The sequence below is a fragment of the Kosakonia sp. MH5 genome (genome assembly GCF_009935945.1).
Taxonomy (GTDB): Bacteria; Pseudomonadota; Gammaproteobacteria; order Enterobacterales; family Enterobacteriaceae; genus Kosakonia; species Kosakonia radicincitans.
Window position 1 is genome coordinate 170,639 of the sequence record NZ_QODH01000001.1, and the last position, 113,582, is coordinate 284,220.

General features: G+C 53.0%; 119 protein-coding genes and 1 other annotated feature (2 of these 120 running past the window's edge). Of the genes, 51 read left to right on the forward strand and 68 right to left on the reverse strand.

What is annotated here, in order from left to right:
- The 13 genes from DK872_RS00825 to DK872_RS00885 all read right to left on the reverse strand — a co-directional run.
- On the reverse strand, positions 1-17 hold the 5' portion of the coding sequence (locus DK872_RS00825) for a phage holin, lambda family (protein ID WP_007374687.1). It extends 307 nt beyond the left edge of the window; the window shows 17 of its 324 coding nt (coding positions 1-17); the start codon lies at positions 15-17; its stop codon lies beyond the left edge, outside the window.
- Positions 18-362: 345 nt separating this feature from the next.
- Positions 363-1,424: a site-specific DNA-methyltransferase gene (locus tag DK872_RS00830; protein ID WP_161517892.1), complete on the reverse strand. Its 1,062-nt coding sequence runs from the start codon at positions 1,422-1,424 to the stop codon at positions 363-365.
- 511 nt (positions 1,425-1,935) lie between these two features.
- The gene (locus tag DK872_RS00835) at positions 1,936-2,622 is read right to left on the reverse strand and encodes a bacteriophage antitermination protein Q (protein WP_161517893.1); all 687 of its coding nucleotides are present in this window, start codon (positions 2,620-2,622) and stop codon (positions 1,936-1,938) included.
- Positions 2,623-2,725: 103 nt separating this feature from the next.
- Positions 2,726-3,019, reverse strand: a complete 294-nt coding sequence (locus DK872_RS00840; RefSeq protein ID WP_161517894.1) for a DUF1364 domain-containing protein — start codon at positions 3,017-3,019, stop codon at positions 2,726-2,728.
- Entirely contained in the window at positions 3,012-3,212 is a 201-nt protein-coding gene (locus DK872_RS00845; protein WP_161517895.1) for a hypothetical protein, read from the reverse strand. The genes DK872_RS00840 and DK872_RS00845 overlap by 8 nt, the downstream gene beginning before the upstream one ends.
- Complete coding sequence (locus tag DK872_RS00850) at positions 3,212-3,808, reverse strand: DUF1367 family protein (protein ID WP_161518141.1); 597 nt, start codon at positions 3,806-3,808, stop codon at positions 3,212-3,214. Before DK872_RS00850 ends, DK872_RS00845 begins: the two co-directional genes overlap by 1 nt.
- 99 nt (positions 3,809-3,907) lie before the next feature.
- Positions 3,908-4,810, reverse strand: a complete 903-nt coding sequence (locus tag DK872_RS00855; protein WP_161517896.1) for an RNA helicase — start codon at positions 4,808-4,810, stop codon at positions 3,908-3,910.
- 637 nt (positions 4,811-5,447) lie between these two features.
- On the reverse strand, positions 5,448-5,915 hold the full coding sequence (locus tag DK872_RS00860) for a hypothetical protein (RefSeq protein WP_161517897.1): 468 nt from the start codon (positions 5,913-5,915) through the stop codon (positions 5,448-5,450).
- A gap of 145 nt (positions 5,916-6,060) precedes the next feature.
- Positions 6,061-6,696 (reverse strand): hypothetical protein, encoded by a 636-nt coding sequence (locus DK872_RS27450; RefSeq protein WP_237656181.1) that lies wholly within the window; start codon positions 6,694-6,696, stop codon positions 6,061-6,063.
- A gap of 2 nt (positions 6,697-6,698) precedes the next feature.
- Positions 6,699-7,436: a replication protein P gene (locus DK872_RS00870; protein WP_161517898.1), complete on the reverse strand. Its 738-nt coding sequence runs from the start codon at positions 7,434-7,436 to the stop codon at positions 6,699-6,701.
- A complete protein-coding gene (locus DK872_RS00875) occupies positions 7,420-8,415 on the reverse strand; it encodes a replication protein (protein ID WP_161517899.1) in 996 nt (331 codons plus the stop codon). Before DK872_RS00875 ends, DK872_RS00870 begins: the two co-directional genes overlap by 17 nt.
- A gap of 87 nt (positions 8,416-8,502) precedes the next feature.
- The gene (locus tag DK872_RS00880) at positions 8,503-8,823 is read right to left on the reverse strand and encodes a CII family transcriptional regulator (protein WP_035943368.1); all 321 of its coding nucleotides are present in this window, start codon (positions 8,821-8,823) and stop codon (positions 8,503-8,505) included.
- Positions 8,824-8,865: 42 nt separating this feature from the next.
- Entirely contained in the window at positions 8,866-9,075 is a 210-nt protein-coding gene (locus DK872_RS00885) for a helix-turn-helix transcriptional regulator (protein WP_161517900.1), read from the reverse strand.
- Positions 9,076-9,183: 108 nt separating this feature from the next.
- On the opposite strand from DK872_RS00885, the gene DK872_RS00890 reads away from it, so the two are divergent.
- Positions 9,184-9,843 (forward strand): LexA family transcriptional regulator, encoded by a 660-nt coding sequence (locus tag DK872_RS00890; protein WP_161518143.1) that lies wholly within the window; start codon positions 9,184-9,186, stop codon positions 9,841-9,843.
- Between the two features lie 147 nt (positions 9,844-9,990).
- Positions 9,991-10,275 (forward strand): hypothetical protein, encoded by a 285-nt coding sequence (locus DK872_RS00895; RefSeq protein WP_161517901.1) that lies wholly within the window; start codon positions 9,991-9,993, stop codon positions 10,273-10,275.
- Between the two features lie 736 nt (positions 10,276-11,011).
- On the opposite strand, the gene DK872_RS00900 is transcribed toward DK872_RS00895, so the two are convergent.
- A complete protein-coding gene (locus DK872_RS00900) occupies positions 11,012-11,305 on the reverse strand; it encodes a hypothetical protein (protein WP_161517902.1) in 294 nt (97 codons plus the stop codon).
- Positions 11,306-11,590: 285 nt separating this feature from the next.
- On the opposite strand from DK872_RS00900, the gene DK872_RS27275 reads away from it, so the two are divergent.
- From DK872_RS27275 to DK872_RS00935, 7 genes are all read left to right on the forward strand, one after another.
- On the forward strand, positions 11,591-11,767 hold the full coding sequence (locus DK872_RS27275; RefSeq protein WP_035943613.1) for a YdaE family protein: 177 nt from the start codon (positions 11,591-11,593) through the stop codon (positions 11,765-11,767).
- A gap of 29 nt (positions 11,768-11,796) precedes the next feature.
- Positions 11,797-12,084, forward strand: a complete 288-nt coding sequence (locus tag DK872_RS00910) for a DNA breaking-rejoining protein (protein ID WP_161517903.1) — start codon at positions 11,797-11,799, stop codon at positions 12,082-12,084.
- A 131-nt stretch (positions 12,085-12,215) separates the two neighbouring features.
- Complete coding sequence (locus tag DK872_RS00915) at positions 12,216-15,149, forward strand: RecE family exodeoxyribonuclease (RefSeq protein WP_161517904.1); 2,934 nt, start codon at positions 12,216-12,218, stop codon at positions 15,147-15,149.
- 9 nt (positions 15,150-15,158) lie between these two features.
- Complete coding sequence (locus DK872_RS00920) at positions 15,159-16,238, forward strand: RecT family recombinase (RefSeq protein WP_161517905.1); 1,080 nt, start codon at positions 15,159-15,161, stop codon at positions 16,236-16,238.
- 40 nt (positions 16,239-16,278) lie between these two features.
- Positions 16,279-16,458 carry a hypothetical protein gene (locus DK872_RS00925; RefSeq protein ID WP_161517906.1) on the forward strand — a complete coding sequence of 60 codons (180 nt, stop codon included), beginning with the start codon at positions 16,279-16,281 and terminating at the stop codon, positions 16,456-16,458.
- Positions 16,445-16,708: a DUF4060 family protein gene (locus tag DK872_RS00930; protein ID WP_064566976.1), complete on the forward strand. Its 264-nt coding sequence runs from the start codon at positions 16,445-16,447 to the stop codon at positions 16,706-16,708. The genes DK872_RS00925 and DK872_RS00930 overlap by 14 nt, the downstream gene beginning before the upstream one ends.
- A gap of 98 nt (positions 16,709-16,806) precedes the next feature.
- The gene (locus DK872_RS00935; protein ID WP_007374662.1) at positions 16,807-17,061 is read left to right on the forward strand and encodes a pyocin activator PrtN family protein; all 255 of its coding nucleotides are present in this window, start codon (positions 16,807-16,809) and stop codon (positions 17,059-17,061) included.
- 157 nt (positions 17,062-17,218) lie between these two features.
- Here the strand turns inward: DK872_RS00935 and ppsA are convergent, their stop codons facing one another.
- Complete coding sequence (ppsA, locus tag DK872_RS00940; RefSeq protein ID WP_071920679.1) at positions 17,219-19,597, reverse strand: phosphoenolpyruvate synthase; 2,379 nt, start codon at positions 19,595-19,597, stop codon at positions 17,219-17,221.
- Between the two features lie 330 nt (positions 19,598-19,927).
- Between ppsA and DK872_RS00945 the strand changes: the two genes are divergently transcribed.
- A complete protein-coding gene (locus DK872_RS00945; protein ID WP_035886099.1) occupies positions 19,928-20,761 on the forward strand; it encodes a pyruvate, water dikinase regulatory protein in 834 nt (277 codons plus the stop codon).
- 162 nt (positions 20,762-20,923) lie between these two features.
- Here the strand turns inward: DK872_RS00945 and DK872_RS27280 are convergent, their stop codons facing one another.
- Positions 20,924-21,232 carry a hypothetical protein gene (locus tag DK872_RS27280; RefSeq protein WP_007374658.1) on the reverse strand — a complete coding sequence of 103 codons (309 nt, stop codon included), beginning with the start codon at positions 21,230-21,232 and terminating at the stop codon, positions 20,924-20,926.
- Positions 21,233-21,538: 306 nt separating this feature from the next.
- On the reverse strand, positions 21,539-21,766 hold the full coding sequence (locus DK872_RS00950) for a hypothetical protein (protein WP_007374657.1): 228 nt from the start codon (positions 21,764-21,766) through the stop codon (positions 21,539-21,541).
- Between the two features lie 609 nt (positions 21,767-22,375).
- On the opposite strand from DK872_RS00950, the gene aroH reads away from it, so the two are divergent.
- Both aroH and hemP read left to right on the forward strand, forming a co-directional pair.
- On the forward strand, positions 22,376-23,422 hold the full coding sequence (gene aroH / locus DK872_RS00955; protein ID WP_007374656.1) for a 3-deoxy-7-phosphoheptulonate synthase AroH: 1,047 nt from the start codon (positions 22,376-22,378) through the stop codon (positions 23,420-23,422).
- A gap of 146 nt (positions 23,423-23,568) precedes the next feature.
- The gene (gene hemP, locus DK872_RS00960; protein WP_007374655.1) at positions 23,569-23,760 is read left to right on the forward strand and encodes a hemin uptake protein HemP; all 192 of its coding nucleotides are present in this window, start codon (positions 23,569-23,571) and stop codon (positions 23,758-23,760) included.
- Between the two features lie 6 nt (positions 23,761-23,766).
- Here the strand turns inward: hemP and selO are convergent, their stop codons facing one another.
- The 14 genes from selO to thrS form a co-directional block, all read right to left on the reverse strand.
- Positions 23,767-25,209: a protein adenylyltransferase SelO gene (selO, locus tag DK872_RS00965; RefSeq protein ID WP_161517907.1), complete on the reverse strand. Its 1,443-nt coding sequence runs from the start codon at positions 25,207-25,209 to the stop codon at positions 23,767-23,769.
- Positions 25,210-25,270: 61 nt separating this feature from the next.
- Entirely contained in the window at positions 25,271-25,984 is a 714-nt protein-coding gene (locus DK872_RS00970) for an EAL domain-containing protein (protein WP_007374653.1), read from the reverse strand.
- A gap of 247 nt (positions 25,985-26,231) precedes the next feature.
- Positions 26,232-26,696 (reverse strand): C40 family peptidase, encoded by a 465-nt coding sequence (locus DK872_RS00975; RefSeq protein WP_007374652.1) that lies wholly within the window; start codon positions 26,694-26,696, stop codon positions 26,232-26,234.
- 78 nt (positions 26,697-26,774) lie between these two features.
- Positions 26,775-27,524 (reverse strand): vitamin B12 ABC transporter ATP-binding protein BtuD, encoded by a 750-nt coding sequence (btuD, locus tag DK872_RS00980; RefSeq protein WP_161517908.1) that lies wholly within the window; start codon positions 27,522-27,524, stop codon positions 26,775-26,777.
- Positions 27,524-28,075 carry a glutathione peroxidase gene (locus DK872_RS00985; RefSeq protein ID WP_035886103.1) on the reverse strand — a complete coding sequence of 184 codons (552 nt, stop codon included), beginning with the start codon at positions 28,073-28,075 and terminating at the stop codon, positions 27,524-27,526. The genes btuD and DK872_RS00985 overlap by 1 nt, the downstream gene beginning before the upstream one ends.
- A 28-nt stretch (positions 28,076-28,103) precedes the next feature.
- Positions 28,104-29,090, reverse strand: a complete 987-nt coding sequence (btuC, locus tag DK872_RS00990; RefSeq protein WP_035886105.1) for a vitamin B12 ABC transporter permease BtuC — start codon at positions 29,088-29,090, stop codon at positions 28,104-28,106.
- A gap of 99 nt (positions 29,091-29,189) precedes the next feature.
- Entirely contained in the window at positions 29,190-29,489 is a 300-nt protein-coding gene (gene ihfA, locus DK872_RS00995; RefSeq protein WP_006820203.1) for an integration host factor subunit alpha, read from the reverse strand.
- 4 nt (positions 29,490-29,493) lie between these two features.
- Positions 29,494-31,881: a phenylalanine--tRNA ligase subunit beta gene (gene pheT, locus DK872_RS01000; protein WP_161517909.1), complete on the reverse strand. Its 2,388-nt coding sequence runs from the start codon at positions 31,879-31,881 to the stop codon at positions 29,494-29,496.
- A gap of 14 nt (positions 31,882-31,895) precedes the next feature.
- A complete protein-coding gene (pheS, locus tag DK872_RS01005; protein WP_161517910.1) occupies positions 31,896-32,879 on the reverse strand; it encodes a phenylalanine--tRNA ligase subunit alpha in 984 nt (327 codons plus the stop codon).
- A gap of 40 nt (positions 32,880-32,919) precedes the next feature.
- Positions 32,920-33,043: a sequence feature (Phe leader region), on the reverse strand.
- Complete coding sequence (gene pheM / locus DK872_RS01010) at positions 32,994-33,038, reverse strand: pheST operon leader peptide PheM (protein WP_001386830.1); 45 nt, start codon at positions 33,036-33,038, stop codon at positions 32,994-32,996. Its footprint overlaps the feature before it by 45 nt.
- 119 nt (positions 33,044-33,162) lie before the next feature.
- Positions 33,163-33,519, reverse strand: a complete 357-nt coding sequence (gene rplT / locus DK872_RS01015) for a 50S ribosomal protein L20 (RefSeq protein WP_007374646.1) — start codon at positions 33,517-33,519, stop codon at positions 33,163-33,165.
- Positions 33,520-33,568: 49 nt separating this feature from the next.
- The gene (gene rpmI / locus DK872_RS01020; protein ID WP_001124225.1) at positions 33,569-33,766 is read right to left on the reverse strand and encodes a 50S ribosomal protein L35; all 198 of its coding nucleotides are present in this window, start codon (positions 33,764-33,766) and stop codon (positions 33,569-33,571) included.
- A gap of 92 nt (positions 33,767-33,858) precedes the next feature.
- A complete protein-coding gene (gene infC, locus DK872_RS01025; protein WP_071532057.1) occupies positions 33,859-34,401 on the reverse strand; it encodes a translation initiation factor IF-3 in 543 nt (180 codons plus the stop codon).
- A 3-nt stretch (positions 34,402-34,404) separates the two neighbouring features.
- Positions 34,405-36,333 (reverse strand): threonine--tRNA ligase, encoded by a 1,929-nt coding sequence (gene thrS / locus DK872_RS01030; protein WP_072440574.1) that lies wholly within the window; start codon positions 36,331-36,333, stop codon positions 34,405-34,407.
- A 534-nt stretch (positions 36,334-36,867) separates the two neighbouring features.
- Between thrS and DK872_RS01035 the strand changes: the two genes are divergently transcribed.
- A complete protein-coding gene (locus tag DK872_RS01035; RefSeq protein ID WP_007374643.1) occupies positions 36,868-38,010 on the forward strand; it encodes a glycosyltransferase family 9 protein in 1,143 nt (380 codons plus the stop codon).
- A 560-nt stretch (positions 38,011-38,570) separates the two neighbouring features.
- Here DK872_RS01035 and fumD read toward each other — a convergent pair.
- Positions 38,571-38,783 (reverse strand): fumarate hydratase FumD, encoded by a 213-nt coding sequence (gene fumD, locus DK872_RS01040; RefSeq protein WP_035886110.1) that lies wholly within the window; start codon positions 38,781-38,783, stop codon positions 38,571-38,573.
- A gap of 206 nt (positions 38,784-38,989) precedes the next feature.
- On the opposite strand from fumD, the gene DK872_RS01045 reads away from it, so the two are divergent.
- Positions 38,990-40,435 carry a flagellin gene (locus DK872_RS01045; protein ID WP_161517913.1) on the forward strand — a complete coding sequence of 482 codons (1,446 nt, stop codon included), beginning with the start codon at positions 38,990-38,992 and terminating at the stop codon, positions 40,433-40,435.
- A 162-nt stretch (positions 40,436-40,597) separates the two neighbouring features.
- Here DK872_RS01045 and DK872_RS01050 read toward each other — a convergent pair whose 3' ends face one another.
- Positions 40,598-40,813 (reverse strand): hypothetical protein, encoded by a 216-nt coding sequence (locus DK872_RS01050; RefSeq protein WP_035886409.1) that lies wholly within the window; start codon positions 40,811-40,813, stop codon positions 40,598-40,600.
- Between the two features lie 259 nt (positions 40,814-41,072).
- A complete protein-coding gene (locus DK872_RS01055) occupies positions 41,073-41,828 on the reverse strand; it encodes a YdiY family protein (protein ID WP_007374637.1) in 756 nt (251 codons plus the stop codon).
- Between the two features lie 292 nt (positions 41,829-42,120).
- Between DK872_RS01055 and pfkB the strand changes: the two genes are divergently transcribed.
- The 3 genes from pfkB to DK872_RS01070 all read left to right on the forward strand — a co-directional run bounded on the left by pfkB (position 42,121) and on the right by DK872_RS01070 (position 44,374).
- On the forward strand, positions 42,121-43,053 hold the full coding sequence (pfkB, locus tag DK872_RS01060) for a 6-phosphofructokinase II (RefSeq protein WP_079518027.1): 933 nt from the start codon (positions 42,121-42,123) through the stop codon (positions 43,051-43,053).
- A 64-nt stretch (positions 43,054-43,117) separates the two neighbouring features.
- Complete coding sequence (gene ghoS, locus DK872_RS01065) at positions 43,118-43,408, forward strand: type V toxin-antitoxin system endoribonuclease antitoxin GhoS (protein ID WP_161517920.1); 291 nt, start codon at positions 43,118-43,120, stop codon at positions 43,406-43,408.
- A gap of 105 nt (positions 43,409-43,513) precedes the next feature.
- The gene (locus tag DK872_RS01070; RefSeq protein ID WP_007374634.1) at positions 43,514-44,374 is read left to right on the forward strand and encodes a fructosamine kinase family protein; all 861 of its coding nucleotides are present in this window, start codon (positions 43,514-43,516) and stop codon (positions 44,372-44,374) included.
- 45 nt (positions 44,375-44,419) lie between these two features.
- Here DK872_RS01070 and DK872_RS01075 read toward each other — a convergent pair whose 3' ends face one another.
- Positions 44,420-44,956 (reverse strand): YniB family protein, encoded by a 537-nt coding sequence (locus DK872_RS01075; RefSeq protein WP_007374633.1) that lies wholly within the window; start codon positions 44,954-44,956, stop codon positions 44,420-44,422.
- 147 nt (positions 44,957-45,103) lie between these two features.
- Here DK872_RS01075 and hxpB point away from each other — a divergent pair, with 147 nt between their 5' ends.
- The 4 genes from hxpB (at position 45,104) to DK872_RS01095 (ending at position 48,891) form a co-directional block, all read left to right on the forward strand.
- Positions 45,104-45,772: a hexitol phosphatase HxpB gene (hxpB, locus tag DK872_RS01080; protein ID WP_072440572.1), complete on the forward strand. Its 669-nt coding sequence runs from the start codon at positions 45,104-45,106 to the stop codon at positions 45,770-45,772.
- A gap of 147 nt (positions 45,773-45,919) precedes the next feature.
- Entirely contained in the window at positions 45,920-46,681 is a 762-nt protein-coding gene (gene kduD / locus DK872_RS01085; RefSeq protein ID WP_161517922.1) for a 2-dehydro-3-deoxy-D-gluconate 5-dehydrogenase KduD, read from the forward strand.
- A 97-nt stretch (positions 46,682-46,778) separates the two neighbouring features.
- On the forward strand, positions 46,779-47,369 hold the full coding sequence (locus DK872_RS01090; protein ID WP_007374630.1) for a metal-dependent hydrolase: 591 nt from the start codon (positions 46,779-46,781) through the stop codon (positions 47,367-47,369).
- A 130-nt stretch (positions 47,370-47,499) separates the two neighbouring features.
- Positions 47,500-48,891: an L-cystine transporter gene (locus tag DK872_RS01095; protein ID WP_035886115.1), complete on the forward strand. Its 1,392-nt coding sequence runs from the start codon at positions 47,500-47,502 to the stop codon at positions 48,889-48,891.
- 44 nt (positions 48,892-48,935) lie between these two features.
- Here DK872_RS01095 and DK872_RS01100 read toward each other — a convergent pair whose 3' ends face one another.
- Complete coding sequence (locus tag DK872_RS01100; protein WP_161517925.1) at positions 48,936-49,781, reverse strand: type 1 glutamine amidotransferase domain-containing protein; 846 nt, start codon at positions 49,779-49,781, stop codon at positions 48,936-48,938.
- A gap of 99 nt (positions 49,782-49,880) precedes the next feature.
- Here DK872_RS01100 and DK872_RS01105 point away from each other — a divergent pair, with 99 nt between their 5' ends.
- Positions 49,881-50,798, forward strand: coding sequence for a LysR family transcriptional regulator (locus DK872_RS01105; protein ID WP_079518032.1), 918 nt, complete (start codon positions 49,881-49,883; stop codon positions 50,796-50,798).
- A gap of 8 nt (positions 50,799-50,806) precedes the next feature.
- Here the strand turns inward: DK872_RS01105 and cedA are convergent, their stop codons facing one another.
- Positions 50,807-51,064, reverse strand: coding sequence for a cell division activator CedA (cedA, locus tag DK872_RS01110; RefSeq protein ID WP_071532056.1), 258 nt, complete (start codon positions 51,062-51,064; stop codon positions 50,807-50,809).
- Between the two features lie 202 nt (positions 51,065-51,266).
- On the opposite strand from cedA, the gene katE reads away from it, so the two are divergent.
- Positions 51,267-53,519, forward strand: coding sequence for a catalase HPII (gene katE, locus DK872_RS01115; protein WP_161517930.1), 2,253 nt, complete (start codon positions 51,267-51,269; stop codon positions 53,517-53,519).
- Between the two features lie 53 nt (positions 53,520-53,572).
- On the opposite strand, the gene osmE is transcribed toward katE, so the two are convergent.
- Complete coding sequence (osmE, locus tag DK872_RS01120) at positions 53,573-53,911, reverse strand: osmotically-inducible lipoprotein OsmE (protein WP_007374624.1); 339 nt, start codon at positions 53,909-53,911, stop codon at positions 53,573-53,575.
- 255 nt (positions 53,912-54,166) lie between these two features.
- Between osmE and nadE the strand changes: the two genes are divergently transcribed.
- Both nadE and cho read left to right on the forward strand, forming a co-directional pair.
- Positions 54,167-54,994, forward strand: coding sequence for an ammonia-dependent NAD(+) synthetase (nadE, locus tag DK872_RS01125; protein WP_007374623.1), 828 nt, complete (start codon positions 54,167-54,169; stop codon positions 54,992-54,994).
- Positions 54,995-55,187: 193 nt separating this feature from the next.
- Positions 55,188-56,051 (forward strand): excinuclease Cho, encoded by an 864-nt coding sequence (gene cho / locus DK872_RS01130; protein WP_007374621.1) that lies wholly within the window; start codon positions 55,188-55,190, stop codon positions 56,049-56,051.
- On the opposite strand, the gene ves is transcribed toward cho, so the two are convergent.
- From ves to DK872_RS01165, 7 genes are all read right to left on the reverse strand, one after another.
- Positions 56,048-56,605, reverse strand: coding sequence for an environmental stress-induced protein Ves (ves, locus tag DK872_RS01135; RefSeq protein ID WP_007374620.1), 558 nt, complete (start codon positions 56,603-56,605; stop codon positions 56,048-56,050). The two genes, cho and ves, sit on opposite strands and share 4 nt — an antisense overlap.
- 300 nt (positions 56,606-56,905) lie before the next feature.
- Positions 56,906-57,388, reverse strand: coding sequence for an ATP-independent periplasmic protein-refolding chaperone Spy (gene spy / locus DK872_RS01140; protein WP_007374618.1), 483 nt, complete (start codon positions 57,386-57,388; stop codon positions 56,906-56,908).
- A 316-nt stretch (positions 57,389-57,704) separates the two neighbouring features.
- The gene (gene astE / locus DK872_RS01145; RefSeq protein ID WP_007374617.1) at positions 57,705-58,670 is read right to left on the reverse strand and encodes a succinylglutamate desuccinylase; all 966 of its coding nucleotides are present in this window, start codon (positions 58,668-58,670) and stop codon (positions 57,705-57,707) included.
- Between the two features lie 11 nt (positions 58,671-58,681).
- Positions 58,682-60,007: an N-succinylarginine dihydrolase gene (gene astB / locus DK872_RS01150; protein ID WP_161517935.1), complete on the reverse strand. Its 1,326-nt coding sequence runs from the start codon at positions 60,005-60,007 to the stop codon at positions 58,682-58,684.
- Positions 60,004-61,482, reverse strand: coding sequence for a succinylglutamate-semialdehyde dehydrogenase (gene astD / locus DK872_RS01155; protein WP_107146215.1), 1,479 nt, complete (start codon positions 61,480-61,482; stop codon positions 60,004-60,006). The genes astB and astD overlap by 4 nt, the downstream gene beginning before the upstream one ends.
- Positions 61,479-62,513: an arginine N-succinyltransferase gene (gene astA / locus DK872_RS01160; RefSeq protein WP_107146216.1), complete on the reverse strand. Its 1,035-nt coding sequence runs from the start codon at positions 62,511-62,513 to the stop codon at positions 61,479-61,481. The genes astD and astA overlap by 4 nt, the downstream gene beginning before the upstream one ends.
- Positions 62,510-63,730 (reverse strand): aspartate aminotransferase family protein, encoded by a 1,221-nt coding sequence (locus DK872_RS01165; RefSeq protein ID WP_007374613.1) that lies wholly within the window; start codon positions 63,728-63,730, stop codon positions 62,510-62,512. The genes astA and DK872_RS01165 overlap by 4 nt, the downstream gene beginning before the upstream one ends.
- A gap of 434 nt (positions 63,731-64,164) precedes the next feature.
- On the opposite strand from DK872_RS01165, the gene xthA reads away from it, so the two are divergent.
- From xthA to DK872_RS01180, 3 genes are read left to right on the forward strand one after another with little or no spacing between them, the layout of a single operon-like run.
- Positions 64,165-64,971, forward strand: a complete 807-nt coding sequence (gene xthA, locus DK872_RS01170; protein ID WP_007374611.1) for an exodeoxyribonuclease III — start codon at positions 64,165-64,167, stop codon at positions 64,969-64,971.
- A gap of 4 nt (positions 64,972-64,975) precedes the next feature.
- Positions 64,976-65,845, forward strand: coding sequence for a sulfurtransferase (locus DK872_RS01175; protein WP_107146217.1), 870 nt, complete (start codon positions 64,976-64,978; stop codon positions 65,843-65,845).
- Positions 65,823-66,239 (forward strand): pyrimidine (deoxy)nucleoside triphosphate diphosphatase, encoded by a 417-nt coding sequence (locus tag DK872_RS01180; protein ID WP_035886124.1) that lies wholly within the window; start codon positions 65,823-65,825, stop codon positions 66,237-66,239. The genes DK872_RS01175 and DK872_RS01180 overlap by 23 nt, the downstream gene beginning before the upstream one ends.
- Here the strand turns inward: DK872_RS01180 and DK872_RS01185 are convergent.
- On the reverse strand, positions 66,205-66,489 hold the full coding sequence (locus DK872_RS01185; RefSeq protein WP_064567046.1) for a DUF1496 domain-containing protein: 285 nt from the start codon (positions 66,487-66,489) through the stop codon (positions 66,205-66,207). The two genes, DK872_RS01180 and DK872_RS01185, sit on opposite strands and share 35 nt — an antisense overlap.
- Positions 66,490-66,723: 234 nt before the next feature.
- On the opposite strand from DK872_RS01185, the gene gdhA reads away from it, so the two are divergent.
- Positions 66,724-68,067 (forward strand): NADP-specific glutamate dehydrogenase, encoded by a 1,344-nt coding sequence (gene gdhA / locus DK872_RS01190; protein ID WP_072440555.1) that lies wholly within the window; start codon positions 66,724-66,726, stop codon positions 68,065-68,067.
- A 70-nt stretch (positions 68,068-68,137) separates the two neighbouring features.
- Here gdhA and DK872_RS01195 read toward each other — a convergent pair whose 3' ends face one another.
- Together DK872_RS01195 and selD are read right to left on the reverse strand one after the other, a co-directional pair.
- A complete protein-coding gene (locus tag DK872_RS01195; protein WP_161517939.1) occupies positions 68,138-70,087 on the reverse strand; it encodes a DNA topoisomerase III in 1,950 nt (649 codons plus the stop codon).
- A 3-nt stretch (positions 70,088-70,090) separates the two neighbouring features.
- On the reverse strand, positions 70,091-71,134 hold the full coding sequence (gene selD, locus DK872_RS01200) for a selenide, water dikinase SelD (protein WP_161517946.1): 1,044 nt from the start codon (positions 71,132-71,134) through the stop codon (positions 70,091-70,093).
- Positions 71,135-71,413: 279 nt separating this feature from the next.
- On the opposite strand from selD, the gene phoC reads away from it, so the two are divergent.
- Positions 71,414-72,160: an acid phosphatase PhoC gene (phoC, locus tag DK872_RS01205; RefSeq protein ID WP_007374604.1), complete on the forward strand. Its 747-nt coding sequence runs from the start codon at positions 71,414-71,416 to the stop codon at positions 72,158-72,160.
- A 62-nt stretch (positions 72,161-72,222) separates the two neighbouring features.
- Here the strand turns inward: phoC and DK872_RS01210 are convergent, their stop codons facing one another.
- Positions 72,223-72,774 carry an NAD(P)H nitroreductase gene (locus tag DK872_RS01210; RefSeq protein ID WP_007374603.1) on the reverse strand — a complete coding sequence of 184 codons (552 nt, stop codon included), beginning with the start codon at positions 72,772-72,774 and terminating at the stop codon, positions 72,223-72,225.
- A gap of 162 nt (positions 72,775-72,936) precedes the next feature.
- Here DK872_RS01210 and sppA point away from each other — a divergent pair, with 162 nt between their 5' ends.
- From sppA to pncA, 3 genes are all read left to right on the forward strand, one after another.
- Positions 72,937-74,790 carry a signal peptide peptidase SppA gene (gene sppA / locus DK872_RS01215; protein WP_161517955.1) on the forward strand — a complete coding sequence of 618 codons (1,854 nt, stop codon included), beginning with the start codon at positions 72,937-72,939 and terminating at the stop codon, positions 74,788-74,790.
- Positions 74,791-74,851: 61 nt separating this feature from the next.
- Positions 74,852-75,868, forward strand: coding sequence for an asparaginase (gene ansA, locus DK872_RS01220; protein ID WP_007374601.1), 1,017 nt, complete (start codon positions 74,852-74,854; stop codon positions 75,866-75,868).
- A 10-nt stretch (positions 75,869-75,878) separates the two neighbouring features.
- The gene (gene pncA / locus DK872_RS01225) at positions 75,879-76,520 is read left to right on the forward strand and encodes a bifunctional nicotinamidase/pyrazinamidase (RefSeq protein ID WP_007374600.1); all 642 of its coding nucleotides are present in this window, start codon (positions 75,879-75,881) and stop codon (positions 76,518-76,520) included.
- Between the two features lie 89 nt (positions 76,521-76,609).
- Here the strand turns inward: pncA and DK872_RS01230 are convergent, their stop codons facing one another.
- Positions 76,610-76,885 (reverse strand): YeaC family protein, encoded by a 276-nt coding sequence (locus tag DK872_RS01230; RefSeq protein WP_007374599.1) that lies wholly within the window; start codon positions 76,883-76,885, stop codon positions 76,610-76,612.
- A 38-nt stretch (positions 76,886-76,923) separates the two neighbouring features.
- Positions 76,924-77,337 (reverse strand): peptide-methionine (R)-S-oxide reductase MsrB, encoded by a 414-nt coding sequence (msrB, locus tag DK872_RS01235; protein ID WP_007374598.1) that lies wholly within the window; start codon positions 77,335-77,337, stop codon positions 76,924-76,926.
- 343 nt (positions 77,338-77,680) lie between these two features.
- Here msrB and gapA point away from each other — a divergent pair, with 343 nt between their 5' ends.
- A complete protein-coding gene (gene gapA, locus DK872_RS01240; protein WP_007374597.1) occupies positions 77,681-78,676 on the forward strand; it encodes a glyceraldehyde-3-phosphate dehydrogenase in 996 nt (331 codons plus the stop codon).
- Positions 78,677-78,752: 76 nt separating this feature from the next.
- Positions 78,753-79,637 (forward strand): D-hexose-6-phosphate mutarotase, encoded by an 885-nt coding sequence (locus tag DK872_RS01245; RefSeq protein ID WP_079518043.1) that lies wholly within the window; start codon positions 78,753-78,755, stop codon positions 79,635-79,637.
- Positions 79,638-79,682: 45 nt separating this feature from the next.
- Here DK872_RS01245 and DK872_RS01250 read toward each other — a convergent pair whose 3' ends face one another.
- The gene (locus DK872_RS01250; protein ID WP_079518044.1) at positions 79,683-80,540 is read right to left on the reverse strand and encodes an aldo/keto reductase; all 858 of its coding nucleotides are present in this window, start codon (positions 80,538-80,540) and stop codon (positions 79,683-79,685) included.
- A gap of 91 nt (positions 80,541-80,631) precedes the next feature.
- On the reverse strand, positions 80,632-81,378 hold the full coding sequence (locus DK872_RS01255; RefSeq protein WP_007374594.1) for a MipA/OmpV family protein: 747 nt from the start codon (positions 81,376-81,378) through the stop codon (positions 80,632-80,634).
- A gap of 353 nt (positions 81,379-81,731) precedes the next feature.
- Here DK872_RS01255 and DK872_RS01260 point away from each other — a divergent pair, with 353 nt between their 5' ends.
- The 9 genes from DK872_RS01260 (at position 81,732) to DK872_RS01300 (ending at position 91,862) form a co-directional block, all read left to right on the forward strand.
- Positions 81,732-82,868: a D-alanyl-lipoteichoic acid biosynthesis protein DltD gene (locus DK872_RS01260; RefSeq protein ID WP_079518045.1), complete on the forward strand. Its 1,137-nt coding sequence runs from the start codon at positions 81,732-81,734 to the stop codon at positions 82,866-82,868.
- A gap of 129 nt (positions 82,869-82,997) precedes the next feature.
- Complete coding sequence (locus DK872_RS01265; protein ID WP_161518144.1) at positions 82,998-84,116, forward strand: MBOAT family O-acyltransferase; 1,119 nt, start codon at positions 82,998-83,000, stop codon at positions 84,114-84,116.
- On the forward strand, positions 84,113-85,546 hold the full coding sequence (locus DK872_RS01270) for an AMP-binding protein (RefSeq protein WP_007374590.1): 1,434 nt from the start codon (positions 84,113-84,115) through the stop codon (positions 85,544-85,546). The genes DK872_RS01265 and DK872_RS01270 overlap by 4 nt, the downstream gene beginning before the upstream one ends.
- A gap of 17 nt (positions 85,547-85,563) precedes the next feature.
- Positions 85,564-85,785 carry an acyl carrier protein gene (locus DK872_RS01275; RefSeq protein WP_035886147.1) on the forward strand — a complete coding sequence of 74 codons (222 nt, stop codon included), beginning with the start codon at positions 85,564-85,566 and terminating at the stop codon, positions 85,783-85,785.
- A gap of 493 nt (positions 85,786-86,278) precedes the next feature.
- Positions 86,279-88,213, forward strand: a complete 1,935-nt coding sequence (gene yeaG, locus DK872_RS01280) for a protein kinase YeaG (RefSeq protein ID WP_007374587.1) — start codon at positions 86,279-86,281, stop codon at positions 88,211-88,213.
- A 65-nt stretch (positions 88,214-88,278) separates the two neighbouring features.
- Complete coding sequence (locus DK872_RS01285; RefSeq protein ID WP_007374586.1) at positions 88,279-89,562, forward strand: YeaH/YhbH family protein; 1,284 nt, start codon at positions 88,279-88,281, stop codon at positions 89,560-89,562.
- Positions 89,563-89,788: 226 nt separating this feature from the next.
- Positions 89,789-90,463: a class I SAM-dependent methyltransferase gene (locus tag DK872_RS01290; RefSeq protein WP_007374585.1), complete on the forward strand. Its 675-nt coding sequence runs from the start codon at positions 89,789-89,791 to the stop codon at positions 90,461-90,463.
- 128 nt (positions 90,464-90,591) lie between these two features.
- A complete protein-coding gene (locus tag DK872_RS01295) occupies positions 90,592-91,095 on the forward strand; it encodes a YbaK/prolyl-tRNA synthetase associated domain-containing protein (protein WP_007374584.1) in 504 nt (167 codons plus the stop codon).
- A gap of 320 nt (positions 91,096-91,415) precedes the next feature.
- On the forward strand, positions 91,416-91,862 hold the full coding sequence (locus DK872_RS01300; RefSeq protein WP_007374583.1) for a DUF441 domain-containing protein: 447 nt from the start codon (positions 91,416-91,418) through the stop codon (positions 91,860-91,862).
- Here DK872_RS01300 and DK872_RS01305 read toward each other — a convergent pair.
- From DK872_RS01305 to DK872_RS01325, 5 genes are all read right to left on the reverse strand, one after another.
- Positions 91,845-92,537 (reverse strand): amino acid ABC transporter permease, encoded by a 693-nt coding sequence (locus tag DK872_RS01305; protein ID WP_149288898.1) that lies wholly within the window; start codon positions 92,535-92,537, stop codon positions 91,845-91,847. The two genes, DK872_RS01300 and DK872_RS01305, sit on opposite strands and share 18 nt — an antisense overlap.
- Positions 92,527-93,285, reverse strand: coding sequence for an amino acid ABC transporter permease (locus tag DK872_RS01310; RefSeq protein WP_161517960.1), 759 nt, complete (start codon positions 93,283-93,285; stop codon positions 92,527-92,529). The genes DK872_RS01305 and DK872_RS01310 overlap by 11 nt, the downstream gene beginning before the upstream one ends.
- Entirely contained in the window at positions 93,285-94,106 is an 822-nt protein-coding gene (locus tag DK872_RS01315; RefSeq protein WP_043953808.1) for an amino acid ABC transporter ATP-binding protein, read from the reverse strand. Before DK872_RS01315 ends, DK872_RS01310 begins: the two co-directional genes overlap by 1 nt.
- Before the next feature lies 1 nt (position 94,107).
- The gene (locus DK872_RS01320) at positions 94,108-94,929 is read right to left on the reverse strand and encodes an ABC transporter substrate-binding protein (protein ID WP_071920655.1); all 822 of its coding nucleotides are present in this window, start codon (positions 94,927-94,929) and stop codon (positions 94,108-94,110) included.
- Positions 94,930-95,133: 204 nt separating this feature from the next.
- Positions 95,134-95,919 (reverse strand): helix-turn-helix domain-containing protein, encoded by a 786-nt coding sequence (locus tag DK872_RS01325; RefSeq protein WP_007374577.1) that lies wholly within the window; start codon positions 95,917-95,919, stop codon positions 95,134-95,136.
- Between the two features lie 99 nt (positions 95,920-96,018).
- On the opposite strand from DK872_RS01325, the gene DK872_RS01330 reads away from it, so the two are divergent.
- The gene (locus tag DK872_RS01330; RefSeq protein ID WP_035886156.1) at positions 96,019-97,206 is read left to right on the forward strand and encodes a CynX/NimT family MFS transporter; all 1,188 of its coding nucleotides are present in this window, start codon (positions 96,019-96,021) and stop codon (positions 97,204-97,206) included.
- Positions 97,207-97,256: 50 nt separating this feature from the next.
- Here the strand turns inward: DK872_RS01330 and DK872_RS01335 are convergent, their stop codons facing one another.
- Positions 97,257-97,964, reverse strand: coding sequence for a CTP synthase (locus DK872_RS01335; RefSeq protein ID WP_161517962.1), 708 nt, complete (start codon positions 97,962-97,964; stop codon positions 97,257-97,259).
- Between the two features lie 244 nt (positions 97,965-98,208).
- Between DK872_RS01335 and DK872_RS01340 the strand changes: the two genes are divergently transcribed.
- Complete coding sequence (locus DK872_RS01340; protein WP_007374574.1) at positions 98,209-98,556, forward strand: DUF488 domain-containing protein; 348 nt, start codon at positions 98,209-98,211, stop codon at positions 98,554-98,556.
- Here the strand turns inward: DK872_RS01340 and DK872_RS01345 are convergent.
- Both DK872_RS01345 and DK872_RS01350 read right to left on the reverse strand, forming a co-directional pair.
- The gene (locus DK872_RS01345; protein WP_007374573.1) at positions 98,553-98,858 is read right to left on the reverse strand and encodes a hypothetical protein; all 306 of its coding nucleotides are present in this window, start codon (positions 98,856-98,858) and stop codon (positions 98,553-98,555) included. The two genes, DK872_RS01340 and DK872_RS01345, sit on opposite strands and share 4 nt — an antisense overlap.
- Positions 98,859-98,934: 76 nt before the next feature.
- Entirely contained in the window at positions 98,935-99,180 is a 246-nt protein-coding gene (locus DK872_RS01350) for a DUF333 domain-containing protein (protein ID WP_035943351.1), read from the reverse strand.
- 640 nt (positions 99,181-99,820) lie between these two features.
- Between DK872_RS01350 and DK872_RS01355 the strand changes: the two genes are divergently transcribed.
- Positions 99,821-101,650, forward strand: coding sequence for a sensor domain-containing phosphodiesterase (locus tag DK872_RS01355; protein WP_072440535.1), 1,830 nt, complete (start codon positions 99,821-99,823; stop codon positions 101,648-101,650).
- A gap of 213 nt (positions 101,651-101,863) precedes the next feature.
- Positions 101,864-103,453: a methyl-accepting chemotaxis protein gene (locus DK872_RS01360; RefSeq protein WP_071920652.1), complete on the forward strand. Its 1,590-nt coding sequence runs from the start codon at positions 101,864-101,866 to the stop codon at positions 103,451-103,453.
- Between the two features lie 325 nt (positions 103,454-103,778).
- Here DK872_RS01360 and DK872_RS01365 read toward each other — a convergent pair whose 3' ends face one another.
- Entirely contained in the window at positions 103,779-104,033 is a 255-nt protein-coding gene (locus DK872_RS01365) for a hypothetical protein (RefSeq protein ID WP_007374566.1), read from the reverse strand.
- A 437-nt stretch (positions 104,034-104,470) separates the two neighbouring features.
- On the opposite strand from DK872_RS01365, the gene DK872_RS01370 reads away from it, so the two are divergent.
- Both DK872_RS01370 and DK872_RS01375 read left to right on the forward strand, forming a co-directional pair.
- On the forward strand, positions 104,471-106,015 hold the full coding sequence (locus DK872_RS01370) for a PAS domain-containing methyl-accepting chemotaxis protein (protein ID WP_007374565.1): 1,545 nt from the start codon (positions 104,471-104,473) through the stop codon (positions 106,013-106,015).
- Between the two features lie 88 nt (positions 106,016-106,103).
- On the forward strand, positions 106,104-106,415 hold the full coding sequence (locus tag DK872_RS01375; protein WP_071920651.1) for a PTS sugar transporter subunit IIB: 312 nt from the start codon (positions 106,104-106,106) through the stop codon (positions 106,413-106,415).
- Between the two features lie 59 nt (positions 106,416-106,474).
- On the opposite strand, the gene leuE is transcribed toward DK872_RS01375, so the two are convergent.
- Both leuE and dosP read right to left on the reverse strand, forming a co-directional pair.
- On the reverse strand, positions 106,475-107,113 hold the full coding sequence (leuE, locus tag DK872_RS01380; protein WP_007374563.1) for a leucine efflux protein LeuE: 639 nt from the start codon (positions 107,111-107,113) through the stop codon (positions 106,475-106,477).
- A gap of 110 nt (positions 107,114-107,223) precedes the next feature.
- A complete protein-coding gene (dosP, locus tag DK872_RS01385; RefSeq protein ID WP_161518145.1) occupies positions 107,224-109,659 on the reverse strand; it encodes an oxygen-sensing cyclic-di-GMP phosphodiesterase DosP in 2,436 nt (811 codons plus the stop codon).
- Positions 109,660-110,401: 742 nt separating this feature from the next.
- Between dosP and DK872_RS01390 the strand changes: the two genes are divergently transcribed.
- A complete protein-coding gene (locus tag DK872_RS01390) occupies positions 110,402-110,641 on the forward strand; it encodes a DinI family protein (RefSeq protein ID WP_007374560.1) in 240 nt (79 codons plus the stop codon).
- A gap of 164 nt (positions 110,642-110,805) precedes the next feature.
- On the opposite strand, the gene DK872_RS01395 is transcribed toward DK872_RS01390, so the two are convergent.
- The 4 genes in view from DK872_RS01395 to DK872_RS01410 are tightly spaced (at most 33 nt apart) and all read right to left on the reverse strand, a layout consistent with a single transcriptional unit that may run on beyond the window.
- Entirely contained in the window at positions 110,806-111,648 is an 843-nt protein-coding gene (locus DK872_RS01395; RefSeq protein ID WP_007374559.1) for a VOC family protein, read from the reverse strand.
- Between the two features lie 33 nt (positions 111,649-111,681).
- A complete protein-coding gene (locus tag DK872_RS01400; RefSeq protein WP_007374558.1) occupies positions 111,682-112,401 on the reverse strand; it encodes an ABC transporter ATP-binding protein in 720 nt (239 codons plus the stop codon).
- Positions 112,398-113,177 carry an ABC transporter ATP-binding protein gene (locus tag DK872_RS01405; RefSeq protein WP_007374557.1) on the reverse strand — a complete coding sequence of 260 codons (780 nt, stop codon included), beginning with the start codon at positions 113,175-113,177 and terminating at the stop codon, positions 112,398-112,400. The genes DK872_RS01400 and DK872_RS01405 overlap by 4 nt, the downstream gene beginning before the upstream one ends.
- On the reverse strand, positions 113,174-113,582 hold the 3' portion of the coding sequence (locus DK872_RS01410) for a branched-chain amino acid ABC transporter permease (protein ID WP_007374556.1). Its footprint extends 479 nt past the window's final position; 409 of the gene's 888 nt are visible here — the last part of the coding sequence; the start codon falls outside the window, past its right edge — the gene reads right to left on this strand; its stop codon occupies positions 113,174-113,176. The genes DK872_RS01405 and DK872_RS01410 overlap by 4 nt, the downstream gene beginning before the upstream one ends.

Sequence of the window (113,582 nt, forward strand, 5' to 3'; positions counted from 1 at the left end):
TTGTAAGGCATTTTCATAGTCTCTCACCTCGCTGTTTGCGGAGGCTGTGTGATTGGAAACAGGATAAAAAAAGGCCTGCTCGGATGAACAGGCCAGAAAAGCAATAATAAATTTACAGGATGTGGTGCCGGGTGCCTCCCGGTGAGTCTTTGGCCAGCTACCATGACCCGCGTAGGGTATGCTTCAGTCGTGAAACACGAAGATTGCTGTTTACGCCCCTCCGCACAGGGGGATTCACCACATCAATAATGTAAAATTAGCCGTACCGCTTCGTCAATGAGCAACACTCTGTCAAAGGTCATCAGAGAGAGATGACCTTTTGCACAGTGTTATTTTTTTGTCTTACGGGGCCAGTACCAACATTATTCAGCGTCCCTGCTCGCCTGTGCTGATACTTCAGAAACAGTCTGGTTGAACCGGTCTGTTTCAAGTTCAACACCGATTGCGCTACGCCCCAGCGCTAATGCTTCTTTAATCATTGAGCCAGAACCCATAAAGAAATCAGCGAGGATATCACCGGGCCTGCTGCTGGCGTTGATAATGTCCCTCAGCATGTCCGCCGGTTTTTCGCACGGGTGTTTGCCCGGGTAGAACTGTACCGGCTTATACGTCCAGACATCGGTATACGGAACCGCGGCGGTGACAGCAAAGTGCCGCCGGAGCGATTTATATTCGTCCACCAGCTCCCAGTATTTACGGTTGAGTGAATGGTACGTGGCCACCAACTGGTGATGAGGTTGAATCAGTTCGCTACGCTGGTGCTTCTCTGTGGCTATTCGGGTGAATAACGCCTGCAACTTTTGGTAATCCGCCTCGCCCGGCAGTTGCCACTGGCTGGCTCCGAACCAGTGCGAAACCATGTTTTTCTTACCCGTGGCGGCTGAAATCTCTTTCGATGTGACGCCGAGTGAGGCACGGGCACTCTGAAAGTACTCGATCAGGGGAGCCATCAGGCTTTGCTTTAATTCCGTACCTTTCCGCTCGTAGCCATCGTCTTTCGGTCTGTACGGCCCAAGATAATGCTCGGCGAAAAGAACGCGCTCGGTCGCCGGGAAGTAAGCCCGCAGGCTTTCTTTATTACAGCCGTTCCACCGACCAGAGGGCTTTGCCCAGATGATGTGATTCAGCACACTGAAACGGCGGCGCATCATCAATTCGATATCTGCCGCAAGCCGATAACCACAAAACAGGTAGATGCTGCCCGAGGGTTTGAGGACTCGCCAGAATTGAGCCAGGCAGCCGTCGAGCCACTTTAAGTAATCCTCGTCTCCTTTCCACTGATTATCCCAGCCGTTCGGCTTTACCTTGAAGTAAGGCGGATCGGTAACAATCAGGTCAATGGAATTATCAGGGAGGGTTTGTATGTAATGCAGGCAATCAGCATTGATTAACTCAATACTGGATATTTTTACAGTGTTTTTCATAGATCAGTAAGCGGGACTCTGGTAGGCTCACTATGCTTTTGCGCTAAAGCAGTGGGCCCTGGTTCGCTTGTGACCTCAAACATGAGCGAATGGCTGGTTGGGTGCTACAACACCCACCAGCCGCCCATTTTCACAGCAGGAAGCCCCCATTACTGGAGGCGTTTATAACATCCGAATTGATAATGCGATAACCCCGCCATAACTAACTGAGTCAGTATCAACTGGCAGCGTTCGTGTGAAATATGCACCGCTTCTGCTACTTCCCCGGCAGTGGCAGGAGATAACGTCAGCGCGCTTAAAACAGCCCTCGCTGTTTCTGTCATACCTTGCTGATTTAGCATGTCTTTTTACCCTTTCTGATGACGTAACACACAGATAACTCTGGTTCGATGCGCCAGCAAGAAGTAAATATGCCAGACATAAAAAAAACCCCGCCGATGCGAGGTTTTATAATCTGGTCGACAATCAAAGCTATGACGACGATATCAGATTTACACGAAATATAGCCATTTCAATCTACTTTTGCAACACCATGCTGATAATTAGCCGCCATTTGTTTCGAACGTGTTTTCGAAATGCTCAAAAGAGACATCTGATCGAGACGCAGAAAGATAGTGCGCATGGTGAGCCAGTGAGCAGTAAAAGTTTTCGACCAGTTTTTATCTTCAACCCCTACCAGCAGAGCCAGGTCTTTATATTGATAAACTGCGCTCCCAGCTAACTCGGATTTCACGTCCTGCGCTGCCAACCAGATCAATGCCCGGAGTCGCCCCAGCGTTTTCCCGGCGATCTTCTTGCCGGCGAGCTGCACTGTAAACTCACCCCACGCCCATCGTGTTATTTCGACCTGGTATTCGAATCGGATATTTTCGCCGTAGTTCCAGAGTAGCCACGCTTTCTGATGTTCTTCCACGGACAGCACAGCGCGGCGCCATGACGCAGTCGCAAATTCCACCGGCTGCACCAGGGCAATCGATGAACCTTTCGCCAGTGACTGACGCCCCTGAATTGGTGGGTTGAGCAGCGTTATCCACTTCTCCGTTTCTTCGTCGTAAATTCTGGGCTTCTTCCGGCGATAAGTGTTCGTGTCAAATTGTGCATTCTCAAGCCAGGCCAGTAACTGGCCTTTTGTCGCCCCGCTCAGGTCAGCCATTGCGGTTATCAGTTGCTGTCGGATGTATGAGAGATTTGCAGTCATGCGGCGGCTCCTGTTTTCTGCTGCGTGCGGGAATGGTGCTGGCGCGCCGGTGCAAGCGCGCGGAGGATGGATTCTTTTTCGTAGCGGTGTTTTTCGGCGGCTGTCATGCTTTCACCAGCCCCTCTTTCTTCCAGATGGCAAGCGTGCGCATTACGCCTTCAGCGTGCATGAGTCGCAACTCGTCGCGGCTGTATTCGGTTTTTACGCGCCCGTCGATGACATCATGGCAGCAGCTACAGGCGATCGCCGCCTGTGTATCATCCGGCTTAATGCCCGTGCCGCAGGTTCCCGCCAGTCGGTAATGCGCCAGTACGCTTGTTTCGGGATTACCGCTACAGATACCGGGGATACGAACCTGACATTCACGGCCACGCGCCGCTTTGCGTAAATCAGCCAAGGCGACCTCCCCACGGGCGACCGCGTTTACCGTTTTGTTGCTCGGGAAGCCTGGCGCTGACTGTCCAGGTGATGAAATCGGGATTCAGGCTGCGCTCAACTTTAACGCCGCGGCGCCGGTATTGTTCCACCAGTTCGTCGGCCTGTTGCGTGGTGCATTCGGTGTGCTGGAACCAGCTCTTTCTGGTCGCCATCACGCGAAGCTCATCAGTTGAGACGCAGCGTTTTCTGCTTCTTGCTGCGAGCTAAATGAACTGGACAATATCCAGCGCCAAAGGACATCCAGCGCGGCTTTGTATAGCTGCTGGAATTCTGTTTCATCCATATTGCCAAAGGCGATACTGCGGGGGTGTTTGCGAAGAGTGCCGTCTGGTAACTCGATAGCGTCATAATGCCCTGCTTCTACAGTCACCCACGCGCGGTACGCATCGAAGGATTTGCAGAGGCTGATCCCGTTGGTGATGCGGCGATTTGCGACCTGCGCCAGATACTGCTCAGCGGCATCCATCAACGCCGCTTCGTTACCACCATATGATGCGAGGAATTTTGCATACCCGGTCACCAGTCGCCGTTCGTTGGACGAGATAGCGCCGCCGCTTGGCTCCCAGTATTCAAACCCGAGATTGAGCAGAGCGAAGAAACGGCGATGAAAAGCCGGATTGCGTACCAGCTTGATGTCGGCTGACAGCACCGCACCGAGCTTACATTTTGAATGCAGAAAATCGCTGGTCTCAGGCGTTGCCGGGATCAGGATTCCTGAATGATTGATAAGTTGTAGCTGCGCCATAATGTCCCCATCTGGCGCATAAGGTTATCAGCTGTTCAGGCTGGCACTGGTATTATGATTTTATGAGCTCGATATTTCAAGAGCTAGTTAAAAAATATATTTTTACAATAATCTATTTTCGATATAAGTATCTATCAAAGACTTTAATTCGTCTGGGCGATTAATTAATGAGAAAGTTGTATCATACCCAACAAAAAAACTTCCATCATCGCGCACTGGCCCTATAGAAAAAACATCAACTCCATAGCTTTTTAGAAAGTCGGACAGTTCAGGCAGAGATATATTTTTATCCCCAGCATCTTCTGGGGTATATTTATAAATCCTCCTAGCTCTATCTTTATTATTGATAACCTCATGTGTTGCGGAGCGATTTGTTTTATTGCTTACGACAGCATTCATAACTAAAGATTTAAGCTCCTTCATCTCCGCCATCAAATACTCGCCACCTGACACTTCTTTCTCATCAATTTTAGCCACTTTGAATGTTCCAAAGTGCTTGAGAAAAGTAGTGTAGTTGCCGTCACCTTTGGAGCGCCTATAGGTTTCAACAATCTTCGTGTGCAGTTTCTGTTTAAACTCATTGATAAGTTGATAGCGTAAATCAGATGGGTATTCGAGATGTTCAATTGCGGCAATATCGAAACTATAGGGTGTCTTATCGTCTTTAATAATAATAGTTGGCTTATCAAAAGCTAATCGCATACCCAATTCAAGCATGACGTTTGCATTTCTACTGCTGATATCGCATATTACAATGGGATTAGAGTAGATGTTTTGCACTATACGCTTGTGTATAATACCCACATCATCATCGAAGCTAACTAGGTTAGGGTTAAATTCTGCCTGAGTCGCTACTTCACAAAGAATATCATATACATCAGCCCAGTGCTTTTCTGGATAACCATCTGTTTTAGCGATCGGCATAATGATACCACATATTTGTGTTTCATCATCCGTAGCTTCCTTCTTAGCTTGAGTCTCATTAATTTGTAGAGTTTTTGCCATGACTGTCCCTAATTCCTTTTTTAAGCAGAAAAGGAGAAGCCTCGCGAACGAGGCTCAATATTTGGTGTGGGTTAGGGGGCTACCCCCGGCGACTGTTAGACCCCCACGGCTGTCTAATGGATACTTTAGGTTTATCGATTAACTGATGATGTTCCCACAGCGCCGCACCGCACACAGCAATGATGAACAAAATTGTTCCACAGTTTTTTTTCATATTCGCATCCTCAATATTGAAATCGTTAATGATCAGTCGGTTAAGCCAGTCACCAATCGTTACCAAGGATGAGAACACACCTAAAACGAGTGCCCAAGTACCGTTAACAGGGAATCCGTGAGTTTCAAACTCTTTTGGATAAACCATTTTGTTGTTTTAACAAAAAAAATTGTTACATTCAAACAAACATATTCAACATAATGATGTATATCACGTTAGGGTTAAGCAGCCCTAACCTGCCCAGCACACATTTCCGGCAAATTAGCCCTCACCAGCGCCTCAGCAAACGGCGTTGCCACAGCGCCACATTCTTATCCTTCGCGTATTTTGTGCCGGTGTAGTCCCGCTCCCTGGTGTACCTATGCCTCAACTGGACCTCATCACTTGATGACCAAATAAAAAACCCGCCTAAGCGGGTTTTGGTCACATATCAAGTGCACGTTTTAAATTCAATATAGTGGTCGGGTGGAGTCGACCAAAGTAATCCTCACGATCGTAATCCCATGGCAGCCAGTGGAAGAGTTTGGCTGCTTTGTCATTTGTTACACGCCGCGTCCTACGCGTAAGTCCGGACCAGACACCACGCAATTCATCCACCTCGATATGCATGGCATTAGCAATGTCCTCAGCCCAAACTCCTGACTTTTCACCATCCCCACAGTCTTCAATGAGCTCAATAGCCCGCATGAGTGCTGTGCGGCTTTTATCACTCAACCCTTTGACTAGTTCGATAGCCTGCCCAGAAGATAAGTCAACTGCATTTCCAGTGTCGTCATCGGCAAACTCATCATCCAGGTAGCTAACGCCGTTAGCACATATGCCTAGTAACTCTTGAATAGTGTCTTTGGACAGTTTTTTAAGATCATCATTCGAGATGTATAAACCGCTCATTTCTGCTTACCTCTCTTAATGTAGTGGATTTATCCTACCACATTAAATACCAATGTAAACAAGATTAATAACACCAATCGTAAAGACTAACAACCAATAGATCAAAGAGCTGTCGTGATTTTCATCGTCGTGATTGTATGCACGTCTATTCGCAAAGCCCATAGCGTGATGAACAAACTTCGTTATCCAGACTGGCTTTAACCAAGTCGTAGACTTTTCCACCGCGACCTGTTTTAGCCCATTCGACAACCTCATCAACACCGGGTGCATTCAGGTTTGCTCTTGGCCCGTAGAACCCAGACCAGTCGATATGCTGTACATCCGGCTCAAGACCGTAAAGCTGTACGTGCCTGCCAAGTGGCAAATCAAACTGTTTCATCCACCGCTGGCTTATCTCGCCAACGCTCATCCAGTGCACCCAGCGCGATGGCGACCAGTCGCAGTAAGTATCTGTTTCGGTGTGGCCGTATATCCCTTTGCAGCGACGGATATGAGCGCAGTCGCCGCAGGTATTCCCTTCGGGAAGCGCCATTTTTTCAGGATCTGCCGGGCAAGCTGGTGCTTTCACTTTCGCCTGCCAGCGCTGTACCAGTCGGTACTCGGGGCGCCGGGACTTCCCGGTATTTTTGACGATACCGGCACGTTTGAGACGGTTCAGGCAGTCGTTGGCTTCCCGGATATCACACGACAGCAACGTGCGGATTTGGCGCGGTGTCGCCAGGCCGTTAGCCTCGATGAATTCCACAATGGCTTTTTGCTTCGGCTTGAGGGTATTCGCCATCGTCACGCCCTCCCCTTAAAGCCGTGCCTGGCCTGAATTTCGCGGATTTTCGCGAGCTGTTGCGCCTGCGTCAGCGGCTTGCCGCCCAGCTTCGGAAGACGTTTTATCGGCTCGGGGATCTCTTCGCCACGACGAATGCGCAGCGCCATCGCAGCCAGTTCTTCCCCGGCTTTGCGGCGCACTTCGGCGTCACTCAGGCCACTGGCGCGCATCTGCTGGTACAGCGTGGTCACGATCCAGTAATTCGCGGATGATTGACTGGTGTTCTTACCGTCGATTTTCCCCGGCCACGGAAATGACTCTGCATCCGGATAGCTCCCGCGCGTGCGGCAATAGCGATAAAACAGCTCCATCAGCTCAGCCTGGTCTGGAAGCCCTACCGCCGCACACTCTTCCGCACGGCACCAGGCGACGAACTGGCCCGGCGACGGCAGGAACGGTTTTTCCTGCTGGCGAGCAACGCGCATACCTGCGGCGACTTGTGCCAAAGTTGTTATCCCGTTCTCGCTAAACGCCAGCAGCCACTGACGGCGAAATTCATCGAACTCATCCTGGGTGCGGAAATTAGCGATTGCAGCCGGGAACGTTGCGCGCAACTGAGAAAACAGGCTGTTGAACACTTCTGCCACCTGCTGCTGTCTGACAGGAGCGTTGTCGTCCTGAACTTCCGGCAGACCGTGAGCAACACGGCGGAAATTTTCCCGATCGAGGTAATGAATCTGTTCAGATATATTTTTCATCGAGCACCCCGTTGATCCAGTCGGTGTTGTTGAAATCTATAGGCCGGCCGTTCCCATTCGTAGTGCGGGAGGTCGGCTTAACCGGAAACTTCGGCTTGAATAAGCCCTGATACCCGTTGGCAATGCTCGCGTTGATTACGTCAACGGGGTTATGGCCTTCGTCCAGACACTCTTTCAGCAGCTTGAATGCCTTCGTGACCGTCAGCTCGGTTTTAATGGCTTTGCCAGACTGTTTACGATAAGCAACCCACTCCCCCCAGGCGGTTTGATCAAGCCACTCAGGAGCGGGAATGCTGAGCGGATCAAATTTGTCCTTCCCCCTTGGGGGATTAGAGGGGGTATTAGGTTTTATATTTGTCTTTGGAATAATGTCTTTGGTGTTCCCCGTTTTCAGGGATACCTCTCCCTGTTTTCGGGGATAGTTTTCCCCGTTTTCAGGGATGGTTGATGGTTCATTTTCTCTATCCCCGTTTTCAGGGATATCCATCCCCATTTTCGGGGATACATCTCCCTGTTTTCGGGGATGGTTTTCCCCTGTTTCAGGGATGGTGATAGCCCAAGTAACGATCTCCGCGGCAGGGAAATCAACTGGACACTTTGAGCAATTGGGCTTTGTGTAAGCCCATTGATCCAGACTTGTATTAATCCCGATGTATCTCGTTTGCCCTATCCGACGCAGCTTAATAATATTGCGATAGGCAAGGCTTAGGACGGCTTCGGATACGTGCTTAGTTTTGAGCGTCGTCTTGTCCGCAATGAGGCTATTGGTAATCCGATCTGATTTTTTTGACCAACCATAAGTCAGACGAACAATGGCGTTCAGGACGCGGAACTCACGCCCGGACAACTCAACGATACATAGGGCATCCTGGATCTGATTGGCCAGGCGTAAATAGCCATTTTCCAGATCAGCCATGCTGCGCTCCTGTTGCGCTCGTTCCGGCGCAGGGAATTTGATAACTTCAGCGGTATTTGACATACTTAATTCCGTGAATTGATCTCATTAATTCGCCCGAAGGCCGGTACTGTTGACGCAGTCCGGCCTTCACCTTTTTGTCTCTCTGCATCAGTCCCATCCTAGCGGGCCGGGCCGCGCGCGTTCGGCACGAAGGCCAATATCTGCCAGCGTCTCGACAGACGTCAGATAATCGCGGGAAACCACCACCGCCTCGGGCGGTACCACCTGCAAGCCAAGTGCAGAAAGCTCGCGGGCCATCTCCGAAAAATGGCTGTCGGCTTTGCGCTTGCTCACCGTCGATTCACTGATGCCGATCTGCTCGGCGTAATTCTTCTGCCCCACCGACGCCAGCCGGTTGAGCAAGATGCTCTCGATTTCAAGTGGCTTGAGAATTGGTGGTTCCAACTTTCGTGCTATTGCGTTGTGCATGATTGAAACTCCTTGGTGTGTTAGGCCGACAGTCAGGCGGCGTTAGTTAGTTAATGGAGGAAGCACGTCATCAATGCTGACGCCTGCTCCATGCTTGTTCAGGGCAGAAACAATCTTCCGGCACTGCTCAACGTTCATGCTCCGGCGACCATTTTCGTAATGGCAGATAGTGCCAGGCGTTAAACCAAGCTCATTGGCGACCTGGCTCTGGGTCAGGCCGATGCGCTGGCGTATTTTTTTCAGGTTGTTCATTAGCACCTCCAATAAGACGAGATAAATATACATATTGTATCTTTAATGCACAAGCAAAATATACATTTTGTGAGTAGCACAGGGATATACAACTTGTATAATTTGAGTATGACTATGAAATGGTACGACTTAGCAAAATCGCTCATGAAGCGAGAAAACATCAACCAGGAACAACTGGCCGAACACCTCGGAATCACAAAAGGGGCGGTTAGTCACTGGCTAAATGCGCGCAGAGAACCGGGGATTGAAGATATTGCGAAGATACTCAGATTCTTGGGTAAGAAATCTTTTTCTGTAGGCGCAGACGGCTCTATTATCGATGAAACCCTTTCCGGCAATGTGGGCTATGCTGGACCATACAAGAAGGGAAATAGATATCCAGTCTTGAGCAAAATTCAGGCCGGAGCCTGGTCTGAGGCTATTGAGCCTTACACGCTGAAGGATGTTGATCTGTGGCTGGAATCTGATGCTCATACACAGGGAGATGCTTTCTGGTTGGAGGTGGAAGGCGATTCGATGACAGCACCATTGGGGCTGAGCATACCTGAAGGTACTTATGTGCTTTTTGATACAGGAAGAAATCCAATCAACGGAAGCCTGGTGATCGCCAAGCTTTCTGATTCCAATGAAGCCACATTCAAAAAGCTGGTGATTGACGGTGGTCAAAAATATTTGAAAGGCCTCAATCCTCAATGGCCTTTGGTTCCTATCAATGGAAATTGCAGGGTTATCGGTGTTGCCATTGAAACTAAAATGCGTTTGATTTGACCAAAATTGTTCTAATTCGTATTTTTAATTTTAGCACAGCGGTATAATAAAATGAGAAAAATCATACTATTATCTATGTCATTGCTTTCTGGTTGTTCAGTTTCGACTGGTCTGGTTGTGCAGACTGAAGACCAAAAAGAGCCTCTAATGGGTACAGCCACCGCATCTCTTGTCAGGGGTGATTTTTATGTGGAGAACGTAAGTGGATTATCCTGCTCAGGTAAATACAACCAGTTTACGACATCCCCTATGCTGAAAGTCACATTCACCTGTAGTGATGGGAGATCTGGGGCTGCGCAGGTATTGCGCTATGGGCCTAATCTTGAAAATGGATCTGGGAGTGGAAAGCTCAGCGACGGTACACGATTCAGAATTCTTATTGGCGCCGCTACTAGTCAGGCCAGCCAGCAGGGCTACTGGAGTAAATTCTAAGGTGCAATGCAGTGGCCGGAAGAGACATTTGAGAGAGAAGAGATCGTAGAAATGCGGCCTTGAACCTGCAACTTAATCTAACTCCTGCAATGAAAATTTAAACCTGCATTACTTTCTCACAGCTTACGCTCGAAAGATTTCACATCGTGAGCGAAGGAAAAAGACTACAGATTAATCAATCAGTCACCCGATATCGGAAGCAATTGAGATATCTGGCGAGCCGACTTTAACCCCCCCGCGCCGGTTTTTTCGTTTCTAAAAATACAATCCTCTCGCACATTTCGACTCATAAAAATAACTCATTAAAATACAAAACGTTAATAAAATTACACGCCAATCGTATACATTTTGTATTGCATCAAATGAATACGTTTTGTATATTAAACTAATCCAAACAAGAGCGGCGGCAATGCCACTCACCACACAGCAATGCGCATAAGGTTTTCCAACGTTCCGCCAGCCGGGCGTCAACGGCAGAGGATGAATATGAAGGGCAACACAAAGAAGACTGAGATGTTCGGGTTTGGCGCTTACTGGGCGCGCCTTTTTGAGACACAACAGAACCCCTTGCAGCTTCAAAGCTCGCGGCAGGATGGCGGCACAGGGATGAATAGTCCGGAAGAAAAACATATGCACCACCTTCGCCGGAAAGTGAACAGAACAGGCGGTGTGCCTCGCGGCAGGATGAATAAAAAAATGTACCGCCTGGGCTGGAGAAGTGAGTCCCGTAAAGACCTTATTCGAGCGACTCAATAGCTTTCAGGGATAGCGGCTGTTCCTGCTCTGGCACGAAGCGAACCTTAACCAACTCTGCCAGTCGTTTTTTTACAGATAGATCAGTGCTTGTAATGACAAAGTCATTAATTTGTTCCGAGAGCATAAACCAACCGTGTTCATCACAGACATAAACCACGGATGGAACCTCCCGGATAGTGGGTTGATTACCGCTGATATTAACAACCTTACTTACATGCTTAAACGACGTAGCTGCTTCACCACAGATCGGGCACGGCTTGGTTACTGATTTCATAGTCCGTCCTTGCTGGTTGTGTAGGAACTCCAGCATACCACCGGGCCTGATGTGGTTAAAAGACAGGCATCAACAGGGGAAAAACCAATGATTAACCAGCACTACGGCACGATGCACATCATTCGTCAGTGCGTGGCGCCAGGCATGCTGGCCATGCACAAGGGCCACACCTGGAATGTTTCAGCCGTTCGCGGCAAACACGTCTACCTGAGCACCATGCGTGAAGCAACGCGCATCAGCGATTGCCTGGTAGAGGTTCTGTTAAACGGGAAAGGTGATCCAGTGATCAAAGAAAAAACACCCACAGGCGCGAAATGCGCTTACTGCGGCAAGCCGCTCACGGCTGAAACCACAGTTAAAGAAACCATTCTGTTCCGTAACGGCGCGCAGCTCGCCCGCAAAGAAAATGAATACTGCTCTAAACAGTGTGCAACCCATGACCAGTGGGCGCACGAAGGTTAATTAACCAACGAGTAAACCAAGGAGTATTTATGCAAATCATTACAGCTCAAACGGAAATTAAAGTCATTAATCAGGATGTCGCCCTTTTCAATTGCGAAAAGAAAGTAAGCGGCATTATTCACACCCCGTCGTCAAAAGAGGTGACCGTTATTCTCGATGGCGGTTATGTGCTGGGTAAGTTTGATTGCGCCCATTGCGCAGTGAAGGCAATCGCACTGCTGGCGATCAGTATTTCAGACGCAGATAAAGCCATGTTCGGCAGTTATCGCAACTACAAGCGCGAATTTACTGAAAGGGTTTTGCAGCAAGTTCATTGAGCAAAGCCCACGCAAGGTGGGCCAGCCCTTCCGGTGTACCGACCAAAGCAAACCGGAACTTTTAACACTAATAAACCGCAGGCGGCTTAATCAGCGCCGGGGATTTTATCACCCCAAAATAAGGATCTGGTATGGAATTCTTTTATTTAATTAAAGCAACTCAGAAATCAGGCAAGCCAAGTGCAGTTGTCTGGTTCAGTGCGAAAACCGAAGCTCGTGCAAAATTGCAGGTACAGGTAATTCTCGAAGATAACGAAATCGCTACCGGGCGCGGCCACGATTATCAGTTGCCGGTACTGACTAATTTCCCTGTGGTTGACGATCTGCCAGCAGAAGAAGCTATCGACTTCACCTGGTGTGATCGTTATTCGCTGACTGATGACGGACGTACTTGGCTGAAAATTACCAGCCAGGCCACAACAGACACTCAGGATACCGAATCAACAGAGGGTGCTGTAAACGAAGCAGCAGATCCGGTTTCGTCCCCCGCAGAAACATCCCCCCTGCAAACGAACACCCACTCAGACGTGACGGAGGATGATGACGAAAATACGTTATATCCGGTGGTAAAACTGCGTCTGCCTCAGCGAATTATTGCACAGTATCTGAGTGACAAAATGCGCCATCACGTAACTCAGTCTCAGCGTGTGGAGATTGGTGCTATGGAGATGGACAGCGATAATAACCATGTCCAGAACCTGCTACTTGCTGCGCGAAATATCCCCGGCATCGACAATCTGACAACGCATGAGTTGTGGAAATTAACCAGTGCCATCAAGTCAGTATTCCCGGAAGAAAAACGCCATGAGCTTGCTGTCATGGTTCAGTTTATCCTGGCGTGGTCTGATACCCATCACATTGACCGTGGCCTGCTTGTAAAAGAATGGGCCGCTGGTAAACGTATTCCTGCCATTCAGCGCACCGATACTGGCACCAATGCAGGCGGCGGGAATGCCACCGATCGCAATCCTGACTACGAGCATACGCTGGACACCCTAGATATTGAGATCGCAGCGGCAACAATGCCGATGGATTTTGATATCTACAACATTCCTGGTTCAGTTCACCGCCGTGCGAAGGACATTGTCGCAGCCAAAGAAAGTCCGTTTAAGGAGTGGTCAGCAGCGCTGCGCAAAACGCCTGGCATCCTCGATTTCTCCCGCGCGGCTATTTTCGCCCTTATCCGCAGCGCCACTGAAAATGTGCATCACTTCCCGGTCAGCTTACAGACCTATATCAACGCAAACCTCACTGAGCATCAGCACGACAAACCGACGGATGAAACCCTAGCGGCGGCGCGTCAGATAGACAGCGCTGCGGTTGTCGCCGGGGTGATTCAGGGCGCCGAGCCGGTTGAAAGCCTCGATAAACTTGCCACTGAATTTGCTGTCGTGGGGAAAGCGGCAGCCGAAGCTACCCGCGCGTCGGTGAGTGAAACGACCGGGCAGCCGGAAGTGAAAAAGCTTGGCGGCGGGATGTTTTCCATTGATGGCCTGATCGGCAATACAACCCAGACAGATACGAAGGAGGATGCCGGCGATGTGCAGATGGAAAAGACTTTCCAGATCGAAGACCAAAATACTGCTGCGCTGCCGGGAGGCGAAAGCGTGGATCTCGCTGGTACGCAAACAGATACCCTGAGCACCCATGACATTATGGCCGCTGCGGCCCCGCTGATGGCCGCCGCAGTTGCCGGGCCGGAAAGCACCCAACCGTTACAGGACGAAGTGCAACAGCATGCAGCAGACGCAACACCGGAACCTGAATACCCGGCATTCTTCGAACCGGGCCGCTACGAAGGTTTGCCGAACAACGTTTACCACGCGGCAAATGGTATCAGCAGCACGCAGGTGAAAGATGCCCGCGTCAGCCTGATGTACTTCAACGCGCGCCACGTTGCCAAAACCATCGCCCGCGAACAATCGAAGGTGCTGGATATGGGGAATCTGGTGCATGCGCTGGCGCTCCAACCTGAAAACCTTCTGGCTGAATTCAGCATTGAGCCGGAGATCCCGAAAGGCGCATTCACCACCACAGCAACAATCCGCGCCTTTATCGATGAATACAACGCCGGGTTGCCGCCGCAGTTAAGCACAGATGACATTAAAGCGCTGCTGGAAACGCACAACGCCACCCTGCCCGCGCAACTGCCGCTAGGCACATCTGTTGACGAAACAGGGCAAAGCTACATGTCCCTGCCGGCAGAATATCAGCGCATAGAAGAAGGCCAGAAGCAAACTGCCACAGCAATGAAAGCCTGCATCAAAGAGTACAACGCCACCCTGCCCGCCCCGGTTAAAACCAGCGGCAGCCGCGACACATTGCTCGAACAACTGGCGCTTATACATCCCAACCTGGTGGCGCAGGAAGCGCAGAAACCCGCCCCGCTGAAAGTATCGGGCCAGAAAGCAGATCTGATTCAAGCGGTTAAAAGCGTTAATCCCGATGCAGTCTTTGCCGACGAGCTGCTGGATGCATGGCGCGAGAACCCGGAAGACAAAATTCTGGTCACCCGCCAGCAAATGGCAACGGCCACGGCGATTCAGTCCGCGCTGCTGGCGCACCCGACCGCCGGGAAATTCCTCACCCACCCTGGTCGCGCCGTTGAAGTGAGCTATTTCGGGTTCGACGACGAAACCGGGCTGGAAATCCGTGTGCGTCCCGATCTGGAAATCGATATGGGCGGCATCCGTGTCGGCGTAGACCTGAAAACGATCAGTATGTGGAACGTCAAACAGCCAGCTTTGCGGGCAAAACTGCACCGGGAAATTATCGACCGCGATTACCACCTCAGCGCGGCCATGTACATGAACACCGCAGCACTGGATCAGTTCTTCTGGATTTTCGTCAACAAGGATGAGGGCTATCACTGGATCGCGATTGTCGAAGCCAGCCCGGAACTCATCGAACTTGGAGCGCTGGAATACCAGACCACCATGCGCGCTATCGCGAACGCATTCGACACAGGCGAATGGCCTGCGCCGGTTACCGACGATTACGCCGACGAACTGACCGACTACGACCTGCGCCGCCTTGAAGCGCTGCGCGCACTGGCAAATGCATAAGGGGGGATCATGGGAAATACAAATGTTGCAGTAACAGACCAGAGCGCAATTGTTAACTCAAACATCGCGCTTTTCGACTCGCAGTACCTGAACGCCATCAGCGCTTTTGCGCAGATGATGTCGCAAGGAGCTGCAACTGTCCCGCGTCACCTCCAGGGAAATGCGGCGGATTGTATGGCTGTGGCTATGCAGGCGGCGCAGTGGCAAATGAACCCGTTCGCCGTAGCGCAGAAAACACACCTGATTAATGGCGTGCTGGGTTATGAGGCGCAGCTCGTCAACGCGGTGATTTCCCGTAGTGGCGTGCTGGCTTCTCGTTTCGAATATGAATGGTACGGCCCGTGGGAAAAGGTGATTGGCAGATTCAACATCAAGAAAGGTGAGAAAGGCGAATACCGGGTTCCTGGCTGGAGCATGGCGGACGAAGAAGGGATCGGCATCATCATCCGCGCCCGGCTAAAAGGCGAGGAGCAATACCGTGAACTGGATTTACTGCTGGCGCAGGCACGGGTTCGAAATTCCACCCTGTGGGCGGATGATCCACGTCAGCAGCTTGCTTACCTTGCGGTTAAGCGCTGGGCGCGACTCTTCTGTCCGGATGTGATCCTCGGCGTATACACACCGGATGAGCTTGAAGATCGTCAGGAAAGAGTCATCAACCCTGACCCGGCACCACGCGTAAGCGTCCAGGAGATTACTGAGAGCGAGCCACAAAATCAGACGGTGATCGATAACACTGATGGACAGGAAACCAAAGCAGAGGCATTCCGCGCGCGCATTGATGCCGCTGAAACACTGGAGGCTGCGACTGCTGTCGGTAATCAGATTAACGAGGCGAAAGCAGCTCTCGGCACTGCCCTCTTCACGGAACTGAAAAACAAGGCAACGCGTCGTTATCACCTGGTCAACAACCGGAACAAGGTTGAGGCGGCGATTAATTCTCTGCCATCGCCCGGCGAACCCGGCGCGGCGGAACAGTTTGCCGCCGTGGAGCGTACGCTTTCCGCAGCAAAACGCCACCTGGGCGATGATTTGTACGAAAAATACAGCATCACGCTCACCGACATGAAACCCGAATACGTTGGCTAATCGACGTCGGGAGGGGCAACCCTCCCGCTCTGGAGGATTTATGGAGCGAGAAAACTGGAGTGTCGAAGATCTGGCGCTACTCGCCAGGCACCGTAATCAGTCGGTGGCCGAGTTGACCGGGAGGGATATTGAAGAGGTACGGTCACGGCGGCTACAGCGCAACATCGAAATTAACTGCTGGGACAAATTTGATCCGGAGCGTGCGCATGAAGCTGATTAACCGAAGCAGCAAAAATTCACCGCTGGCGCGACAGGCCTGCGACGCGGCTCTGGCATCGCATGTTGAGAAATTTGGCCCATACGGGCGCCACGACAAAACGACAACTTACACGGTAATGGTTGAAGGCGTGAAAATTACCGTTGAAGTGGTCAACCGCCCTGCAAGCTATGTTGCGACAGCACTGACAGGAAGGCGCCGTATACGCTCACTTGTAAGCCGTGGAATAAATTCAGAGCGCGAGGAAGTATGAAAATCAGGACAAAAGACAACGAGGGCCACTACTTCCGGGAAGTGGTTAATATGAGACATGGAGCCACTGACGTGGCCTGAGTATGGTGTGAGGTGGGTATGAATACGATTTTTTTATTACTGGCTGAATTTGAAACAGCATCAATACCTCTTGCCGATGTATGCGAAAAATACTTTGGCATGAAGTCAGCGACCGCTGATAAAAAAGCTGCGTTGGGACAATTGCCTATCCCAACGTTCCGGGCTGGCGAAAGCCAGAAAGCGCCGCGGATGATTCATATTCAGGATCTCGCCGATTACATAGAGAAACAAAGGGCGGCAGGAAGAGAACTTTTTAAACAAATGAACAGCTAGTGACATGCCGGGCTTCGCCCGGCTTTTTCGTATTGTTTGATGCTATTCCTTTATATTTTACCACAGCCCGGCACCCCACAAGCACCCCATTCGAACATAAGGCAATGATAAATATATAATAAACCCCGACATTGTGCCGGGGATTTCCTTCAGTGCGTTATTTTTTCAGTTCGGCAAGCGAGAGCCATGTCTGCACCACGGTGTCCGGATTCAGCGACAAACTGTCGATGCCTTCATCCATCAACCATGCGGCGAAATCTTCGTGATCCGAAGGCCCCTGGCCACAGATACCGACGTATTTGCCATGTTTTTTCGCCGCGCGAATCGCCATCGACAGCAGGGCTTTCACCGCCTCATTGCGTTCATCGAACAGTTCGGAAACGACGCCGGAGTCGCGATCGAGGCCCAGCGTAAGCTGCGTCATATCGTTGGAACCAATCGAGAAACCATCAAAGTGCTCAAGGAACTGCTCCGCCAGCAGTGCGTTGGACGGAATTTCGCACATCATAATGATCTTCAGCCCGTTCTCACCGCGTTTCAGTCCCTGGCGCGCCAGTTCATCAACCACGGCTTTCGCCTGCTCCACGGTACGAACGAACGGGATCATGATCTCAACGTTTGTCAGCCCCATCTCGTTGCGCACGCGTTTTACCGCTTCGCATTCGAGCGCAAAGCAGTCGCGGAAGCTGTCGGCTACATAACGACCCGCCCCACGGAAACCGAGCATCGGGTTCTCTTCTTCCGGTTCATAACGCTCGCCGCCGACCAGATTGGCGTATTCGTTCGATTTAAAATCCGACAAACGCACAATCACGCGCTTCGGCCAGAACGCCGCGCCCAGCGTGGCAATCCCTTCCGTCAGACGACCGACGTAAAACTCAACCGGCGAGTCAAAACCTTTCATCATCTCGCGAATTTCGTTTTGCAGCTTCGCTTCCTGATCATCAAACTCCAGCAGCGCGCGCGGGTGAACGCCAATCATGCGGTTAATGATAAATTCCAGGCGCGCCAGCCCGACGCCTTCATTCGGCAAACAGGCGAAATCAAAGGCGCGATCCGGGTTACCGACGTTCATCATGATCTTCAGCGGCAGATCCGGCATGGTATCGACGCTGGAGCTTTTCACGCTGAAATCGAGCAGATCGGCATACACATAACCCGTGTCGCCTTCGGCACAGGAGACAGTTACTTTTTCACCGGTTTTGATACGTTCGGTCGCATCACCGCAACCTACCACCGCCGGGATCCCCAGTTCACGGGCGATAATCGCCGCATGGCAGGTTCGACCACCACGGTTGGTGACAATCGCAGCCGCCTTCTTCATGATCGGTTCCCAGTCCGGGTCGGTCATATCGGTGACCAGCACATCGCCCGCTTCAATCAGGTTCATTTCGCTGATGTCGTGGATCACTTTAACCGTACCTGCGCCGATGCGATGACCGATAGCGCGGCCTTCAGAGATGATTCGCCCTTGCGCATGCAGCGTATAGCGTTCCATCACCTGTCCACGGGAGCGCACCGTTTCCGGACGCGCCTGCACGATAAACAACTTGCCGGTATGGCCGTCTTTCGCCCATTCAATATCCATCGGACGACCATAGTGTTTTTCGATTTGTACCGCCTGTTTGGCCAGCGCCTGCACATCGGCATCGCTCAGCGAGAAGCGATCGCGATCGGCCTGCGGCACATCTTCAATCTGTACCTGTTTACCGTGTTCCTGCGTGGGCGCATAAATCATGCGGATCTTTTTCGAGCCCATCGTGCGGCGCACAATCGCCGGACGGCCAGCCGCCAGCGTCGGTTTATGCACGTAGAACTCATCGGGGTTGACCGCGCCCTGCACCACCATCTCGCCCAGCCCCCACGCAGAGGTGATAAATACCACCTGGTCGAAGCCGGATTCGGTGTCAATAGAGAACATCACGCCGGAAGCGCCGATGTCCGAGCGCACCATACGCTGCACGCCCGCAGAGAGCGCCACGCCGCGGTGGTCATAACCCTGATGCACGCGGTAAGAGATAGCGCGGTCGTTAAACAGCGAAGCAAACACGTGTTTAACAGCCACCAGCACGGCGTCATAACCCTGAACATTGAGGAATGTTTCTTGTTGACCGGCGAAAGAAGCGTCCGGCATATCCTCCGCCGTCGCCGAGGAGCGTACGGCAAACGAGGCCTGCGCGTCATCCTCCGACAGTTTTGCATACGCATCATGAACCGCTTTCTCCAGCTCCGGCGGGAAAGGCGTATCGACAATCCACTGGCGGATCTGTGCGCCAGCTTTCGCCAGCTCAGAGACATCGTCAATATCCGTGTTATCCAGCAGCGCATAAATACGTTGATTTAAGCCGCTCTGTTCAAGGAACTGGTTAAACGCATCGGCGGTGGTCGCGAACCCATTCGGCACGGAAACTCCCACACCTGACAGGTTAGTAATCATTTCACCAAGGGAGGCATTTTTGCCCCCAACTCTGTCTACATCATTCATGCCGAGTTGGTCATACCAAAGCACCAGCGGAGACGAGCCATTGTTGGACATCGAAACAATCCTTTTGTGATATATGAATGGGTAAAATCTCAGACTGCGTATTAATCCTGGCATAATTAATTCGCCGGAAAAAACGGTGAATCGTGTAAGCAATTCCAGATTATGGTTTTTCGGACAGATTCCCATCAATTAATCACGCGGCGAGAATATCTCTTTTTAGAATATCCTTATTTTTCATACGCCATCAAAAAAAGTGAACCCTGTAGTTCATAAAAAATAAAAACACCATTTCATTTTAAAAATGAGAAAAAGGAGATACGCACAATGAAGATTTTAATTTATGCTTTCAGAGAATTACGTATGAAAGTCAGGATGGGTTAAATGGACAGTTCTGTTGATCGCCACGTGTTTTATATTTCTGATGGAACCGCTATCACCGCTGAAGTATTGGGCCATGCGGTGATGTCGCAATTTCCGGTCGCCGTCAGCAGCATTACCCTGCCTTTCGTGGAAAACGAGAGCCGCGCCCGCGCCGTCAAAGATCAGATTGATGCTATCTATCAGCAAACGGGCAACCGTCCATTGGTTTTTTATTCCATTGTGATCCCCGAAATTCGCTCTATTATTTTGCAAAGCGAAGGATTTTGTCAGGACATTGTTCAGGCGCTGGTTGCCCCATTACAGCAGGAATTAAAGCTCGATCCCACCCCGATTGCGCATCGCACACATGGGCTTAATCCGGGTAATTTAACCAAATATGATGCGCGTATTGCCGCAATTGATTACACACTGGCACATGATGACGGTATTTCGTTGCGCAACCTCGATCAGGCTCAGGTCATTTTACTGGGGGTATCGCGCTGTGGAAAAACCCCAACCAGCCTCTATCTTGCGATGCAATTCGGTATTCGCGCAGCGAATTATCCCTTTATTGCCGATGATATGGATAACCTTGTACTTCCGGCTGCGTTAAAACCGTTGCAGCATAAATTATTTGGTCTGACCATTAACCCTGAACGCCTTGCAGCAATTCGTGAAGAGCGGCGGGAGAACAGCCGGTACGCTTCTTTGCGACAGTGCCGCATGGAAGTAGCGGAAGTGGAAGCGCTTTATCGCAAAAATCAGATTCCCTGTCTTAACAGTACCAACTACTCAGTTGAAGAGATTGCGACCAAAATGCTCGACATCATGGGACTGAACCGCCGCATGTACTAAGCGTGGCTGCACCAGTTTTCTGGCTGCGGATTGCCCGGAGAACAGGCGGCATAACGACGAAAAGCGATGTTTGCGGATATTTAAAAATAAGTGACATATCAAGAGAGATGTCACTTATACACATATCAACAATGCGAGATCATTGCAGTTAATAGGTTGCTATTAGATGAATAACAGAAGTGGAGAGAGGCACAACAGCCCTGCACCAACCACGCCAGCACCTGCCACACCAACCCCTACAGCACCGACCACACCAATAGCGCCGAGCGTACCCACCACGCCAATCGCATCAGCCGCGATGCCGCCTAACAATCCCATCGACAGGCCGGTGTCTCCAAACGAATAATGATCTTCACCTGGAAGCATCATATCAATCAACTTACCAATACCGCCCCCCAGCATAGCACCCGCTACGGAGAAAAGAATTCCACCTGAAGCATATTGCATTTCATGAGTTGTAAGTTCTTTCATTTCATTATCCTTAATATTAATTGTTCATTTATACATAAAACAAATAAGAATACCATTTTGAAATCAATAAAATAATTTCCAGTGACCAATGATACTCTTTATTGTTTATGCATCACCCAAAATCGCCAACAATAATGATAAGCGCATTTTTGGACGTATTACATCACGGATGGTCAATAAGAAAATATGGACACTTCGTAATATTAATGAGCCGATAGGAAATCATAAATCAATAATTGTATTTTACTGTGGGGAAGTCCCCACAGTAAAATTAGCAGCAACTCACCTTCCGTGGCGATTTATGATTTACTTTCTGAAAATATTCATAATACTGGTGAAAAGATTCAGGCTGGTTTCAAGCACAACGCCGATGCCCTTACCAATGTTACGCCCTAAATCAGTTGCGAAAGAACTTTTCCCGCCAAAGGCCGCATCAATCACAATACCAATGCCTTCGCCGAGCATACCCGCAGCCAGAGAGATCAAACCTGCACCGGATACGGCCTGCATTTCATCATTGCTGAGTTGTTTCATCAAATTCCCCTTAATCTTGAAACAATATTTAAATATTCAGCTGAAAAAAAATAGGTTTCAGCTTTCTGGAGCTATCACATGACAACTCCAAATTCTTTTATAAAATATGCTTAATAGTATCTGCCAGCGATGAATACATTGTCCAGAAATAGAATTAGATATTTTTCCTAAAAAACACTTAAAATGAAAATCATACAGAAATTTAATATTCTTTCTTGCCACATGATTTAGCAATCATTTTATAACAGTAAGCATAGCGCGGATACATTTATCAAATATATTGTACGAAAAAGAAATTTCCGATAATAATTCCGGAAAGCGGAAATAATAGATAGTGTTCAGTTTGAAAATAATTACTATCTGACACGACTGGCGATCACACTGTAGAAGACAAATCACAGCAAAGCGTGCTCAAAATATGCTCACTCAAAATGTATTACGCTCATTATTGTACTAACAAGCTAGTACACTGATTCATACTGCGCTATGATATCTGCCACTGAAGTAATGCGCTTCGCGGCCATACTTGAAATAAGCCGCGATTGGTTTATGGTGTGCGCATCACTTCCGGCATTCCTGCCGCTGAAGCACCTAATTTTGAGACGCTTGATGAACAAAACCGATGAACTTCGCACTGCGCGCATCGACAGCCTGGTGACACCGGCTGAACTGGCGCAGCGTTATCCTGTTAAACCTGATGTTGCCGAACATGTTATTGCATCCCGGCGGCGAATAGAAAAAATCCTCAATGGCGAAGATCGCCGTTTACTGGTGATTATTGGCCCCTGTTCCATCCACGATTTTGATGCGGCGGTAGATTACGCGCGTCGCTTGCAGACGCTGCGCGAGAAACATCACGCTCAGCTTGAGATCGTGATGCGCACCTATTTTGAAAAACCGCGTACGGTTGTTGGCTGGAAAGGACTGATCTCCGATCCGGACCTGAATGGTAGCTATCGCGTTAATCATGGTCTTGAACTGGCGCGCAAGCTGCTGCTCCAGGTCAACGAACTGGGTGTGCCAACGGCGACTGAATTTCTCGACATGGTAACAGGGCAATTTATAGCCGATCTGATTAGCTGGGGGGCGATTGGCGCGCGCACGACGGAAAGCCAGATCCACCGTGAAATGGCGTCAGCGCTCTCTTGCCCGGTCGGTTTTAAAAACGGCACCGATGGCAATACCCGCATCGCGGTCGATGCGATCCGCGCCTCCCGCGCCAGCCATATGTTCCTCTCGCCGGATAAAACCGGGCAGATGACCATCTATCAAACCAGCGGTAATCCTTACGGGCATATCATTATGCGTGGCGGTAAAACGCCGAACTATTACGCCGAAGATATCGCCAATGCGTGCGATACGCTGAGCGAGTTTGATCTGCCGGAATACCTGGTGGTGGATTTCAGCCACGGCAACTGCCAGAAACAACATCGACGTCAACTCGATGTCTGCGACAATGTTTGTTCGCAGATTCGTAACGGTTCGACCGCCATTGCTGGCGTGATGGTAGAAAGCTTCCTGCAGGAAGGCACGCAGAAAATTGTCAGCGGCCAGCCGCTGGTTTATGGGCAATCCATTACCGATCCTTGCCTGGGCTGGGACGACAGTGAATTGCTGCTGGAGAAACTGGCGGCCGCTGTCGCCACCCGCCTCTGATCGCATCCCGCCGCCAGGCGGCGGGATCCTCTTCCCCTACTTTATCCAGGGGGAAATCGCGAAATGTTACAGAACACCCTTGCTACCAGCTGGCATATTATTGATAATGATTATCATTGTTGATAATAAGCAACCTTGAAACAGTTATGTCGCATACGGATAGCACGACTGCCGCACTCATCGCTTCGCAGGAAAAACCTACCCATATCAGCCCGACCGATCGTCGCATCAACAGTCAACAGCTACTGGGCGAAGAAGGCCGGGTGGTGATTGAGCATAAAGGACAGCAATATCTGCTGCGTCAGACCCATGCCGGGAAGCTGATTCTGACGAAATGAACCGGTTTAACTCGAACAACTGACCTCCAGCCGCTTTCCCCAGTCCGGTGGGCGGCTGACATAATCATCGTTACGATCGCGAAACGGCTGGCGCAGCGCTTCATGTAACTGCGCCAGTTCACTGGCGTCGCCTTTCTCAGCGGCATCAATCGCCCGCTGTGCCAGCCAGTTGCGCAACACCAGCGCCGGATTCACACCGGACATCAGCTGTTGCCGTTGCGCATCGTCAACCTGCTCCTGTTGCAGACGCATCCGGTACTGAGCAAACCAACGGTCGAACGCCGCACGATCGATAAATTCATCGCGCAGTGGCGAAGAGGCGCTCTGCTGCTCCGTCTGGCTGAGCAGACGGAAGGTACGCGTATAATCACTGCCCTCACGCGCCATCAGCGCAAACAGTTCCGTCAGAAGCTGGTTATCGCCTTGCTGCTGCGTGAGGAAACCAAGCTTACCGCGCATCAGCACGCCATATTCTGTCAGCAACAGATGTTGATAATCATCCAGCGCACTGTTCAGCGACTCAATGTCAATAAACGGCGACAGCGACTGCGCCAGACGTTGCAGGTTACACAACGCCACTGCAGGTTGATTATCGAAGCTATAACGCCCTTGGTAATCCGAGTGATTGCAGATAAATGACGGCTGATAATCGTCGAGGAAACCGAAGGGGCCGTAATCAATGGTCAACCCGAGGATCGACATGTTGTCGGTATTCATCACACCGTGCGCAAAACCGACCGCTTGCCAGCGGGCAATCAGCGTGGCAGTGCGTCGGACGATATCGCGGAACCACAGCACGTACTTATCGGATTCATTCTGCAAATGCGGCCAGTGGTGGCGGATGGCAAAGTCGGCCAGTTGGCGTACTTTTTGCGGTTCGCGCCGATAATAAAAATGCTCGAAATGGCCGAAACGCAGATGGCTTTCAGCGATGCGCATCAGCATAGCGCCCTGCTCGCGGCTTTCACGCATGACCGGCGTATCGCTGGTAACGATGCTCAGCGCGCGGGTCGTCGGAATGCCAAGATGGTGCATCGCCTCTGATGCCAGACTTTCTCGGATGGTTGAACGCAGAACTGCGCGTCCATCGCCCATGCGCGAATAAGGCGTCAGCCCCGCGCCTTTCAGATGCCAGTCGCGGGTAGTGCCATCCGGCAGTTGTTGTTCACCGAGTAAGATCCCGCGACCGTCGCCCAGTTGCCCGGCCCAGACACCGAACTGATGTCCACTGTAGACTTGCGCCAGCGGCGACATGCCTGGCAGCAATGCTTCGCCGCCCCAGACACCGGCACCCGATTCGGGATGAAAAAGCGCATCCTCCACGCCCAGCTCCTGCGCCAGTGGCGCGTTGTGCCAGATCAGACGGGCATTGTGCAGCGGTGTCGGAGATAATGCAGTGTAAAATTCTGGCAGTTCATCACGCCAGCGGGTAGTAAAAGACAGGGTCATGGTTCCTCCTGCCTTTAGTGTAGTGCCAACCACCAGGTTTAAACACCGGCGAAAAGCAGGGCTATGAGTGGATCAGCGATGTGATCTGCGCAGCGTTGACTGGTGGCCATAGTGCCCCTTGCATTGCGCTGAAGTGAAAAGGTTCCGCCCGCTTCAGGGCAGATTCGTCATCAATGCCCGCAATCATCATTGACTGACAATAGGGACTTATCTGCGAAACGATCGCCCGCATAAAAGGTTCAAACGAAGGAGATGCTAATCGTTGCTGAACAAAATTTTTATCTAATGCGACACGTTTAAATAACCCGTCAAAAATGGCTTTAGTCGATGCCGTTCCGACACCAAAATTAGCCAGTACCAGCGGATATTGTTTCGCCAATAGAGACAGAGAAGGATCCTCTTTTCCTTTATTTAAATTGAGGAAATTCTCATTTATAGTAAATTCCAGAAAAGGGAATTTAGCCACGCTGGCAGCCAGCGTCTCGTCGGTAAGTAAGGCTTCAACAATAGCCGGGGAAATATTAATCCAGGCAATTAATTGATGTTGTAATAAAAAGAGCTGACAGGCCTCTATTAGCGCCAGTTGCTCCTTAAAAAGTTGCAGCATTTCATCAGCCTGCAGGCGCGGGGAAACCAGCTCTGCCGGGGCGCGGACATTACTGTCTTTCCCCACAAAGTTAACGATAACTTCCAGCCCCTGAAGCATTCCGTTACTTTTTCTCGCTGGCTGTAATAAAAGCTCCGGGTGATATGTATCATCAAGCAAAATGATCATTGTGCCAGTCCCGCGTTAAGGGTGATATCCGGAATGGCTAAACACAAGTAGATGAATTCCAGGCTTAATGATTTTAGTGAGGTTAACTCCATTTTTATCCCATTTTATATTTGGCTTCTCCTTTATTAGGTTGCTCACTAATAGTCTTTTCGCCAGATTCAATGTCCACTTATGATAATTAATATTCTAAAAGATAATTAGTGGAAACATCCTGGTTTAACAAATTTTTGCCACGACTGCGCAGCGCTTAAATGCGCCGCGCCTGCCAGAAATTTTTCCGCCAATAGACGTTATCCAATGAAGAACGCATCACGCCGCGGCTGGTAGACGCATGAATAAATTCATTGTCAGTATCATAAATTCCAACATGCAGCCCGCTTTCGCCGGAACCGGTTTTGAAGAACACCAGATCGCCAGGCAATAGATCATCTTTGTCGATTTTCGTGCCGATCTCAGCCTGCTGACGTGTTTCGCGCGGTAGTTGAAGCGCAAATTTGTCGCGGAAAGTCATCATCACAAACCCGGAACAATCGACGCCTGAACGCGTCATACCGCCGTAGCGATACGGTGTACCTCGCCACTCGCTCAGTTGATCGTTCAGACCCGCGATCACCGTGATCGAATCCGACAATCTTGGGTTAGGTGGCGGAGCGCGATGAGAACTACATCCTGCAAGGAACAGTGCCGCCGCCAGAAGAAACCAGATACGCATTCTGGATCTCGCCTCGTACTTTATTTTTATCGGAATAATCTACCGTGTGAATCAGTTGCGTGGCAAGTCACCTTTTCGTCACGTCGCCGGGATCAGCACACGATGCCCGTCTACGTCGAAACGACGAAAAGCCATACCGTAAGCTTCCGCCAGATGAGCAGGCGTCAGCACCTCTTCTTGTTTGCCGCTACCCAGTAGCCGCCCGGCGCTCAGCAACCACACCTGCTGTGCATGGCGCAACGTATGGTTGAGGTCGTGGCTACTCATCACTACGGTCACGCCACCGCTCACCAGCTCCGCTATAAGCTTGTCCAGCGCAGTCTGTTGCGCTACATCAAGGCTATTCATTGGCTCATCCAGCAACAGCAACTGCCCGGAGGGATTCACCTCCGGGTGGATCTGTAAAATCACTGCGGCCAGCCTCACCCGCTGCCATTCACCGCCAGAAAGTTGATTGACTCTACGGCTAAGCTTGTCACCCAGCCCAAGCTTAGCGGCAATTTTCCCCAGACTGTGGGTTTGCGCTGTGTCGCGCTGATGCAACAGCAAATAGTGCCAGACTGGCATAGCAAAAGGCGGCGTCTGCTGCTGGGCAAGGTAAGCGCGATGCTGCGCCAGCGCCAGGGCGGGCCATTGTTCCAGCGGACGGTTGTTCAACAACACCTCGCCCTGCCCGCCAGATAGACCAGCAAGCCGGGAAAGTAGCGTGCTTTTCCCGGCACCATTTGGTCCGACCAGATGCAGAATCGCCGCCCGCTCAACCGATGCCGTAATCGGCCCCAGCCTGTCCGATTCTCCCACATTTTGCAGTTGCAACAGCGCTGACATTATTTCGTCAAAGCCTGTTTAACGGCCTGTTGCAAAGCCGGATCTTCCGGGGTCATATCCGGTGAGAAACGCTGAATCACCGTACCATCGCGGCCAATGAGGAATTTTTCGAAATTCCACAAAATATCACCCGGCTCTTTCGGCGCACGGCCTTTACTCTCCATACGCGCATAGAAACCGCTGCCTTCCGGCGCAACAGCAGACGGCGCGGCAGCGATCAATTTTTTATACAGCGGATGACGCGCGTCACCATTCACTTCAATTTTGCTGAACATCGGGAACGTCACGCCGTAAGTCGTGCTGCAAAAAGTTTTGATCTCCTCTTCCGAACCCGGCTCCTGGCCAAGGAACTGGTTGCAGGGGAATCCCAGCACCGTGAAGCCCTCACCGGCGAGCGTTTTTTGCAGGTTTTCCAGTTGCTCATACTGCGGCGTCAGGCCGCATTTAGATGCCACATTGACGATGAGTAATACATTACCGCGATAAGTTTCCAGCGTGGTCTGCTCACCATCAATGGTCGTGACTTCGGTATTCAGAATATCCTGTTGCATAGCGTACCCTTTGTTGATGTTATGGATTTCAGGCTTCACGCCCGACCTTTAATAATAACCAGATAAACACCGGCGCACCCAGCGTCGCCGTGACGACGCCGATGGGCAACTCAGCGGCACTGAGCGTCAGCCGTGCAACAATATCAGCGAACAACAGCGCCACCGCCCCCGCCAGCGCGCAACCAGGAAGCAGCACCCGGTGATCGGTCAGCCCGCAGAGACGTAAAATATGCGGGATCACCAGACCAATAAAGCCAATAGCTCCCGCCAGCGCAACGCTGACGCCTACCATCCAGCCCGTTGCCACCACCAGCAAATTTCGCCACAGCCATAGCGGCAGCCCCAACTGCCGGGCGGATATCTCACCCAGCGCCAGAACGTTCAGCGGTTTTGATTGAAAACAGACCCAGATCATCGCTGGTAGCAACGCCACCATCAGCCAGCTTTGTTGCCAGTCGACCCCGCCAAAACCGCCCATCATCCAGTACATAAGCTGGCGTAAATCGAATGAGGTAGAAAAGTAAACCGCCCACGTCATTAACGCTGTACAAATAATGCCAAGCGCTACGCCAGCAAGCAGCAGACGGCTGGTGGTGAGATGACGCCGGGCGAAGCGTAGCAGAATAAGCGTCACGATCAGCGCTCCGGCGATGGCGCACACACCCAGCGCCCAGCCTGGCAACATACCGCCGCCCAGCAGTACAGCGGCAATCAACCCGACGCCCGCGCCACTGGAGACCCCCAACAATCCCGGCTCCGCGAGCGGATTTTCAAAAAGCGCCTGCATCACTGCGCCGCAGAGCGCCAGCGCGGCACCCACCAGCACTACCGCCAGCGTACGGGGAAGACGAATTTGCCAGACAAAGAGCTGACCATCAGGAGTAAACCAGCCGCCTGGCGCGATCCATTGCTCGCCCGCACAGAGGCTAATAAACACAGAGAATAATAAAAGCAGCAATAATCCGCCAAGCCAGCGGCGATTTCGTTGCTGTTGAAGATGAGCGTATGCCAGCATGTTAACCGTTTTACCGTCAGTCAGGTGGCTGATTTTATGATTGATGCCGGGCGCTGAAAAGAAAAAAGGCCGCAGTGCGGCCTTTTTAGTTAGTTCATATCATTCAGCTTTGGGCGAAGCGTTTTCAACACGGCTCTTCAACTTCTGGCCGGGTCTGAAGGTCACCACGCGCCGGGCTGTAATGGGAATATCTTCGCCCGTTTTCGGGTTACGCCCCGGACGTTGATTTTTGTCGCGCAAATCGAAATTGCCAAAGCCGGAGAGTTTTACCTGCTCACCGTTTTCCAGAGCACGACGGATCTCTTCGAAAAACAGCTCTACCAGCTCTTTTGCGTCCCGCTTGCTAAGCCCGAGCTTATCAAACAGATATTCTGACATTTCAGCTTTTGTAAGCGCCATAGGTTCAATCCCTCAATGATGCCTGGAATCGCTCTTTTAATGCCTCTACACATCTGGCAACGGTAGCGGCAATCTCCTCTTCTTCGAGTGTACGGCTGGTATCCTGAAGGATCAGGCTAATGGCAAGGCTCTTATACCCCTCCGCTACACCCTTACCGCGGTACACGTCAAATAAGTTTACGCCAACTACCTGATTTACGCCAACTTTCTTACACTCGGCCAAAACATCTGCTGCGGGCACATTTTCAGCCACAACAACAGCGATATCACGACGGTTCGACGGGAAGCGTGAAATCTCCTGAGCCTGAGGAACCACGCGGTCTGCAAGCGCATTCCACTCCAGTTCAAACACCAAAGTGCGGCCGTTCAGATCGAGCTTACGTTCCAGTTCAGGGTGCACAACACCAATAAAACCAATACGTTTATCTTTCAGATAAATCGCCGCAGATTGTCCCGGATGGAGCGCCGGATTCGTTTCTGAGCGAAATTCAATGGCGGATAATTTGCCAGTCAGCTCCAGAATAGATTCCAGATCGCCTTTCAGGTCGAAGAAATCCACGCTGCCTTTTGCCAGATCCCAATGTTCTTCATAACGGTTGCCGCAAATGGCGCCCGCCAGCATGACATCCTGACGAATACCAAGATTTGCCTGGGTATCAGGGACAAAGCGCAGACCCGTTTCAAAAATACGCACGCGGCTCTGCTGGCGGTTCTGGTTATAAACGATAGTGCCCAACAAACCAGTCCACAGTGACAGACGCATTGCCGACATTTCGCTGGAGATCGGGCTTGGCAGGATCAACGCTTCTTCGCCCGGGTGGATCAATTGCTGCAATTTCGGATCAACGAAACTGTAGGTGATCACTTCCTGGTAGCCTTTGTCGTTGAGCATGGTTTTCACACGCTTCAGCGACAGATCCGCTTCACGGTGTTCGCCCATGACCAGACCGGCCTGAACCGGCGCATCCGGAATGTTGTTGTAGCCGTAAATACGCGCCACTTCTTCCACCAGATCTTCTTCGATTTCCATATCGAAACGCCAGCTCGGCGCAACGGCCAGCCATTCGTCCTGGCCTTCAGTGACTTCGCAACCAAGGCGCTTCAGGATATCGCTGACCTGCTCATCGGCAATATGATGACCAATCAGGCGATCCAGCTTGCTGCGGCGCAGACGAATGGTCGCACGTTTCGGCAGCTTAGCTTCATTCGTGACATCAATGATCGGACCCGCTTCGCCGCCGCAGATATCCAGCAACAGGCGAGTTGCGCGCTCCATGGCTTTGTACTGCAATTGTGGGTCGACACCGCGCTCATAACGATGTGAAGCATCAGTGTGCAGACCATGACGGCGTGCACGACCAGTAATAGAAAGCGGATTGAAGAAAGCGCATTCCAGCAGTACGTTCTGGGTTTCGCTGTTCACGCCAGAGTGTTCGCCGCCAAAGATACCGCCCATCGCCAGCGCTTTGTTATGGTCAGCAATAACCAGCGTGTCCGCGTTCAGTTTCGCTTCGCTGCCGTCCAGCAGCACCAGGGTTTCGCCCTCTTTTGCCATGCGCACCACGATGCCGCCCTCCAGGCGATCGCGGTCAAACGCGTGCATCGGCTGACCCAGTTCCAGCAGAACATAGTTGGTTACGTCCACAACAGCATCGATTGAACGAATACCGCAGCGACGCAGCTTCTCTTTCATCCACAGCGGAGTTGGCGCTTTAACATTGATGCCCTTCACTACTCGTCCGAGGTAGCGCGGGCAGGCATCGGCGGCTTCCACTGCGATCGGCAGCGTGTCGGTAATTGTCGCGACGACCGGCGAAATTTCCGGCGCCGTCAGCGGAGACTGGTTCAGTACCGCCACATCGCGCGCAACACCAATGATCCCTAAGCAATCCGCACGGTTCGGCGTGACGCTGATCTCAATGGTATTATCATCAAGCTTCAGGTATTCACGGATATCGGTGCCGATCGGCGCATCTGCCGGCAGTTCGATAATGCCGTTGTGATCGTCAGAAATACCGAGCTCGGAGAAGGAGCACAGCATGCCTTCTGACGGTTCGCCGCGGAGTTTTGCCGCCTTGATTTTGAAGTCACCAGGCAGTACCGCACCCACTGTCGCTACGGCGACTTTCAGGCCCAGACGGCAGTTCGGCGCGCCACAGACGATGTCCAGCAGGCGATCGCCGCCAACATTTACTTTCGTCACGCGCAGTTTGTCAGCGTTCGGGTGCTGGGCGCACTCCATCACTTCGCCAACCACAACACCATGAAACGCCCCGGCAACCGGCTCCACGCCGTCCACTTCCAGGCCAGCCATGGTGATTTGCCCTGACAGCGCTTCACTGTCAATGGCTGGATTGACCCATTCGCGTAACCACAGTTCACTGAATTTCATTGTTTTGCCTGCCTTTATTTAAACTGTTTGAGGAAACGCAGATCGCTTTCGAAGAATGCGCGCAAATCGGTAACGCCATAACGCAGCATGGTCAGACGCTCCATCCCCATGCCAAATGCGAAGCCGGAGTAAACTTCCGGATCGATTCCAACATTACGCAGTACGTTTGGATGCACCATGCCGCAGCCCAGCACTTCCAGCCATTTGCCGTTTTTACCCATTACATCGACTTCTGCAGACGGCTCAGTGAACGGGAAGTAAGACGGGCGGAAACGAATCTGCAGATCTTCTTCAAAGAAGTTACGCAGGAAGTCATGCAGTGTGCCTTTCAGGTTAGTAAAGCTGATGTTTTTATCCACGATCAGCCCTTCCATCTGATGGAACATTGGGGTATGCGTTTGGTCGTAGTCGTTACGGTAAACGCGTCCGGGGGCGATGATACGGATTGGCGGCTGCTGATTTTCCATGGTACGAATCTGCACACCAGAGGTCTGGGTACGCAGCAAACGAGTCGCGTCAAACCAGAAAGTATCGTGATCCGCACGTGCCGGGTGATGACCCGGAATATTCAGCGCGTCAAAGTTATGATAATCGTCTTCAATTTCCGGGCCGGTGGCGACGGTAAAGCCGAGCTCCCCGAAGAAACTCTCGATACGATCGATCGTACGGGTTACCGGGTGCAATCCCCCATTCTCCACGCGACGACCCGGCAGGGAGACATCGATGGTTTCGGCAGCCAGACGCGCATTCAGCGCAGCATTTTCCAGATCCGATTTACGGGCATTCAGCGCTTGCTGAACCTGCTCTTTTGCTTCATTGATCACTGCCCCGGCAGCCGGGCGCTCTTCTGGCGGCAGCTCACGCAGGGTGGTCATCTGAAGGGTCAGGTGCCCTTTTTTGCCCAGGTATTCGACGCGGACGTTGTCCAGAGCGGCGACATCTGAAGCATCGTTAATGGCTGCCTTCGCACTGGCAACCAGCTCTGCGAGATGTGACATGGTTTTCCTCGTTATATGACGATATTTACAAACGGCAGATACAAAAAAAGCCTCCACAGGGAGGCTTTCTGGCGCTGTTTTCCGTTTCTTCTTTCACGCGCTAGCCTCCCGGATTCAGGTGCTAAAGTAAAAAAAGAAGCGGAAAATAGCAGCATTCATGCTTGCGTTACCTTAACAGGGTAAGTGGCGGCGATGGGCTATTGAAAACACATCACTGCAAAATGTCAATGTATTGATAATGTTAAAGCAAAAGAGGGAGCCAAGCTCCCTCTCTTAAACTGGCTTATGCCAGAGCTGCTTTCGCTTTTTCAACCAGTGCAGAGAATGCCACTTTGTCGAATACGGCGATGTCAGCCAGGATCTTACGGTCGATTTCAACAGAGGCTTTTTTCAGGCCATTGATGAATTTGCTGTAAGAGATACCGTTCTGACGTGCTGCTGCGTTGATACGTGCAATCCACAGTTGACGGAACTGACGCTTTTTCTGACGACGGTCACGATAAGCGTACTGACCAGCTTTGATAACAGCCTGGAAGGCAACACGGTAAACGCGTGAACGCGCGCCGTAGTAACCTTTAGCTTGTTTCAAAATTTTCTTATGACGTGCACGTGCAATCACACCACGTTTTACGCGAGCCATATGCTCTCTCCTGTATCTATATTCTTAAAAAAGTTAAAAGGTTAACGACTTATGCGTACGGCAGGCACGCGATTACCAGACCCAGATCGCCTTTGGAAACCATGGCTTTCGGGCGCAGGTGACGTTTACGCTTAGTAGCTTTTTTGGTCAGAATATGACGCAGATTAGCGTGCTTGTGCTTAAAACCACCTTTACCGGTTTTTTTGAAGCGCTTAGCAGCACCGCGTACGGTCTTAATTTTTGGCATTTTTTAACTTCCACTTCGCATTGTTAATAAACGAAACAAAGGCGAACTAAACCCGTGAGCCTGTGGCCCATAGGTTTAATTACTTGATGGCCTTACTGTTTCTTCTTCGGAGCAAGCACCATAATCATCTGGCGGCCTTCGATCTTCGTTGGGAAGGATTCGACAACTGCCAGCTCATTCAGATCGTCTTTCACGCGATTAAGCACTTCCATACCGATCTGTTGGTGGGCCATTTCACGACCACGGAAACGCAGTGTGATCTTGGCCTTATCGCCCTCTTCGAGAAAGCGAATCAGGCTGCGGAGTTTTACCTGATAGTCGCCTTCATCTGTACCAGGTCGGAATTTAATTTCCTTAACCTGAATAACTTTTTGCTTCTTCTTCTGTTCCTTAGAAGATTTGCTCTTTTCATAGAGGAACTTGCCGTAATCCATTATACGGCAAACGGGCGGCTCGGCGTTAGGGCTAATTTCAACTAAATCAACCCCGGCTTCTTCAGCTTTTTCCAGAGCTTCTCTCAGACTCACAATACCAAGCTGCTCGCCTTCCAGACCTGTTAAGCGAACTTCCAGGGCGCGAATTTCGCCATTGATACGATTGGGACGCGCCGTTTGAACTCGTTTTCCGCCTTTAATACTTTATTCCTCCAATTGTTGAAGACTGCGGCTGCGAATCTCTTGCTGCAGCTGCTCGATAACATCATTTACGTCCAGGCTCCCCAGGTCTTTACCACGGCGGGTACGCACGGCAACTTTGCCGGCCTCAACCTCTTTGTCACCGCAAACCAGCATATAAGGGACGCGACGTAAAGTGTGCTCGCGGATTTTAAAGCCTATCTTCTCGTTTCTCAAGTCCGCTTTTACACGAATGCCCGCATTTTGCAGTTTACGCGTCAATTCGTTAACGTATTCAGACTGTGAATCGGTGATATTCATGACCACTACCTGCACCGGCGCCAGCCAGGTCGGGAAGAAGCCAGCGAACTCTTCAGTCAGGATGCCGATAAAGCGCTCCAGAGAACCAAGAATCGCGCGGTGAATCATCACCGGAACCTGACGTTCGTTGCTTTCGCCTACATAAGAGGCGTTCAGACGAGCCGGCAGGGAGAAATCAAGCTGTACTGTACCGCACTGCCATGCACGATCGAGGCAGTCATATAAGGTAAATTCAATTTTCGGACCGTAGAATGCGCCTTCACCCAGTTGGAATTCAAACGGGATATTGTTCTCTTCCAGCGCAACTGCCAAATCCGCCTCAGCACGATCCCACATCTCATCGCTACCGATACGTTTTTCCGGGCGAGTAGAGAGTTTGACGACGATTTTCTCAAAACCGAAGGTGCTGTACATATCGTAGACTAAACGAATACATGCGTTCACTTCATCGCGCACCTGCTCTTCCGTACAGAAGATATGGGCGTCATCCTGAGTGAAGCCACGTACACGCATCAAACCATGCAGCGCGCCTGACGGCTCATTGCGATGGCAGCTACCGAACTCAGCCATACGCAGCGGCAGATCGCGGTAGGATTTTAAGCCCTGGTTGAAAATCTGTACGTGACCCGGGCAGTTCATCGGCTTGATGCAGTATTCACGGTTCTCGGAAGACGTCGTAAACATCGCATCTTTGTAGTTGTCCCAGTGGCCGGTTTTTTCCCACAGCACACGGTCCATCATGAACGGGCCTTTCACTTCCTGATACTGGTACTCTTTCAGCTTAGAGCGAACAAATGTTTCCAGTTCACGGAAGATAGTCCAGCCATCGTTATGCCAGAAAACCATACCCGGAGCCTCTTCCTGCATATGATACAGGTCGAGTTGCTTACCGATTTTACGGTGATCGCGTTTTGCCGCTTCTTCCAGGCGTTGCAGATAGGCATTCAGCGCTTTTTTATCTGCCCACGCGGTGCCGTAGATACGCTGCAACATCTTGTTGTTGCTGTCGCCGCGCCAGTAAGCCCCTGCTGTTTTCATCAGTTTGAAGTGATGACAGAAACGCATGTTCGGCACGTGCGGACCACGGCACATGTCGATGTATTCCTGGTGATGATACAAGCCCGGCTTGTCATCATGCGCAATGCTTTCATCAAGGATGGAGACTTTATAGTTTTCGCCGCGTTTGACAAAGGTCTCGCGCGCTTCCTGCCAGCTCACTTTTTTCTTGATGACGTCGTAGTTGGTTTCGGCGAGCTCATGCATACGCTTTTCAAGCGCGTCGATGTCTTCCTGGGTCAGGGTGTGGTCAAGATCAACGTCATAATAGAAGCCGTTATCAATAACCGGGCCAATCGCCATTTTGGTATTCGGCCACAATTGCTTGATCGCATGGCCTAACAGGTGCGCACAGGAGTGACGGATAATTTCCAGACCATCGTCATCTTTAGCGGTGATGATGGCGAGGTTGGCATCACTGTTGATTACATCGGAAGCATCAACCAGTTCGCCATTAACGCGCCCAGCGATACAGGCTTTCGCCAGTCCCGGACCGATATCCAGCGCAACATCCATAGGGCTTACGGCGTGGTCGTAATGGCGTTGGCTGCCATCAGGAAGAGTAATTACAGGCATTTCATTTCCTTATTTGCAGTGGTGCCCCACACGAAAGAGCACATACAAAATTAAATAATGTATTTATATCAGCACGTTAAGAATGTTTATTTGCTTCACTCTGCAAACTGTGCACACCAGAATGTACGAAAACCTGGCTGTGCCCATCCCCACCTGTTGATAACGCCCCACAATAGTACACGGCATCGCGGCGACATAAAAGCGTGAACAGAATCATATTCCTGGCGTACATCGCAGGGATCATGCCAGTCACGTCATCATGGCGCGATAACAACAATAAATTCGCCGTCAATGACGTTCCCATAATACGGATAATTATACCACTCAGCCGTTTTATATGCGCTACCGCAAAAAATATAACGAATTCACATTTCATCCATCATATCCTCAATTTCACATGATGAAATCAAGCGAAAAAATATTCATCGTTTTACTGGAATAACTAACAAACCTGACTGAATCATTTTTACCGTCCTGTGATCTCATTAGAACAAATGACGGGAGTGTTTATTGTGAATAAGGAAAAGAGTAATCATGATGCAACACACAGCAATAGAAATGCCTGTCGGCAAATTTAAAAAACTAAGAGCACTCAACAGACGGCGTAATTATCTTATAAAAAAAATACGTATGCTGTTACGCATTTATATTGCAAAAATGCTATGGGACAGTCCTGCCCGAAGCGAACTGAATTTAATCTCAGCGAGAAAAGTTCTGTTGATGCGCAACGAAGGAGCAATCGGCGATGTCGTCGTCGATTCCGCACTGGTTAAATGTCTGCACGAGTCAGGATATATCGTTGATTTTCTGCTGACAAAATCAAACAGCCAGGTAATGCGCTATAATCCCCGCATTCGCCATATTTACGAGGCAGAGGATGTCACTTCTGCCAGCTACCTCAAAAAATTCACCCATAATGTCCCCCGTTCTGTGATTACTGAGTTAGCCAGTAATAAATACGATATTGTTATCGACCCCTCCCTTTTTGATATTCCGGTACATCGGTTGTTGTTATTAAGGCAAATAAATGCCAAAGCAGTATTAGGATTTAACAAATGGCCCTCTATTAACCATTATACAAAATCCTTTGATTTTGATTGCGCAAACTTGCATGTCAGCAAAACCTTTTCCTGCATCGCTGACTGCATGCAGTTAGATAAAAAACAACTGGAAACTTATGACCTGCATATCCCACAGGATATTTATGCTGAGACACAACAATTTCTGGCAGCCATCGAAGGCCGTAAGATTATCATTAATATCTTTGCCGGTAATGAGGATCGCTGCTTATCCCAGACTCAGCTTGCAGTAATTATTGAACAGTTGCAGATCGCGTATCCTGCGGTAAATATTATTTTGCTCGATCACCGTAAAGAGATCCACCTGCCACTCCCCGACAAAGTCGTCATAAATCCCTTTAAAACCCTGCATCATGCAATGGCTCTTATTGCGCAAGCCGATCTGATTATCTCGCCCGATACTTCGATCGTGCATATGGCGGCAGCCTGGCAGAAACCGCTCATTGCTATCTACAAAGATGTACGGCTCAACAATCAGCTTTGGGCGCCGGGATACGAAAACGCAAGGCAGATCATCATCAAATGTGGAAAGGTGCATCAAAAGCAGGATATCGCCAGTTTAATCATGGCGGAAATTGATCCCGCCCGATTGAGATAACGCATTTCCTACGTGAGTTGTCAGTTCACAGCAACTGGCAATTCAGTAAGTTAGCTCCCGATACCTTCACATCAGCGGCAACCTCCCACCACGTTTTCGGCCTGCCGCAGAAAAAAACGTACAAAATGGAATTTCCGGGATATAACAGCAAGTGAGTGCTTTTTATTCACTCCAGCGTGGCAGCTCCGCACGTCTGAAAACAGGATATCCATAACCGGCAGTGATGATTGTTATTGTGAAAAAATGTTTCAAAATTAATCGCATAGCATGCGTTTAATCTGATTTTTAGTGGCCACCTTGACACAACAGTACCACTGGCAGTCTAGTTGGCTTCCCATTAACATCTAACTCAATGATAAAGCATGGCAATCGTTTATCCCGTTATCATTATCGCGCTCCTTGCGATCATTATTTTTTCGTTTTATAAGCACCGCAGCATGAAATCAGCAAGAAGCTTACCGGGTCGTCATAAAAAGCGGCGCTGACGGCGCCAGGCTGCTTTGAAGGACAAACTCGCACTCACAAAAGGCACGCGCAAGCGTGCCTTTCTTCATTATTTATCAGGATTGATACCCCAAGGCGCGAATCACTGTTTCCATTGCTTCCTGCGTTAATGCAGAACGCGTAACTCGCTTATTTGCCAGCATCGTTCTGACCACGCCAGCAATGACAACATGCTTTGGCTCCTGTCCCAGATCGCGCATCTCGAGCACTACCTTCCCCACCACCCGGCACATCTCCTCGTATAATGCCTCATCTTTGGAATTCCCCATTGTTCCTCCGGTTGTTGTGGTTTTTTGCCTCGCTTAATCGGCATCAGGATAGGGATAAACACTCCCTTTGTAACCTCCTGCAGACAACTTCCTTCACTTTCAATCGGATGCACATATATTAAACTGACTTATAAATTTACCTTAAAGTTACCTGCCTCCACTGCCGATGAATGATTCATTAGAAGCACGGATAAGTTAGCTCAGCGATGCAGACGATTAATTACAATGAAATGGTCGGTCTCAATCTGTCCACCCGCCAGAAAACGGCATCAGCATTACAGGAATCTATTGCACGATTATCGTCTGGATTGCGCATCAACGGTGCGAAAGACGACGCTGCAGGCCAGGCGATTGTTAACCGCATGCGCGCCAATGTTAATTCGGATACCGTGATTTCACGCGGGCTTGACGATGCCATGAGTATGGCGCAAACCGCCGAAGACAGCCTGGGTACCGTCGGTGAATTGTTGATCCGAGCGAAAAGCCTGGCCATCCAGTCCGGTAACAGTACGTTGTCGGTAAGTGACCGGGAAAGTTTGCATGCTGAATATCAAGAAATTCTTGAAAATATTCAGTATCTTTCAGAAAACACAGAGATTTTTGGTCGCTACCCACTGGCCACCGACACCCCGGATCTGCCGCCAGAGTTAATCGGTAATGTTCCGCCGCTGGACACGAAATTTCCCGTTGCAGGAACGAATTACACATTCAGCTCGGGAATTGTTTCTCTGGCGTATATTCCCGCGGGGGCGAAGGATATCACCCTCACTATTGATTCATTGGGACTTGACGATGACATTCAGCTCTTCACGCGCGATGGCAAGCACCTTGCCGGTACGCCGATCGCCGGTACCGATCCGGATTACACCTGGAAAAGCCGCGGTATTACCACCCCGGCAAAAGCGACCAGCCGCGTACTGACCGAGGCCAACGGTTTTGAGGCAGGTGCAATCTATGATGATTCATTATTGATAGAAGGAGGTTCCAGTTGGGTGCTGAATGGCAGCGCAACGCTTAATTACGACGGCATGACCATCCGATACAGCGGTGATGGCGATCGCTACGAATCCGGCAAAGCCTACAACGACGGCAGTAATGGTTCCAACCGGCTGGAACGAATCAAAATAGATAACGTTACGGAAGATTTGGTGGTGATGATTGTCGGTAGCGGCTCGTTTACCAGTAACCTGAACTGGGGCACCCTGCCCACGCCAAAAATCACGCCCGCCGAACCGCCAAAGCAGAGTTTTCCCTGGGAGGTGGTCACCAGTGCAAATTTTGATGGCGAGGTGGGTGCCGTTACGATGCCGACCACGCCGGCCGATCTGAAATCGTTGGGGTTACTGAATACCGATATTCGTTCGATGGCGACCGCTGGTGATGCGATGGGAACACTCGATAGCGCGCTGGAGAAAGTCAGTCGCTATCGTTCTCAGTACGGTGCGTTCATTAATCGCTTTGAATCGTCAAAATCAGTGCTGGCGCAACAAAATATGGCCACACAGGCGGCAAAAAGCCGCATTGAAGACGCAGATTATGCACTGGAAATCAGCAAGATGGTGAAAGCACAAATATTACAACAGGGGCAGGATGCCGTACTCAAAGTGGCAAATCAATCGGCAGAAAATATTTTATCTTTGTTGCGGAGTTAAACAGACAACCTATTTAACACCTGTAGTTCTTTAAATATCACCGTCAGTTTTCGTCAATGTTTAATAAAATACAGAGCGCTAATTTTACATTAGGGGATAATTAAAAAAACCGGTACTACACTCTCCGGTTTTTCAAAGTTAATGAATTAACTAAGAATCTACTTAATTCCATTCACCAGCAACCAGCGTATGCGCATCAAACGCCTGATCGTTGGTTCCGTGAGTAGATTGTGCGACCGGCACCATATTGGAGCCTGCTTCAATGTTAGTGATATTCGTGTTGCTCTGGCTGGCTGAAGTAACAGGCTGAGCCGCGAAGACGCCAAAAGAGAGTGCAGAAAGCACCACGGCAACTGCGGCAGTTTTGATTGTTTTCATAATTAAGTTCTCTTTCTGTAATACGAACATTATTTGCTGGGCCGTTTTTCCGCCCGTAAAACCAGTGTAGATCTGGATCACACTTTTGCCCAGTCAATTTATTTATCCATTCGTGTCAAATAAACTGAATATGTGTCCAGGTAATTAATTATGAAGACAATATGGAGAGAGGAATTTACTTAAATAAAACTGAATATAAGGCGCGATAAAATAGCACAAATAAACAAAAACAGTGGGCCGGAATTTCCGGCCCGGCGTATTACATTTTATAACCTAACGTAACCGTCGTTCTGCGATCGGTATGATCCGGCGCAGTTGAAGGCGGCTGGGAGTTCCAGGTCAGGTAATAACCTACTTTCAACGCGAAATGGGCATTGATAGCCACTTCCAGCGCTGTTTCTGAGTTCACTGTGGTGTCATCCGCGCCAAACACAGACACACCCTGCGTGAATTTGGTGGTGTCAGTCACTTGCCAGGTATAAGTACCGGATGCATAACCCAGCGCGGTGGTTTTGGTGTTGTCATCGGTGTACTTGTCGTAACGTACACCAGGACCGAATTCAAAGCGCAGGCTATGAACCGGGCCATTCAGGAACTGACGACCATAACCGGCGGTAAATACATCACGATCCTGATAACCGTTATAGCGATCGGTCAACCAACTGGCCTGGCCGAAAATATAGTCATAATCCGTCAGGTTATAACGACTACGGCCGCCAACGGCGTATTTCTCAGACGAACGAACATCGTTCGATGAGGTATTACTGGCGTTGCCCCACAGAGACCAGGCCGTGGTATTGCCGTACCAGGTCAGGGTGGAATCGGCAGTCAAAGAGGAGCTCTTTGTGTTGCCGGACTGCGCCAGATAGCCGCCGTTCACGCTACCTTCAAACGGGTGTTTCGCGGTGGATGGGTCATCCATGACAGTAAAAACGGTATCATCTGCGGCAGCATTCATTGCCGCAAATACGCCCGCGACCAGTGCAAACGCGGGTACTGTCTTCAAAAGCTTCATTTTTTTAGAGTCCGAACAGCAAAAAAAAGAGACCATCACGGTCCCGGAAACTTTCATCAGGATCAACGACTAACGTTCCAAAGAAAGGTAACAAATTATAAAAAGGCCGCTTAAACATATCAATGAAATATTATTGGAATTTTTGAATAAGAGAGATCTCAAAAACTACAAAATGGTTATTAATCCTCTAAGCCAGGTTAATCGATATCATATTTAAATCAGGCTGTTATTTCCTTTCCCTCCGCTGGATTCAGTGCCAGGCTTACTGCAACCGAAGAAAAAGGAGGTCATCATGGTCGCGATTTATACTTTGACGCTGGCACCTTCACTGGACAGCGCAACATTAACGCCGCAGATTTATCCGGAAGGGAAACTGCGCTGCACTTCACCTGTTTTTGAGCCCGGCGGCGGCGGCATTAATGTCGCAAGAGCCATTACCCACCTTGGTGGTAAAGCCACAGCGATTTTTCCGGCCGGTGGCGCAACCGGCGAACACCTGACTGCGCTGTTAGCGGATGAAAACGTGCCAACCATTAGCGTCGACGCCAACGACTGGACACGGCAGAACCTGCATGTTCACGTTGAATCCAGCGGCGAGCAGTACCGCTTTGTCATGCCGGGCGCCAGCCTCAGTGAAGATGAATTTCGCCAGATCGAAGAAAAAGTGCTCACCATTGAGCCAGGCGCATTGCTGGTGGTGAGCGGCAGTCTGCCGCCAGGTATTACCATCGGGAAACTGACACAACTCATTAAAACCGCACAGCAGCATGGGCTGCGCTGCATCGTTGACAGTTCCGGCGAAGCCCTTAGCGCTGCGCTGGCTATCGGCAACATCGAACTGGTCAAACCGAATCAGAAAGAGCTGAGCGCGCTGGTGGGCCGGGAGTTGACCCAGCCGGATGATGTGCGCAAAGCCGCACAGGAGATTGTTGATAGCGGTAAAGCGCTGCGCGTTGTCGTATCGCTGGGCCCTCAGGGTGCGCTGGCCGTCGATGCGAACCAGTGTGTGCAGGTCGTGCCGCCGCCGATGAAAAGCCAGAGTACGGTAGGCGCTGGCGACAGTATGGTGGGTGCGATGACGCTAAAACTGGCGCACGACGCGCCGCTGGACGATATGGTCCGTTACGGTGTTGCTGCCGGGAGCGCCGCCACGATCAACCATGGTACTCGCCTGTGTGCGCTGGCCGACACGCAAAAGATCTACGACTATTTGCGCAATGCCTGAGAATCGACAAATAGCGCCTGACGACTATGCTAAAAAAACCTTCAGGATTACAACGAGGTGATATATGAGCAGCGACAGCATCACGCGCTACGTGGTAGTGGTGAAATTTCATGAGCAAAGCCTGGCCGAAATCAACGAGCTAAATAACCACTTTACACGTGCAGGTTTCCTGCTCACGATGACCGATGAAGATGGCAATGTTCACGATCTGGGCACCAATACCTTCGGGCTCATCAGTGCGCTCAGTGAACAGGAAGTACTTGAACTCGCCCGTGGATTAGCCACCGCCGCGGTGGCTGAAGAGGCTGATATCACCATCAGCACCTGGGAGGCATGGCAGCAAAAAGAGCATTAAGTGCCATGGCGCACCGCCTGTCCCGCAGGTGTGCGTTACGTCGTATTTTTTCACAGCTTTAGTGCGCTAACCTTATGATCTGGCTGATTACATGGGAGAGACATCATGTGGCAAGCGATAAGTGGTCTGTTACGCGAACAACTGGGAAGTGGCGAGATTGAGCAGCGGGATGAGCTGCCAGGCGGCGAAATCCATGCTGCATGGCATGTCCGTTACGCGGGTCGCGATCTTTTCGTAAAATGCGATGAACGTGAACTGTTGCCTATTTTTACCGCCGAAGCCGATCAGCTCGCGCTGTTGGCGCGCAGTAATACGGTAAAGGTGCCGACGGTATGGGCGGTGGGTAGCGATCGCGATTACAGCTTTCTGGTCATGGAGTATCTCCCTGCCCGCCCGCTGGATGCGCACAACGCGTTTCTGCTCGGTCAGCAACTGGCGCGTCTGCACCAGTGGAGCGATCAACCGCAGTTTGGCCTCGATTTTGATAACGATCTTTCCACCACGCCGCAGCCCAACGCCTGGCAGCGCCGCTGGTCAACGTTTTTTGCCGAACAGCGTATTGGCTGGCAACTGGAGCTGGCGGCGGAAAAAGGCATGGAGTTCGGCAATATCGACGCCATTGTCGAGCATGTCCAGCAGCGCCTTAGCTCTCACCAGCCGCAGCCGTCATTACTGCATGGCGATCTGTGGTCCGATAACTGCGCGCTGGGGCCAGACGGTCCTTATATTTACGATCCGGCCTGTTACTGGGGCGATCGTGAGTGCGATCTGGCGATGCTGCCGCTGCATCCGGATCAGCCGCCGCAGATTTACGACGGCTACCAGTCAGTCTCACCGTTGCCCCTCGATTTCCCCGAACGTCAGCCGATCTACCAGCTTTATACGCTTTTCAACCGGGCCATTCTTTTTGGTGGCGAACATCTGCTGAACGCACAAAAAGCGCTCGATCGCGTATTGGCAGCGTAGAACAGACAAGCCCGGGAGCATTATCGCTTTCGGGCTTGTTACCGCTTACAGAAAGCCCAGCAGTGAAAAGAAGAAGTAGCCTGCGATAATCACAATCACTGGCAACACATAAAGTGGGAAAATTTGCAGCAGAATGGTGTGGTGCGGCACGACGATGCGCGCTTCGATCTGCTCGCGAGACAACCCTTCCGGCCCTTTGGCTTGTTCAAGAATCATCTGGTTTTCCACCCCTTCTCGCAGAAAACGCGCCTGGCGGCTCATGCGCGCGCCGGAGGCCTGCAACGCCAGACCAACAAAGATCAGCGCGTAGATAAGCCAGAACACAATGTTCAGGCTCTGGTGGAAGTCGGGCGTCGGCGAGTTGTACCAGAAAAGGTTAAGAAAAGGCGTATTAAAACGCATCATCTCAATCATGACATGCGCAAAATCCAGCATCACGGCGTTAATGCCTGGCTGTTTTTCACTGTGGTCATACATAAATTTCAGTACAGAAATGACTGTCGAAATTACGGTCGGAATAAAAATCACCCAACCCAGAACGCGTTTCAGAATAGCGATGCGTCCAGCTTGTTGATACGTCATGGATTCCCCTTGTAAGTGACGCACTGTTTCCGCCTTAGTCTACCTGCTGATAATCATTTTCGCCTGATCTTTAAAGTCGGTATGATGAACGTTTAACCATACTTACCGTTTATTCCCCGGCGACATGCCATAAAAAAGAGAGGTTTTATGACAGCTCCGCGTCAAATTCTTGCTGCCATTTTTGATATGGATGGATTGCTTATCGACTCCGAGCCACTCTGGGATCGCGCCGAACTGGAGGTTGTGGCAAGCCTGGGCGTGGACATTAACCGACGTAATGAATTGCCCGATACCCTCGGTCTGCGCATCGATATGGTGGTGGAACTCTGGTACGCGCAGCAACCGTGGAATGGCCCGGATCGCAAAGAAGTGACCGAACGCATTATTCAGCGCGCAATTTCGCTGGTTGAAGAGAAACGCCCGCTACTGCCTGGCGTGCGCGAAGCCATTGCGTTGTGTAAAGCCAACGGCCTGCTGGTCGGGCTGGCCTCCGCATCGCCGCTGCATATGCTGGAAAAAGTGCTGGCAATGTTTGAACTGCGCGACAGCTTTGATGCGCTGGCCTCGGCAGAAAACCTCCCCTACAGCAAACCGCACCCGCAGGTGTACCTGGATTGTGCCGCCAAACTGGGCATTGATCCGCTGACCTGTGTGGCGCTGGAAGATTCCGTCAATGGCATGATCGCCAGCAAAGCAGCGCGGATGCGCTCGATTGTGGTACCGGATGAAGAACACCGCGCCGATCCGCGTTATGTGCTGGCTAACGTTAAGCTCACCAGCCTCGAACAGCTCACGCTTGCCCATCTTATCGGCTAATTCCACCGGGGCAGCCGCTTTTGTTGCCCCTTAATTTTATTTTTGAAACATCATTTCATTTTATTTGTATTTTTCTTGCCCACCTTCTATTCTGATCTTCAGGCGCTGATGCCCTGTTACAACAATAATGATTACGCCGGAGAGAACATGATACTGGATGCCTTTAAGCTTGCAGGTAGAGTGGCCATTGTGACCGGGTGCGATACCGGTCTGGGTCAAGGAATGACGTTAGGGCTTGCGGAGGCGGGCTGCGATATTGTCGGCGTGGGCCGAAAAATTCCACTCGACACGGCCGAACGCGTTCAGACTCTCGGGCGTCGTTTTGTTTCTGTGCAGGCGGATCTGCGCCATCAGCACGGGCTTGATGACATTGTTAATCAGACGGTGAACCAGATGGGCCGGGTAGATATTCTGGTGAATAACGCTGGCGCCATTCGACGCTGCGACGCCCTCGATTTCAGCGAGCAGGACTGGGATGACGTCATGAACCTGAACCTGAAAACGGTCTTCTTTCTGTCGCAGGCCGTTGCGAGGCAATTTATCGCCCAGGGCAACGGCGGCAAAATTATTAATATTGCCTCGATGCTCTCTTTCCAGGGCGGCATCCGCGTGCCTTCTTATACTGCGTCGAAAAGCGGCGTGATGGGGCTGACCCGACTGTTGGCCAATGAGTGGGCGCCGCACCAGATTAACGTCAACGCCATCGCGCCAGGCTATATGGCGACCAATAATACCCAGCAACTGCGGGAAGATGCCGAACGCAGCCAGGAGATACTCGATCGCATTCCCGCCGGGCGCTGGGGCGAGCCCGAAGATTTGAAAGGCGCAGCGGTGTTTCTCGCTTCACAGGCATCCGATTACATCAATGGCTTCACCCTTGCCGTCGATGGCGGCTGGCTGGCGCGCTAATCTGACAGGATTGTGACAAAGAGTTACAACGTCACCTCTTCCGCCTACTGTATAAACATCCTATACTGTATGCATCGACAGTTTAGTGAGTTTGATCATGACGGCGGAAGGACACCTGCTTTTCTCCATTGCCTGCGCGGTGTTTGCCAAAAATGCCGAGTTAACACCTGTCCTTGCTCAGGGTGACTGGTGGCATATTGTTCCGTCGGCCATTCTTACCTGCCTGTTACCGGACATCGATCACCCGAAATCCTTCCTCGGCCAGCGTCTGAAGTGGATATCAAAACCGGTGGCGCGAGCCTTCGGTCATCGGGGCTTTACGCACAGCCTGCTGGCGGTTTTTCTCTCACTCGCCCTGTTTACGCTAAAAGTCCCGGAAAGCTGGATTGTCCCTGCGGATGCATTGCAGGGAATGGTGGTGGGCTATTTGAGCCATATCCTTGCAGATATGCTGACGCCTGCGGGCGTGCCGCTGTTATGGCCTTGTCGCTGGCGCTTTCGCCTGCCGATCCTGGTGCCGCAAAAAGGCAATCAACTGGAGCGCGTATTATGTATGGCGCTGTTCACCTGGGCGGTGTGGATGCCGCAATCGTTGCCCGAAAGCGGTGCAGTTCGCTGGTCATCACAGATGATAAACTCGCTGCAAAATCAGTTTAATCGCTTTATTCATCCACAATCCGGCCATTAAACCAGCAATTCCCCTGCTTTTTGCATAAAACATTCCATTTGGATATAAGGCCACCCCGGCACTTCTGCTAACCTTGCGCCACTGGATTAACCGGCAAGGTTGACCGAATAATGAAATCAGGAGAACGGGGATGAATCTTCCATTAATCGCGAACGTCGTTGTGTTCGTGGCATTGCTGTTTTTGCTGGCGCAGGCCCGCCACAAACAGTGGAGCCTGGCCAAAAAAGTGCTGGTCGGCTTAGGGCTTGGCGTGGTCTTCGGCCTGGCGCTACAGGCTATCTATGGTGCTGACAGCCCGGTACTGAAAGCCTCTATCCAGTGGTTTAACGTGGTTGGAAACGGCTATGTTCAACTGCTGCAAATGATCGTAATGCCGCTGGTATTCGCCTCTATTTTAAGCGCCGTCGCGCGCCTGCATAACGCCTCCCAGTTGGGTAAAATCAGCTTCTTAACCATCGGCACACTGCTGTTTACTACGCTGATTGCCGCACTGGTCGGGGTGCTGGTGACTAACCTGTTTGGCCTGACCGCCGAAGGACTGGTGCAGGGAACAGCGGAAACGGCGCGTCTGAATGCCATCCAGAGCAATTATGTCGGTAAAGTGGCCGATCTGACCGTACCGCAACTGCTGCTCTCTTTCGTGCCGAAAAACCCGTTTGCCGATCTGACCGGCGCGAATCCGACCTCGATCATCAGCATCGTAATTTTTGCCGCTTTCCTCGGCGTCGCCGCGCTGAAATTGCTGAAAGATGACGCACCGAAAGGCCAGCGCGTGCTGACCGCTATCGACACGCTGCAAAGCTGGGTGATGAAACTGGTGCGTCTGGTGATGCAGCTTACGCCGTATGGTGTACTGGCGCTGATGACCAAAGTCGTGGCGGGCTCCAACATTCAGGACATCATCAAACTGGGCAGCTTTGTTATCGCCTCCTATCTTGGCCTCGGCATTATGTTTGTCGTGCACGGCCTGCTGCTGGGCGTTAACGGCGTCAGCCCGCTGAAATTCTTCCGCAAAGTATGGCCGGTGCTGACCTTTGCCTTTACCAGCCGTTCCAGCGCGGCGTCAATTCCGCTGAACGTCGAAGCACAAACCCGCCGTCTGGGCGTGCCGGAATCGATCGCCAGCTTCTCGGCCTCTTTCGGTGCAACGATTGGTCAGAATGGCTGTGCGGGTCTCTATCCGGCAATGCTGGCTGTCATGGTGGCGCCCACCGTCGGCATTAACCCGCTGGATCCGTTGTGGATTGCCACGCTGGTCGGGATTGTCACCGTCAGCTCCGCCGGTGTCGCGGGTGTCGGCGGCGGCGCAACATTTGCCGCGCTGATTGTACTGCCAGCCATGGGCCTGCCGGTCACGCTGGTTGCGCTGCTGATCTCCGTTGAACCGCTGATTGATATGGGTCGTACCGCGCTGAATGTGAGTGGTTCCATGACCGCCGGGACGCTGACCAGCCAGTGGCTGAAGCAAACCGACAAAGCTATTCTGGAGAGCGAAGACGACGCCGAACTGGCGCATCGTTAAGCCAAAGACGACAAGGCGGGGAATCTCCCCGCCTTTTTTATATCTCATCGCTTTTTGCTATCCAGCGCAGCAATCAACGTTTTTGCCAGCGCATGATCCGAGAAAGGGTTTTGCCCGGTAATCAGCTCCCGGTCCGTCACGACATTGGCCTGCCAGGCGTTGGCAAATGCCATCTTGCCTCCTGCTTGCGCCATCGCCTGCGCCGGGTAATAACGCAACTTAGCCCCTTTCAACGACATTTCAAAGGCCTGTTCTTCGGCATCGGAAAAAATCGTCATCTTATAGCCCGCATAAATCCAGTTTTTCGCCGCCGCTGGCGCGCCCGCAATCAGCCCCTGCTCAAACGTCTGCGGCTGCTCCTGCGCCGCCAGCAGTGCAATCGGCCCATGACAGATAGCCGCCGTCGGTTTACCGCTGCGGTGGAACTGACGCAGCAGCGCACCAACATCCGCATTCCCCGGCAGATCGATCAATGGGGCGTGCCCGCCAGGAATAAAGATCCCCGCATAACTCTCCGTTCCCTGCGCCAGAACCTGTTTAAGCGATTTAACGTTACCTTCGGCAGTCAGTGTGTCCACAACGCTCTTAATGCGCTGCATTTCTTGCGGGTTATTAGCGAAATACATCGGGTCGATCGAGTGCTCATCCGGTAGCGGCTTATTGCCTTTGGGGGTGACAATCGTCAGCGAATATCCGGCCTTGAGCAACGCATCGGCGGGCACACCAAATTCATTAAGGTAAAAGCCGGAAGCATAACTTTTCCCCTCTTGCAGCGGCAGCGCGGTCTCGCTGGAGAGCAGCACCAGTACATTGCCTTTCGATGCGGCATAGGTGGTCACGCTGGTAGCCAGCGCAATAACAGCAAGCAAACCCTGTAGCAGTTTTTTCATGGTTGGTTCCCGATAGGTTAACAGTGCGAGAAATGTACTGGTTCACTTCCTGTAAATAAATTAACCTGAAAGAACTTTATTGATTACACCAGAGAATAAATGTCACGGTCATTCGAGTCGGTACAACTGGGCAGTATTGAGCTTTTCTGCAAAGCAGCGGAGAGCGGCAGTTTCACTGCGGCGGCAGAAGCACTGGGGATCACGCCAGCCTCGGTTAGCCGGACGATTGGTCGGCTGGAAACACGGCTTGGCGTCAGGTTGTTTAATCGCACCACCCGCAGCGTAAAATTGACCAGCGATGGCGAATTGTATCGCGCTCAGTGCCAGCAGGCGCTGGATCAGATTGCCGAAGCAGAACGCGCACTAACCGGACAACAGCGCCGCCCGCAAGGCGTACTGCGGGTCAGCGTCGGAACGGTGTACGGGCATCACCGCATCGTACCGTTGCTACCGGCGTTTATGGCGGCATACCCGGATATCGAGGTCGAACTTAACATTTCGAACCGCAATATAGATTTTATTGAGGACGGCTACGATCTGGCCATTCGGATGGGAGAACCGAAAGACTCCCGCGTCGTGGCACGCAAGCTGGAAGATGCCAGCGTCGGCGTCTTTGCATCGCCAGCGTATCTGGCAAATCACACGCGCCCGCAGACGCTGGATGCCCTGCGCCAGCACGATTTAATCCAGTTTATTTTACCCAGCACGGGCCGCCCGGTGGCGTGGATTTTCCGCAACGCGCAGGGTGAAAACCAGGATTTCAGTTTCACCAGTCGCCGCAGGGTCCACGAAGATGTGCTGGCGGGTGTGGGCTGGGCGATGGCGGGCGGCGGACTCTTTCAGATCTACCATTTTGTGGCGGCACAGGCAGTGGCGGAAGGACGGCTGGAAGAAGTGATGCAGGAGATGGCTGGCCGTTCGCGTCCGTTCTATCTTCTTTACCCGCAAAACCGGCATCTTTCAGCCAGAGTCAGGGCGTTTGCTGATTATCTTGTCGCCGCGCTCCGCCAGCCGTAGCGCCAGAATTACTCTTCGTCGAGTTCGTCCTGCTGGCGCATCTGCGTCGCCCAGCGTTGGGCCGCTTCAGGGACGCTGAAAACCGGTGAACGGTGAAAATTTTCCCCCATCAGCACGAAAGCGACATATTTACCGCGCAGCAGCCAGACATCGCGATACCCGTCCACTTTTTCGGCATGATCGGGCGGAGCGGGTTCAACCCGCGGGACATAGCTGATAACGACTCGGTTTTGTTGGCGAAGAGTTTTCATAAGCGATGCATTCACTAAAGACAAAATCTACAGACATGAAAGACCTATCATAGCCGATTGTTACCCCGCCCGTCGCCTCTGGCGCACTTTTCTCCGCTTTTTCATCGAACCGCCATCTGCCGGGCTGGCGGGCAGCAACAGGACAATGTTCTATAGTTAGAGGGGTTTTGCCATAACAACGACCATTTTTCAGTAATGAAAACAGGAGACGAGTTCAATGTCGCAACAGAAAAAAGCCCCCCAACATGCCCCGGTACATGATGCCAACGAATCCCGCCCCGGGCTGGATTCCCTCGCGCCAGAAGACAATTCTCACCGCCCTTCCCCGAAGCCCACTGCGCCTGGTGAACAGCCAACCGCGCCGGGGAGCCTGAAAGCGCCGGATACGTCCAACGACAAACTGAACGCGCTTGAGCCTTTCCGTAAGGGCAGTGAGAATTTTCCACTTACCACCAATCAAGGGGTGCGCATCGCCGACGATCAAAACTCCCTGCGCGCCGGAACCCGTGGCCCCACTCTGCTGGAAGATTTCATTCTGCGGGAGAAGATTACCCATTTTGACCATGAACGCATTCCGGAACGGATCGTGCACGCGCGTGGTTCAGCGGCGCACGGCTATTTTCAGCCCTATCGCAGCCTGAGCGATATCACCAAAGCCGATTTCCTCTCCGATCCAGAGAAAATCACGCCGGTTTTTGTCCGCTTCTCCACAGTGCAGGGCGGTGCCGGTTCGGCAGATACCGTGCGCGACATCCGTGGTTTTGCCACCAAGTTTTATACCGAAGAGGGCATTTTTGATCTGGTGGGCAACAACACGCCGATCTTTTTTATTCAGGATGCGCATAAATTCCCGGATTTTGTTCATGCCGTAAAACCGGAACCGCACTGGGCAATCCCGCAGGGGCAAAGCGCCCATGACACCTTCTGGGATTACGTCTCTTTGCAACCGGAGACGCTGCACAACGTGATGTGGGCGATGTCGGATCGCGGCATTCCGCGCAGCTATCGCACCATGGAAGGCTTCGGCATTCATACCTTCCGGCTGATTAACGCCGAAGGCAAAGCGACCTTTGTGCGCTTCCACTGGAAACCACTGGCGGGCAAGGCGTCTCTGGTGTGGGATGAGGCGCAAAAACTGACCGGACGCGATCCGGACTTCCATCGTCGCGAGTTGTGGGAAGCCATTGAAGCGGGCGACTACCCGGAATATGAACTGGGGCTGCAACTGATCCCTGAAGAAGACGAGTTCAAATTTGATTTTGACCTGCTGGATCCGACCAAACTGATCCCGGAAGAACTGGTGCCAGTGCAACGCGTGGGCAAGATGGTGCTCAACCGGAACCCGGATAATTTCTTTACCGAAAACGAGCAGGCCGCGTTCCATCCGGGGCATATCGTTCCGGGACTGGACTTCACCAATGACCCCCTCTTGCAGGGGCGTCTGTTCTCCTACACGGATACACAAATCAGCCGTCTCGGCGGGCCAAACTTCCATGAAATCCCGATTAATCGCCCTACCTGCCCGTATCACAATTTCCAGCGCGACGGCATGCACCGCATGGATATTGATACCAACCCGGCCAATTATGAACCGAACTCGATCAACGATAACTGGCCGCGGGAAACACCGCCGGGCCCGAAACGCGGCGGGTTTGAAACGTATCAGGAGCGTGTTGAAGGCCATAAAATCCGCGAGCGCAGCGCCTCTTTTGCCGAGTATTATGCCCATCCACGGCTTTTCTGGCTTAGCCAGACGCCTTTTGAGCAGCGCCATATCATCGATGCATTCAGCTTTGAGCTCAGTAAAGTGGCGCGCGCCTATATTCGCGAACGCGTTGTTGATCAACTGGCGCATATCGACGTTCATCTGGCGCAGGGCGTTGCCGAAAACCTCGGGATTACGCTCAGCGATGAACAGTGCAATATCGCTCCGCCACCGGACGTTAACGGCCTGAAAAAAGATCCGGCGCTAAGCCTGTATGCAGTTCCGGACGGCAGCGTCAAAGGCCGGGTAGTAGCTATCCTGCTGCATGATAACGTCAGCGCTGCCGATGTACTGAACGTGCTGCAAGGGCTTCAGGCAAAAGGCGTGCACAGCAAACTGCTGTATGCCCGCATGGGTGAAGTGACCGCTGATGACGGCTCCAGCCTGCCGGTGGCGGCAACATTTGCCGGATCACCTTCGCTGACAGTGGACGGTGTGATCGTCCCCGGTGGCGACGTGAGCGAGCTTTTACAAAATGGGGATGCGAAATACTACCTGCTGGAGGCGTATAAGCATCTGAAAACCATTGCGCTGCTGGGTGATGCGCGTCAGTTCAAAGCGCTGCTGGGCGTCGATGCGCAGGGGGAAGACGGTATTGTGGAAGCCGACTCAGCCTCATCGATACTGGTGGATGATTTCCTCACCCACCTTGCCGCGCACCGGGTGTGGTCGCGAATCGGCAAGATTGAAAGCATACCGGCATAAGATAAAAAAACCGGCCATCAGGCCGGTTTTTTTAATGCTCAGGCAAAAATAAATTACTGCTTAGTTTGCGGGTCGGTATCGTACTCGGCGCAAGTTTGATAACCGGAATTCATCACGTGGCCAGTTTCATCAAGTGCCACAAAGTAAGTTTCGGTTTTACCGTCACGTTGACCCAGAATATAGGTCTGGCAGGTACCGCGCGCATGAATCATGGTGACTTCAGAAGAAGGACGACCTGCAATCTGCATCACCTGCTGGCGGCTCATGCCTTTTTTCACATCTTTCACAACCGGCTGCGTGACCTGATCTTTTGCGCGATCGTAGGCAGTACACCCTGCCAGCATGGTCAGTACAGCGGCGGTGCCCAGAATTCCTGCGATGTTCTTATTCATATTCCATCCTCTTTAGTATCCGCTTGTGTATCAGCGTGTTATCTAAGCCTGGAATATAAAAGTGCATTTTTCAACTATGGGTTACCGATGGCATATCTTTCGGAAAAATCTAATGAAAGTGACATAAGCTGCTAAAACGCAGCAAATTGCGCCACTCAGATCTGTGATCCTTGTCGTTTTACCGCCAAAGGGTTAATTTGGCTCTATATTAGCTATTTGCAACCTGCCAGGCAGGATTACATAACGGAGGGGTAAATGACTCTGCAACAAGAGATTATTCAGGCGCTGGGCGTGAAGCCGAGCATCAACGCCGAAGAAGAAGTTCGCCGCAGCGTGGATTTTCTGAAAACCTATCTGAAGACGTTTCCCTTTATTAAATCGCTGGTGCTCGGCATCAGCGGCGGCCAGGATTCCACGCTGACCGGCAAAATCAGCCAGTTGGCTATCAGCGAACTGCGCGCGGAAACCGGCGATGAAGCGTATCAGTTTATCGCGGTGCGTCTGCCTTACGGCGCGCAGGCAGACGAGCAAGATTGCCAGGATGCCATTGGTTTTATCCAGCCGGATCGCGTATTGACCGTGAACATCAAAGGCGCAGTGCTGGCGAGCGAACAGGCGCTGCGTGATGCTGGCATCGAGCTGAGCGATTTTGTTCGCGGCAACGAGAAGGCCCGTGAACGTATGAAAGCACAGTACAGTATCGCTGGCATGACCAAAGGCGTGGTGGTCGGCACCGATCACGCTGCTGAAGCGGTAACCGGCTTCTTCACCAAATATGGCGATGGCGGCACCGACATCAACCCAATTTTCCGTCTGAATAAACGTCAGGGGAAACAACTGTTGGCGTATCTGGGCTGCCCGGAACATCTCTACAAGAAAGCGCCAACGGCGGATCTGGAAGACGATCGCCCATCGCTGCCTGATGAAGCTGCGCTGGGTGTTACCTACGAAAATATCGATGATTATCTGGAAGGCAAAACGCTGGATGCCGGTATCGCCAAAATCATCGAAGGCTGGTATCTGAAAACCGAACACAAACGCCGCCCGCCGATCACCGTTTTCGATGACTTCTGGAAAAAATAATTTCTGAAATTCATCATGATCTTATCAGGCCTGCCCGCCGGGCCTGATAAGCGTCGCGCCCTCTGTGTCCATCCCCTGCTCCCTGATATTGTCGCGGCTTTCCCGGCCTGCCCACATCATCGCCTGTTTGCCACTTTTTTAGCCTGTCGTTAGTTGTTATACTGGATGGGTAAACAGTATCAGGAGTTTCTGAGTGGCAAGGCGTCAATCCGCCCCGCGTCTCGAATTTGACGCAGCGGCAATTTATGAATACCCCGAACATTTGCGCCAGTGGCTGGAGGCCATGCCAAAGCACCCTGGCGTCTATATTTTTCATGGCGAAAGCGAGGCGATGCCGCTGTATATCGGCAAAAGCGTCAATATCCGCAGCCGGGTGCTGTCACATATGCGCACCCCGGATGAAGCCTCAATGCTGCGCCAGTCCAGGCGTATCAGCTGGATCTGCACCGCCGGAGAGTTGGGCGCGTTGCTGCTGGAAGCCCGGCTGATCAAAGAGCAGCAGCCGCTGTTTAATAAACGCCTGCGCCGCAATCGCCAGCTCTGCTCGCTACTGCTCGGCGGCGAGAAACCGCAGGTGGTCTATGCGCGCGAAGTGGATTTTTCCGCCACGCCGGAGCTCCACGGGCTGTTCGCCAACCGCCGCGCCGCGTTACAGGCGCTGCAATCCATCGCCGATGACGAAAAGCTCTGTTACGGTCTGCTGGGGCTGGAGTCGGTCACGCGAGGTCGTCCCTGCTTCCGCTCAGCGCTGCAACGCTGCGCCGGAGCATGCTGCGGCAGAGAACCGCGCGAAGCGCACGATGCGCGTTTCGCGGCGGCGATGGCGCGTATGAAGCTGGTATGCTGGCCCTGGCAAGGGCCGGTCGGATTGAAAGAGAGTTTCGGCGCGATGACGCAATACCACGTCATTCACAACTGGCTGTGGCTGGGTTCGGTTAACACGCTGAGTGAGGCCACCGCGTTGCTACGCACGCCAGCCGGTTTCGACCATGATGGTTACAAAATACTCTGTAAACCTTTGCTCAGCGGCGAGCATGAAATCATCGATCTGGATTAATGCCCGGGCAGCCAGCTGATTTCACTGAACAGCAACTGCCCTTCTGGCTTCAACAACCGCAGCGTGTGCCGCCCTTCCTGCCAGCAAGCGCCCTGATCGGCGGTTAACAGTTTATCTCCCAGTTGCCACGCGCCACTAAGAATAAACACCACGCCGCCACGCGTCCCGAAGGTGGTAAACGTGCGATCGGCAATGCGCACTTTTGCCTGGCAACGGTCACGGCGCGTCAGGATATTGAAATCCATCGACATTTTCCCTTCCGACAGCTCCACTTTCACAGACTGTTCACCGGCAAAGGTAAAAGGCTGATGGTGTTTCAGGGTGTGGCGGAAAACGCTACCGCCATCCAGCGTCACTTCACCGCCTTCCAGCAGGGTTATCACCCGATCGACGCCGGGGAACTGAGGAAATTCACCGTTACTTGCCAGTGAAGCAATACTGGCGCGCCAGTTAAAATCGCGAGTGGCGGGCGGAAAACAGCAAATCTCCCGGGTCTCGCCCGCACCATTACGCCAGAGATTCACCGGCATTTTGCGAATATCAAAGAATTCCATCATCACTCCTGAAGGGCGCGGTTATGCAATCCGCGCCGCTGCTTCAGCAGGCAGCTTGTTATTGTTTATTGTCGTTGTCGGATTATCGGCAGCAGCAACAATTTGCCTTAGGCCACAGCGTAACCAGACATGTAAAAAAATATAAATTTCAGATAAGTAACGCACCCGAGAAGAGGGGCTTCACGAGAATACCGTGCCACGGGCGGCTGGCAAGAGGGAAGGAAAGAAAAACCGCCGATTCTGCCCATCACGTACTGCATGCAATGGGCAAAACCGGCGGTCTTGATAGGGGGTGCTGAATTACTCAGCAGGTGCAGGAGGCATTTTACCTTCCGCTGCCGGACGTTCTGTCAGACGCTTCTCAAAATTCGCATTGAACTGCTTTTTCTGCTCCGGCGTCAGGATGTTGTAAATTTTGTTCTGCGTTTCCATATGTCTCAGCATGCCAGCTTTATGCTGTTCTTCCATTTTCGCGATCTGTGCTTCCGCTTTCGCTTTGTCGAAGCTGTCGCTGGTGATGATGTCATGCATTGCACGCATCTCTTCAACCCGCGGACGTTTCATCTCATCACGCTGGCTTTTCATAATTTCGTGGATCTGCTGTTTCTGTGCATCGGTCAGATTCAGGTCTCTGAACATCATATCGTGCGGACCTTTACCCTTGTGGTGCATCATCATCGGCTTACCGTCAGCAGGTGCAGCCGTTGTATCGTCGGCGTGCGCCAGGCCAGCAGCGCCAAAAGCCAAGGTAGAGGCAACAAACAGAGCAGTCAATTTACGCATAATTTTATTCCTTACTTCGGTTTTACTTACGGCGATTGCCGTGTTGACGCTATTTACTTTACCGTCTTTATCGTCAATTAATCAGAGCGACAGTAAAACAATGAAAGTGTAAATACTCTTTTTACGTCAAATGTGAGGGAAATAAGGATAAACAGTGGAGAGTTGAAAATTAAATAATCAATACATTGATTAATAAGGAATTATGAAGAGTATAAAGTAACACTGATTAATAATAAACCCAGCAACCAGGATTTTTCCGTAATTTATTTAAAAAGCCACCAAAAAAAATAAGCCCTGTGGTAACAGGGCCGAGGTATTAGTTTATTTTTTCCAGCATTAATCCGGCGCGCAAACCTACAGCAACACCAGGATTCGGAAATAGCACATACTCTTCATCATGTTGCACAACGTAGCGTTCACCGCGATCTTCCGCCAGCAGCGTCCCGGCGCTGAAAGGCGTAAAGTTCAGCGTTTCTGCTGACATATACAGTTTGAACGCCTCACTGTGTCGCGTCAGTTGCTGCACAACCCGGTAACGTACCGGCGTACTCTGCTTGTCCGGCGCAGGTTCACCGGCCAGCAATGCTGCCAGCGCCCATGCGGTACGCTGAAACTGGCTGAGATCGTTCTCGCCAAACGGCAGCGCTTTACCCAGCTCCAGCGTACAGGCCAGCGCCTCAAATTGCGCGCACGTGAAGTGGGTAAACGTGCCGCCCGGCGCCTGATGGAACACCAGCGCTTCCAGCCCTGCAGAGCCCAGCCACTCCAGAAACAGTTCATCCCACGGCTGCGCACGCTGCGGCAGCACGCCGAAACGCACATGATGCGATCCGCGAATCGCCGTATGCAGATCGAGGTGCCAGCGCTCCTCATCGCCACCGGCAAAAAAGTGGGTGACCGCACGTTCAAGCTGCGCGGCACGCACCGTTTCATCGCTGGGCGGGAGTTGTTGCCAGCGTCCATCAAACATGCGGTTCAAATCGCTATGCAGAAAACGCTTTCCTTCCCTCAGCGCCTGCGGGTTGCCAAGGATGACCAACAACCGCCAGGTAAGCGGCTGCGTGCCGGAAAACATATTTTTCAGCAGGATGTCCAGCATCTCCACCGGCGCGGTTTCATTGCCATGAATGGCGCAGGAGAGCACCAGCGAACGCCCGGTAGGGTGCGGCGGCACCAGTTCAAGGATCCCTTGCTCATGCCACAACCAGTGAATACCGCCCGACTCCCCTGACATTTTACGCGGGATGTCACCCGATAACGTGGTGGCAAGAAAGTTATCCATACAACCTCCGGTTAACGCTGGAAGGGATAAACAGAACCGAGGTTCAGCAACTGCGTGAGTCTGTCCAGCGCTTCCCGCCCTTCCCGCAACAGCTGCGGATCGGCAAGATCTGCCTGTGTCAGACGGTCGCGATAGTGGCGTTCAACCCAGTCATTGAGCGTGGCGAACAACGTATCGTTCATCATCACCGCCGGATTTACCGCCTGCTGTTCCGCCCCGGTTAACACTACGCGCAAGCGCAGGCACGCCGGGCCGCCGCCGTTTGCCATACTCTCGCGCAGATCGAACACCTTCAGCTCAGCGATCGGGTTATCCTGCGCCAGCAACTGGTTCAGATAACGCCAGACGCCTTCATGCTCCCGCGACTCCTGCGGCAACACCAGCACCATGCGACCATCTTCATGGCTCAGCAACTGGCTATTGAACAGGTAAGTCGACACCGCATCGGCAACCGATACCGCCTGCTGCGGCACTTCGATCGCCATAAAACCCGGCACGCGACGGCGTAACTCCGCCAGCAGTTGCGCTTGATCGGCAAAGGCGTGCTCGTGGCAAAACAGTAACTGGCGATTGGAAACAGCAATAACATCATTATGGAACACGCCCTGATCAATGACCTGGGAATTTTGCCTGGCGTACACCACCTGCGAAGGGCGAACCTGGTTGAGACGCGCCACCGCCTGGCTGGCTTCCAGCGTCTGACGAGCCGGATAGCGTGTCGGTGCAAGCGTGCTGCCCTCTTCGCGCCCATAGACAAAAAGCTGGACGCCCGGATCGCCATAGTCGCCACCAAAGCGGTTGTGGTTAGCGGCACCTTCATCGCCCAGCATTGCCACTTGCGGTAGCGCCGAATGCACGCTGAATGTCTCTTCATCGCGGAAAATCGCCCGCAGCAGCGCTTCAGTGGTCGGCGCTTCGATCGCGCGATGGAATTTATTGTTGAGATTCGCCACCGTCAGATGGACTTTGCCATCCGCGGAATCCGCCGACGGGCAAACCGTGGCGGCATTGGCAACCCACATCGCCGATGCCGAACTGGCGGAAGAGAGGATTTGCGGCGCCTGCGCTGCGGCTTTTTCGACCACCTGCTCATCGCTGCCGCTAAATCCCAACTGGCGCAACACCGGCACATTGGGGCGCTCATGCGGTGGGATCACCGCCTGCGGGAAACCGGCATCGGCCAGCGCCTTCATTTTCAGTAGCCCCTGCTTCGCTGCCAGCTTAGGGTTGGAGACCTGGAAACGGTGCCGGGTCGAGGCTTCATTGCCGAATGACAACCCGGCATAGTGGTGCGTCAGGCCGACCAGCCCATCAAAGTTCACTTCATGCGCTTTCATGGTTGTTCCTCGCGGGAAAAATCGAGACCCGGGCTGAGCGTTTGCGGCAGGGTCAGATCGGCAGATTCAAGGCTCGCCATAGGCCATGCGCAGTAATCCGCCGCATACCAGGCGCTGGCGCGATGGTTACCGGAAGCGCCCACACCGCCGAATGGTGCGGTACTGGCCGCGCCCGTCAGTGGTTTGTTCCAGTTAACAATCCCGGCGCGCGCTTCCAGCAACAGCCGATCAAACTTCTCGCGCTGCGGGGAAATCAGCCCACAGGAGAGCCCGTAACGGGTATTGTTCGCCAGCGCGATGGCTTCATCGAAATCGTCATAACGCCAGACGCACAGCAGCGGGCCAAACACCTCTTCATCCGGCACGTCAGCCACTCCGGTCATCTCAATAATGCCCGGCGTCAGCAGTGAAGTGCCTTCTTCCAGCAGACGTGGCGCCAGCAAGGTTTTGCCGCCGCGCGCTTCATGCTCCTGCCACGCGTGCAGCACATGCTGCGCGGCCTGCGCGGAGATCAAACCGCCCAGGAACGGCTGCGGTTCTGCATTCCATGCCTGCGGCGTGAGACGTGCGCTCACCTCCACCAGCCGCGCAAGGAAAGCATCGCCCTCTGCTGAGCGTTTCACCAGCAAACGTCGTGCGCAGGTACAGCGCTGTCCGGCGGTAATAAAAGCGGACTGGATAGCCAGATGTACGGCGGCATCAATATCCTGAATATCTTCGACGATCAGCGGGTTATTGCCGCCCATTTCCAGCGCGAGGATCTTCTCCGGCTGACCCGCCAACTGGCGATGCAATTGATAACCAGTATTGGCGCTACCGGTGAACAGCAAACCGTCCAGCCCCGGCAACGCACTCAGCGTCTGCCCGGTTTCGCGTCCGCCCTGCACTAAATTGAGCACCCCGGCGGGCAGACCAGCCTGCTCCCACAGTTTAACCACCGCTTCGCCGCTCCACGGCGTCAGTTCGCTCGGTTTGAACAGTAGCGTGTTGCCCGCCAGCAGCGCCGGAATAATATGGCCGTTCGGCAAGTGGCCTGGAAAATTATAGGGCCCGAAAACGGCGAGAACGCCATGCGGACGGTGGCGCAACGTTGCTGCGCCGTCGGCCATTTCCGTGTGCTGTTCGCCGGTTCGCGTGTGATAAGCCTTCACGGAAATGGTGGCTTTATTGATCATCGCCGTTACTTCGGTCGCTGCTTCCCAGCGCGGTTTCCCGGTTTCACGGGCAATGATTTCCGCCAGCGCGGCTTTATTGGCTTCCAGCAGGCTGGCAAATTTTTCCACCACCGCCTGGCGCACGGAGAAAGGTTCGCGCGCCCATGCCGGAAAAGCGTTACGCGCAGCCCGATACGCCTCTTCGACCTGTGCGGCGCTGGCATCAAAACCGTGCCACAGCGCTTCATGGCTTACCGGATTACTTTTCACCCGACGCTCACCTTCACCGGTTACCCAGTCGCCATTGATCCATAAACTCATTGTGATTTCTCCTCGGCACACAGGCGAACCAGCCGCACGGTATCGCCCGGCTGACATTTCAACGCATCCAGTTCTGCGGCGCTTAACAGCAGCCGCTCCGTGTTGGGATCCGCTTTGATAAGCATGGCTCTAAATTGCTCGTATTGCTCATTCGCCACCATGCAGGTTGGCCACTCTCCCGGCGCGCGCTGCCCTTGCGCCACGGTAACCAGCCGGCTTTTGCGGATCGCCCGCACCCGGTCAACATCGCATTCCAGCGTCGGCCCGCCATCAAAAATGTCGACATAATTGCGGTAGCGAAAGCCCTCTTTCTCCAGCACCGCGCGTGCTGGCGCGGTCTGCGGATGCACCTCGCCAATAACCGCCTGCGCCTCGTCGGAGAGGAAGTGGGTATAAATAGGATGTTTGGGCATCAATTCGGCGATAAACGCTTTCTGCCCGGTCCCGCACAGATAATCAGCACGGCTGAATTCCATTGAGAAGAAACGTTTTCCCAGGCTCTCCCAGAACGGCGAGTAACCATGCTCGTCGATGACGCCGCGCATCTCCGCCACCACTTTTTCGTTAAAGCGATCGCGAAAGGCCGCCATAAACAGAAAGCGCGACTTCGACAGCAGATAGCCGTTGCCCTCTTTGCGCCAGGCCGGATCGAGAAACAGCGTGCACAGCTCGCTGCTGCCGGTGTGATCGTTACTGAGAAATAACGTTGGCAGCGCATTGTAGACATTCAACTCTTTCGACGCATGAACCTGAGTCCCCACGCGGTAGTTATACCAGGGATCGTTAAGCCCCACCGCCACTTCGATGGCGCAGATCCCGGCCACTTCACCGCTTTGCGTCTCTTCCAGCACAAAAACATAGCCCTGCTCGCCCTTCGGCAACTCCCCTTGCCACGTGCGGCGGGCACGCTCAATACGCGCGGCCAGCGTCGCTTCATCGGCTGGTAACGATGTCAGCCCACCGCCGGTTTTCCCGGCCAGCTTCATCAGCGCCGGTAGATCGCTTGCCGCGACAGGACGGATCACCATCATGATACGTTCTCCGCAAGGAATTTTTCACAGGCGCGGGTAAAGCGCGCAAGCCCGGTGCGAACCTCTTCTTCACTGATATTCAGCGCCGGAGCAAAGCGCACCACGTTGCCACCGGCAATCAGCACCATCACCCCTTCCGTTGCCGCCAGTTGCGAAATCTGTTTCGCTTTTCCGGCATGTTCCGCCACCAGTTGGCAGCCAATCAGCAGCCCGAGGCCGCGAATGTCACTGAACAGAGGATGGCGATCGTTGAACGCCGTCAGCTGCTCAACAAACCACTGGTGGCGCTGTTTCACACCGGTCAGTGTTTCCGGCGTATTGACGATATCCAGCACCGCACCAGCAACTGCGCCCGCCAGCGGATTACCGCCGTAGGTCGTGCCATGTGTACCCACATTCATCACTTTGCCGAAGGTTTCAGTGGTGAGCATCGCGCCAATCGGGAAACCGCCGCCCAATGCTTTCGCGGTGGTCAGTACATCCGGTGTCACACCATAGTGCATATAGGCATACAGTTCGCCGGTGCGGCCGACGCCGGTCTGCACTTCATCAAAAATCAGCACCGCGTTGTGACGGGTACAGAGATCGCGCAAGCCCTGTAAAAAGGCCTGACTGGCCGGGAGCACACCACCTTCCCCCTGCATTGGTTCAACAATGACCGCGCAGGTGTCGTCATTGATCAGTGCGCTGGCGGAAGCCAGATCGTTGTAAACCGCATGCTGGATCTGCGGCGGCAACGGCGCAAAATCCTGCGAGTAGGCCGGTTGCCCGCCAGCGCTGACGGTAAACAGCGTGCGGCCATGGAAAGCATTTTTGAAAGCCACAATGCCGCTTTTCTGCGGGCCGAAAGTGTCGTGGGCATATTTACGTGCCAGTTTCAGCGCCGCTTCATTCGCCTCCGCGCCGGAGTTACAGAAGAAAACGCGATCGGCAAACGTGGCATCCAGCAACCGTTTCGCCAGCTTCAGTACCGGCTCATTGGTATAGCCATTGCCGGTATGCCAGAACTTCGCCGCTTGCTCGCTCAGAGCCTTGCACAATGCGGGATGGGCGTGGCCCAGCGCGTTTACCGCAATCCCCCCGGCAAAATCGATGTACTCGTTGCCCTGTTGATCCCATAAACGCGACCCTTCCCCGCGAACCGGAATAAAAGGCGCTGGCGCGTAGACAGGCAACATCCATTGATCAAAATTTTCACGCGTAATTGACGTAGACATAGCGACCTCATCCGGTAAATAAAAAGTTGAATAAATGTTAATGAACATGAACATTCTCGCTGTAAATGTAGATTGCACAGTTCGTGCCAGCCAGCGATAAAAATGCATAAACGTCCTGGAGCAACGAAATATCAGCAACTTACAGCCTGTCGCTATTCACATAAAATGCATAAAAAGTGAATAAATGTATATCCAGGCGAGGTGATGGGCGATCGGAGGCGCGGGTTTATGCAATAAGAATATTTAATTCTGGAACTGTGATCATCAGCGAAATTAATCTTCACGCACTGCCCCATTTCGGCGCAGCGCGCACCAAACCAGGGCAACCGACGCGTTTTTTGCTCATCAGTAACAGCAATATCAATAAGTGGCGGTGGTTAAATGTAAATTCTGCTAACATCTGTGCATCTTTTTACTGCTAAGTGGCGGCGACTATGAAATTTGTCTCTTTTAATATCAACGGCCTGCGTGCCCGGCCTCATCAACTGGAAGCGCTTGTCGAGCAGCATCAGCCGGACGTAATCGGTCTGCAGGAGACAAAAGTCCATGACGATATGTTTCCGCTCGAAGAGGTGGCGCGACTGGGTTACAACGTCTTTTATCACGGGCAAAAAGGTCACTACGGCGTTGCGCTGTTGACCAAAGATACGCCGGTTTCCGTACGTCGCGGCTTTCCCAACGACGGCGAAGAGGCGCAGCGTCGCATTATCATGGCGGAAATCCCGTCGCCTCTCGGCAATATCACCGTGATTAATGGCTACTTTCCGCAGGGCGAAAGCCGCGACCATCCGCTGAAATTCCCGGCGAAAGAGAAGTTCTACCAGGATCTGCAAACCTTCCTCGAAACCGAGCTGAAAAAAGAGAACCCGGTACTGATCATGGGCGATATGAATATCAGCCCGACGGATCTGGACATCGGCATCGGCGAAGAGAACCGCAAGCGTTGGCTGCGCACCGGGAAATGCTCGTTCCTGCCGGAAGAGCGTGAATGGATGGAGCGCCTGAAGGGCTGGGGTCTGGTGGATACTTACCGCGAAGCAAACCCGGAAACCAACGATCGCTTCTCGTGGTTTGATTACCGCTCCAAAGGCTTTGATGACAACCGTGGCCTGCGCATCGATCTGTTGCTGGCGAGCCAGCCGCTGGCCGAGCGCTGCATCGAAACCGGGATTGATTACGACATTCGCAGCATGGAAAAACCGTCCGATCACGCGCCGGTATGGGCCAAATTTAAGGTCTGATGCCATGACGTCCGGCAATCCGTGGGTTACCGCGCAGTGGCTGGACGATTTACTGCAACACAATCCGCCAGCCGAAACATGGCGGCTGCTGGAAGTCGGCTATAACGCCGAGCCAACCTATCGCGCCGGGCACATTCCCGGCGCGCATTACATTGACACCCAACTTGTCGAAAGCCTGCCGCTGTGGAATGTGGTACCGCCCGAAATACTGCGCGCGGTGCTGTCCCGCTACGGTCTACGCAGCGATATGACTGTCATTCTCTACGGTCGCGGTAACTATGCTGCCGAGCGGCTGGCGCATATTCTGCTGTACGCGGGCGTTAACGATGTCCGTCTGCTGAATGGCGGCTGGCAGAGCTGGCAACGCGCAGGGCTGCGGCAAACGAGCGACCTGCCGCCCGCCATCACCGCGCAGGATTTCGGCGCGCCGTTCCCTGCACGGCCACACTTTTTACTTAACCTGGCGCAAACCCGGCAACGAATGGCGCAGCCAGAAACCGTGCTGATCAGCGTACGCAGTTGGGATGAATTCAGCGGCAACAGCAGCGGGTATCACTATATTTCCACCGCTGGTGATATTCCCGGCGCGCGCTGGGGACACGCTGGCGGCAACAGTCAGTTTATTACGGATTACCATCATCCGGATGGCACTGTACGCTCCCCGCAAGAGATTGCCGCATTGTGGCAGCAGCAAGGCATCACCGCCGATCAACAGGTAATTTTTTACTGCGGTACCGGCTGGCGCGCATCGCTGGCATTTTTGCTTGCCCGCGCACTCGGCTGGCAGAAGATCGCCGTGTATGATGGCGGCTGGTTCGAGTGGAGCCAGCAGCAGAAAATGGAACAGACGGATGACAACCCTGAAAACAGTTGAGGTGGTCGCGGCGATCATCGAGCGCGATGGCAAAATTTTGCTGGCGCAGCGCCCGCCGCACGCAGATCAAGCCGGGCTATGGGAGTTTGCTGGCGGCAAGGTGGAAGCCGGGGAGACGCAGCCGCAGGCGCTAACGCGTGAGCTGCGCGAGGAACTGGGTATTGATGCCCTGCCTGCTCGTTATGTCGCCAGCCACCAGCGGGAAGTGTCCGGGCGGATGATCCATCTGCATGCGTGGCACGTTGTTGCCTTTCACGGTGAGCCAACCCGCCACTATCACAGCGCCTTGCTGTGGTGCGAACCCGCTGACGCCCTGAAACAGGCATTGGCGCCAGCGGATATCCCGCTACTGGAAGCGTTTATGGCTTCACGCGACGCCAGACCAGCGGATTAGTGGAAATGGCGCGTTCATCGCGCTGGCACTGTAACAGCACGCCTTCGGCTTTCACCACCGCGCCTTCACTGTAATTTTGATTGCCATACACGCAGCACTGGATGCACGGCTGCGTGGTTTGCGTCTGCCCGCCGGAGCTAAAGACTTCCGGGGGGACATTCACTTCAATTCCCGGCGAGGGTAAACGTTCGGCCAGCGCGCTGCCCGCTGCTACCACCAGTAATGCTGCTATCCACGATAAACGGGCCATAACTCTTCCTTTCTGATTGACGCCATGTATTACTATAACGGATCTATTTCCCACAGCTTTAGTTTCCTCAATCATCGTTTTTCGTTATGACGATGCGCAGATTATTAATTTGCCTGGTGTGGGGCATTTTCCTTTGCGGCATGCACCATTACGGATGTTATAGTCCGAAAGTGCCCGTTTTTTGCGCACCACAATCACAACAACTTCACCTAAAAATAAGAGAAGCTTATATCTATGGATCAGACCCACTCTCTTGAATCCTTCCTCGGTTATGTTCAGCAGCGCGATCCGCACCAGCCGGAGTTCGCCCAGGCCGTGCGCGAAGTGATGACCACCCTCTGGCCGTTTCTTGAAGCTAACCCGCGCTATCGCCAGTTGTCGCTGCTGGAGCGGCTGGTTGAACCGGAACGCGTGATCCAGTTTCGCGTGGCCTGGGTTGATGACCGCAACCAGGTGCAGGTCAACCGCGCATGGCGCGTACAGTTCAGCTCCGCCATTGGTCCCTACAAAGGCGGGATGCGTTTTCACCCGTCAGTGAATTTGTCGATTTTGAAATTCCTCGGTTTCGAGCAGACCTTTAAAAACGCGCTGACCACCCTGCCAATGGGCGGCGGCAAAGGCGGCAGCGACTTCGATCCGAAAGGCAAAAGCGACGGCGAAGTGATGCGTTTTTGCCAGGCGCTGATCGCCGAACTGTACCGCCATCTCGGCGCGGATACCGACGTTCCGGCGGGCGATATCGGCGTCGGTGCGCGTGAAGTCGGCTTTATGGCCGGGATGATGAAAAAACTCTCCAACAACACCGCCTGCGTCTTCACCGGCAAAGGGTTGACGTTCGGCGGCAGTTTGATCCGCCCGGAAGCCACCGGCTACGGCCTGGTTTACTTCACCGAAGCGATGCTGAAACGCCACGGTCTCGGTTTTGAAGGGATGCGCGTGGCGGTTTCCGGTTCCGGCAATGTGGCGCAGTACGCCATCGAAAAAGCGATGTCCCTTGGCGCGCGCGTGATCACGGCTTCTGATTCCAGCGGCACTGTCGTTGATAAAGCCGGTTTTACGGCGGAAAAACTGGCCCGTCTGTGTGAAATCAAAGCCAGCCGCGATGGCCGGATCGCCGACTATGCGCGGGAGTTTGGCCTGAACTATCTGCAGGGCCAGCAACCGTGGTCCGTGCCCGTGGATATCGCGCTGCCGTGCGCCACGCAGAATGAACTGGATGTGGATGCAGCACGCGTGCTGATCGCCAACGGCGTGAAAGCGGTGGCCGAAGGGGCGAATATGCCCACCACTATCGCGGCGACCGAACTGTTCCTTGAAGCAAACGTGCTGTTCGCGCCGGGTAAAGCCGCCAATGCGGGCGGCGTAGCCACTTCCGGGCTGGAGATGGCACAGAATGCCGCGCGTTTAAGCTGGAAAGCAGAGAAAGTGGACGCCCGTCTGCACCACATCATGCTTGATATTCATCAGGCCTGCGTCGAATACGGCGGTGAAGGTAAACAGACGCACTATGTGCGCGGCGCCAACATCGCCGGTTTTGTGAAAGTCGCCGACGCGATGCTGGCGCAGGGTGTGATTTAACCCCAGGCCTGATAAGCGAAGCGCCATCAGGCATTCATTGCCGGATGGCGGCATACAGGCTTTATCCGGCCTACGACACAACAGCGTCGCCGCCCGCCTCAGTTGATGGCGGGCGTTTTTTACTCCGTCCTTTGGCAAACGTTTTTTTCTTCTCGCCGCCCGGCGCAACCAGGCCACGGAACTGACGCACCGGCGTATTACGCGCCTGGTGGATCAACTCATGCAGCGTGCTGACCAGCGGCTGCATGAAGTCCTGATAGCGGCACTCTTTTTCGCTGATTTGCGTCAGCACCGACTCCCAGTGCGCCGTCATATCCGGTCTGGCCGCCATTTCCGGCAATGAATGGATCAGTGCCCGTCCCGGCTCGGTGGAGTGGATGTAGCGCCCTTTTTTAACCAGGAAACTGCGTTTAAACAGCAGCTCGATAATCCCGGCGCGCGTTGCTTCCGTCCCCAGCCCGTCGGTGGCGCGCAGGATCTTTTTCAGCTCTTTATCCTGCACAAAGCGGGCGATACCGGTCATCGCCGACAACAATGTGGCGTCGGTAAAGTGGCGCGGCGGCTGCGTCTGACGGGCCACCACTTCGCCCTTCTCGCACAGCAGCTCGTCGCCTTTCGCCACCACCGGCAGCGGCGTGCCATCGTTCTCCTCATCGCGCTCTTTCGAACCCAACAGCGTTCGCCAGCCGGCTTCCGCCAGGAAACGCGCTTTGGCGATAAACTTGCCGTTGGCGATATCCAGATCGATCTGGCATTTGCGGAACACCGCATCCGGGCAGAACTGCATCAGATACTGGCGGGCAATCAGGTTATAAACGTTGACTTCGTTATCGCTGAGATTCATTTTCGATGCCCGCGCGGTCGGAATAATGGCATGGTGCGCATCGACCTTTTTGTCATCCCAGCAGCGGTTGCGCGTATCCGGGTTGACCACCGGCTGCGGCAGCAGATCCGGCGCATGCGCGCCAATTGCATTCATCACCGCATGGCGCCCGGCAAAGTGCTCTTCCGGCAAATAACGGCAATCCGAACGCGGATAGGTAATCAGCTTGTGGGTTTCGTACAGCTTCTGGCAGATATCCAGCACATTTTGCGCGCTGAGACCGTAGCGTTTCGCCGCTTCAATCTGCAACGCCGAAAGGGAAAACGGCAGCGGCGCCAGTTCCGATTCGCGCTTATCGTTATACGCCGTAACCAGCGCTGGCTGGCCGGTAATGCGGCTGACCACATGTTCCGCCAGCGGACGATGCAGCAGACGCCCTTCTTCATCCTGATACGGCTCGCAGGCATCGCTCGGCTGCCACAGGGCGGTAAAGCGCTCTCCGGCAGGCGTGACGATATGCGCTTTCACCTCAAAGAAATCTTTCGCCACGAAGTTTTCGATCTCTTCATCGCGGCGCACCACCAGCCCGAGCACCGGCGTCTGTACGCGGCCAACCGAGAGCACGCCCTGATAACCGGCGTTGCGCCCCAGCAGCGTATACGCGCGGGTCATGTTGATGCCGTACAGCCAGTCGGCGCGGGCGCGGGCCAGCGCCGATACGCACAGCGGAATAAACTCGCTATTGGCGCGCAGGCGTTCGATCGCGCGCTCCACCGCCTGCGGGTTGAGATCGTTAATCAGGCAGCGTTGCACCTGCTGGCGTTTTTCCGGCGCCAGTTGCAGGTAGTCGATCACCTCGTCCACCAGCAACTGCCCTTCGCGATCCGGGTCACCCGCGTGCACCACCTGCTCGGCATCCGCGAGCAGGCGTTTAATGACATTGATCTGTTTCAGCACCGACGGGCGCGGTTGCAACTGCCACTTTTCCGGCACAATCGGCAAATCCGCCAGATTCCAGCGGGCGTAGCGGCTATCGTAGGCATCCGGCTGCGCCTGCTCCAGCAGGTGACCGATACACCAGGTCACCACCTGACCATTACCGCACTCAATATAGCCGTCGCCTTTGCGATGCGGTTTGGGTAACACATCGGCAATGGCGCGGGCCAGACTGGGCTTTTCGGCAATAAATAACCGCATGAATTAACGGATCTCGATCATCGGACGACCGCCGCGAGCACTGACCAGCTCGCCAATGGCGCTCAGTTCAATGCCATACTCTGCCGCCGCGGCTTTCACCTCGTTTTCCGCTTCCGGCGACACCGCCAACAGCAGGCCGCCGGAGGTTTGCGGATCGCACAGCAGATCGCGCACGGGCGCAGGCATTTCGCCCATCAGATGACCATAGCTGGCGAAGTTGCGCTGCGTGCCGCCCGGCACGGCGCCTTTGGCAATATACTCTTCGACACCCGGCAGTTTCGGCACAGCCTGATAATTCACCTGCGCCTGCACACCAGCACCCTGGCACATCTCGCTCAGATGGCCGAGCAGGCCAAAGCCGGTGACATCGGTCATCGCTTTCACCCCGTCGATATTCGCAAAGGCTGCGCCCGCAATATTCATCCGGCACATCACTTCCGTTGCCAGGCCAACATGTTCCGGCTTAAGCAGGGATTTTTTCTCGGCAGTGGTTAATACGCCAATGCCCAGCGGTTTGGTGAGGAACAGTTTGCAGCCCGCCTGCGCGGTGCTGTTTTTCTTCACGCGCTCTGTCGGCACCACGCCGGTCACGGCGAGACCGAAAATCGGCTCCGGCGCATCGATAGAGTGACCGCCCGCCAGCGCAATACCCGCCTGCTGGCAAGCAAAGCGCCCGCCATCGATCACTTCACGGGCAATTTCCGGCGGCAGTTTATCGAGCGGCCAGCCGAGGATGGCAATCGCCATGATCGGTTTTCCCCCCATCGCAAAGACATCGCTGATGGCGTTGGTTGCCGCAATACGGCCAAAATCGAACGGGTTATCGACGATAGGCATGAAAAAATCGGTGGTACTGATAATGCAAGTGCCGTTACCGAGATCGTAAACCGCGGCGTCGTCGCGCGTTTCATTACCGACCAGCAGATTCGGGTCGAGAAACTTTGCCTGCTCGCTGTGCAGAATGGTATCCAGCACTTTGGGGGAAATTTTACAACCGCAACCGGCTCCGTGGCTGTATTGCGTTAAACGAATGGTTTGCTCGCTCATGGACATCTCCTGTCATTGCAATCCCGCTATGGTAGCGCCCAAACGGCATGGTGGTAAGTCTGCGTGTCTGAATTCACGCGCTGTTGCTCATTAAGCGAACGAATAACAGCATTTCGCTGCTGAGTATGTCGCCACATAACATCACTGAACTCAATACATCGGCCATTTTGCGATACAGAGCAATTTTTTAAACCGTGAGTTTATTTATTACTGTTATATGACAGAAATATTACTTATCTTTTCAACTGAGGATGTTATTGATAATTAAAGGAATCACTAATGAAAAGACGTTTACTTACCCTCTGCATTGCCAGTTTGTTCTCTGTTAATACCTTTGCGCTTGTCCCTGCGGGCAACGATGCCACCACCAAACCAGACCTCTACTACCTGAAAAATGCGCAGGCGATTGACAGCCTGGCGTTGCTGCCGCCACCGCCGGAAGTAGGCAGCATTGCGTTTCTCAACGATCAGGCGATGTATGAACAAGGCCGCCTGCTGCGCAACACTGAACGTGGCAAACAGGCTGCGGAAGACGCCAACCTGAGTAGCGGCGGCGTCGCCAATGCCTTCTCAACGGCATTCGGTTCACCGATTACCGAAAAAGATTCCCCGCAGTTGCATAAGCTGCTGACCAATATGATTGAGGATGCGGGCGATCTGGCGACGCGCGGTGCTAAACAGAAGTACATGCGCATCCGCCCGTTTGCCTTCTATGGTGTGCCGACCTGCAATACCAAAGAGCAGGATGCACTGTCGAAAAACGGCTCCTACCCTTCCGGACACACCTCAATTGGCTGGGCAACGGCGCTGGTGCTCGCAGAAATTAACCCGCAGCGCCAGGATCAGATCCTCAAACGCGGCTACGATCTGGGGCAAAGCCGGGTGATCTGCGGCTACCACTGGCAGAGTGATGTTGATGCCGCGCGGATCGTCGGTTCTGCCGTTGTCGCCACGCTACACACCAGCCCGGCATTCCAGCAACAATTGCAGAAAGCCAAAGCGGAGTTTGCTGCGAAGAATAAGTAGCAAATTAATAACGCAGGCCGGATAAGCGTTAGCGCCATCCGGCCTGTGAATAGATGTGGTGATTAAAAACGCGTGACGAACGGAGCGATATCCGGAACCGTAACGGTGGTGGAGGCTTTCAGTTGCGGCGTGCCGAGATACAGGAAGCCGACGATTTTGTCCTGCTCGCGGCAGGCAAACGCCTCGCGCACCTGCGGGCTGTCGGTCAGCGGGCCGGTACGCCAGATGCCATTGAACCCCTGAGCCAGCGCCGCCATCTGCATCGCCATCACGGCACAACCGGCAGAAAGCAGCTGTTCCCACTGCGGCACTTTATGACCCACTTCACATTTCGCGACCACGGTAATAATCAGCGGCGCGCGCAGCGGCGAAGTGCGCGCTTTCTCAATGCCCTTCTCATCCTGGCCTGCCGCAATTGCGCCCTGCTCCAGCACCTTACCGAAGCGTTCGCGCCCTTCGCCGTCGATAACGAAAAAGTGCCACGGTTGCAGCGTACCATGATCGGGTGCGCGCATACCGGCACGCAGAATGTTATCCAGTTGTTCACCCGCTGGTGCCGGTTCCGCCAGGCGTGACGCGCTACGACGGTTGACGAGCAGTTCAAGTGCATCCATTAGTTAAACTCCTGTATTAAAATTTATTCTTAAAATTAACACGGACGTAGAATTTGTTACAGCGCCGCAGGCGATTCCTGCTGACAAGAGGCGGCGGGATAATTAGGATAACCACACTTCGCCGCCCGGGCAGCGGTGGCCTAAACAAACCAGGGAGAATACATGCGAACACTTTGGCGTTTTATTGCCGCTTTTTTTCGATGGAGCTGGCGATTGCTGAACTTTATCCGCAATCTGGTATTGAATTTGTTCTTTATCTTGCTGGTTCTGGTGGGCGTCGGAATCTGGATGCAGGTAAGCGACAGCAAAACCGAGCACAGTAATCGCGGCGCATTACTGCTGGATATCACCGGCGTAGTGGTCGATAAAACTTCAACCAGCGGACGTCTTGGTGCACTGGGCCGCCAGCTCTTTGGCGCCAGTTCCGATCGCCTTCAGGAGAATTCGCTGTTTGATATCGTTGAGACCATTCGACAGGCGCAGAGCGATCGCAATATCACCGGTATTGTGATGGATCTGAAAAACTTCGCCGGCGCCGATCAACCCTCAATGCAGTACATCGGTAAAGCGCTGCGCGCGTTCCGCGACAGCGGTAAACCGGTTTACGCCATCGGTGATAACTACAGTCAGGGCCAGTATTACCTTGCCAGCTTCGCCAATAAGATCTGGCTGTCGCCGCAGGGCGTGGTGGATCTGCACGGTTTCGCCACCAACGGCCTCTACTACAAAACCTTGCTGGATAAGCTGAAAGTCACCACGCATGTGTTCCGCGTTGGCACGTATAAATCTGCCGTTGAGCCGTTTATTCGTGACGATATGTCCCCTGCCGCGCGCGAAGCGGACAGCCGCTGGATCAATGAGCTGTGGCAAAACTACCTTAATACCGTTGCAGCAAACCGCCAGATCACAGCACAACAGGTCTTCCCTGGTGCGCAGGCGATGCTGAACGGTCTGCGCAAAGCCGATGGCGACACGGCAAAATACGCGCTCGACAACAAGCTGGTGGATGAGCTGGGTTCCGCTGCCGAGGCCGAAAAAGCGATGGTCAAACAGTTTGGCTGGAGCAGCGAAGATAAAAACTTCCGCGCTGTCAGCATGTATGACTATCAGACGAAGAAACCGAGCGATGTCGGCGGCACCGTTGCCGTGATCTTCGCGAACGGGGCGATCATGGATGGCGAAGAAACACCGGGGAATGTCGGCGGCGATACCACAGCCGCGCAGATCCGCGACGCACGTCTTGATCCAAAAGTGAAGGCGATCGTCCTGCGGGTGAACAGCCCTGGCGGCAGCGTCAGTGCTTCCGAAATCATCCGCTCTGAACTGGCAGCGGCAAAAGCGGCTGGCAAACCGGTGGTGGTGTCGATGGGTGGCATGGCGGCCTCTGGCGGCTACTGGATCTCGACCCCGGCGAATTACATCATCGCCAATGCCAGCACCCTGACCGGCTCGATTGGTATTTTTGGCGTGATCAATACGCTGGAAAACAGCCTCGATACCATTGGCGTGCACACCGACGGCGTCGCCACGTCACCGCTGGCGGATGTCAGTATGACCAAAGCGCTGCCTGACGAAGTGCAGCAGATGATGCAACTGAGCATCGATAATGGCTACAAACGCTTTATCACGCTGGTCGCGCAGTCACGCAATAGCACGCCTGAGCAGGTCGATAAGATTGCCCAGGGTCACGTCTGGACAGGCCAGGATGCGAAAAACAACGGTCTGGTTGATGCGCTGGGCGATTTCGACGATGCGCTGGCGAAAGCCGCGGAACTGGCGAAACTCAAGCAGTGGCATGTGGATTACTACGAAGAGGAGCCGAGCTTCTTTGATCGGGTAATGGACAGCATGACTGGCTCCGTGCGCGTGATGCTGCCGCAGGCATTGCAGGCTTATCTGCCTGCGCCGCTGGCCAGCGCTGCGCAGGAAGTAAAAGCCGAAACGGACAAACTGGCGGTGTTTAACGATCCACAAAATCGTTACGCCCTCTGTCTGAACTGCGCCAATATCCGCTAAACTCACCTCACACGTCCCCTCCACCGGAGGGGATTTTTTTAGATGCGGCAAGAACGAAACCATGCAAAAGAAATCTATTTACGTTGCCTACACCGGCGGTACCATCGGTATGCAACGCTCAGAACACGGTTATGTGCCGGTTTCCGGCCACCTGCAACGTCAACTGGCGCTGATGCCGGAGTTCCATCGCCCGGAGATGCCGGATTTCACCATTCACGAATATGCCCCGCTGATGGACTCTTCCGATATGACGCCGGAAGACTGGCAGCATATTGCTGATGATGTGAAAACGCACTACGACGAGTACGACGGTTTTGTCATTCTGCACGGCACCGACACCATGGCGTACACCGCGTCAGCACTGTCGTTTATGCTGGAAAATCTTGGCAAACCGGTCATTGTGACAGGGTCACAAATCCCACTCGCCGAGCTTCGCTCCGACGGACAAATTAATCTGCTGAACGCGCTGTATGTGGCGGCAAACTTCCCGATTAACGAAGTGACGCTGTTCTTCAACAATCGCCTCTATCGCGGTAACCGCACCACCAAAGCGCATGCGGACGGTTTTGATGCTTTCGCTTCGCCGAACCTGCCGCCGCTGCTGGAAGCCGGCATTCACATTCGCCGACTCAATACGCCACCAGCACCGCATACAGTGGGAGATTTGATCGTACACCCTATCACCCCACAGCCGATTGGCGTGGTGACGATTTATCCGGGGATCTCCGCCGATGTGGTGCGTAATTTCCTGCTTCAGCCGGTAAAAGCATTGATTCTGCGCTCCTATGGTGTGGGAAATGCGCCGCAAAACAGCGAGTTCCTGAAAGCCTTGCAGGATGCCAGCGCGCGCGGCATCGTGGTGGTTAACCTGACACAATGTATGTCCGGCAAGGTGAATATGGGTGGCTACGCCACCGGCAACGCTCTCGCCCATGCCGGGGTGATTGGCGGCGCGGATATGACCGTCGAAGCCACGCTGACCAAACTGCACTACCTGCTGAGCCAGCAGCTTGATGCGGACGCGATCCGTACCGCCATGATGCAAAATCTGCGCGGTGAACTGACGCCGGATGAATGAGGAGGCTTGTATGACGCAACGTGCTCTGCTGTTGGTCGATATCCAGAATGATTTTTGCGCTGGCGGCGCGCTGGCCGTGGCCGAAGGCGACAGCACTGTGGATATTGCCAATACCCTGATCGACTGGTGCAAATCCCGTGGCGATGCGGTACTGGCAAGCCAGGACTGGCACCCCGCCGATCACGGCAGCTTTGCCAGCCAGCACGGTGTTGCGCCGTTCAGCACCGGCGAGCTGGACGGCTTAGCGCAAACGTTCTGGCCGGATCACTGTGTGCAGAACAGTGACGGCGCTGCGCTGCACCCATTACTGAATCAGCAGGCTATTGATGAGGTGTTCCGCAAAGGTGAAGATCCGAACATCGACAGTTACAGTGCGTTTTTCGATAACGATCACCGCAAAGCTACGGCGCTGCATGGCTGGCTGCAACAGCACGGTATTCGCGAGTTAATCGTGCTGGGGCTGGCCACCGACTACTGCGTCAAATTCAGCGTGCTGGATGCGCTGCAACTGGGCTACGAGGTCAGCGTGATCAGCGACGGCTGCCGGGGTGTCAATATTCAGCCGCAGGACAGCACGCAGGCATTTATGGAGATGGCGGTAGAAGGCGCCACGCTCTATACATTGGCGGACTGGCAGGAAACACACGCCTGAGAGACAAAGCCGGATGGCAGCTGTTGCCGTCCGGCTTACAGTTTTACAGGCCAGATAAGGCGAAGCCCCCCTCTGGCATTGCGCGACGCTTATGACTTAAATGTCGCGATCGGCTTCGGCGCAATGCCGAAATCCTCTTTCAACTGCTGCTTACTTTTCATCACCATTTGCCCGTTGGTGTCGATGGTCATGTGCTGCGCCTGCGTGTTGTTGCGCGCCTGCCATAACATCACCAGTTGCAGGCTGTTCTCTTTTTGCTCCGGCGTCAGCGCCACGCCGTCTGGCCATTTTCCTAATTCAACGGCCGTCGCCAGTCGCTGGTAGATCTCTGGCGTCATACTGTTAACAATTTGTTCGAGATCCATATTACTCATCTCCGTGGAATAATAGCTGAATCGATTTTTCAACCACGAGTCTGGCTACCGTCTTCATCATCCATGAAACTCAGCGAGGCGGAGTTCACGCAATAACGCTCTCCGGTCGGCTGCGGGCCGTCCGGGAAGACATGGCCCAGATGCGCGTCACATTTCCCGCAGCGAATTTCTATGCGCTGCATACCGTGGGAGTAGTCATTGATGTAGCGGATCGCGTCTTCACTTACCGGCTCAAAAAAACTCGGCCAGCCGCAGCCAGAATCGTACTTGGTTTGAGAATTGAACAGCGCAGCATCGCACACCAGGCAATGGTAAACGCCATCGCGTTTGTTATGCAGCAGACGGCCCGTAAAAGGGGGTTCTGTGCCGTGATTTTGCGTCACATAAAACTGCATTTCAGTCAGTTCTTTTTTCAGGTCGTCTTCGGAGGAATTATTCGCCATATGCTCACATCTCGCGGTAAAAGTAAGACCATTTTTTCCAACGATTCTAACAAAACATTAACACTAGGGTGCTAACTTTTGTTCTAAACTTAGCAGTTGCGATAAAGCAGCCAGGTAATTGTGATGTGTTTCACATTTTTATCCTGTCTGACCTTTAAAATCCCACGCGGCGCCTCCATATGGGGAGGATGCTCAAAGGAAGAGTGAGGCGAGTCAGTCGAACAAAGGTTATGCGGAGGATTGATTTGTCGCAATGATTGACACGATTCCGCTTGACGCTGCGTACGGTTTTTGTAATTTTACAGCCAACCTTTTATTCACTAACAAATAGCTGGTGGAATATATGACTATCAAAGTAGGTATCAACGGTTTTGGCCGTATCGGTCGCATTGTTTTCCGTGCTGCTCAGGAACGTTCTGACATCGAAATCGTTGGTATCAACGATCTGTTGGACGCTGACTACATGGCGTACATGCTGAAATATGACTCCACTCACGGCCGTTTCAACGGTACCGTAGAAGTGAAAGACGGCAACCTGGTTGTTAACGGTAAAACCATCCGTGTTACTGCTGAGAAAGATCCGGCTAACCTGAAATGGAACGAAATCGGCGTTGACGTTGTTGCTGAAGCTACCGGTATCTTCCTGACCGATGAAACTGCTCGTAAGCACATCACTGCTGGCGCGAAAAAAGTGGTTCTGACTGGTCCGTCCAAAGACAACACTCCGATGTTTGTTCGCGGCGCGAACTTCGACAAATATGCTGGCCAGGACATCGTTTCCAACGCATCCTGCACCACCAACTGCCTGGCTCCGCTGGCTAAAGTTATCAACGACAACTTCGGCATCATCGAAGGTCTGATGACCACTGTTCACGCAACCACCGCAACTCAGAAAACCGTTGATGGCCCGTCTCACAAAGACTGGCGCGGCGGCCGCGGCGCATCCCAGAACATCATCCCGTCCTCTACCGGTGCTGCTAAAGCTGTAGGTAAAGTACTGCCGGAACTGAACGGCAAACTGACTGGTATGGCGTTCCGCGTTCCGACTCCGAACGTATCTGTTGTTGACCTGACTGTTCGTCTGGAAAAAGCAGCGTCTTACGAAGAAATCAAGAAAGCCATCAAAGCCGCTTCTGAAGGCCCGATGAAAGGCGTTCTGGGTTACACCGAAGACGACGTTGTATCTACCGATTTCAACGGTGAAGTTTGCACTTCCGTGTTCGATGCTAAAGCTGGTATCGCACTGAACGACAACTTCGTGAAACTGGTTTCCTGGTACGACAACGAAACTGGCTACTCTAACAAAGTTCTGGACCTGATCGCTCACATCTCCAAATAAGTTGAGATGAGAACATGATCTGAAAGAGCGACTTCGGTCGCTCTTTTTTTTGTTTTCAAGACAGAGGATTGCGTTAATGATTACAAAAATTTTTGCACTTCCGGTACTCGAAAAAATTACCCCAACGCTTACCCGCCGTAAAATGGACGAACTGGATGTGTTAGTCGTTGAACATCCGCAGGTTAAAGCCGCCTTTACCTTACAGGGCGCGCATCTGCTCTCCTGGAAACCGCAGAGCGAACAAGAAGTCCTGTGGCTGAGCGGCAACACCCCGTTTAAAGATGGCGTCGCAATCCGTGGCGGTATTCCGGTGTGCTGGCCGTGGTTTGGCCCGGCAAAACAGCAAGGCCTGCCTGCGCACGGTTTTGCGCGCAATCTGCCGTGGACGCTGAAAGCGCACAACGAAGATGCAAGCGGCGTGGTACTGACTTTTGAACTGCAAAGCAGCGATGCCTCGCGCAAATTCTGGCCGCACGACTTTACTCTGTATGCACGTTATAAACTGGGCGCAACCTGTGAAATTGAGCTGGAAGCCCACGGTGAATTTGAAACCACCTCCGCCTTGCACACCTATTTCAACGTTGGTGATATCGCCGCGGTGAAAGTGAGCGGCCTGGGCGATCGCTTTATCGATAAAGTGAATGACGCAAAAGAAGATGTGCTGGCCGATGGCGTACAGACCTTCCCGGATCGTACCGATCGCGTCTATCTGAATGCTGAAGGTTGCAGTCTGATTCATGATGCCGCGCTGAACCGCACGATTGAAGTGACTCACAGCCATAACGCCAACGTGGTGGCCTGGAACCCGGGTCCGGCGCTCTCCGTCAGCATGGCCGACATGCCGGACGATGGTTATAAAACCTTTGTCTGCGTGGAATCAGTCAATGCGACCATCGCGCAAAAAGCGACCGCCGAAAAACCGTCCCGCCTGGCACAGAGCATCCGCGTGGTTAAACGCTGATCCGCTGCCTACCCTCTCCCGCCGGGAGAGGGTTAAAGCACGTTATTACACAACATCGAGCGGTGTTTTACGGTTGGGCGCCGGAAACGCATTATCGAGTCGCGCCAAATCATCCGCATTGAGCACGATTTTCAACGCTGCCGCATTTTCCTCGACGTGCGCCACGCTCGCCGCTTTGGGTATTGCCATCACCCCCTGATGACTGATAACCCACGCCAGCAGAATTTGCGCCGCGCTGGCGCGGTGCGCATGGGCAATATCCTGCACCACACGGCTTTCCAGTAAACCATCCCGCAGACGCCCGGCCTGCGCCAGCGGACAATACGCCATGACAGGCATCGCCTGCTGCTGGCACCAGGGCAGTAAATCGAATTCAATCCCGCGGGAGCCGAGGTGATACAGCACCTGATCGGTAGCGCAAGCCTCACCGCCGCTGACGCGGGAAAGTTCCTGCATATCGCTGTAATCGAGGTTAGAGACGCCCCAGCGGCGGATTTTGCCCTGCTGCATCAGCGTTTCCATCACCTCTACCGTTTCAGCAAGCGAGTAGTTGCCACGCCAGTGCAGCAGATAGAGATCGAGCACATCGGTTTTCAGGCGACGCAAACTCGCTTCACAGGCCGCGATCGCTTTTTTACCCGCCGCATTCCACGGATAAACTTTGGAAACCAGAAACGCCTTATCGCGCAAACCGCCCTGTAGTGCTTCGCCGACCACCTCTTCAGCACCACCTTCCGCGTACATTTCGGCGGTATCAATCAGCGTCAGCCCCAGATCGATGCCCGCACGTAGCGCATCCACTTCTTTTGCCCGCATGCGTGAATTTTCACCCATGTACCAGGTGCCCTGGCCGATCGCGGGTAGCGTTGCGTTACCGGTAAAAACGATGTTTTTCTCTGCCATCTTCTCCCCCTGCGATAAATGCACCACCGTAAAACAAAACAGGGCCAAAGGCCCTGTTTTAATGCACAGATTACGCTATTCAAATGCACAATCAGAAACGGTAAGTGACACCCGTGGATAACAAACCCGCCCAGGATTTATCCACCATCGGACTGTCTTTTATTTCATCCGACAGATGGGTATAGCGGCCGGTGCCGTAGATGCTCCAGCTATCGGTCAGGCGGTAGCTGACGCTCAGCTCAAGATACGGGTTCCAGCTACTGTCTGGATCGTAGCTGTTTAAACCGCTGCGACGCGCTTCAGAAGCGGAGACGCCATAATAGTACTCATTCTGGTTGTCGCTATTCCACTCAACGCCAATCCCCGGAGTCACCGTCAGACCGCCGTTGTGGTATGCGTACAACCACGCGGCATCCCAGGTGATACCGTTGCTGTTATCCAGCACATCGCCAGCAAGCGTGGTGCGCAGGAAACCATACGGCGTGTTGTGAATATACGATAGCCCCGCCATCATGGTCGCTTTACGGCGATCTAACTGGCGTAACTGATTGTTATCACTGTCTTTCGGTTTAAACTGCCACGGTGAATAGTAGGCCGTAATCGACAGCTTATCCGCATCATCATTCCACAGATAGTAGCCGCCACCGATGCCACGAAACCAGAAATCATCGCCTTCATAGGTGATCACCGGAATCGGCAGTACATCCCTGTCATACTGTTTGTACGGCGTTTCCACGACGCCGACACCAGCGCCCAGGGAAAAGGTATTTTCTGCATTCGCCGCAAAAGCGGAACCTGCAGTCAGCACACCCAGTGCCAGGAGTTTGAGTTTGGTCACAGTCCTTTCTTTCCTGTAGTCAAATAATTGGCGCAAGAAGTTTAACCGCCCACGACATCCTACCCAAATTTTTTTACCTGAGCATTACAAAAAAGACGCTAACTGTTCATAACACCTCGCCTGGCATATCCGGTGTGACAAAACGCTGCTGCCCCCGGCTCAGCAAAACTGCGGTGAGCCGTTTCTGGAATTACTGGCGATAAATGACGCGCTGTACATACTGTTACACGGCAATACTCATCATTCCCCTGCGGCTGGTATATAGTGTCGCGGAAACAAAGTTTCCTTTGTCTGTGAACTTAAAAAAACAACAATTTTGAAACATAAGAACATCAAGTAATTTCACGTTTATAATGAAAATCAAAAATACTTTTTGCCTACATATCCTGATGGCACTTCTTGCCGTCCTGTTCCTTTGTATTCATCCACTGATGAACAGTTATGCCCCGCCGCTTAAATTCCAGCCGCTGATCGAATCTATGGACGGAACGACAAAAGAACAGGCGGAAAAAATAGCGACTATTTCCCATGCATTACAGGGCAATGCGATTTTTTTCATTGGTGCATCGGAGGTAGCCACCTCTGAAGATGAGCCTTACGCTGTATATAATTATCTGAACAATGATTTACATCGTAATGTAGTTGCATTTGGCGACAGTTTTGATGACAGCATCACCCATTTTCTTTTGCTGTCACGCTTTAAAGATTCCCTTAACGCAAACAGTAAAGTGGTTTTACTACTGGCCCCCGACAGCTTTTATTCTACTGGTGTGCCTCCCACTATTTTCGCTAACAATTTCCCGGCGCCCGTATTTAATCCATTAATGCAGGATGAACAGACTCGCCCATTTTTGGTCAATTACTTGCGCAAAATAGATAAAAAGGAAACCAGCCATTTAACGTTTGCACAAATGAAAATCTCTGGCTGGGACCTGGACAATATCTGGCAAGAAGTCAGTTATGAGTTTGACAATTTTTGCACGCTGATAAAAAACGACTGGCTGGCGATGCTGCATATTGTCCCTTCACCTGCGCGGCCCTGGCCGGTGCAACCTGCCGTTGCCATCACACCGGATTGGGATCGCGAACTGGCTCATGCCCGCAAACTGAACGAAGCGCGTCAGGAAAGCGCCGATACCTTGTGGATGGATAAAACTGTCTATGAACCGGGCGAAAAACCGGAAGTGTGGGACGACTCGCCCGTTGAACCCGAACAAATGAAAGCGTTTCGCGCCATGATCCAGTTGCTGAAAGAACACCACGTCCAGGTGGTAGTCATTATCGATGCGATTAACCGGCGCGCGGTGCAAAACCCCGAACTCGTACAGCCTGCAGTAACACAGACGACGGCCATTCTGAAAGAAAATCAGATCCCGTATCTTGATATGTATTCAATGCCCTATCAGAACGGCTGGAACTGGGATCGCCTGCATCCTACCGACCTCGCATGGGTTCCGATGGACCGCTTTATTGTTGAGAGTTTTAAATGATGAAATACGCTATTCGCCTGTTTTTCCTTTACCTCTTACTGGCGGTCACCATTATCGCGTGGTCCTCTGTTGATGAAAGCATGAATTTAAAAGTGCACTTTGAATATCAAAAGTTCTGAGGAATGAATGATGTACAGCTCCGGAACCTTTTTCTTCTTACTCTTTTCTTCGGCGTTGCTGTTTGCGCTGGTTAACCGGGTGTTGCGTTACCGGTTAACTTATTTATCCGCTTTTTCCGTGCTGGCGGCATTCGGCTGGGGATATATATTTCAGGGTGATTACATTGTCCCTGTTGCGGTATTCCTCAGTTTTTATGTTCTCGTGACCTTAAAAGAGAAAGGCTGGTTAAAAACCTGGCAAGCGGTAAGTTTAACCCTGCTACCTTTGTTCGCGGTGAAATTACATTTAAATAATCACTGGGGAATGATTGGCTTATCTTTTATGACTTTCCGCGCCATTGATGTCCTGCTCTACCGCAACAAAAAAGATGGCAACAATGTTTTACATTATTTCTGTTACCTGTTTATGCCGTTTATTATTCTGGCCGGTCCGATGTATCGCTGGCGAACATGGATCACAGATATTAATAAACCGCTATTTACGTTGACACGTGAGCAATTTCTCGTTGCCGCAGAACGCATTTTTACCGGCATTATCCAGAAATTCTTATTTGCCATGCTGATCGATAACCTGGTCATTCAGTCGTGGAGCCATCGTCCGTTTACCTTAAGTGTTGGCATTGTTATGTCGCTGGCCTATAGCGCCTATCTCTATTTTGATTTTGCCGGTTACAGCAATATGGCAATCGGTGCCGCGCGTCTGTTTGGTCTTAATATTCCGGCAAATTTCAATATGCCCATTCTGGCGAAAAATCCACAGGATTTCTGGCGCCGTTTCCATATCAGTCTGTCTGAATGGTTACGCGATGTGGTCTTTATGCCGATTTATATGAATTTAATGAAGCTCGACTTTTTCCGTCAGAACAAAACGCTGGCGCAGAATATCGGTATTTTCTGCACGCTGTTTTGTATGGGGGCATGGAACGGGCTCGAACGGCACTATGTCATTAGCGGCGCGCTGTTTGGCGCCATTTCAGTTGCACACAACATGTTGCAATGGTCAGCGAAGCGCAGCCCGGCACTGAACCGTTGGTTGCAATACCCCGTGATGCTCTTTTTGGGACGCCTGTTAACGCTCGCAAGCGCTGCGGTATCCCTTTACATTTTTAGCGGAATGTCTCCCCTATGAATCTTCACTCTGATCTCCAGGCGCTCCAGGATTTCCTGCGTGCAGCATTACTCGATCCTGCTCGTCCGCATCAGTTAGCGATCAGCGGCAGCGATGAAACATTAACCTGGCAACAACTCTCTGTGGCGGTAACAGAGTGGTTACAGCGCTATCAGCGTTGCCAGCCACCGGCAGGAACGCCAGTGGTGTTATATGGCCACCAGCAGGCGGAATTCGCGGTGGCAATCTATAGCTGCCTGCTCCATAACATTCCCTATATTCCGGTGGACTGCATTTACCCCCAGGAAAGGCTGAAGGAGATTTGCCACCTCGCCAGCGCGCCGTACTACTACGACGTAGCGACCCGGCAGTTTGTGCCAACCGGTGAAGTCGGCCAGCCGCTGGCAGAACCGGATCTCGCCTATATCATGTTTACTTCTGGTAGTACTGGTAAACCGAAGGGCGTGCAGATCGGGCGGGAAAGCGTGTGGCATTTTATGCAGTGGGTGAGCCAGGATTTCGCGTTGCCGCAAGTGCCGGTGCTGATGAACCACGCACTGTTCAGTTTCGATCTCTCGTTGATTCCATTACTGGCGAATCTGGCAACAGGCGGCCACATTGTGCTGAATGCCAAAGAGGATATCGCGGCGGAAGACTGGCTCACCCGGCTGAAAAATAATGCTGTCTCAGTCTGGGTTTCCACCCCCTCTTTCGCCTACCAGAAATTGCTCTCGCCGCAGTTCAATAGCGACTTTTTACCGACGCTTGGCGTGTTTATATTTATTGGCGAGGTGCTCAACAAAGCGCTGGTTAAACAGCTGCGCCGCCGTTTTCCGCACGCCAAAATCCTCAACTCCTATGGTCCGACCGAAGCGACTATCGCCACCACCGTGGTTGAAATCACCGATGAGATAGTGAACCGCGAGAACGACCTGCTGCCGATCGGCACCATGATGCCGGAATCCAGAATGGAGATTACTGCAGAGGGTGAGCTGATAATCTGGGGCAAAAACGTGATGCGTGGCTATCTCGGCCTGCCGCAGGAGAACGCAGAAAAATTGCTGCGCCGGGAAGGCGAAGCATGGCGCGGCTATAAAACGGGCGATCTCGGCTATGAAGATGGGCTTCTTTACTGCCAGGGACGTAATGACAGCCAGATCAAACTCAACGGCTACCGCATTGAAATCAACGAGATTGAAAACCGCCTGCTGGCGATGTCCGGCATTCGTGAGGCGGTCGTATTGCCGTTGATGAAAACGGGCGGCGGCGTGCTGCGTATCGCGGCGTTCTGCGTAACAAAACTGGCACCTGACGCTATCAAACATTCACTTTCACAGGTGGTGCCATCATACATGGTGCCGTCGCAAATCATTATCCAGGACGCTTTGCCGTTGAACCCTAACGGTAAAATCGACCGTAAACTGCTGGACAGCCACGCCCGCAGCAACTGATTACACAGGAAAAGACAATGGAACAAGAAATTCTCGCGCTGTTTGAAAAGATTCTGTCCCGCAAGGTGGGCTTTCATGATGAGCTGATCGAGTCCGATATTCTCGACTCCATTCTCGCGGTAGATATGGTTCTGGAAGTGCAGGACGTTTACGGCTGCATGATCCCGCCGACGGAAGTCGCCAGCGTGCTGAAAACGCCCGCCGATTTAGCACGTTACGTTGAAGAGCACCGCGGCTAATCACACGGGCTTTATGATATTCAAAAGCTCCAGGCATTATCGCCAGGAGCTTTTTTTCGTCTTAACAACGAAAAAACGCCCCTCTGTCATCATCGTTTCACACTGCTCACGTAGTTAATATTGTCGCTCATCTTTGTACTGAGACGAAGTGACCATGACGGCGTCACTTTTTCTATACTTGCGATTCCGCACATCCTGTAAAAATTTACCAACATTCGCCCGGTGCGAAATGTTGGCATTTTCCAACGCAAAAACCCGCTATCAATCATAAAAAATCTGTATAAATCAAATTAGAGAGATATTTAATCTAAATAATGAGTAAAAAACACCCTCCTGCCATCAGAATCGTCTCCAGCGATAACTTGATCAAAGACGGATACACGCTCATAACAGATAGGACGGAGCAGATTTTTTATCCCGTTGGTTTGCGACGCTAAAAGTGGAAAAACTGATAGCTGTAATGTTCCCACAGATTAAGAAAGGACGGCATGCCATGAATATATTCGATCACTATCGCCAGCGTTATGAAGCTGCCAAGGACGAAGAGTTCACTTTGCAGGAGTTTCTTGCTATCTGTAAGCAAGATCGTAGTGCCTATGCTAACGCCGCTGAAAGGCTGCTGATGGCTATAGGTGAACCTGTGATGGTAGACACCGCCCAGGAGCCACGGCTTTCCCGTCTCTTTTCGAACCGGGTCATTGGACGCTACCCGGCATTTGAAGAATTCTATGGCATGGAAGAGGCAATAGAACAGATTGTCTCGTACCTCAAACATGCCGCTCAGGGTCTGGAAGAGAAGAAGCAGATTCTCTATTTACTCGGTCCGGTGGGCGGCGGGAAATCGTCGCTGGCTGAACGGCTGAAATCCTTAATGCAACGGGTGCCGATTTACGTGCTGAGCGCCAATGGCGAACGCAGCCCGGTAAACGACCATCCTTTGTGCCTGTTTAACCCGCAGGAAGATGCGCAGATCCTTGAGAAAGAGTACAACGTTCCGCGTCGCTATCTCGGCACCATCATGTCGCCGTGGGCCGCCAAACGTCTGCACGAATTCGGCGGCGACATCAGCAAATTCCGTGTGGTCAAAGTATGGCCGTCGATTCTGGAACAGATCGCCATCGCCAAAACTGAACCGGGTGATGAAAACAACCAGGACATCTCCGCGCTGGTGGGTAAAGTGGATATCCGCAAGCTGGAAAACCACGCGCAAAACGATCCGGATGCTTACGGTTATTCCGGCGCGCTGTGCCGGGCAAACCAGGGGGTCATGGAATTCGTCGAAATGTTCAAAGCACCGATCAAGGTGCTGCACCCACTGCTGACCGCCACGCAGGAGGGGAACTATAACGGTACGGAAGGCATATCCGCCCTGCCGTTTAACGGCATTATCCTCGCCCACTCGAACGAATCAGAATGGGTGCAGTTCCGTAACAACAAAAACAACGAAGCATTTCTTGACCGTGTTTACATCGTCAAGGTGCCTTATTGCCTGCGCATCTCGGAAGAGATGAAAATTTACGAAAAACTGCTCAATCACAGTGAGCTGTCCCATGCGCCATGCGCGCCGGGCACGCTGGAAACACTGGCGCGTTTCTCGATCCTGTCGCGTCTGAAAGAGCCGGAAAACTCGAGCATCTACTCGAAAATGCGGGTCTACGATGGTGAAAGCCTGAAAGATACCGATCCGAAAGCCAAATCATACCAGGAGTATCGCGACTACGCCGGGGTCGATGAAGGGATGAACGGTCTGTCGACGCGTTTCGCCTTTAAGATCCTCTCCCGCGTGTTTAACTTCGATCATGTGGAAGTGGCGGCCAACCCGGTGCATCTGTTCTACGTACTGGAGCAGCAAATTGAGCGCGAGCAGTTCCCGCAAGAGCTGGCCGAGCGTTACCTGGAGTTCCTGAAAGGCTATCTGATCCCGAAATACGCCGAGTTTATCGGCAAAGAGATCCAGACGGCGTACCTGGAATCCTACTCCGAATATGGGCAGAACATTTTCGACCGTTATGTCACTTATGCGGATTTCTGGATCCAGGATCAGGAGTATCGCGACCCGGATACCGGCCAGTTGTTTGACCGTGAATCCCTGAACGCGGAACTGGAAAAAATCGAGAAACCGGCAGGGATCAGCAACCCGAAAGATTTCCGTAACGAAATCGTCAATTTTGTGTTGCGCGCCCGCGCCAACAACAACGGCCGCAACCCGAACTGGACCAGTTACGAAAAACTGCGCACGGTCATCGAGAAGAAAATGTTCTCGAATACCGAAGAGCTTTTGCCGGTCATTTCGTTTAATGCCAAAACCTCAACCGACGAGCAGAAAAAGCATGACGACTTTGTCGATCGTATGATGGAAAAAGGCTACACCCGCAAGCAGGTTCGCCTGCTCTGCGAATGGTATCTGCGTGTTCGTAAATCATCATAACAACGATCGGGCCGCGCCCTGCGCGCGGCCTGTTGCAAAGTTGGCATTCGCAGCGGGAGGCACTAATGACCTGGTTCATTGACCGACGTCTGAACGGCAAAAACAAAAGCACGGTTAACCGCCAGCGATTTTTACGCCGTTATAAAGCACAAATAAAACAGTCGATTTCCGAAGCCATTAACAAACGCTCGGTGACCGACGTGGAGAACGGCGAGTCTGTCTCCATCCCAACGGAAGATATCAGCGAACCGATGTTTCATCAGGGGCGCGGCGGCTTACGTCATCGCGTGCATCCGGGAAACGATCATTTTGTGCAAAACGACCGTATCGAACGCCCACAAGGCGGCGGTGGCGGTTCCGGTAGCGGCCAGGGTGAAGCCAGCCCTGACGGCGAAGGCCAGGATGAATTCGTCTTCCAGATCTCCAAAGATGAGTATCTCGATCTGCTGTTTGAGGACCTGGCGCTGCCGAACCTGAAACAAAACCAGCAACGGCAGCTTAATGAATTTAAAACGCACCGCGCTGGCTACACCTCCAACGGTGTACCGGCGAATATCAGCGTCGTGCGATCGCTGCAAAATTCGCTCGCCCGTCGAACCGCGATGACTGCCGGTAAACGCCGTGAATTGCGCGAACTGGAAAATAGTCTCGAAACGGTGGAGAAAAGCGAACCGGCACAGTTACTTGAAGAGGAGCGTTTACGTAAAGAGATTGCGGAGCTGCGCGCAAAAATCGAGCGTGTGCCGTTTATCGACACCTTTGATTTACGGTACAAAAACTACGAAAAACGCCCGGAACCTTCCAGTCAGGCGGTGATGTTTTGCCTGATGGACGTCTCCGGCTCGATGGATCAGGCCACCAAAGATATGGCCAAACGTTTTTACATCCTGCTCTATCTGTTCCTGAGCCGGACCTATAAAAACGTCGAAGTGGTCTATATCCGCCATCATACGCAGGCAAAAGAAGTGGATGAGCATGAGTTCTTCTACTCGCAGGAAACGGGCGGCACTATCGTTTCCAGCGCCCTGAAACTGATGGATGAAGTGGTCAAAGAGCGTTACGACCCGGCACAGTGGAACATCTATGCTGCGCAGGCGTCGGACGGCGATAACTGGGCGGACGACTCACCGCTGTGTCACGAAATCCTGGCGAAGAAAATCCTGCCAGTGGTGCGTTACTACAGCTACATTGAGATCACCCGCCGGGCGCACCAGACGCTGTGGCGCGAGTACGAACATCTGCAAACGATGTTCGATAACTTCGCCATCCAGCATATCCGCGATCAGGAAGATATCTACCCGGTATTTCGTGAACTGTTTCACAAGCAAACGGCAACATCAGGGAATTAACCACACATATCAGCCAGTCAGGCCCGCCCGGCTGGCTGATTCTCCTCAGGCGCGTTCTTTCCCGCAAACCCTTCTGATTCCGCTTGCGCGGAGCTAATCCACGAATTGCCCTACAAAAGCGCGGCTATTTCACCCCTTGTGAGCAAAGAAATGTGGCACATTTTACGCACGACAAATCGTGGCGTTCTCTTTCGTCGCGAAAGACAAATTGACAGGAACCGTGCGCATGATCGACCTTGAGGACTTAAAAGTATTTGTACAGAACCCTGAAATAAAAGGGATTATTGATACCGTCTGGGACGATCTGGGAGAAGCCTTCGTGCAAGCACAGGCCATCCTGCCCGCTGAAAAAGCGATGCCGCGCCGGGAACTCTCTTTTCACGACCACGTTAAGCTGCTCGGTTATCTCTGCTGGTTAGTGAATAATGCCAACGCCGCTGGCGATATTATTGAAATCGGCGTCTGGAAAGGCAAATCCAGCGCCTTTATGAACGCCCTCTGCCAGGGTAACCGCCGCATTATCAGCATCGACCCGATGGAATTGACGAACCAGCCTCTGGAACTGGGTTTCTACCACGAGCATATTTTCCCGGAAGTCACGCTGATACGCGGCTATTCGCAGCACAGTATTGAACGGGTAATGGCGCTGGCGCCGAAAACCATTCTGCTGCATATTGACGGCGGCCACCTGAAAGAGCACGTTCTTACCGATTTCCTGCTGTATGCGCCAACCGTGGTCAGCGGTGGATTTATTGTGTTCGATGATTATCGCGACTTCATCTACTCTCCGGAAGTCGGACCCGCAGTTGACCTGCTGCGCGCAGGCGGCTTCTTTAACGGATTCGACGTTATTGGTAGCGTTCCGGGCTTTGAAAACAGCTACCTTTTGCAAAAAAAATAAACAGTACACACAAAGCGTTGTTTGTAGTGCTTGTATTTTTTCGCCGCCCTTCAGGGCGGCTTTTTTATTCTCATCGTCCGGCGGGTGGATTATGCTTTCACTCTTACTGTTTGTTATTGGGAGAGATCATGTCTGAGATTGCCAGCCGCGACGTCCATCAACATCTGTTGACCCTGCTGGAACAGCAGCAAGCACGTTTTCAGGTAGTCGAGCACGACGCCGTCGGTAAATGCGAAGCGGTCAGTGAAATTCGCGGCACCGCCCTGGGTCAGGGCGCTAAAGCGCTGGTGTGCAAAATTAAAGGTAACGGTGTGAAAAAGCATGTGCTGGCGATCCTGGCCGCCGACCTGCAAGCCGATCTCAGCCGTCTGGCGCACCATTTTGGTGGTCTGAAAGCCTCGCTGGCCAGTCCGCTGGAGGTGGAACAGCTCACCGCCTGCGTCTTCGGCGCGATTCCGCCGTTTAGCTTTCATCCGGATCTGCATCTGGTGGCCGACCCGGTGCTGTTTCAGCGCTTTGACGATATCGCCTTCAACGCCGGTCTGCTGGAAAAATCAGTGATTATGGATACACAAGATTACCTGCGCATTGCGCAGCCGGAAATTGTCGATTTCCGCCGTCTGTCCGCGTAATGGGCCGGTTACCACTCCGAGCGTTCCAGTATTAACACGCAGATCACCAGCCCAACGGCCAGCGTCGTAAACAGTGTGGTAAGAATATAGATATCTGATGGCATGATGGCGACTCGCAATTGCCTGAAATTTCACCAGGCGATGCGCTATTGATAAGCGCCGAACATGACTGATTCATGACAGATTGCCAGAACTTGCGTAAAAAATCGCCACAAGTTCTGGCAACTGCCCGAAATTAGCCGTACGAAAGAAAAAGCCTGCCTCATCATCCATTTATGCGTAGAGTGAACAGGCTTCTTTTTTTGGCAAGGAACCTCTGCATGTTTGATAGCACGCTGTTTATTTTGCTCGCGCTCGCCGCGCTGGGATTTGTCAGCCACAACACCACTGTCGCCGTTTCCATTCTGGTGCTGATTATTGTCCGCATCACGCCGCTGAACACCTTCTTTCCGTGGATAGAAAAACAGGGACTGACGGTGGGGATTATTATTCTGACGATTGGCGTGATGGCGCCGATTGCCAGCGGCTCGCTGCCGCCGTCCACCCTGTTGCACTCCTTCGTCAACTGGAAGTCGCTGGTGGCCATTGCGGTGGGTATTTTTGTCTCGTGGCTCGGCGGGCGCGGCGTGACATTAATGAGTACGCAGCCGTCGCTGGTGGCAGGGCTGCTGGTCGGCACCGTGCTGGGTGTGGCCCTGTTCCGGGGCGTTCCGGTCGGGCCACTGATTGCTGCCGGGCTGGTGTCGCTGCTAATTGGTCGGCAGTGAATAACGACGCTGGTGGCGTTTGACGGCAAACTCCAGCGCGCTGCACAGCAGGTAGTAGACCAGACCGGTAAAGATAAACAACGCCGCAGGATAGACCTGCACCCGGTTATTCACCTGCCCGGCTACGGTGGTCAGCTCCGGCACGTTGACGATAAATGCCAGCGAGGTGTCCTTCAGCAGCGCGACCAGCAACCCCACGTATGAGGGCAGCGCATTGCGTAACGCTTGTGGCAGCAGTACCAGCCGCAGGGTTTGCGCGCTGCTAAAACCACTGCTCAGCGCCGCTTCGTACTGGCCGTCTGGCAACGCGCCCAGCGCCGCCAGCGTCGAATACATTACCGATGCCGAGGTAAACCACGCCAGCGCCAGCGTTACGGTCACCGCGCCGGGCAGATCCGTTCCTGTCAGCCACGGCAGTAAAAACCACAGCCAGAAAATCACGAAGATCAGCGGAATGCCGCGGATAATCTCTGCCCACAGAAACAGTGCCCTGCGCGGCCAGCCGCGAAAGCGCCAGGCGCAACAGGCCAGCAGCACGCCGCTGGGAAAGGCCAGCGCCGCCGCGCCAAAGGTCATCAGCAATGAGAGCAATACCCCGCCCGGTTCGCCCTGGGCTGCTCGCCCCCACAACAGATAATCGAGGTTATCGGTGATAACCGTAACGTTAGCGATCACGCTGACCTCCCGCCGCGCGGCGTAAAATCCGCCAGCTTTGCGCCCCATTGAACAGCACGCTCATCACCAGCCCCAGCAGCAGATAGAGCGCGCTGCCAATGGCAAACGCTTCCAGCGCATGCGCGTTGTAACTTTCGATCTGTCGGGTCTGGTAGGTCAGTTCGCCAAGGCCAATCCCGGTGGCCAGCGAGGAGAGTTTCATCAGGTTGAGATATTGCCCCACCACCGGTTGCCAGGCATTGTGCAACCCCTGCGGCAACAGCACCCAGCGAAACAGCGCCAGCGGGCTGAACCCTTGCGACTCGGCCGCTTCAATTTGCCCGCGCGGTACCGCGTGTAGCCCGGCCTGAATCTCTTCCACCAGAAATGCGGCGGTAAACAGCCCTAAGGCCCAGGCGGAGGAGAGAAATTCCGGGGTAAACCACCAGACATTACCCGGCAGAATGCTGAATGCATGGTCGTCATTGACGTACTGGCGAAAACTCAGCGGCAGCAGGTTCCAGGCGGCGAAATACCAGAACAGTAACTGCACCAGCAAAGGCGTGTTGCGAAACAGCGAAACCCACACCGCCACCGCTCCACGTCCCACTTTGCCACCGGTCAACCGCAACGCCAGCAGCAGTACCGTCTGCGCCGTCGCCAGCAACATACCGGCGATAGTGACCCAAATGGTGGTGAGAAAACCGGAGACGATCCATTGCGCGGGCTGCCCGGTCAGCACGCCCGCCCAGTCGAGATGCAGCGCCATCACAACTCCTTGTTATCCGCGTGCAGCGGGTTGAGCACTTTTTGCAGGAAACGCTGCGCTCGGGGGTGTTGCGGCGCGGAGAAGAACTGTGCCGGTGCCGCCTGTTCCAGGATCTCGCCGCCGTCGATAAAGATCACCCGATCGGCAATTTCACGGGCAAACTGCATCTCGTGGGTAACAACAATCAGCGTGATGCCACTGTGCGCCAGCGATTTCATCACCTGCAACACCTCGCCAATCATCTCTGGATCCAGCGCCGAGGTGGGCTCGTCGAACAGAATGATATGCGGATCGGCAGCCAGCGTGCGGGCGATCGCCACCCGCTGCTGCTGCCCGCCGGAGAGCTGCGAGGGAAAGTGATGCGCTTTATCCTGCAACCCCACCCGCGCCAGTAGCGCCAGCGCGATAGCCTGCGCGTCACCGGCACTTTTACCGTGAATGTGCCGCAGCGCCAGCGTGATATTGTCCAGCGCGTTGAGGTGCGCATAGAGATTGAATTGCTGAAAGACGAAACCGACATGGCGACGCAGTTCGCGCAGCGCGCGCCCGGAGAGCGTGCTGGTCGGTTGGCCATCAACCTCAATCTCGCCGCTGCTCAGGGTTTCAAGCTGGTTGATCAGGCGGATCAGGGTCGATTTGCCGGAGCCAGAGGGGCCGCACACGGCCAGCACTTCACCAGCGGCGACCTGTAAATCAATGCCATTCAGCACAACATTATCGCCATAGCGTTTTGTGACGCCGCGAAATGTCACCGTTCCTTTTTGCACGGGAAACGCCTCCGTGGCGGGAGCCACAGAGGCGGAAAACAGACCTGACAGCATATTACTTCGCTTCTATTTTAAAGCTGCGTGGAGCCGGAGTTTTGGTTTGCGGGCCAAACCAGGTATCGTAGATTTTTGCCGCGTCGCCGCTCTTCTCAAGGTTCACCAGTTCATCATTCACCGCTTTCAGCAGCGCGGTTTCACCTTTACCCACCCCAACGCCAATCTCCTCTTTCGACAGCAGATCCGGCAGGATTTTAAATTTCGCTTTATCCGGCGCTTCCGCCAGTAACCCGGCCAGAATGGTGCTGTCTTGTGTAATCGCCTGTACGTTGCCATTACGCAGCGCGGTCAGCGCCAGTGGGATATCGTCATAGGCCAGCACGCGGGATTGCGGGAAGCGCTGGTGCAGCGCCTGCTCTCCGGTAGTGCCTTTCACTGCGCCGATACGCGCTTTGCTGTAGGCATCCAGTTTATCGGCAGCCGTTGCCGGGACGAGGAACTGCTGGCCGGTAACAAAATACGGCGTGGAGAAGTCAATCACCTGCGCGCGTTCCGGGGTGATGGTGATATCTGCAACAATCAGATCCACCTTGCCGGATTGTAACAGCGGAATGCGGTTCGCCGGGTTGGTCGCGACCAGCTCCAGTTTCACCCCAAGGCTTTTCGCCAGCGCTTTAGCAAAATCGACGTCATAACCGACGATATCGTGCGATTTCGGATCAATTGCGCCAAACGGCGGGTTGGCGTCGAAGGTCGCCACTTTGACGACACCAGCGGCTTTGATATCCGCCAGTTTGTCGGCATGCGCAGCAAATGAGAGTGCGGAAAGGAGTGTCAGCGCGCTGAGCGCGGTGATTTTTGTGTGTAATGTAGTTGCCATGCTTATCCTTATGCCCTGTTATTGTGGTGATTTCAGCGCTAAAGTCACATAACCCCATTCATCAGACAAATATCAAAAAGTGCATTGATTATCTGAAAATATTATTAAAAACAGATTCACCATATAAATCCCTTATCCACCATCACTCCACAGAACAAACCTTTTAAGACCTTATAAACACAAGGGAATAGAGAGCAGAAAATATTACTCTGCGCCGAGTGTGGCCAGATAACGCCCCGGCGTCTGACCCAACCCCTTTTTGAACATGGTAATGAATGCCGTGGTCGAGTCGTACCCCAGCGTCTGGGCGGCTTGCTGTACGGACTGGCCGCTAATCAGCAGTTGCAGGGCGAGGATCAACTGCATCTGATGCCGCCAGCGACGAAAACTGAGGCCCGTTTCCCGAACCACCAGCCGCGCCAGGTTACGCTCGCTCATGGCGAAAATCTGTGCCCACTGCGCCAGCGTTTGCCGCTCAGCCGGGCTGGCCTCCATATGATCGACCATCTGGCGGATCTTCAGATGCGCGGAAACAGGAAGCTGCAACTGCATCTGCGGTTGATCCGGCAACTCATCAAACAGCACCTGCACCAGCCGCTGCGTAGCAGGCTGGCGTCGCTGCGTCGGCGTTCGTGCGGCAAGCGTCATAATCAGCTCGCGCACCAGCGGCGAGATCTTCAACGTGCAGCAATGTTCCGGCATCACCACCGACCAGGGTTCGATAAATAAAAAGCAGAGCTGCGCGTTGGGAGTCGCGTGATTACTGTGCGACACCCTACCGGGCAGCCACATGGCATGGTGCGGCGGCACCATCCAGCGTGCATGTTCAACTTCGCAGGTGATGGCCCCTTTCAGCGCCAGAATCAGTTGCCCCTTACGGTGACAATGCGCAGGAATGCGCTGCTCTTCTGCCGCAACGGTGATACGAAAAGCCACCGCCGCTTCCTGCTGGCTGTCGGGATCGTAGCCGCCCAGTCCGAGTCCGTGCATTAAGTTGTCCGAATTTAGCGATAAACTGTCATTTTAGCTTGATTAAAACCAAAGAAAAAACCGCTATCGTAACGCTCTGTTGTTTATCAAGAGAATACAATGACCACTCGCCTTTCTTCCCGTGGGCAACAAGGGGTACTGCTGATTGCCGGTATCCTGATGATTGCGACCACGTTACGCGTCACGTTTACCGGCGCGGCGCCGTTGCTCGATGCCATTCGTGCAGAATATGGTTTAAGTACCGCACAAACCGGCATGCTTACCACGCTGCCGCTGCTGGCATTTGCGCTGATCTCTCCGCTGGCTGCCGGTGTCGCCCGCCGTTTCGGCATGGAGCGCAGTCTGTTTGCCGCTATGGTGCTGATTTGTCTTGGCATCGCCATCCGTTCCCTGCCGTCCTCCACGCTGCTGTTTGCTGGCACAGCGGTGATTGGTTGCGGTATCGCACTCGGCAACGTGCTGTTGCCGGGTATGCTGAAGCGTGACTTCGCCGGGCATGTAGCGAAACTGACTGGCGCCTACTCCCTGACGATGGGCGCGTCTGCGGCGCTTGGCTCCGCACTGGTGGTTCCGCTGGCGCAGAGCGGCGCGGGCTGGCACGGCGCATTGCTGATGCTGATGGTGTTTCCGCTGCTCGCGCTGCTGCTGTGGTTGCCTCATCTGCGTCGCGGTGCACCGGCGCAGATCAGCGCTTCCGGAGCGCTGCACAGCCGGGGGATCTGGCACTCGGCGCTGGCCTGGCAGGTCACGCTATTCCTCGGTATCAACTCGCTGATTTATTACATTATTATTGGCTGGCTGCCGTCGATTCTGCTGACTCAGGGTTTTAGTGAAGCGCAGGCCGGTTCCCTGCACGGTATTTTGCAACTGGCGACTGCCGCGCCAGGCTTACTGGTGCCGGTTTTCCTGCACCGGCTGAAAGATCAGCGCGGCATCGCGGCGCTGGTGGCGCTTCTGTGCGCGGTGGGTTCGCTGGGATTATGGTTGCTGCCAGCACATGCCGTGCTGTGGACGGTTATTTTTGGTTTTGGCTCCGGCGCGACGATGATCCTCGGCCTCACTTTTATCGGCCTGCGCGCCAGTTCCGCACATCAGGCGGCCGCCCTCTCCGGGATGGCGCAGTCGGTCGGTTACCTGCTGGCAGCCTGTGGCCCGCCGTTGATGGGAAAAATTCACGACGCCAGCGGCGACTGGCACCTTCCGTTACTGGCATGTACCGTGCTGGCGGTGGTGATGGCGGTGTGCGGCGCGTTTGCCGGCCGCGAACGGGAAATTATTTCCCGCTAAACCGCGCGCCATCCGGCCGGATACCGGATGGCGCGTAAGAGTTGCATGGCTTATTCGCAGGCAGCGCGCAGCATCGCCTGTACCAGCGGTGAAGGTCGTCCAGCCAGCGCGGCGCGTTCATGCTGAAACAGCGTGGCGACAAAAAACGGATGCGTCACCAGTTCCACCGCGCGGATTTCACCCTCTTCATCCCAACCGGTCACGCGCAGATCGCCGCTCTCCAGTTCGCGGGCAAACTCTGCCGAAATGCCAAAGCTGCAACGGTATGCCTCTTCCACCATTTCACGACCATACGCGCGAGCAATCAGCGTATTCGGTCGCAGTTCGATGGTACCGGTTTGATCCACCAGCGCGCAGGTCAGCGCGGAGATCACCATGCGCCCTTCGTTTTCCGTTTCAGCATGTGCAGCGTCGCTCCAGCCCAGCACATTACGGGCATATTCGATCACCGCATGCTGGAAACCGCCGCAGGTACCGAGGAACGGCACGGCATTTTCTCGCGCATACTGAATGGCAATAAACGCGCCACGGGCATTTTTATAAGGGCTTCCCGGCACCACCCAGATGGCATCGTAGCCGACCAGATCTTCGGCGCTGTTAATTTCGCTGGTCGGTAACCAGTCGTAATCAGCGGTAATTTCCAGTACGGCAGCGGCATCATCAATCGCCAGCGGAATCGCCTGATGAGCAACAATGTCATGGCTGTAATCGCCGACCAGTGCGATACGCAGTGTTTTCTTCGGAGGGATATGATGCATGAATGTGTCCTTATGCCGGGGCAAATAACGAATAACATAAGGAACATCACATTAGCTGTCTTTTACTGGAATCACAACACCTTAAAATTGAGATCATGTATCACGCGGAAAAATGAAATAATCTGTTGCGCAAGAACAAATTATCAGGAGTCACCCGTGCAGCAAACCCGCATCCTCGTGAGCGCCTGCCTTTCCGCACGACAATTACCGGCGCTGATTGCCTGGGTTGAAGAGAGGGAGAGCCATGATCCAATGTAAACGTGTTTATGACGCCGCCAGCGACGACGATGGTTACCGGGTGCTGGTCGACCGGCTCTGGCCGCGCGGCATAAAAAAAGCCGAGCTGCGTTTTGATGAATGGAACAAAACGCTGGCACCCTCAACGGAGCTGCGCAAAGCCTTTCACGGGGAGGTGCTCGATTTTGCCAGCTTCAGCGAAGCCTACCGCAAAGAGCTGGATGCGCAAAAAACGGCAGGTGAACAGCTTGCGGCACGGGGTAAAAAGGAGACTGTTACGCTGTTATACGCGGCGAAAAACAGGGCGCAGAATCATGCCATCGTGCTGGCCGAATGGCTGCGCTCGTTGAGTTAGTCGATCACCCGCTCGCGCAGATCCTGCGGTTCGCTGTCGGGTTGCAACGGCATCAGATGCTCAGCCCGGATAAAAGCAAAGCCCTGCTGACCATCGAAAGCGGTGACATTTCCGGTGACCAGCCACAGCGCCCGGCCGGCGTTGCGCGGCATCTCAGTGATTACACCGTTCACCGGATTTAAAAAACGTTCTCCCGGCTGGCACAGGCCGAACAGTTCAACGGCTTTACCAATATTGCAGCGACCATTGGCGGTCTGGGCGCCAATCACTAAGGCCTGGCTGCCCGCTCGTAGCTGAAACATACTTCTCTGGTACTCTCGCAACAGTAAAAATGAGATTAATCTGAAAGCGAAGTTTACCCTGGGCCGCCCGCTGCTGTCACGATCCGGATTGCGGATGATCGCGACGCCACAGCGTCCATTCATCGATCACCTCACCGTTCGGCAGTTTACACTCGGTACGCACACCCTGCGGACTCTGAACCGGCACCCGCTGACCGCCCTTTTGCTGGCAGTACATCGCCGCCGGATTGGCTTTCCCGATCTGCGGCGGCAGCGGCGCATCGGGTTTCGTTGTGGAGCAAGCGGTCACTAAAAACGGCAGCATCCATAAAACATAACGCATCATTTTTTTCCTTCATCTCAGGCGAAATCGCTCTTCAGCATAGCCTCAAGCCGGAGGTATCTCCATGATTTCTCCATTCTTACTGCACTTTTGGTCATTATAGTGAGTCTCGTTCTCACCCATGACCAAGAGAACATCATTCCGTAATCAATGAGTTTTTGCCCCGCTTCATCAACGGGGCTTTTTTTATTTTCCCCTGCCAGCTTTAGTGGCTACCGCCCCCCGATATATCAAATGTCCGGCTTTCATGATGTAATGTCGCGCAGCCAGGATCTGCAGCATTAACATGCGCGGCTGTGCCTGTGAATGAGGGAATGTATCTGGTGAAAAAAATAAAAAGAAAAAACCCTTTCCCCGTCTCGATTAAGCTTATTGACCCCCATGGATAGCTTGAGAAAAATCTGATTTTCTTCTATCTCTTATACAATTCATTTCTGGCGAATATCGCCGGTGAAGGAGTTTTCGTGAGAAAGACAACCATCATTATGCTGATTGTGGCAATTGTCGCCGTGGCCGGAACGCAATTGGGCTGGTGGTAATTCCAGACATATTGTTATTTCAGCGCAGAACTCAACCAAACGAATGATGGCGTCCTCTGAACAGATTCCTACGGTCTCATTTATTTGGGCAGGAGCTCGCTATGTTCACTGGTCTGAAAAAAAGCGAAAGCAAACGGTTAGCCACTCTGGAGCTGCTGAGCAAGGAGGATAAATCCCGCGATGCAGCACTGGCCGAGTTTGCTCTTCTGGCGTGCGAAGTTATGGGTGTTGAAGGCTGCTTTATCTCTACATTCGATGATGTTTTTCAATATATCAAATATGTTAAAAACATACCGATTGAGCACGTAAAAATACGTATTGAACAGACCATGTGCCAATATTCTTTGCACAGCGGCCAAACGGTAATTAGTTCAGATACCCGCCTTGATGGTCGATTTAATCATCAGCCGCTGGTAAAAAGCGGCGATATTGTTTTTTATGCTTCAGCGCCAATGATAAATAAAGATGGCGTGATCATGGGTACGCTGTGTGCGAGTCATTCCGAAACCTACGTGCCCACGTCCAGCCAGGTTGCCAGCTTTTTGCGCGTTGCCGCCCTCGCTGCCGCGTATCTTGAATCCTTTTATACCGTCGGGTTGGTAGATGCGCTGACCGGTCTGCCTAACCGCCAGTTTCTGATGAAAGAGATGGAGCGGCTGACCAATGAAAAAGTGAGTTCCCCTTACGGGCTGGTGATTTTTGATTGCATCGATATGCCGCGTGCTTACGAGCTCTCTCGCTATCTCGGCCTGGAAGCGGTGGAGAAACTGCTACGCAGCTTCGGCTCGCTGCTGCGTTTACGCCTGAGACTGAAAGAAGAGGTCACGCTGTATGCCTTTACCACCGCGCGTTATGCCGTGCTGGTGGATATCGATTATGCGCTGACGCTGGCAAAACGGGCGGAACGTTTACCCTGTACGCAGGCGAAAGTGGCTGGCGATATCGACATCAACCTGACCCTGCATACCGGCTACGTTAAATTTTCCCCGCAGGAAGACAATGTGCAGGAAGTGGTGCGCCAGGGAATTAGCGCCCTGCATGAGTCCATTCGCCAGGATATTCCGGCGTTGCAGTTCAACCCGATCCTCGACCACAAACGCAATAAAGACTTCAAATTGCTGCACGATCTCAGTGAAGCCATTAAATCTCCGGACCAGTTGTATATGGTCTATCAGCCGAAGATTTCGCTGCGCTCAGGTAAAACCGAAGGCGTCGAAGCGTTACTGCGCTGGAAACACCCGCAGCTGGGGAATATCTCCCCGGCCGTCATAGTGGAGCTGGCAGAAAAAACCACCCTGATGAGCGATCTTACACAGTGGGTGATTAAATCGGTGATCGCGCAGCTAAAAAGCTGGAAACAGCAGGGCGTTTTGCTGCCGGTGTCGATCAACGTTACGGTGAGCGATTTCTCGCGTCCGGGATTTGCCGACGAGCTGGAACGCAACGTGCTCGCTGCCGGGCTTTACACCTCCGATCTGCGTATCGAATGTCTGGAGACAGAAAAAGTGCTGGAAAGCGACCTGGCGCTGGCGGAACTGGACAGGCTTAAACTACTGGGCTTTACCATTCTGCTTGATGACTTTGGCGCCGGTTACAGCAATATCAGTTACTTACGCCGAATTCCGATAGACGTTATCAAGCTCGACCGCTCGCTGGTCAGCCAGGTAACCACCGATACCGGCAGTCGGATTATTGCCCGTAACGTGATTATGATGCTCAAGGAACTGCAGTACGTGGTGCTGGCCGAGGGGATTGAGGATCTCGAAACCGCACGCATGCTGGAAGAGTATGGCTGCGATGTCGCGCAGGGATATCTCTTTTCTCGCCCGCTGACGCCCGAAGAGATCCCGGACTGGCTGGCTGACAGTAAACCCTTTCGTTTGCTGGCGAAAATCAACGCTGGCGAGAATCACCATCAGTACGGTATATAACCACGCACGTTATTTATCAGGCCTGTTGTATTAAGCAGCAGGCCGCGTACTGTCATGAAAATGTCATAAAAAAGATATTATATTCCGCCTCAATAACTTAAGCCAAATACGCTCAATTTCCCTGCAGACAGCCGATTAAAGCCCCGTAAAACCCGGTCGATATTGCTGGCGTGCGCCGGTTCGCGCTCCACTGACAACGGGAAGCAGAAATTCATGAAACTCAACCACCTCACCATCGGGCAGCGCCTCGGTTTTCTTGCGACCATTCTGCTGCTGGCAACGCTGTTTATTGGTATTCGCGGCCTGGCGATTAACGCTGGCGGATTAGTACAAAATCAACGGATCATGACCACGGAAAAGGTCGTTGCCCAGAGTATTGACACCGCCCGCAATGCACAGGTGCAGTTTAAAATTCAGGTGCAGGAGTGGAAAAATACGCTGCTGCGCGGTACACAGGGCCAGCAATCTTTCGACAAATATAAAAACGCGTTTGTAGAACAGAGCCAGAAAACGCAGGCGCTGTTAAAAACCCTGCGCGAATTGCTACCGCAAATCGGCCTTCCCGCAACAGAAGTCACCAATACCATCAACCTGCATGCGGAACTGGAGCAGCATTATCTCTCCGCCTTGCAGCAGTACGCTATACAGGATGCCACCAGCGCCCAACGGGTCGATCATCTGGTCACCGGCATCGATCGCGAGCCTACGCGGATGATCGACGAAGTGGTGGCCTCGACGTTGAAACAGGCGGCGCTTATCCGCGAACAAACTGAGGCCAGTAATTATCAACACTTTTCCCAAACGCGCCTGATGTTACTGCTGGTAATGGCATTGACTTTAGTTGTCGGGCTACTGATCACCTGGTGGCTGATCCGCAGTATCACGCAGCCGCTGGCGCAAGCAGTATCGGTGGCCCGCAACGTTGCCTCCGGCGATCTGCAATCAACGATTGTCCCCGCCGGACGGGATGAAACGGCGGAACTGATGCATGCGTTACTGGAAATGAACGGCAACCTGACGCGTATTGTTACCGGCGTGCGTTCCGGTACCGAAACTATCGCGGGCGCATCGCAGCAGATTGCCAGCGGCAGTCGCGAACTCTCTTCGCGCAATGAAGCGCAGGCCAGCGCGCTGGAACAAACCGCAGCCTCGATGGAGGAGCTGACCGCGGTTGTCAAAAACAACGCCGAAAATTCACGCATCGCCAGCGATATCACTCGCGAAGCGACCCAGGTTGCAAACCAGGGAGGTGAAGTGGTTGAGCGTGTGGTGCAGACCATGAGCGAAATTAATCAGCTTTCGACCGAGATCAGCAGCATTATCGGCGTGATCGACAGCATTGCTTTCCAGACCAATATTCTGGCGCTGAATGCGGCGGTTGAAGCCGCCCGCGCCGGAACAGAAGGCCGGGGTTTCGCTGTCGTCGCCTCAGAAGTTCGCGCACTGGCCCAGCGTTCCGCGACGGCCGCGAAAGAAATTAGCGCCTTGATCCAACGTTCTGTCACGCGTATTGACGAAGGTAACCAACTGGTGAAAAGCGCAGGCAGCGCCATGGACGACATCATGCAGAGCGTGGCGCACGTCAGCAAACTGGTAGAGACCATTTCGCTGGCGAGTAACGAACAGAGCGTGGGAATCGATCAGGTGCATGTCGCCATTACTCGTATGGATGCGGCGACGCAGCAAAATGCAACGCTGTCGCAGGAATCATCGGCGGCGGCGCATGCCATGCAGCAGCAGGCGGAAAACCTGCTGGAGATGGTGCAAATCTTCAAACTCCGGACAAACAATAAGATGGTTTAATGAATCTGGCTGCTACGGCGTCACATTCCGCAGCAGCATGTGGCTATCAAACGATAGCGCAGCACCAGTAATCATCAAATTCATTAATCTTTCCACAGAAAAATTTGCGTTGGCTCACAATCGGGTTACAGGTTATAAAGTGCGCACGTGACGGATATACGCTTTAACAATCTCAAAAAAACATTCGCTGGCAGTTTTGGTGTCGAAACTGCCGCATTTTATTGCTCTCCCCCCTGCTTCAAGCAGCCAATGAAAACAGGAACTTTTTTCTCTGCAATTAATTCTCCGCAACTAAGATATATCGCATAAGAAACAGCGAATTAATTCAGTGCGTACGCAAAAGCATGCTAATGGCATCCTGTTCAGATAATCCATAGCCTTTCACAGAGACCTCCATCGCTTCATTCTGAGTCTGGTTAAACAGCGTCTCATTGCCGTTAGTGTGCAGGTTTCCAGAAACGATATCTCCCATCTCAACATCATAATTTCCCAGCAGCTCTGCGATGGCGAACTCGCCTTTATCGTCGCGAATCACAAGAAAGCCAATGCGGTGCTCGTGGTGAACGACAGTACCTTTCATAAGAACAATCCTTTCGCAGTAAGAGAGTTTCAGCGTAGCTGAATCCAGCCCGCCAGGAAACGATCTGGCGCGTATTTGGCGCACCGTAGCAACAGGTTTATGATCCCGACCACAACTCTTATTCACGTATTTATAGTCTCAGCGGAAACATTATCCCTGCAGCTTCAACAATAATAAAAACAGCTACACTATGTGTGGTTATGCTTGAATATAAATATACACTTAACTTACTGTTGTGCGCTTTTTAGCTCCTTAAGTAAAATTTCCTTTTATCTCCGGGAAAAAAGATGATGGCTTAAATGAAATTATTTTATGCACTATTTCGCCAGTACGTAAGCAACAGAAAAATATAAAGCACGCAGTACTCCATGCCGTAAATAGATATAAGAAATGCAACATGTTTCAGGCTCGTATCCCTTTTCCTGAGAAGGCTCACTATGCGTAACAATGAACCCGTCACACAGCAAGAATACGTTTTCGACAATGATGCCACTTTAATGTCAACGACCGATCCACAGAGCCATATTAATTATGCTAACGACGCGTTTGTTCAGGTCAGTGGTTTTTCGCTTGAGGAACTAAAAGGTGAGCCGCATAACCTGGTTCGCCATCCCGATATGCCAAAAGAGGCTTTCGCGGACATGTGGGGCACGCTGAAGCAGGGGGAACCGTGGACGGCACTGGTAAAAAACCGCCGTCGTAATGGCGATCACTACTGGGTACGCGCTAACGCTATTCCGGTGGTACGTGAGGGCAGAATCAAAGGTTATATGTCAGTACGTACACGGCCCGCAGCGGAAGAAGTCGCGGCGGCGGAGACACTGTACCGAGAGTTTCGCAACGGCCAGAGCAAAGGCCGACGTTTTCATAAAGGGTTGATTATTCGCACCGGTTTAATGGCGTGGCGCTCGCTGTTCGTCACCCTGCCCCTGCGCTGGCGATTACGCTCAGCGCTAATTATCGCGCTGTTATTCAGCCTTGCTGCCGCCTGGCTGCATGCATTAACGCCAGGGCAAATGGCAAGCTTCTCGGGTTTTATGGCGCTACTGCTGCTGGCTATCGATATCTGGCTTGAGCAGCAAATCGTTCGCCCGGTTGAACATCTGCGGCGCCAGGCGTTGCAGGTTGCCAGTGGTGAAATTCATCAGGTGGAACAGCTCAACCGCGTAGATGAAGTGGGCGTCACGCTACGCGCCATCAACCAGCTTGGCCTGATGTTTCGCTGGCTGGTTAACGACGTCAGCGGCCAGGCAGTGACCGTGCTGAAAGCGTCAGATGCGCTGCGGGCAGGAAATGACTCCTTAAGCCGCCAGACTGAACAGGCGGCGTCAAATGTGCAGCAAACGGCCGCCACCATGAACGAAATGACGGCAACGGTAAGGAGTAACCGCGAAACGGCGGCGGAAGTCACCGCCCTTTCGCAAGGTACGCAGAGCGCGGCGCAGCAAGGCGGACAGGTCATGAATCAGATGATCGAGATGATGTCGGCGATTGCGGACAGCTCGCGGCAAATTGCCAGCATCACCAGCATCATCGACAGTATTGCCTTTCAAACCAATATTCTGGCACTGAACGCCGCGGTAGAGGCTGCACGAGCAGGGGAACAAGGTAAAGGCTTTGCGGTGGTGGCTGGCGAAGTGAGAAGCCTGGCAAGCCGCAGCGCCAGCGCGGCCAGCGAAATCAAAGCACTGATCGAAACCAGTGTGGCGAACGTTGATTCCGGTAGTGCACTGGCCGATAACGCAGGAAAGACGATGAAAGAGATTGTCAGCCAGGTACAGAACGTCACCGCGCTCATTGCGCAAATCAGCGCCGCCACCGCCGAACAGGCGACTGCGCTGGGCGAAGTCAGTGTGGCCGTGGAAGATCTGGACAGGATCACCCATCAGAATGCCGAGCGCGTGCAGGAAGGCGCGGAAGCCTCCGGGCGTATGAATCAGCAGGCCATTCGTTTAGCAGAAGCGATTTCGGTGTTCCAGTAACGATATTTCGTAATAAACCTGGAGGCTGCGCTCATTTTCTCGCCACTGGCAGGCATAGTGTAGGCGTATCTTCCAGGAGGACAGAACCATGAAAAAGTTACTAATATGTTGTCTTTTCGGCAATACCGCCAACGCGCTGGCGAAACGGATGCAAAAGGCAGCCAACGAACATGGCTATCCAATGCTGATTAGTGCCATCGGTCTGGAGAATTTTGCCAGCGTGGCTCCCGCCTTTGACTGTTTTCTGGTCGCGCCGCACATCCAGTACAAACTGGACGAAATTAAGGCCGCCGTGGGTAATGCGCCTGTCGCGATTATCGAAAGCTATCCTTTCGCGTCAATGGATGGTGAAAAAGTGCTGGAGTTTGTCATGGCGAAAATGCCTGTGCCGGCAGAATAAACGCTAAAAAGCCACGGCTGCTGGCGTGGCTTTTCTTTTTATCTCTTCAGGTTATCTCTTCAGGATTGCAACGTTGCCAGACGGGCGGCGAAGCCGACAAAGATTAAACCAATCAGCGAATTTCCCAGACGGGTTAAGCGTTTTTTTGTCTTCACCCACTGTGTCACATACGAGCCTGTCACGATCAGGAAGCTGAAATAGCAGAAGCTGATGATCTCCAGCGTGCTGGCGAGAATAAAAAAGGACACGCCGGGACGGGCATAATGGATATCGATAAACTGCACAAAGAACGAAACATAAAACAGAATCGCTTTCGGGTTGGTCAGGCTCAACACCAGCGAGCGTTTTAAAATATCGCCTTTATGCGCATCATCATCGCTTTGCGGCTGCGTTCGCTGCACAAAGGTACTGTAGAGCATTTTCCCGCCAAGCCAGAGCAAATAAATCGCGCCGAGATAACGCACGATATTGAACAATACCGGTGTCGTTTTAATCAGCGTGGCGACACCAGCGTACGCGAGAAACATCAGCACAGCATCACCAATAAAAACGCCTGCCGCAGCGGTATACCCGTTGCGTAATCCACCGGCGATACTGGTTTTCAGCACAAAAAAGGTGTTCGGACCGGGCACCAGAATGATAAAAATTGCGCCGATAAAATAGGTCCAGTAACTGATAACGCCAAATTCCGCAAACACACTCACTTCCTTAGAGCTAACGCTGCAACCACAATAAAATTCGCGACATATGCTACAAGGGGAGCCGCAGAAACAAAAGCGTTGCGGTTATTTCAGCAAAAAACGGCGTTTCAGGGCTGCGCCTCTTGCGCGATAAGCCTGGGGAAGGTCGTTGAATACCACTCGGGAACCTCTTCAGGAGGCATCGGTCTGGAAAAATAGTAGCCCTGGACCACCGGACACCCGATATGCCGCAGGAGCTGTAACTGTTCGTGGGTTTCAACGCCCTCTGCCACCACCGTCATGCCAAAGCTCTGCCCGATGCTGGTTATCGCCTCCAGCAGCGAACGGCTCCGGTTATCCGTCAGGCAACCATCGACAAAGCTTTTATCAATTTTAATTTCGGTCACCGGCAGCGTGACCAGCCGGGAAAGCCCGGAAAACCCCGTCCCGAAATCATCAACCGACAGACCGACGCCCATATCGCGCAGTGCCTGAAAACGCGTTGATAGCTCATCATCCGGCGCCATGACCATACTTTCGGTAATTTCCAGCGTCAGCATTTCACCGGGGATGGCAAACTCGTTGATCGCTTGCAGTACCTGCACGGGAAGCTGGATATTGTGAAAGTGAATGGCCGACAAATTGACAGAAAGCGCAGGAAAATCCGGCCAGGTTTTGCGCCACTGCGCCAGTTGGCGGCACGCCTCGCGCAACACCCAGACGCCGATATTTTCGATTTCTCCCACCTCTTCCGCCAGCGGTATAAACCGAGCAGGCGGCACATCTCCGTGTTCAGGATCCCACCATCTTGCCAGCGCCTCAAAACCATATAATTGACTCGTGGCGATATTGATCTGCGGCTGAAATACCAGCCGCAGGCGATTTTCCGCAACGGCGCGCTTCAGCGCCGCCCCCAGAAGCAGACGCTCCGTTGCAGCGCGGTTAAGCTCCTCATTGAAGAACTGCCAGCCGTTACCGCCGCTGCGGTAAATATGATCCATGGCGCTGTGCGCAGTGGACAGCAGCCAGTCGCGATCTTTACCTGCTTCATGGCTGATACCGATACTCAGCGTCAATGAAAGCGTCGTGTTATTGAAGCTAATGGGTTCACTAACGGCGTTTTCGAGCGTTTCCACAACTCGTGTCATGCTGCTGACGTCATTTTCGCTATCCACCAGCACAAACTGTTGCCCCTCTATTTTGCTCAGATACTGACCCGTTCCGAGGTTATTGTGCAGACGGTTAGCCACGATTGAGAGGATCTGCTCAGCGGCGCTATACCCTTGCGCATCAATGACGTCCTGGAAATGATCAACCGTCATCATCAACACCACCGGCGCTTTCGTCTCCGCTGTCGCCAGTTGTTGATCGAGATGCTCTTGCAGATGACTGCGGTTAGGCAGCCCGGTTAGCGGATCGAATTTAATCAGATGTTCAATCTGCTGGCGGCTGTTTTCCTGCTCCAGTACCAGCGCGGCCAGGTGCTGGCTAATATCGGCGACACGCTCAGTAAAGGCTCTGTTTTCCTTGCCTGCCACGGTGTCGATCGCCAGGATGCCTGCGGCAACGCCGTCACGACGGCGAATCGTCACCGCGCGCGACATGACTCCCGGGCTGTCGAGTTTTTCGGCGCTGGACGCCCAGTGTTGCGGAACATTATTTTGCAGGGTTTTCAGAGAAGCGTGTGCCTGTCCCAGCACGGCGACGATATTACGGCAGATGATTTCGCCCATTTCAGCGATCGGCAGGTTGCTGCGCATCGCGGAAAGCAACGCTCGTTCAAGTTCGCGGATCTTGCGATCTTCAGTGATATCAGAAAAGGTCATCACCAGATTCTGCAACTGACCATTTTTGGCAAGAACCGGGCTGAGGGTGGCGCTGAACCAGACGTTTTCGCCAGTGCTGGCAAGCGCCTGAAACTCATTCTGGTCACGCTCGTTCTTGCGCAACAGGTTTTGCAGACGCTGCCGGTTATCCGGCGGAGCATCGGGAATGTTGAGTATGTTATCCAGGCGTTTCCCTGCCGCCTGGCTTACGCTCAGGCCAAACGCCTCCGTAAAAGCCCGGTTCGCCTGAACAATACGCCGTCCGGTATCCAGCACGATCACCGGTTTGCTGATATGGTCAACAGCCAGCAGCAGCAAACGCGTCTGTTCCCGCTGTTCCACCTCCAGAGTGGCGTCACGCGCCAGCGCGAGGTAACAGACTTTTCCTGCGTTCACGACCCGGGAAAGGGAAAAGCGCGTCCAGATCCTCTTGCCGTCCTTTCGCTCCAGTTGCAATTCCCGGCTCATCCCTTCAACGCGTGAATCTCCGCCCTCGCGATGATGGCGAATAAAGCCAGGATGCGCGGCCTTCAGGTCATGCGGAATCAGAATGGAGACACTTTGTCCGAGCACATCGTCACGGCTGTAGCCCCACAGTCTTTCTGCCGCGCGATTGTAAAACATCACCCTGTCTTGCTCATCAATCAACACGGCAGCCATCATATTCTGCTCAAGAGCAGCAAACAGAATATCTTCCCCCTGCCATGGCGGCACCGCCGGTTTCCTGTACTGGTGCATTCGTTTTTTCAAATGATTAAACATGCGGCTTCCCACTGTTCAACACCGTTATACCTGCGGTGAAGAAAGATATGTACGAACCGGCATCATCAACCAGTTACAGTCACTGCGCTTCCAGGCTATTTCGACATATTTCCGGACTGTACTGGCGTAAGCCTTCCTGGTGAACAAGCACAAAGGGGCCTTCGCTTTCGCTACTCAGTTCAGTGTATGCCATTCGATCGTGCCAATAGTGGCCCGGCACGGGCAAAATCAGATATTGCACTCTCTTTTTTTAATCATGTGGTTGGCAAACGCTGCGCTTTCACGATCGGCGAGAGGGGATGCTGCACGGCGGCTTTATCCACCAAAATAGTAATAATTTGAAGAAGCTACATTCTCTGAAGCTACAGGTGATAAATGGAAGATATTCTCAGAATATCGGGGCTGATTCTCGATGCATTCCAGTTTGTGATTAATGACGAAAACTTTAAAAAGAAAAAAACCGTACAGCCCACCTGATCTCCACCCAAAATTCCCGCTCAGAATCGACCATAAAACCGTGAGTCCTGAAAAGGACTCACGGTGATATACAGCAAATGCCGCGACTGTTTTTCACCCATTGCGCGCAGAAATAGCGCGGAATAACCGATCGCTATCCCACAAAATACCTTCTGCCCTTCCCCTCTCACTTTCATTGTTGATTACTGGTGTTTTATACAGTATAAATACTGCGCTATTAATTCACACACAGGAATGGTTAATGTTCGTTGAACTGGTCTATGACAAACGCAATGTTGAAGGGCTTTCCGGCGCCAGGGAAATTATCCTTGAGGAACTTACCCGGCGTGTTCACCGTCTGTTTCCTGATGCCGATGTCCGGGTAAAACCCATGCAGGCCAACGGGCTGAACAGCGATGCCAGTAAAAACGACCGGGAAAAGCTGAACCGGATGCTCGAGGAAATGTTTGAAGAAGCGGATATGTGGCTGGTGGCGGAGTAAGGCAGTGCCATCGTGGATGACGCCCTCTGAATTTGCGCCGAAATCTGCCGGCTGCCAGAACGTGCAGCCGGGCTGAAATCGGTAATACCTGAAGTACACCAGGAGAAGCGGCCAGCGAATATTCACTTCACGTCCTGCTCCTCCTTCGTTTTCAGCACTCCCCTCTATGCTTTTTCCGCAAAACGCATCGCCAGCCATTGTGCCTGCTGCTGCATCACCAGCACTTGGCGGCCCTGCTCGCGCCACTGAATATCGCCCTGGCTAAGGCAGCGCCTGAGCTGCTCCAGTGAGGCCACCTGAAAGCAGAGCGCCACCATTTTCGCTGGTGCCTGCGCAGCAACAGGCGGCAGCGCAAACTCCAGGCTGGCTTGTTGATGCGTGATAATACGCAGGCAGCACGTTCCTGAATCAAGCACATAGCCGCCGCTATCTTCCGCACGGGCCTCTGTACTGAATAACTGACGATACAGCGCCAGCGTCTCTTCAGGTTGCGGCGAGGCAATAACGAACGCGGACAGCGCCTGTACGCCATTAGGATGTACTTGCCAGGCGGGCTGCCAGACAGCTTGCGGCGTCTGATGTTCACAGAAAAAACTGAAGCCGTATGCCAGGGCGCTGGCGCGGACCCGCGAGATACAGAACCGGGCCTCAGTCTGACTGCCGTCCGGCAGTATCACCGGGCGGAAGAAGCGGGTCGGTGGTTCGCCATCGAGTTGGCATTGCTGTAGATGGTGCCATACCGCATGTGCATCGCGAGTTTTCCAGACCAGTCCGGCAAGGCCTGGCGCAACGTTCCATAAACCTCGCGAGTCTGTCTGCCTGGCAGGTTCATAACCTAAAAGTTCCAGATAGTTATCGGCAAAGATGGCCAGATGGTTGCTGGAGCCCATCGAATGGTGCCCCCGCGTACTGAGCTGAAATCCCATCCGCTGGAACAGGGATTGGGCCTGATCCAGCTCTTCATCAACATTAATCACCGCGTGATCGATAACCGGGGTAATCGGCATGGTGTATTCCTTCTGCTCTTTTTATTGATCCTGTCAGGCGGCACGACCGCCAAAATAGAGCTCGCGCATACGGGGGTCGTCCAGCAGATCCCGCGCACTGCCCTCCATCGCCACTTTCCCCAGCGCCAGTACGTAAGCCCGGTCGGAAATGTGCAGTGCCTCCATGGCATTCTGCTCGACCATCAAAATGGTCACTTTTTCCTGGCGGCGAATGGTTTGTATGGCGCTAAACACTTCCGTCAGCATTTTCGGTGACAGCCCGGCCGAGGGTTCATCAAGCAGCAGTACCGCCGGTTCGGGCATCAGTGCGCGGGCGAGCGCGAGGATTTGTCGCTCACCGCCGGAAAGCGCGGACGCGGGCGATTGCCACTTTTTATGTAATACCGGGTAATGTTCCGCCAGTTGCGCCATCCGCTGCTTACGCTGGCCGGGCGGTAAAAACTGCCCCCCGGTTTGCAGGTTTTCTGCCACGGTCAGATTGTTGAAGACATTGTCCAGTTGCGGGACAAATCCGAGTGCGCATTCGCGGATTTTGCGGTGCACCGGAATTTTTGCCGTTTCCCGGCCATCGATTTCAACCCGCCCTTCGCGCGGGGAGACAAAACCGGCAATCGACTTCAGCAGGGTAGATTTGCCGCAGCCATTTGGCCCCAGCAGCGTCACGATTTCCGCCTGTTCAACGTGCAATGAAATACCATGCAGAATATCAATCCCCGGGGTATAACCGGCGACCACGTTTTCGAGGGTAATCATACGGCCTCCTGCAATGTTGCGGTGCTGTGCCCAAGATAAGCCTCCAGCACCTGCTGGTTCTGCGCCAGTTCGTCCGGGCGGCAACTGGCGACAATCTGCCCGCGATCCAGCACAATGCAGCGCTGGCACAAAGTGTTGATAAAATGCATGTCGTGCTCGATGACCAAAAGTGAAATGCCCTGACGGCTCAGGCTGACCAGCGTTTCCACCAGTTCCTGGCGTAATTTCGGGTGCACGCCGGCCATCGGCTCATCCAGCATCAGAAGCGTCGGTTTGCCCATCAGCGCACAGGCAATGCCCAGCAATTTTTTCTGTCCGCCGGAAAGTGCCGCAGCAGGCAGGTCTTTCACTTTGGTTAATAACAAGATATCCAGTAATTCGCGGGCGCGGGCTCTGTCTTCCTGTTCAGCTTTACGCCCGGAAGCCAGCCCCAGCAGACCGTTGAATAAACCGTGCTGGCGAGTGCCCGCCGTCATCACGACTTCCATAACGCTCATCTTTTCCGGCATGACCGGTAGCTGGAAGGTACGCGCAATGCCTGCCTGGATGATCCGGTGGCTGGGCTGGCAAGCAATGGAGCGGCCATCAAATGTGATGTTGCCGCCATCCGGCCGGGTAAACCCGGAAATGGTGTTAAGCAGCGTGCTTTTACCGGAACCATTCGGCCCCAGCAGACCAAGAATTTCGCCCTTCTCCAGCGTAAATGATACGGATGTCAGTACCTGGTTGCCGCCAAAGGCTTTGCTGACATCAGCCACTTCAAGCAAACGGCTCATGATAAAGTCCTTAATTTTTCCGGTAACAGGCCGCCTGGGCGGGTGAGCAGACAGAGTAATAAAGCCAGACCCACCAACCCCAGGCGCAGAGCGCCGGTCAGGTCTGAGCTGATGTGGAAATAGTCTTTTGCAAAGGGGATAAAGTTATACAGCCCTTCCACCAGCAACACGCCCAGCAGCACGCCGCGCACATTGCCAATACCGCCGATCATCACCATGCTCCAGATAAGAAAGGTTTCCGAAGAGAGCAAATAATCCGGGCTGACATAGTCGGTGTACCAGGCCAGCAGCATGCCAGCCAGACAGCACATCACCGCGCTGCTCATTAACGCCCGGCATTTCAGCCACGGCAGCGCATAGCCCATACAGATCGCTAATTGAGGTTGCTCGCGCATCAGGCGCAGC

Excerpts from the sequence above, each read along its gene's own strand:
- DK872_RS01390 (WP_007374560.1), top strand. The coding sequence starts at position 110,402 with ATGTTCGTTGAACTGGTCTATGACAAACGCAATGTTGAAGGGCTTTCC.
- hxpB (WP_072440572.1), top strand. The coding sequence starts at position 45,104 with ATGACAGCTCCGCGTCAAATTCTTGCTGCCATTTTTGATATGGATGGA.
- DK872_RS01195 (WP_161517939.1), bottom strand. The coding sequence starts at position 70,087 with ATGCGGTTATTTATTGCCGAAAAGCCCAGTCTGGCCCGCGCCATTGCC.
- ves (WP_007374620.1), bottom strand. The coding sequence starts at position 56,605 with ATGGAATTCTTTGATATTCGCAAAATGCCGGTGAATCTCTGGCGTAAT.
- DK872_RS00925 (WP_161517906.1), top strand. The coding sequence starts at position 16,279 with ATGGAGCGAGAAAACTGGAGTGTCGAAGATCTGGCGCTACTCGCCAGG.
- DK872_RS01325 (WP_007374577.1), bottom strand. The coding sequence starts at position 95,919 with ATGCACGGACTCGGACTGGGCGGCTACGATCCCGACAGCCAGCAGGAA.
- DK872_RS00830 (WP_161517892.1), bottom strand. The coding sequence starts at position 1,424 with ATGAAAAACACTGTAAAAATATCCAGTATTGAGTTAATCAATGCTGAT.
- DK872_RS01245 (WP_079518043.1), top strand. The coding sequence starts at position 78,753 with ATGATTACAAAAATTTTTGCACTTCCGGTACTCGAAAAAATTACCCCA.
- ihfA (WP_006820203.1), bottom strand. The coding sequence starts at position 29,489 with ATGGCGCTTACAAAAGCTGAAATGTCAGAATATCTGTTTGATAAGCTC.
- astD (WP_107146215.1), bottom strand. The coding sequence starts at position 61,482 with ATGAGTTTATGGATCAATGGCGACTGGGTAACCGGTGAAGGTGAGCGT.
- DK872_RS00930 (WP_064566976.1), top strand. The coding sequence starts at position 16,445 with ATGAAGCTGATTAACCGAAGCAGCAAAAATTCACCGCTGGCGCGACAG.
- DK872_RS00945 (WP_035886099.1), top strand. The coding sequence starts at position 19,928 with ATGGACAGTTCTGTTGATCGCCACGTGTTTTATATTTCTGATGGAACC.
- btuD (WP_161517908.1), bottom strand. The coding sequence starts at position 27,524 with ATGTCAGCGCTGTTGCAACTGCAAAATGTGGGAGAATCGGACAGGCTG.
- phoC (WP_007374604.1), top strand. The coding sequence starts at position 71,414 with ATGAAAAGACGTTTACTTACCCTCTGCATTGCCAGTTTGTTCTCTGTT.
- DK872_RS00860 (WP_161517897.1), bottom strand. The coding sequence starts at position 5,915 with ATGAGCGGTTTATACATCTCGAATGATGATCTTAAAAAACTGTCCAAA.
- gdhA (WP_072440555.1), top strand. The coding sequence starts at position 66,724 with ATGGATCAGACCCACTCTCTTGAATCCTTCCTCGGTTATGTTCAGCAG.
- DK872_RS01320 (WP_071920655.1), bottom strand. The coding sequence starts at position 94,929 with ATGGCAACTACATTACACACAAAAATCACCGCGCTCAGCGCGCTGACA.
- pncA (WP_007374600.1), top strand. The coding sequence starts at position 75,879 with ATGACGCAACGTGCTCTGCTGTTGGTCGATATCCAGAATGATTTTTGC.
- DK872_RS00970 (WP_007374653.1), bottom strand. The coding sequence starts at position 25,984 with ATGATCATTTTGCTTGATGATACATATCACCCGGAGCTTTTATTACAG.
- pfkB (WP_079518027.1), top strand. The coding sequence starts at position 42,121 with ATGGTCGCGATTTATACTTTGACGCTGGCACCTTCACTGGACAGCGCA.
- btuC (WP_035886105.1), bottom strand. The coding sequence starts at position 29,090 with ATGCTGGCATACGCTCATCTTCAACAGCAACGAAATCGCCGCTGGCTT.
- DK872_RS27280 (WP_007374658.1), bottom strand. The coding sequence starts at position 21,232 with ATGAAAGAACTTACAACTCATGAAATGCAATATGCTTCAGGTGGAATT.
- DK872_RS01230 (WP_007374599.1), bottom strand. The coding sequence starts at position 76,885 with ATGGATCTCGAACAAATTGTTAACAGTATGACGCCAGAGATCTACCAG.
- DK872_RS00890 (WP_161518143.1), top strand. The coding sequence starts at position 9,184 with ATGACTATGAAATGGTACGACTTAGCAAAATCGCTCATGAAGCGAGAA.
- selO (WP_161517907.1), bottom strand. The coding sequence starts at position 25,209 with ATGACCCTGTCTTTTACTACCCGCTGGCGTGATGAACTGCCAGAATTT.
- DK872_RS01355 (WP_072440535.1), top strand. The coding sequence starts at position 99,821 with ATGTTCACTGGTCTGAAAAAAAGCGAAAGCAAACGGTTAGCCACTCTG.
- osmE (WP_007374624.1), bottom strand. The coding sequence starts at position 53,911 with ATGAATAAGAACATCGCAGGAATTCTGGGCACCGCCGCTGTACTGACC.
- DK872_RS01360 (WP_071920652.1), top strand. The coding sequence starts at position 101,864 with ATGAAACTCAACCACCTCACCATCGGGCAGCGCCTCGGTTTTCTTGCG.
- pheS (WP_161517910.1), bottom strand. The coding sequence starts at position 32,879 with ATGTCACATCTCGCAGAGCTGGTTGCCAGTGCGAAGGCAGCCATTAAC.
- DK872_RS01330 (WP_035886156.1), top strand. The coding sequence starts at position 96,019 with ATGACCACTCGCCTTTCTTCCCGTGGGCAACAAGGGGTACTGCTGATT.
- DK872_RS00845 (WP_161517895.1), bottom strand. The coding sequence starts at position 3,212 with ATGGCGACCAGAAAGAGCTGGTTCCAGCACACCGAATGCACCACGCAA.
- DK872_RS00875 (WP_161517899.1), bottom strand. The coding sequence starts at position 8,415 with ATGTCAAATACCGCTGAAGTTATCAAATTCCCTGCGCCGGAACGAGCG.
- kduD (WP_161517922.1), top strand. The coding sequence starts at position 45,920 with ATGATACTGGATGCCTTTAAGCTTGCAGGTAGAGTGGCCATTGTGACC.
- spy (WP_007374618.1), bottom strand. The coding sequence starts at position 57,388 with ATGCGTAAATTGACTGCTCTGTTTGTTGCCTCTACCTTGGCTTTTGGC.
- DK872_RS01075 (WP_007374633.1), bottom strand. The coding sequence starts at position 44,956 with ATGACGTATCAACAAGCTGGACGCATCGCTATTCTGAAACGCGTTCTG.
- DK872_RS01175 (WP_107146217.1), top strand. The coding sequence starts at position 64,976 with ATGACGTCCGGCAATCCGTGGGTTACCGCGCAGTGGCTGGACGATTTA.
- DK872_RS00885 (WP_161517900.1), bottom strand. The coding sequence starts at position 9,075 with ATGAACAACCTGAAAAAAATACGCCAGCGCATCGGCCTGACCCAGAGC.
- DK872_RS01290 (WP_007374585.1), top strand. The coding sequence starts at position 89,789 with ATGATCGACCTTGAGGACTTAAAAGTATTTGTACAGAACCCTGAAATA.
- DK872_RS01100 (WP_161517925.1), bottom strand. The coding sequence starts at position 49,781 with ATGAAAAAACTGCTACAGGGTTTGCTTGCTGTTATTGCGCTGGCTACC.
- DK872_RS01185 (WP_064567046.1), bottom strand. The coding sequence starts at position 66,489 with ATGGCCCGTTTATCGTGGATAGCAGCATTACTGGTGGTAGCAGCGGGC.
- thrS (WP_072440574.1), bottom strand. The coding sequence starts at position 36,333 with ATGCCTGTAATTACTCTTCCTGATGGCAGCCAACGCCATTACGACCAC.
- ansA (WP_007374601.1), top strand. The coding sequence starts at position 74,852 with ATGCAAAAGAAATCTATTTACGTTGCCTACACCGGCGGTACCATCGGT.
- DK872_RS01370 (WP_007374565.1), top strand. The coding sequence starts at position 104,471 with ATGCGTAACAATGAACCCGTCACACAGCAAGAATACGTTTTCGACAAT.
- DK872_RS01300 (WP_007374583.1), top strand. The coding sequence starts at position 91,416 with ATGTTTGATAGCACGCTGTTTATTTTGCTCGCGCTCGCCGCGCTGGGA.
- DK872_RS00975 (WP_007374652.1), bottom strand. The coding sequence starts at position 26,696 with ATGCGTATCTGGTTTCTTCTGGCGGCGGCACTGTTCCTTGCAGGATGT.
- DK872_RS00835 (WP_161517893.1), bottom strand. The coding sequence starts at position 2,622 with ATGACTGCAAATCTCTCATACATCCGACAGCAACTGATAACCGCAATG.
- DK872_RS00985 (WP_035886103.1), bottom strand. The coding sequence starts at position 28,075 with ATGCAACAGGATATTCTGAATACCGAAGTCACGACCATTGATGGTGAG.
- DK872_RS00880 (WP_035943368.1), bottom strand. The coding sequence starts at position 8,823 with ATGCACAACGCAATAGCACGAAAGTTGGAACCACCAATTCTCAAGCCA.
- DK872_RS01050 (WP_035886409.1), bottom strand. The coding sequence starts at position 40,813 with ATGAAAACAATCAAAACTGCCGCAGTTGCCGTGGTGCTTTCTGCACTC.
- DK872_RS00950 (WP_007374657.1), bottom strand. The coding sequence starts at position 21,766 with ATGAAACAACTCAGCAATGATGAAATGCAGGCCGTATCCGGTGCAGGT.
- DK872_RS00870 (WP_161517898.1), bottom strand. The coding sequence starts at position 7,436 with ATGAAAAATATATCTGAACAGATTCATTACCTCGATCGGGAAAATTTC.
- DK872_RS01405 (WP_007374557.1), bottom strand. The coding sequence starts at position 113,177 with ATGAGCCGTTTGCTTGAAGTGGCTGATGTCAGCAAAGCCTTTGGCGGC.
- DK872_RS01045 (WP_161517913.1), top strand. The coding sequence starts at position 38,990 with ATGCAGACGATTAATTACAATGAAATGGTCGGTCTCAATCTGTCCACC.
- DK872_RS01270 (WP_007374590.1), top strand. The coding sequence starts at position 84,113 with ATGAATCTTCACTCTGATCTCCAGGCGCTCCAGGATTTCCTGCGTGCA.
- DK872_RS01395 (WP_007374559.1), bottom strand. The coding sequence starts at position 111,648 with ATGCCGATTACCCCGGTTATCGATCACGCGGTGATTAATGTTGATGAA.
- DK872_RS01285 (WP_007374586.1), top strand. The coding sequence starts at position 88,279 with ATGACCTGGTTCATTGACCGACGTCTGAACGGCAAAAACAAAAGCACG.
- pheT (WP_161517909.1), bottom strand. The coding sequence starts at position 31,881 with ATGAAATTCAGTGAACTGTGGTTACGCGAATGGGTCAATCCAGCCATT.
- DK872_RS01105 (WP_079518032.1), top strand. The coding sequence starts at position 49,881 with ATGTCACGGTCATTCGAGTCGGTACAACTGGGCAGTATTGAGCTTTTC.
- msrB (WP_007374598.1), bottom strand. The coding sequence starts at position 77,337 with ATGGCGAATAATTCCTCCGAAGACGACCTGAAAAAAGAACTGACTGAA.
- astB (WP_161517935.1), bottom strand. The coding sequence starts at position 60,007 with ATGAAAGCGCATGAAGTGAACTTTGATGGGCTGGTCGGCCTGACGCAC.
- DK872_RS01210 (WP_007374603.1), bottom strand. The coding sequence starts at position 72,774 with ATGGATGCACTTGAACTGCTCGTCAACCGTCGTAGCGCGTCACGCCTG.
- ppsA (WP_071920679.1), bottom strand. The coding sequence starts at position 19,597 with ATGTCCAACAATGGCTCGTCTCCGCTGGTGCTTTGGTATGACCAACTC.
- selD (WP_161517946.1), bottom strand. The coding sequence starts at position 71,134 with ATGAGCGAGCAAACCATTCGTTTAACGCAATACAGCCACGGAGCCGGT.
- nadE (WP_007374623.1), top strand. The coding sequence starts at position 54,167 with ATGACTCTGCAACAAGAGATTATTCAGGCGCTGGGCGTGAAGCCGAGC.
- DK872_RS00935 (WP_007374662.1), top strand. The coding sequence starts at position 16,807 with ATGAATACGATTTTTTTATTACTGGCTGAATTTGAAACAGCATCAATA.
- DK872_RS00895 (WP_161517901.1), top strand. The coding sequence starts at position 9,991 with ATGGGTACAGCCACCGCATCTCTTGTCAGGGGTGATTTTTATGTGGAG.
- DK872_RS01055 (WP_007374637.1), bottom strand. The coding sequence starts at position 41,828 with ATGAAGCTTTTGAAGACAGTACCCGCGTTTGCACTGGTCGCGGGCGTA.
- astA (WP_107146216.1), bottom strand. The coding sequence starts at position 62,513 with ATGATGGTGATCCGTCCTGTCGCGGCAAGCGATCTACCGGCGCTGATG.
- DK872_RS27450 (WP_237656181.1), bottom strand. The coding sequence starts at position 6,696 with ATGGCGAATACCCTCAAGCCGAAGCAAAAAGCCATTGTGGAATTCATC.
- DK872_RS01350 (WP_035943351.1), bottom strand. The coding sequence starts at position 99,180 with ATGCGTTATGTTTTATGGATGCTGCCGTTTTTAGTGACCGCTTGCTCC.
- yeaG (WP_007374587.1), top strand. The coding sequence starts at position 86,279 with ATGAATATATTCGATCACTATCGCCAGCGTTATGAAGCTGCCAAGGAC.
- rpmI (WP_001124225.1), bottom strand. The coding sequence starts at position 33,766 with ATGCCAAAAATTAAGACCGTACGCGGTGCTGCTAAGCGCTTCAAAAAA.
- ghoS (WP_161517920.1), top strand. The coding sequence starts at position 43,118 with ATGAGCAGCGACAGCATCACGCGCTACGTGGTAGTGGTGAAATTTCAT.
- DK872_RS01095 (WP_035886115.1), top strand. The coding sequence starts at position 47,500 with ATGAATCTTCCATTAATCGCGAACGTCGTTGTGTTCGTGGCATTGCTG.
- DK872_RS00915 (WP_161517904.1), top strand. The coding sequence starts at position 12,216 with ATGGAATTCTTTTATTTAATTAAAGCAACTCAGAAATCAGGCAAGCCA.
- DK872_RS00910 (WP_161517903.1), top strand. The coding sequence starts at position 11,797 with ATGCAAATCATTACAGCTCAAACGGAAATTAAAGTCATTAATCAGGAT.
- DK872_RS01035 (WP_007374643.1), top strand. The coding sequence starts at position 36,868 with ATGATGCAACACACAGCAATAGAAATGCCTGTCGGCAAATTTAAAAAA.
- DK872_RS01275 (WP_035886147.1), top strand. The coding sequence starts at position 85,564 with ATGGAACAAGAAATTCTCGCGCTGTTTGAAAAGATTCTGTCCCGCAAG.
- gapA (WP_007374597.1), top strand. The coding sequence starts at position 77,681 with ATGACTATCAAAGTAGGTATCAACGGTTTTGGCCGTATCGGTCGCATT.
- katE (WP_161517930.1), top strand. The coding sequence starts at position 51,267 with ATGTCGCAACAGAAAAAAGCCCCCCAACATGCCCCGGTACATGATGCC.
- sppA (WP_161517955.1), top strand. The coding sequence starts at position 72,937 with ATGCGAACACTTTGGCGTTTTATTGCCGCTTTTTTTCGATGGAGCTGG.
- DK872_RS01315 (WP_043953808.1), bottom strand. The coding sequence starts at position 94,106 with ATGCTGTCAGGTCTGTTTTCCGCCTCTGTGGCTCCCGCCACGGAGGCG.
- dosP (WP_161518145.1), bottom strand. The coding sequence starts at position 109,659 with ATGCACCAGTACAGGAAACCGGCGGTGCCGCCATGGCAGGGGGAAGAT.
- DK872_RS01345 (WP_007374573.1), bottom strand. The coding sequence starts at position 98,858 with ATGTTTCAGCTACGAGCGGGCAGCCAGGCCTTAGTGATTGGCGCCCAG.
- fumD (WP_035886110.1), bottom strand. The coding sequence starts at position 38,783 with ATGGGGAATTCCAAAGATGAGGCATTATACGAGGAGATGTGCCGGGTG.
- DK872_RS01090 (WP_007374630.1), top strand. The coding sequence starts at position 46,779 with ATGACGGCGGAAGGACACCTGCTTTTCTCCATTGCCTGCGCGGTGTTT.
- DK872_RS01260 (WP_079518045.1), top strand. The coding sequence starts at position 81,732 with ATGAAAATCAAAAATACTTTTTGCCTACATATCCTGATGGCACTTCTT.
- DK872_RS00920 (WP_161517905.1), top strand. The coding sequence starts at position 15,159 with ATGGGAAATACAAATGTTGCAGTAACAGACCAGAGCGCAATTGTTAAC.
- DK872_RS01335 (WP_161517962.1), bottom strand. The coding sequence starts at position 97,964 with ATGCATCATATCCCTCCGAAGAAAACACTGCGTATCGCACTGGTCGGC.
- DK872_RS01400 (WP_007374558.1), bottom strand. The coding sequence starts at position 112,401 with ATGATTACCCTCGAAAACGTGGTCGCCGGTTATACCCCGGGGATTGAT.
- DK872_RS01365 (WP_007374566.1), bottom strand. The coding sequence starts at position 104,033 with ATGAAAGGTACTGTCGTTCACCACGAGCACCGCATTGGCTTTCTTGTG.
- astE (WP_007374617.1), bottom strand. The coding sequence starts at position 58,670 with ATGGATAACTTTCTTGCCACCACGTTATCGGGTGACATCCCGCGTAAA.
- hemP (WP_007374655.1), top strand. The coding sequence starts at position 23,569 with ATGTCGCATACGGATAGCACGACTGCCGCACTCATCGCTTCGCAGGAA.
- xthA (WP_007374611.1), top strand. The coding sequence starts at position 64,165 with ATGAAATTTGTCTCTTTTAATATCAACGGCCTGCGTGCCCGGCCTCAT.
- DK872_RS01250 (WP_079518044.1), bottom strand. The coding sequence starts at position 80,540 with ATGGCAGAGAAAAACATCGTTTTTACCGGTAACGCAACGCTACCCGCG.
- DK872_RS01310 (WP_161517960.1), bottom strand. The coding sequence starts at position 93,285 with ATGGCGCTGCATCTCGACTGGGCGGGCGTGCTGACCGGGCAGCCCGCG.
- DK872_RS00855 (WP_161517896.1), bottom strand. The coding sequence starts at position 4,810 with ATGGCAAAAACTCTACAAATTAATGAGACTCAAGCTAAGAAGGAAGCT.
- DK872_RS01295 (WP_007374584.1), top strand. The coding sequence starts at position 90,592 with ATGTCTGAGATTGCCAGCCGCGACGTCCATCAACATCTGTTGACCCTG.
- DK872_RS01375 (WP_071920651.1), top strand. The coding sequence starts at position 106,104 with ATGAAAAAGTTACTAATATGTTGTCTTTTCGGCAATACCGCCAACGCG.
- rplT (WP_007374646.1), bottom strand. The coding sequence starts at position 33,519 with ATGGCTCGCGTAAAACGTGGTGTGATTGCACGTGCACGTCATAAGAAA.
- DK872_RS01265 (WP_161518144.1), top strand. The coding sequence starts at position 82,998 with ATGTACAGCTCCGGAACCTTTTTCTTCTTACTCTTTTCTTCGGCGTTG.
- DK872_RS01180 (WP_035886124.1), top strand. The coding sequence starts at position 65,823 with ATGACAACCCTGAAAACAGTTGAGGTGGTCGCGGCGATCATCGAGCGC.
- DK872_RS01340 (WP_007374574.1), top strand. The coding sequence starts at position 98,209 with ATGATCCAATGTAAACGTGTTTATGACGCCGCCAGCGACGACGATGGT.
- aroH (WP_007374656.1), top strand. The coding sequence starts at position 22,376 with ATGAACAAAACCGATGAACTTCGCACTGCGCGCATCGACAGCCTGGTG.
- DK872_RS00900 (WP_161517902.1), bottom strand. The coding sequence starts at position 11,305 with ATGAAATCAGTAACCAAGCCGTGCCCGATCTGTGGTGAAGCAGCTACG.
- DK872_RS01070 (WP_007374634.1), top strand. The coding sequence starts at position 43,514 with ATGTGGCAAGCGATAAGTGGTCTGTTACGCGAACAACTGGGAAGTGGC.
- DK872_RS01165 (WP_007374613.1), bottom strand. The coding sequence starts at position 63,730 with ATGTCTACGTCAATTACGCGTGAAAATTTTGATCAATGGATGTTGCCT.